The 115343-nt window shown below is 69.5% G+C and carries 96 protein-coding genes (1 of these 96 running past the window's edge); 30 read left to right on the top strand and 66 right to left on the bottom strand.

Going from position 1 to position 115343, the window contains the following annotated elements:
* The 8 genes from rocD to IPV10_RS03815 all read right to left on the bottom strand — a co-directional run.
* A protein-coding gene (gene rocD, locus IPV10_RS03850) for an ornithine--oxo-acid transaminase (RefSeq protein ID WP_374192215.1) crosses the window boundary here: on the bottom strand, positions 1-944 show its 5' portion. It extends 274 nt beyond the left edge of the window; the window shows 944 of its 1218 coding nt (coding positions 1-944); it begins with the start codon at positions 942-944; the stop codon falls past the left edge of the window.
* Between the two features lie 68 nt (positions 945-1012).
* Positions 1013-1903 (bottom strand): dimethylargininase, encoded by an 891-nt coding sequence (gene ddaH / locus IPV10_RS03845; RefSeq protein ID WP_207480596.1) that lies wholly within the window; start codon positions 1901-1903, stop codon positions 1013-1015.
* Positions 1904-2146: 243 nt separating this feature from the next.
* A complete protein-coding gene (locus IPV10_RS03840; protein ID WP_207480594.1) occupies positions 2147-3145 on the bottom strand; it encodes an NAD(P)-dependent alcohol dehydrogenase in 999 nt (332 codons plus the stop codon).
* Positions 3142-3378: a helix-turn-helix transcriptional regulator gene (locus IPV10_RS03835; protein ID WP_207480592.1), complete on the bottom strand. Its 237-nt coding sequence runs from the start codon at positions 3376-3378 to the stop codon at positions 3142-3144. The genes IPV10_RS03840 and IPV10_RS03835 overlap by 4 nt, the downstream gene beginning before the upstream one ends.
* A complete protein-coding gene (locus tag IPV10_RS03830) occupies positions 3378-3857 on the bottom strand; it encodes a hypothetical protein (protein WP_307861047.1) in 480 nt (159 codons plus the stop codon). Before IPV10_RS03830 ends, IPV10_RS03835 begins: the two co-directional genes overlap by 1 nt.
* Before the next feature lie 185 nt (positions 3858-4042).
* Positions 4043-7756, bottom strand: coding sequence for a bifunctional proline dehydrogenase/L-glutamate gamma-semialdehyde dehydrogenase (locus IPV10_RS03825; protein WP_207480590.1), 3714 nt, complete (start codon positions 7754-7756; stop codon positions 4043-4045).
* Positions 7757-8116: 360 nt separating this feature from the next.
* Positions 8117-9514, bottom strand: coding sequence for a Re/Si-specific NAD(P)(+) transhydrogenase subunit beta (gene pntB, locus IPV10_RS03820; protein WP_207480588.1), 1398 nt, complete (start codon positions 9512-9514; stop codon positions 8117-8119).
* Positions 9511-11061: a Re/Si-specific NAD(P)(+) transhydrogenase subunit alpha gene (locus IPV10_RS03815; RefSeq protein WP_207480585.1), complete on the bottom strand. Its 1551-nt coding sequence runs from the start codon at positions 11059-11061 to the stop codon at positions 9511-9513. The genes pntB and IPV10_RS03815 overlap by 4 nt, the downstream gene beginning before the upstream one ends.
* A gap of 209 nt (positions 11062-11270) precedes the next feature.
* On the opposite strand from IPV10_RS03815, the gene IPV10_RS03810 reads away from it, so the two are divergent.
* Entirely contained in the window at positions 11271-11972 is a 702-nt protein-coding gene (locus tag IPV10_RS03810) for a hypothetical protein (RefSeq protein ID WP_207480584.1), read from the top strand.
* Entirely contained in the window at positions 11969-12529 is a 561-nt protein-coding gene (locus tag IPV10_RS03805; RefSeq protein WP_207480582.1) for a hypothetical protein, read from the top strand. Before IPV10_RS03810 ends, IPV10_RS03805 begins: the two co-directional genes overlap by 4 nt.
* A 487-nt stretch (positions 12530-13016) precedes the next feature.
* On the opposite strand, the gene IPV10_RS03800 is transcribed toward IPV10_RS03805, so the two are convergent.
* The 3 genes from IPV10_RS03800 to IPV10_RS03790 are packed head-to-tail and all read right to left on the bottom strand — an operon-like array spanning position 13017 to position 15952.
* Positions 13017-14489, bottom strand: coding sequence for a hypothetical protein (locus tag IPV10_RS03800; protein WP_207480580.1), 1473 nt, complete (start codon positions 14487-14489; stop codon positions 13017-13019).
* 19 nt (positions 14490-14508) lie between these two features.
* The gene (locus IPV10_RS03795; protein ID WP_207480578.1) at positions 14509-15384 is read right to left on the bottom strand and encodes a sugar nucleotide-binding protein; all 876 of its coding nucleotides are present in this window, start codon (positions 15382-15384) and stop codon (positions 14509-14511) included.
* A gap of 7 nt (positions 15385-15391) precedes the next feature.
* On the bottom strand, positions 15392-15952 hold the full coding sequence (locus IPV10_RS03790) for an acyl-CoA thioesterase (protein WP_207480576.1): 561 nt from the start codon (positions 15950-15952) through the stop codon (positions 15392-15394).
* 130 nt (positions 15953-16082) lie between these two features.
* Between IPV10_RS03790 and IPV10_RS03785 the strand changes: the two genes are divergently transcribed.
* A complete protein-coding gene (locus tag IPV10_RS03785) occupies positions 16083-16589 on the top strand; it encodes a GNAT family N-acetyltransferase (protein WP_207480574.1) in 507 nt (168 codons plus the stop codon).
* Positions 16590-16695: 106 nt separating this feature from the next.
* Here IPV10_RS03785 and IPV10_RS03780 read toward each other — a convergent pair whose 3' ends face one another.
* The 3 genes from IPV10_RS03780 to IPV10_RS03770 form a co-directional block, all read right to left on the bottom strand.
* Entirely contained in the window at positions 16696-17736 is a 1041-nt protein-coding gene (locus IPV10_RS03780; RefSeq protein ID WP_307861046.1) for a cytochrome b/b6 domain-containing protein, read from the bottom strand.
* Positions 17737-18278: 542 nt separating this feature from the next.
* Positions 18279-19250: an electron transfer flavoprotein subunit alpha/FixB family protein gene (locus tag IPV10_RS03775; RefSeq protein ID WP_207480701.1), complete on the bottom strand. Its 972-nt coding sequence runs from the start codon at positions 19248-19250 to the stop codon at positions 18279-18281.
* Positions 19251-19252: 2 nt separating this feature from the next.
* Entirely contained in the window at positions 19253-20029 is a 777-nt protein-coding gene (locus IPV10_RS03770) for an electron transfer flavoprotein subunit beta/FixA family protein (RefSeq protein ID WP_207480570.1), read from the bottom strand.
* Between the two features lie 110 nt (positions 20030-20139).
* Between IPV10_RS03770 and IPV10_RS03765 the strand changes: the two genes are divergently transcribed.
* The 3 genes from IPV10_RS03765 to IPV10_RS03755 are packed head-to-tail and all read left to right on the top strand — an operon-like array spanning position 20140 to position 21588.
* Positions 20140-20676: a MarR family winged helix-turn-helix transcriptional regulator gene (locus IPV10_RS03765; RefSeq protein ID WP_207480568.1), complete on the top strand. Its 537-nt coding sequence runs from the start codon at positions 20140-20142 to the stop codon at positions 20674-20676.
* 1 nt (position 20677) lies between these two features.
* The gene (locus IPV10_RS03760) at positions 20678-21148 is read left to right on the top strand and encodes an SRPBCC family protein (RefSeq protein WP_207480566.1); all 471 of its coding nucleotides are present in this window, start codon (positions 20678-20680) and stop codon (positions 21146-21148) included.
* Positions 21145-21588 (top strand): YdeI/OmpD-associated family protein, encoded by a 444-nt coding sequence (locus tag IPV10_RS03755; protein ID WP_207480564.1) that lies wholly within the window; start codon positions 21145-21147, stop codon positions 21586-21588. The genes IPV10_RS03760 and IPV10_RS03755 overlap by 4 nt, the downstream gene beginning before the upstream one ends.
* 33 nt (positions 21589-21621) lie before the next feature.
* Here the strand turns inward: IPV10_RS03755 and IPV10_RS03750 are convergent, their stop codons facing one another.
* From IPV10_RS03750 to IPV10_RS03735, 4 genes are read right to left on the bottom strand one after another with little or no spacing between them, the layout of a single operon-like run.
* The gene (locus IPV10_RS03750) at positions 21622-22398 is read right to left on the bottom strand and encodes an enoyl-CoA hydratase-related protein (RefSeq protein ID WP_207480562.1); all 777 of its coding nucleotides are present in this window, start codon (positions 22396-22398) and stop codon (positions 21622-21624) included.
* A gap of 54 nt (positions 22399-22452) precedes the next feature.
* A complete protein-coding gene (mmsB, locus tag IPV10_RS03745; RefSeq protein ID WP_207480560.1) occupies positions 22453-23340 on the bottom strand; it encodes a 3-hydroxyisobutyrate dehydrogenase in 888 nt (295 codons plus the stop codon).
* A complete protein-coding gene (locus tag IPV10_RS03740; RefSeq protein WP_207480558.1) occupies positions 23337-24518 on the bottom strand; it encodes an acyl-CoA dehydrogenase family protein in 1182 nt (393 codons plus the stop codon). Before IPV10_RS03740 ends, mmsB begins: the two co-directional genes overlap by 4 nt.
* Positions 24519-24567: 49 nt before the next feature.
* On the bottom strand, positions 24568-26067 hold the full coding sequence (locus tag IPV10_RS03735; RefSeq protein WP_207480557.1) for a CoA-acylating methylmalonate-semialdehyde dehydrogenase: 1500 nt from the start codon (positions 26065-26067) through the stop codon (positions 24568-24570).
* 234 nt (positions 26068-26301) lie between these two features.
* Between IPV10_RS03735 and IPV10_RS03730 the strand changes: the two genes are divergently transcribed.
* Positions 26302-29106, top strand: coding sequence for an immune inhibitor A domain-containing protein (locus tag IPV10_RS03730; RefSeq protein WP_207480555.1), 2805 nt, complete (start codon positions 26302-26304; stop codon positions 29104-29106).
* Between the two features lie 84 nt (positions 29107-29190).
* Here IPV10_RS03730 and IPV10_RS03725 read toward each other — a convergent pair whose 3' ends face one another.
* Both IPV10_RS03725 and pulA read right to left on the bottom strand, forming a co-directional pair.
* A complete protein-coding gene (locus tag IPV10_RS03725) occupies positions 29191-29637 on the bottom strand; it encodes a hypothetical protein (protein ID WP_207480552.1) in 447 nt (148 codons plus the stop codon).
* Positions 29638-29775: 138 nt separating this feature from the next.
* Positions 29776-35793 carry a pullulanase-type alpha-1,6-glucosidase gene (pulA, locus tag IPV10_RS03720; protein WP_307861045.1) on the bottom strand — a complete coding sequence of 2006 codons (6018 nt, stop codon included), beginning with the start codon at positions 35791-35793 and terminating at the stop codon, positions 29776-29778.
* A gap of 447 nt (positions 35794-36240) precedes the next feature.
* Here pulA and IPV10_RS03715 point away from each other — a divergent pair, with 447 nt between their 5' ends.
* Positions 36241-37674, top strand: coding sequence for an NAD(P)-binding protein (locus IPV10_RS03715; RefSeq protein ID WP_207480548.1), 1434 nt, complete (start codon positions 36241-36243; stop codon positions 37672-37674).
* Here the strand turns inward: IPV10_RS03715 and IPV10_RS03710 are convergent.
* Positions 37671-38855 carry a thiolase family protein gene (locus tag IPV10_RS03710; protein WP_207480547.1) on the bottom strand — a complete coding sequence of 395 codons (1185 nt, stop codon included), beginning with the start codon at positions 38853-38855 and terminating at the stop codon, positions 37671-37673. The genes IPV10_RS03715 and IPV10_RS03710 overlap by 4 nt on opposite strands.
* Before the next feature lie 130 nt (positions 38856-38985).
* Between IPV10_RS03710 and IPV10_RS03705 the strand changes: the two genes are divergently transcribed.
* Positions 38986-39573, top strand: coding sequence for an antibiotic biosynthesis monooxygenase (locus tag IPV10_RS03705; RefSeq protein WP_207480545.1), 588 nt, complete (start codon positions 38986-38988; stop codon positions 39571-39573).
* Between the two features lie 6 nt (positions 39574-39579).
* Here IPV10_RS03705 and IPV10_RS03700 read toward each other — a convergent pair whose 3' ends face one another.
* Positions 39580-40479: a LysR family transcriptional regulator gene (locus IPV10_RS03700; RefSeq protein WP_207480543.1), complete on the bottom strand. Its 900-nt coding sequence runs from the start codon at positions 40477-40479 to the stop codon at positions 39580-39582.
* 75 nt (positions 40480-40554) lie between these two features.
* Here IPV10_RS03700 and IPV10_RS03695 point away from each other — a divergent pair, with 75 nt between their 5' ends.
* A complete protein-coding gene (locus IPV10_RS03695) occupies positions 40555-41220 on the top strand; it encodes a type 1 glutamine amidotransferase domain-containing protein (protein ID WP_207480541.1) in 666 nt (221 codons plus the stop codon).
* A gap of 81 nt (positions 41221-41301) precedes the next feature.
* On the opposite strand, the gene IPV10_RS03690 is transcribed toward IPV10_RS03695, so the two are convergent.
* The 7 genes from IPV10_RS03690 to IPV10_RS03660 all read right to left on the bottom strand — a co-directional run bounded on the left by IPV10_RS03690 (position 41302) and on the right by IPV10_RS03660 (position 51651).
* Complete coding sequence (locus IPV10_RS03690; RefSeq protein WP_242684615.1) at positions 41302-44130, bottom strand: family 43 glycosylhydrolase; 2829 nt, start codon at positions 44128-44130, stop codon at positions 41302-41304.
* A 115-nt stretch (positions 44131-44245) separates the two neighbouring features.
* Entirely contained in the window at positions 44246-45523 is a 1278-nt protein-coding gene (locus IPV10_RS03685) for a glycoside hydrolase family 27 protein (protein ID WP_207480697.1), read from the bottom strand.
* A gap of 17 nt (positions 45524-45540) precedes the next feature.
* The gene (locus IPV10_RS03680; protein WP_207480539.1) at positions 45541-46473 is read right to left on the bottom strand and encodes an aldose 1-epimerase family protein; all 933 of its coding nucleotides are present in this window, start codon (positions 46471-46473) and stop codon (positions 45541-45543) included.
* Positions 46474-47991, bottom strand: a complete 1518-nt coding sequence (gene araA, locus IPV10_RS03675; RefSeq protein ID WP_207480537.1) for an L-arabinose isomerase — start codon at positions 47989-47991, stop codon at positions 46474-46476.
* 96 nt (positions 47992-48087) lie between these two features.
* Positions 48088-49686, bottom strand: a complete 1599-nt coding sequence (locus IPV10_RS03670) for a xylulokinase (protein ID WP_207480535.1) — start codon at positions 49684-49686, stop codon at positions 48088-48090.
* On the bottom strand, positions 49683-50402 hold the full coding sequence (locus tag IPV10_RS03665; protein ID WP_207480533.1) for an L-ribulose-5-phosphate 4-epimerase: 720 nt from the start codon (positions 50400-50402) through the stop codon (positions 49683-49685). Before IPV10_RS03665 ends, IPV10_RS03670 begins: the two co-directional genes overlap by 4 nt.
* A 235-nt stretch (positions 50403-50637) precedes the next feature.
* Positions 50638-51651, bottom strand: coding sequence for a LacI family DNA-binding transcriptional regulator (locus tag IPV10_RS03660; RefSeq protein WP_207480531.1), 1014 nt, complete (start codon positions 51649-51651; stop codon positions 50638-50640).
* A 57-nt stretch (positions 51652-51708) separates the two neighbouring features.
* Here IPV10_RS03660 and IPV10_RS03655 point away from each other — a divergent pair, with 57 nt between their 5' ends.
* Complete coding sequence (locus IPV10_RS03655) at positions 51709-52554, top strand: NAD(P)-dependent oxidoreductase (RefSeq protein ID WP_207480529.1); 846 nt, start codon at positions 51709-51711, stop codon at positions 52552-52554.
* Between the two features lie 10 nt (positions 52555-52564).
* On the opposite strand, the gene IPV10_RS03650 is transcribed toward IPV10_RS03655, so the two are convergent.
* The 6 genes from IPV10_RS03650 to IPV10_RS03625 all read right to left on the bottom strand — a co-directional run bounded on the left by IPV10_RS03650 (position 52565) and on the right by IPV10_RS03625 (position 60131).
* Positions 52565-53602 carry an ABC transporter permease gene (locus IPV10_RS03650; protein WP_207480527.1) on the bottom strand — a complete coding sequence of 346 codons (1038 nt, stop codon included), beginning with the start codon at positions 53600-53602 and terminating at the stop codon, positions 52565-52567.
* Positions 53599-54678, bottom strand: a complete 1080-nt coding sequence (locus IPV10_RS03645) for an ABC transporter permease (RefSeq protein WP_207480525.1) — start codon at positions 54676-54678, stop codon at positions 53599-53601. Before IPV10_RS03645 ends, IPV10_RS03650 begins: the two co-directional genes overlap by 4 nt.
* On the bottom strand, positions 54675-56282 hold the full coding sequence (locus tag IPV10_RS03640) for a sugar ABC transporter ATP-binding protein (protein WP_207480523.1): 1608 nt from the start codon (positions 56280-56282) through the stop codon (positions 54675-54677). The genes IPV10_RS03645 and IPV10_RS03640 overlap by 4 nt, the downstream gene beginning before the upstream one ends.
* A 90-nt stretch (positions 56283-56372) precedes the next feature.
* Positions 56373-57377, bottom strand: coding sequence for a substrate-binding domain-containing protein (locus IPV10_RS03635; protein WP_207480521.1), 1005 nt, complete (start codon positions 57375-57377; stop codon positions 56373-56375).
* 190 nt (positions 57378-57567) lie between these two features.
* Positions 57568-59112, bottom strand: a complete 1545-nt coding sequence (locus tag IPV10_RS03630) for a sugar ABC transporter ATP-binding protein (protein WP_207480520.1) — start codon at positions 59110-59112, stop codon at positions 57568-57570.
* Positions 59112-60131, bottom strand: a complete 1020-nt coding sequence (locus IPV10_RS03625) for a LacI family DNA-binding transcriptional regulator (RefSeq protein ID WP_207480517.1) — start codon at positions 60129-60131, stop codon at positions 59112-59114. The genes IPV10_RS03630 and IPV10_RS03625 overlap by 1 nt, the downstream gene beginning before the upstream one ends.
* On the opposite strand from IPV10_RS03625, the gene IPV10_RS16920 reads away from it, so the two are divergent.
* Positions 60109-60690 carry a substrate-binding domain-containing protein gene (locus IPV10_RS16920; RefSeq protein WP_242684614.1) on the top strand — a complete coding sequence of 194 codons (582 nt, stop codon included), beginning with the start codon at positions 60109-60111 and terminating at the stop codon, positions 60688-60690. The two genes, IPV10_RS03625 and IPV10_RS16920, sit on opposite strands and share 23 nt — an antisense overlap.
* A gap of 63 nt (positions 60691-60753) precedes the next feature.
* On the opposite strand, the gene IPV10_RS03615 is transcribed toward IPV10_RS16920, so the two are convergent.
* The 5 genes from IPV10_RS03615 to IPV10_RS03600 form a co-directional block, all read right to left on the bottom strand.
* Positions 60754-63672 carry a carbohydrate binding domain-containing protein gene (locus tag IPV10_RS03615; protein WP_207480515.1) on the bottom strand — a complete coding sequence of 973 codons (2919 nt, stop codon included), beginning with the start codon at positions 63670-63672 and terminating at the stop codon, positions 60754-60756.
* A 100-nt stretch (positions 63673-63772) separates the two neighbouring features.
* Positions 63773-66280, bottom strand: coding sequence for a family 43 glycosylhydrolase (locus tag IPV10_RS03610; protein WP_242684613.1), 2508 nt, complete (start codon positions 66278-66280; stop codon positions 63773-63775).
* A gap of 112 nt (positions 66281-66392) precedes the next feature.
* Positions 66393-66587, bottom strand: coding sequence for a substrate-binding domain-containing protein (locus IPV10_RS03605; protein WP_307861053.1), 195 nt, complete (start codon positions 66585-66587; stop codon positions 66393-66395).
* On the bottom strand, positions 66539-67963 hold the full coding sequence (locus IPV10_RS17285; RefSeq protein WP_307861044.1) for a glycoside hydrolase family 43 protein: 1425 nt from the start codon (positions 67961-67963) through the stop codon (positions 66539-66541). Before IPV10_RS17285 ends, IPV10_RS03605 begins: the two co-directional genes overlap by 49 nt.
* Positions 67964-67983: 20 nt before the next feature.
* Positions 67984-69261, bottom strand: coding sequence for a D-arabinono-1,4-lactone oxidase (locus IPV10_RS03600; RefSeq protein WP_207480511.1), 1278 nt, complete (start codon positions 69259-69261; stop codon positions 67984-67986).
* Positions 69262-69382: 121 nt separating this feature from the next.
* Between IPV10_RS03600 and IPV10_RS03595 the strand changes: the two genes are divergently transcribed.
* The 8 genes from IPV10_RS03595 to IPV10_RS03560 all read left to right on the top strand — a co-directional run bounded on the left by IPV10_RS03595 (position 69383) and on the right by IPV10_RS03560 (position 77237).
* Complete coding sequence (locus tag IPV10_RS03595; protein WP_242684612.1) at positions 69383-70399, top strand: LacI family DNA-binding transcriptional regulator; 1017 nt, start codon at positions 69383-69385, stop codon at positions 70397-70399.
* A 102-nt stretch (positions 70400-70501) separates the two neighbouring features.
* Positions 70502-71848 (top strand): extracellular solute-binding protein, encoded by a 1347-nt coding sequence (locus IPV10_RS03590; RefSeq protein ID WP_207480507.1) that lies wholly within the window; start codon positions 70502-70504, stop codon positions 71846-71848.
* The gene (locus tag IPV10_RS03585) at positions 71845-72792 is read left to right on the top strand and encodes a carbohydrate ABC transporter permease (RefSeq protein WP_207480505.1); all 948 of its coding nucleotides are present in this window, start codon (positions 71845-71847) and stop codon (positions 72790-72792) included. Before IPV10_RS03590 ends, IPV10_RS03585 begins: the two co-directional genes overlap by 4 nt.
* A complete protein-coding gene (locus tag IPV10_RS03580; protein WP_207480504.1) occupies positions 72792-73697 on the top strand; it encodes a carbohydrate ABC transporter permease in 906 nt (301 codons plus the stop codon). Before IPV10_RS03585 ends, IPV10_RS03580 begins: the two co-directional genes overlap by 1 nt.
* Before the next feature lie 33 nt (positions 73698-73730).
* Positions 73731-75254: an alpha-N-arabinofuranosidase gene (locus IPV10_RS03575; RefSeq protein WP_207480502.1), complete on the top strand. Its 1524-nt coding sequence runs from the start codon at positions 73731-73733 to the stop codon at positions 75252-75254.
* Between the two features lie 128 nt (positions 75255-75382).
* Positions 75383-76498 (top strand): restriction endonuclease, encoded by a 1116-nt coding sequence (locus tag IPV10_RS03570; RefSeq protein ID WP_207480500.1) that lies wholly within the window; start codon positions 75383-75385, stop codon positions 76496-76498.
* A gap of 230 nt (positions 76499-76728) precedes the next feature.
* Entirely contained in the window at positions 76729-76980 is a 252-nt protein-coding gene (locus tag IPV10_RS03565) for a type II toxin-antitoxin system Phd/YefM family antitoxin (RefSeq protein ID WP_207480497.1), read from the top strand.
* Positions 76977-77237, top strand: coding sequence for a Txe/YoeB family addiction module toxin (locus IPV10_RS03560; RefSeq protein ID WP_207480495.1), 261 nt, complete (start codon positions 76977-76979; stop codon positions 77235-77237). Before IPV10_RS03565 ends, IPV10_RS03560 begins: the two co-directional genes overlap by 4 nt.
* A 37-nt stretch (positions 77238-77274) precedes the next feature.
* Here the strand turns inward: IPV10_RS03560 and IPV10_RS03555 are convergent, their stop codons facing one another.
* The 9 genes from IPV10_RS03555 to IPV10_RS03515 form a co-directional block, all read right to left on the bottom strand.
* A complete protein-coding gene (locus IPV10_RS03555; RefSeq protein ID WP_207480493.1) occupies positions 77275-79680 on the bottom strand; it encodes a beta-L-arabinofuranosidase domain-containing protein in 2406 nt (801 codons plus the stop codon).
* Between the two features lie 32 nt (positions 79681-79712).
* Positions 79713-80714 (bottom strand): arabinan endo-1,5-alpha-L-arabinosidase, encoded by a 1002-nt coding sequence (locus IPV10_RS03550; RefSeq protein WP_207480491.1) that lies wholly within the window; start codon positions 80712-80714, stop codon positions 79713-79715.
* Complete coding sequence (locus tag IPV10_RS03545; RefSeq protein ID WP_207480490.1) at positions 80714-82213, bottom strand: alpha-N-arabinofuranosidase; 1500 nt, start codon at positions 82211-82213, stop codon at positions 80714-80716. The genes IPV10_RS03550 and IPV10_RS03545 overlap by 1 nt, the downstream gene beginning before the upstream one ends.
* Positions 82214-82291: 78 nt before the next feature.
* Entirely contained in the window at positions 82292-82930 is a 639-nt protein-coding gene (locus IPV10_RS03540; protein WP_207480488.1) for a YesL family protein, read from the bottom strand.
* Complete coding sequence (locus IPV10_RS03535; protein ID WP_207480486.1) at positions 82927-84372, bottom strand: arabinan endo-1,5-alpha-L-arabinosidase; 1446 nt, start codon at positions 84370-84372, stop codon at positions 82927-82929. Before IPV10_RS03535 ends, IPV10_RS03540 begins: the two co-directional genes overlap by 4 nt.
* Before the next feature lies 1 nt (position 84373).
* Positions 84374-85354 carry a carbohydrate ABC transporter permease gene (locus tag IPV10_RS03530; RefSeq protein WP_307861043.1) on the bottom strand — a complete coding sequence of 327 codons (981 nt, stop codon included), beginning with the start codon at positions 85352-85354 and terminating at the stop codon, positions 84374-84376.
* 7 nt (positions 85355-85361) lie between these two features.
* Positions 85362-86264: a carbohydrate ABC transporter permease gene (locus IPV10_RS03525; RefSeq protein WP_207480484.1), complete on the bottom strand. Its 903-nt coding sequence runs from the start codon at positions 86262-86264 to the stop codon at positions 85362-85364.
* 70 nt (positions 86265-86334) lie between these two features.
* Positions 86335-87654, bottom strand: a complete 1320-nt coding sequence (locus tag IPV10_RS03520) for a sugar ABC transporter substrate-binding protein (protein ID WP_207480482.1) — start codon at positions 87652-87654, stop codon at positions 86335-86337.
* Positions 87655-87951: 297 nt separating this feature from the next.
* A complete protein-coding gene (locus tag IPV10_RS03515; RefSeq protein ID WP_207480480.1) occupies positions 87952-88962 on the bottom strand; it encodes a LacI family DNA-binding transcriptional regulator in 1011 nt (336 codons plus the stop codon).
* A gap of 309 nt (positions 88963-89271) precedes the next feature.
* Between IPV10_RS03515 and IPV10_RS03510 the strand changes: the two genes are divergently transcribed.
* Positions 89272-90252 (top strand): LacI family DNA-binding transcriptional regulator, encoded by a 981-nt coding sequence (locus IPV10_RS03510; protein ID WP_207480478.1) that lies wholly within the window; start codon positions 89272-89274, stop codon positions 90250-90252.
* 31 nt (positions 90253-90283) lie between these two features.
* Positions 90284-91249: an acetylxylan esterase gene (locus IPV10_RS03505; protein ID WP_207480476.1), complete on the top strand. Its 966-nt coding sequence runs from the start codon at positions 90284-90286 to the stop codon at positions 91247-91249.
* A gap of 33 nt (positions 91250-91282) precedes the next feature.
* Here IPV10_RS03505 and IPV10_RS03500 read toward each other — a convergent pair whose 3' ends face one another.
* The 10 genes from IPV10_RS03500 to IPV10_RS03455 form a co-directional block, all read right to left on the bottom strand.
* On the bottom strand, positions 91283-92416 hold the full coding sequence (locus tag IPV10_RS03500) for a bifunctional 2-methylcitrate synthase/citrate synthase (RefSeq protein WP_207480474.1): 1134 nt from the start codon (positions 92414-92416) through the stop codon (positions 91283-91285).
* Positions 92413-93321, bottom strand: a complete 909-nt coding sequence (gene prpB, locus IPV10_RS03495; protein ID WP_207480472.1) for a methylisocitrate lyase — start codon at positions 93319-93321, stop codon at positions 92413-92415. The genes IPV10_RS03500 and prpB overlap by 4 nt, the downstream gene beginning before the upstream one ends.
* On the bottom strand, positions 93321-94847 hold the full coding sequence (locus tag IPV10_RS03490) for an MmgE/PrpD family protein (RefSeq protein WP_207480470.1): 1527 nt from the start codon (positions 94845-94847) through the stop codon (positions 93321-93323). Before IPV10_RS03490 ends, prpB begins: the two co-directional genes overlap by 1 nt.
* Entirely contained in the window at positions 94844-95512 is a 669-nt protein-coding gene (locus IPV10_RS03485; RefSeq protein ID WP_207480468.1) for a GntR family transcriptional regulator, read from the bottom strand. Before IPV10_RS03485 ends, IPV10_RS03490 begins: the two co-directional genes overlap by 4 nt.
* 157 nt (positions 95513-95669) lie before the next feature.
* Positions 95670-97007 carry an LLM class flavin-dependent oxidoreductase gene (locus IPV10_RS03480; RefSeq protein WP_207480466.1) on the bottom strand — a complete coding sequence of 446 codons (1338 nt, stop codon included), beginning with the start codon at positions 97005-97007 and terminating at the stop codon, positions 95670-95672.
* A complete protein-coding gene (locus IPV10_RS03475) occupies positions 97004-97759 on the bottom strand; it encodes an ABC transporter ATP-binding protein (protein ID WP_207480464.1) in 756 nt (251 codons plus the stop codon). Before IPV10_RS03475 ends, IPV10_RS03480 begins: the two co-directional genes overlap by 4 nt.
* Positions 97735-98616 carry an ABC transporter permease gene (locus tag IPV10_RS03470; RefSeq protein WP_207480462.1) on the bottom strand — a complete coding sequence of 294 codons (882 nt, stop codon included), beginning with the start codon at positions 98614-98616 and terminating at the stop codon, positions 97735-97737. The genes IPV10_RS03475 and IPV10_RS03470 overlap by 25 nt, the downstream gene beginning before the upstream one ends.
* A 2-nt stretch (positions 98617-98618) precedes the next feature.
* On the bottom strand, positions 98619-99431 hold the full coding sequence (locus IPV10_RS03465; protein ID WP_207480460.1) for an ABC transporter substrate-binding protein: 813 nt from the start codon (positions 99429-99431) through the stop codon (positions 98619-98621).
* 375 nt (positions 99432-99806) lie between these two features.
* Positions 99807-100265: a LysR family transcriptional regulator gene (locus IPV10_RS03460; RefSeq protein ID WP_207480458.1), complete on the bottom strand. Its 459-nt coding sequence runs from the start codon at positions 100263-100265 to the stop codon at positions 99807-99809.
* 63 nt (positions 100266-100328) lie between these two features.
* The gene (locus IPV10_RS03455; protein WP_207480456.1) at positions 100329-101357 is read right to left on the bottom strand and encodes a DMT family transporter; all 1029 of its coding nucleotides are present in this window, start codon (positions 101355-101357) and stop codon (positions 100329-100331) included.
* A 39-nt stretch (positions 101358-101396) separates the two neighbouring features.
* On the opposite strand from IPV10_RS03455, the gene IPV10_RS03450 reads away from it, so the two are divergent.
* Positions 101397-101933, top strand: a complete 537-nt coding sequence (locus tag IPV10_RS03450) for a CGNR zinc finger domain-containing protein (RefSeq protein ID WP_207480454.1) — start codon at positions 101397-101399, stop codon at positions 101931-101933.
* 264 nt (positions 101934-102197) lie between these two features.
* Here IPV10_RS03450 and IPV10_RS03445 read toward each other — a convergent pair whose 3' ends face one another.
* Together IPV10_RS03445 and IPV10_RS03440 are read right to left on the bottom strand one after the other, a co-directional pair.
* Positions 102198-102824, bottom strand: a complete 627-nt coding sequence (locus IPV10_RS03445) for an SGNH/GDSL hydrolase family protein (protein WP_207480452.1) — start codon at positions 102822-102824, stop codon at positions 102198-102200.
* A 113-nt stretch (positions 102825-102937) separates the two neighbouring features.
* Entirely contained in the window at positions 102938-103303 is a 366-nt protein-coding gene (locus IPV10_RS03440; protein WP_207480450.1) for a VOC family protein, read from the bottom strand.
* Between the two features lie 169 nt (positions 103304-103472).
* On the opposite strand from IPV10_RS03440, the gene IPV10_RS03435 reads away from it, so the two are divergent.
* The 6 genes from IPV10_RS03435 to IPV10_RS03410 are packed head-to-tail and all read left to right on the top strand — an operon-like array spanning position 103473 to position 108749.
* A complete protein-coding gene (locus IPV10_RS03435) occupies positions 103473-104048 on the top strand; it encodes a glucose-6-phosphate isomerase family protein (RefSeq protein WP_207480448.1) in 576 nt (191 codons plus the stop codon).
* Positions 104049-104081: 33 nt separating this feature from the next.
* The gene (xylB, locus tag IPV10_RS03430; RefSeq protein ID WP_207480446.1) at positions 104082-105596 is read left to right on the top strand and encodes a xylulokinase; all 1515 of its coding nucleotides are present in this window, start codon (positions 104082-104084) and stop codon (positions 105594-105596) included.
* Positions 105596-106552, top strand: coding sequence for an NAD(P)-dependent oxidoreductase (locus IPV10_RS03425; protein ID WP_207480444.1), 957 nt, complete (start codon positions 105596-105598; stop codon positions 106550-106552). Before xylB ends, IPV10_RS03425 begins: the two co-directional genes overlap by 1 nt.
* A gap of 12 nt (positions 106553-106564) precedes the next feature.
* The gene (locus tag IPV10_RS03420; RefSeq protein ID WP_207480442.1) at positions 106565-107488 is read left to right on the top strand and encodes a shikimate dehydrogenase; all 924 of its coding nucleotides are present in this window, start codon (positions 106565-106567) and stop codon (positions 107486-107488) included.
* On the top strand, positions 107485-108435 hold the full coding sequence (locus IPV10_RS03415) for a phosphotriesterase (protein ID WP_207480441.1): 951 nt from the start codon (positions 107485-107487) through the stop codon (positions 108433-108435). The genes IPV10_RS03420 and IPV10_RS03415 overlap by 4 nt, the downstream gene beginning before the upstream one ends.
* A gap of 17 nt (positions 108436-108452) precedes the next feature.
* Positions 108453-108749 carry a putative quinol monooxygenase gene (locus tag IPV10_RS03410; RefSeq protein ID WP_207480439.1) on the top strand — a complete coding sequence of 99 codons (297 nt, stop codon included), beginning with the start codon at positions 108453-108455 and terminating at the stop codon, positions 108747-108749.
* Positions 108750-108960: 211 nt separating this feature from the next.
* Here the strand turns inward: IPV10_RS03410 and IPV10_RS03405 are convergent, their stop codons facing one another.
* The 4 genes from IPV10_RS03405 to IPV10_RS03390 all read right to left on the bottom strand — a co-directional run bounded on the left by IPV10_RS03405 (position 108961) and on the right by IPV10_RS03390 (position 113695).
* Positions 108961-109962: an ABC transporter substrate-binding protein gene (locus IPV10_RS03405; protein ID WP_207480437.1), complete on the bottom strand. Its 1002-nt coding sequence runs from the start codon at positions 109960-109962 to the stop codon at positions 108961-108963.
* Positions 109963-110107: 145 nt separating this feature from the next.
* Entirely contained in the window at positions 110108-111142 is a 1035-nt protein-coding gene (locus IPV10_RS03400; protein WP_207480435.1) for an ABC transporter permease, read from the bottom strand.
* Positions 111139-112644, bottom strand: coding sequence for a sugar ABC transporter ATP-binding protein (locus IPV10_RS03395; protein ID WP_207480433.1), 1506 nt, complete (start codon positions 112642-112644; stop codon positions 111139-111141). Before IPV10_RS03395 ends, IPV10_RS03400 begins: the two co-directional genes overlap by 4 nt.
* A 181-nt stretch (positions 112645-112825) precedes the next feature.
* Positions 112826-113695, bottom strand: coding sequence for a sugar phosphate isomerase/epimerase (locus IPV10_RS03390; RefSeq protein WP_207480431.1), 870 nt, complete (start codon positions 113693-113695; stop codon positions 112826-112828).
* 189 nt (positions 113696-113884) lie between these two features.
* Here IPV10_RS03390 and IPV10_RS03385 point away from each other — a divergent pair, with 189 nt between their 5' ends.
* Entirely contained in the window at positions 113885-114880 is a 996-nt protein-coding gene (locus IPV10_RS03385) for a LacI family DNA-binding transcriptional regulator (RefSeq protein WP_207480429.1), read from the top strand.
* 74 nt (positions 114881-114954) lie between these two features.
* Here the strand turns inward: IPV10_RS03385 and IPV10_RS03380 are convergent.
* A partial coding sequence (locus tag IPV10_RS03380; RefSeq protein WP_207480427.1) for an RbsD/FucU family protein occupies positions 114955-115343 on the bottom strand: 389 nt, incomplete at its 5' end.

Genomic DNA, 115343 nt, shown 5'->3' with positions numbered 1-115343 from the left:
TCCTGGAACTCGCCCGACTCGAGCATCTCGACCACGCGCAGTCCGACGGCGGCGGCGAGCGGGTTGCCGCCGAAGGTCGAGCCGTGCTCGCCTGGCTGGATGACGCCCAGCACGTCGCTGTTCCCGACGACCGCGGACACAGGCAGGATGCCGCCGCCGAGGGCCTTGCCCAGCAGGTACAGGTCGGGGACGACGCCCTCGCGATCGCACGCGAAGGTCTCCCCCACCCGCCCGAGCCCGGACTGGATCTCGTCGGCGATGAACAGCACGTTGCGCTCGTCGCAGATCTCCCGGATGCGGCGCAGGTACCCCTCCGGCGGGATGATCACGCCGCCCTCGCCCTGGATCGGCTCGATCAGCACCGCGGCGGTGTCGTCGGTGATCGCGGCGGCCACGGCATCCGCGTCGCCGTACGGCACCACGTCGAAGCCGGGCGTGTACGGCCCGAAGTCGGCGCGAGCCTGCTCGTCGTCACTGAAGCTGACGATCGTGGTGGTGCGGCCGTGGAAGTTGCCGGCCGCGACGATGATGCGCGCCCTGCCTTCGGCGATGCCCTTGACCCGGTAGCCCCAGGCGCGCGCCACCTTGACGCCGGTCTCGACGGCCTCGGCACCGGTGTTCATCGGCAGGACCATGTCCTTGCCGGCGAGTTTCGCGAGCGCGGCGGCGAACGGCTCGAGACGGTCGCTCATGAATGCGCGGCTGATCAGCGTGACCCGGCCGAGCTGCTCGGTGAGCGCGGCCACGAGGGCCGGATGCCGGTGGCCGAAGTTCACCGCCGAGTAGGCGGCGAGCAGGTCGAGGTAGCGCTTGCCCTCGACATCCGTCACCCAGGCGCCGTCACCGCGCGCGATGTTGACCGGCAGCGGGTGGTAGTTGTGGGCGACGTGCGGCTCCTGGGTCCCTGAGCCTGTCCCCGGGATCCCTGCGCCTGTCCCCGGGATCCCTGAGCCTGCCCCCTGGGTCCCTGAGCCTGTCGAAGGGCCCTGAGCCGGTCGAACGGGGACGGTCGTCACTTCGCACCCCGCAGCTCGAGGGTGCAGCACTTGATGCCGCCGCCGCCGAGCAGCAGCTCGGACAGGTCGATCATGATCGGGTTGTAGCCGCGCTCGCGCAGCTGCTTCTCGAACCCCTTGGCGCGCGGCGAGATGATCACGTTGCGGCCGTCGCTCGCGGAGTTCAGGCCGAAGACGGAGCCGTCCTCGTCGGAGACCAGGATCGCGTCGGGGAAGCGCTCTTCGAGGATCGCACGGCTGGCGTCGTCGAACGCGCCGGGGAGGTACGCGATGTTGGCGCGCTCGGGCCCGCCGTTCTCCACGCCCTGCACCGGGTCGAGCACGGCGATCGCGGTGTCGAGGTGGTAGAAGCGCGGGTCGACGAGGTTCAGCGAGACGACCTCGCGGCCGAAGACCTCACCCACCTCACGGTGGCTGTCGCCGGTGGAGCGGAAGCCGGTGCCGGCGAGGATGACGTCGCCGACGAGCAGGAAGTCGCCCTCGCCCTCGTTGACCTCTTCCGGGATGATCGTGTCGTAGCCGGCGGCGCGGAACCAGTCGGCGAAGGCAGGCGCCTCACCGGCGCGCTCCTCGAAGCGGAACTTCGGCACGTATGCGCGGCCGTCGATGAGGAATCCGCCGTTGGCGGTGTAGACCATGTCGGGGTAGCCGGCGAGCGGCTCGATCAGCTCGACCTCGTGACCGAGCTCGAGGTAGAGGTCGTACAGCTTCTGCCACTGCGCGACTGCCTTGGCGGTGTCGGTCGGCTTGGCAGGCTCCATCCACGGGTTGATCGTGTAGCTCACCGTGAAGTGCTCGGGCCTGCACATCAGGTAGCGACGGTGATGCGCGGTGCGGGCGGGCGCGGCGATGGTCTCGGGCGTCGACGCGGGGCTTTCGACAGACATGGTGCTCCTCGAACGGATGCGGCGGACGCTGTCCAGGGGCCCGGCGGTCCTTCGACCCGCCGCTCGCTCCTTCGCTGGCGAAGGGCAGGTGCGGGGAAGATGCGACTCGGGCACGCCGGCATCCATTCTGTCATCCGCCCCTGTGCGCCGCCAGAGCGCCGCCCTTCTCCGCTCCCGTCGCGAAAAGGCTCGCCATTCCGACCGGATGGCGAGCCTTTTCGTGACGGGAAGCTGGAGGCGCGGTCAGCTCCCGCGCACCACGACCTTGCCGACCGTGTGGCCGGCTTCGACATGGGCGAGGGCGTCGGATGCCTCGCCGAACGGATACTCGCGGTCGATCACGGTCGTGATGCGACCTTCGGCGAGCAGTTCGAGCAGCTTCGTCAGCACCTCGGGTCGCGCCGCCGCCGCGTGCGGACGGATGCGCGGGCCCGGCGTCATCGAGAGAACTGCCGCCTTCAGCATGCGGGGTATCGGGCCGAGCACATGACCGCCGTCGCCCGTCACCAGCACGATGGCGCCGTGAGCGGTGACGAGGCGCCGCAGATCGCGGAGTCCGACGCCGCCGGCGATGTCGATGACCGCGTCGAAGTGGCGGCCGGGCAGCGCGGAGAGCGGCTCGCGGCGGTGATCGAGAGTGCGCACGGCCCCGAGCCGCTCGACGATCGCCGCGCTCCGCTCGCCGCACGTCGCCCAGACCTCCGCTCCTCGGAGCACGGCGAGTTGCACAGCGAAGGTGCCGACACCGCCGGAGGCGCCGAGGATGAGCACGCGTGGCGCCGACGAGGCGCCGAGGCCGACTCCTGCGAGGTCGAGCGCCTGCCACGCGGTACCCGCCGCGATGGGCAGGCACGCCGCGCTCTCGGCGCGAACGCCGGGCGGCAGCGGAACGACCCGATCGGCGGGGATCGTGGCGTACTCGGCGAGACCGCCGCCGCCGACGAGCTCCCCGGCGACCTCCTCGCCCACCTCGACCCCGAGCGCACCGGCGCCGACCGCGACGACCGTCCCCGCGACGTCCATGCCGCGAACGGGATGCTTCGGCCTCGTGAGACCGAACACCGGACGGACGAGCAACGGGTCGCCGAGCATCAGGCGGACGTCGCCGGCGTTCAGCCCCGTGGCGCGCACGCGCACCAGCACCTCATCCGACCGCGGCACCGGGACGGGAAGCTGGTGCAGTGCGGTGCCGGCGGCGGGACCGTAGCTCTCGTTCCGCCAGGCGAGCATCGACTCCGTCATCTCAGGGCCTCCTCGGTTGATGACTCGGGATACTGGAACAGGTCGTCGAGCCCGAGGCCGAAGGCGCGGGCGATCTGGAATGCGAGCTCGAGCGTCGGCGAGTACCTCTCCTGCTCGATCGCGATGAGCGTCTGCCGGGTCACCCCGACGGTGCGGGCGAGTTCAGCCTGGGTCATCCCCGCGGCCTCGCGGTGCACGCGGATCCTGTTGGAGACGAGTGTCGGCTTCACCATCAGACGAGCCCTCGGCGGTAGGCGACCGCGCGGGCGATGCTCCCGACGACGGCGGACACCGCGAAGCCGGCGAACATCGTGTGCGCGATCCAGAAGACGTCGGCGCCGACCGCGCACAGCGCGATGACGCCGAGTCCGGCGATCACGAGGAACGCCTGTTCGACGCGCCCGCCCATCCGGCTGATGTCGCGATCGCGGACGTCGGAGCGGCCGGCGCCGTCCGGCTCCCTCAGGCCGGCGACGATCCCCCACGCGAGGCTGAGCACGATGGTCGCCACGATGCTCAGGCCGATCCACCAGAGCATCAGCGGGACCCAGTCCACCTCGGTGAGCGGGCCGCCGTCCGCCTGCTGCAGCATCATCAGGACATAGATCGGCATCGCCACGACGCTGACGACGAGACCCGCCCAGACGTTGCGCTCCTCATAGACCATGACCACTCCCTGCGTGAAGACCCGCGTGTAAAAGATTCTTGACACGAGAAGCGTACGTCGCAGCATCCGGTCATGTCAAGAATAATTGACATCGATCCTCCGCCCCGATCGGTTCCGGGCGCAATTCGGCACGGTTCTGGACCGTCGAACGGTGCGAGATTGCGACCGGAGCGAATGCCGGGCAGGGCGATGCCGGAGCGGATGCCGGTCCGGGCAGGCCGGAAGCCGGCTCAGATGACGGCGCTGCTCCAGTCGTCGGGATTCCCGTAGCGATGCGCCGTGATCGTGATGGACTGCTCGTGCACGAACGGGAGCAGCTCGATGCGGCCGGCCGAGGTCACCTCGCCGTCGTACACCGCGAGATCGGGATCCCCGCCGGTCGCCCCGGCCAGCGCGCGATGGAGAGCTGCGACCGAGGCCTGCGGCCCCACCAGCCGCACGCGATCGGGGTGCGGCGCCGGCACGATATCGTCGGCCTCCTCCAACCCGCGGTCGTCGCGGTGCAGCATCCGCTCGATCCACTCGGCGTCCGTCTCCATGAAGACCGCAGCGCCGAGGCCGCCGAGCGCGTGACGCACCTCTGCAGGCAGGCCGATCGGCGTCGAGACGGTGAAGTCGGCACCGGCGCGCACCGCGGCGATCACGATGCGCAGCAGCTCCTGCCACCCGGCATCCGCCGTCGCCCTGATGGCGACCGGCACCGGACGGTAGCGGAACAGGTTCCGCTCGACGCCGAGTCTGGACACGTCGCGCACCTGCCCGAACTCGCGGTCCCAGGCCAGGGCATCCGACAGCGCCGAGCGCCGGAGCCACTCGAACGCTTCGTAGTCGAGCGTCGGCTGCGCGGCTTCGATGAGGGCGGTGATGCGGGAGTCCAGGCCGCGCAGGTGCAGAGTGCTCGACGGCGCAGCGCCGCTCTGCGCGCGCCACGATCCGAGACCGATCAGATAGTTCGGCCCGCCGGCCTTGGCTCCAGGGCCGACCGACGAGCGCTTCCAGCCGCCGAAGGGCTGACGCTGGACGATCGCGCCGGTGATCCCGCGGTTCACATAGAGATTCCCGGCCTGGACGCGCTCGAGCCACAGGGCGAGCTCGTCCGGCTCCTGGGTGTGCAGCCCCGCCGTGAGGCCGTACGCGACCGCGTTCTGGATCTCGATGGCCTTCGCGAGCGTCGGCGCGTGCATGACGCCGAGCACCGGGCCGAAGAACTCCTCCAGATGGAATCGGGAGCCCGGTTGCACGCCGACGCGGATGCCGGGGCTCCACAGCCGTCCGCTCGGGTCGCCGTCGACGAGCCTCGGCCGGATGAGCCACTGCTCGTCGTGCTCCAGCTCGTGGAGCGCCCACGCGAGCTTGCCCTGCGGCGCTTCGATCACGGGCCCGACCTCGGCGAGCGGATCGACCGGCCAGCCGACGTGCAGCGAGCGCGTGGCATCCGCCAGCTGCCTGGCGAACCGCTTGGACCGCCCCACCGGTCCGACCAGGATTGCGAGAGACGCCGCCGAGCATTTCTGCCCCGCGTGCCCGAATGCACTGCGCACCAGATCTGCTGCGGCGAGGTCGAGGTCGGCCGACGGGGTGATCACGATCGCGTTCTTGCCGCTCGTCTCGGCGAGCAGCGGCAGGTCGGGCCGCCACGACCGGAACAGCGCCGCCGTCTCCCAGGAGCCGGTGAGGATGACGCGGTCGACGGCCTCATGCGCGATGAGTCGGCGCCCGAGGTCCCGATCATCCGTGTTCACGAGCGCGAGCGCGTCGCGCGGCACCCCCGCCTGCCAGAGCGCGTCCGCGACGATCGCGGCGCAGCGGCGCGCCAGGTGCGCGGGCTTGAACACGACGCCCGACCCCGCGGCGAGCGCGGCGAGCACGCCGCCTGCCGGGATGGCGATCGGGAAGTTCCACGGCGGGGTGACCACGGTCACCCGCGCCGGCACGAACGCGGCGCCGGACACGGTGTCGAGCTCCCGCGCCCTGGCGGCGTAGTAGCGGGCGAAGTCGACGGCCTCGCTGACCTCGACGTCGGCCTCGGCGAAGACCTTGCCGGTCTCGGATGCCGCGACCTCGATCAGCTCGCCGCGCCGGGACTCGAGGGCGGCCGCGGCGCGCAGCAGCACCGCCGCGCGCTCGGCCGCGGGACGCGCACCCCAGCGGGAACCGGCATCCTGCACCTTCGCGACGATCCGGTCGAGCGTCTCGGGGTCGTCGACGCGGGATGCCGTGACCGTCGCCGTCCCCGCCGTCGACGACGGGATGCGCGCCAGCACGTCGCGCGCCCAGTCCCGGTTCACCGGGAGCGCAGGGTCGCTGTCGGGTGCGTTCGCGAATCCCGGTGCGCCACCGGCATCCGCGTCCAGCTCTGTGCTCTTGAGCTCGCGCTCGGAGTACACGGCCGTCTCCAGGAAGGCGTCCTCCCCGGACGAGCCTCGGGAGATCCCGAGCACGGCGTTCGTGAGCTGCTCATCGGGCGCGGGAGACTCGGGCACGGGCCGCACCGACTCGTGCACCGGCGCCAGCCGGTTCTGGGTGCGCCGGGGCCCGGTCCGCAGCGTCGGCGAGGTCGAGCGGTCGAGCGCGTCGAGGAACCGGTCCTGCTCGCGGATGAGGAGCCGCTCGTCCTCGTCGAGGCGGAAGGCGGCCGAGAGGAAGTTGTCCGGCGACGCGTTCTCCTCGAGCCGGCGCACGAGATAGCTGATGGCGACGTCGAACTCGGCGGGCTTCACGACAGGGACGTACAGCAGCACCGGGCCCACCTCGCGGGAGACGGCGCGGACCTGCCCCTGCGCCATGCCGAGCAGCATCTCGAATTCGATGGGCTGGGTCCCTGAGCCGGTCGAAGGGCGCACGCCCCGCTCGCCCGCGAGCAACCACGCGTAGGCGATGCCGAAGAGGTTGTGCCCCGCGATGCCGAGGCGCACGGCGTGAGTGTGATCCGGGCGCAGCGCCCAGTCGAGGCAGCGCAGGTAGTTCGCGTCGGTGTCGAGCTTGGTGTCGTAGGTCGCGGGCGTCCAGCCGTGCATCGTCGCCTCGACCCGCTCCATCGCGAGGTTCGCGCCCTTGACCAGGCGCACCTTGATGGGGGCGCCGCCGTGCAGCACCCGGTCGCCGGCCCAGGCCGTGAGCTCCTGCAGCGCGGGCAGGGCGTCGGGGAGGTACGTCTGCAGCACGATCCCGGCCTCGAGCCCGAACAGCCGGGGGTCCTCGAGGATGCGCGTGAACACCGCGATCGTGAGGTCGAGGTCGCGGTACTCCTCCATGTCGAGGTTGATGAACGTCTGGGTCCCTGAGCCCGTCGAAGGGGACGCAGCCGTGAGGTAGAGCGGCAGGAGCTTCTCGACGACCGCGTCCACGACCACGTCGAACGCCCACATCGAGATCCGGCTGATGATCGCCGACACCTTGACCGAGACGTAGTCGACGTCGGGGCGGCGGATCAGGTCGTGGATGCCGTCGACCCGGCGCTTCGCCTCTGCCTCGCCGAGCACGGCCTCGCCCAGCAGGTTGAGGTTCAGTCGAGCACCCGACTCCCTGATCCTCTCGATCGCAGTGCCGAGCTTCTCCGGCCGGGCGTCGACGACCAGATGCCCGACCATCTCCCGAAGCACGCGGCGCGCGATCGGCACCACCGGCGTCGGCAGGACTGGCGCGATGCCGCCGCCGAGGCGCACGGCGCCGCGCAGGTACCAGGGCAGGAACTCCGGCACGATCGGCGCGATGCGGTGCAGCCGCGACGCCGCGGCTCCGAGGCTCTCCGGCCGCATCACGCCGTCGACGAACCCGAGCGTGAACGGGAGGCCGTTCGCGTCCTGCAGCATGCCGGCCAGGCGCTCTGCGGCCGGATCGATCTCGGCGGCCGCAGCCTCCGCCACCCAGCGGCGGGCGAGTTCGACTGCGCGCTGAGAGAGGGGTGCGGATGCCGCGGCATCCGGAGACGACGACTCTGCCATGGTCTGAAGCCTAGTTCCGAACGAACGCTCGACGAGGGAGCGCCGAGGACAGTCGCCGCCGACGCCGCGTCGCCCGCTCGCGCTGCTGTTCCGGAGTCGCGCTGGACTTTACCGACTCACGGTGCTGCCTCGAGTCGCGCTGCACTTACCGACTCGCGCTGCTGTTCCCCGAACCGCGCTGCTCTTCGCCGTTCACGCTGCAGAAGTTTCCACAGCGTGAACGGCGATTGACAGCGCGACTCGGAGTTTGACAGCGCGACTCGGAGTTTGACAGCGCGAGCAGCGGATGCCGGCAGCGCCAGCCGCGCGAGCGACGGGGCGAAAGCCGCTCGCGCGCGGAGACGGATGCCGCGGCGACCGTCACAGCGCCGCGATGATGTCCTCCACCTTCTGCTTCGCGTCGCCGAACAGCATCGTGGCGTTGTCTCGGAAGAACAGCGGATTCTGCACGCCCGCGTAGCCCGCGGCCATCGAGCGCTTGAACACGATCACGTTCTCGGCCTCCCACACCCGCAGCACCGGCATGCCGGCGATCGGGCTCGAGGGGTCCTCGGCGGCGGCCGGGTTCACGGTGTCGTTCGCGCCGATCACGAGCACGACGGAGGTCGCAGCCAGATCGTCGTTGACCTCTTCCATGCTCAGCACGATGTCGTACGGCACCTTCGCCTCGGCCAGCAGCACGTTCATGTGCCCGGGGAGGCGCCCTGCGACCGGATGGATGCCGAAGCGCACGTCCACGCCCCGCTCCCGCAGCCGGGTCACGAGATCCGCGACCGGGTACTGCGCGTGCGCGACGGCCATGCCGTAGCCGGGGGTGATCACCACGCTCTTCGCCGCGGTGAGCATCTCGGCCGCGCTCTCGGCGGTGATCTCGCGGTGCTCGCCGTACTCGGCATCCGATGCCGACGGGGCGGCGATGCCGAATCCGCCGGCGATCACCGAGAGGAACGAGCGGTTCATCGCCTTGCACATCACGTACGAGAGGTACGCACCGGAGGAGCCGACCAGCGCACCCGTGACGATCAGCAGGTCGTTGTTCAGCAGGAAGCCCGCGGCCGCGGCCGCCCAGCCGGAGTAGCTGTTGAGCATCGAGACCACGACCGGCATGTCGCCGCCGCCGATCGAGGCGACGAGGTGCCAGCCGAGGGCGAAGGAGAGCAGGGTCACCGCGACGAGCAGCCAGAGCTGCTGATCGACGACGAACCACACCGTGAGGGCGAGGAACCCGACGAGCGCGAGCACGTTGAGCACGTTCTTCCCCGGCAGCATCAGCGGCTTGGACGACATCTTCGCCGAGAGCTTGAGGTACGCGACGATCGAGCCGGTGAAGGTGACGCCGCCGATGAAGACGCCGATGAAGACCTCGGCGTTGTGGATGCCGGCGAGCTCGGCGGCGATCTCCGGGTGGGCGAGGTAGCCGTTCCACCCGACGAGCACGGCCGCGAGTCCGACGAAGCTGTGCAGCAGAGCGATGAGCTCGGGCATGCCGGTCATCTCGACGACCCTGGCCCGCCAGAGGCCGATGCCGGCGCCGACCAGCACGGCGACGAGGAGGAGCGCGAGACCGATGAAGGCCCCGGTGGTCCAGGCGTTCGCGATGGTCAGGGCGATCGTCGCGAGCAGCGCGATCGTCATGCCGGAGATGCCGAAGAGCACGCCCGATCGGGCGGACTCGTGCTTGCTGAGCCCCGCGAGGCTCAGGATGAACAACAGGGCCGCGACGATGTACGCCGCGCCCGCGAGCGCGTCGACGGTCACTTCTGGCCGCCCTTCGTGGATTTCCCGAGTGTGAACATGGCGAGCATCCGTCTGGTCACCGCGAAGCCTCCGAAGATGTTGATGGACGCGAGCAGCACTGCGACGCCCGCGAGCACCTGCACCACGACGTCCGAGGACGTGACCTGCAGCATGGCGCCGACGACGATCACGCCGGAGATGGCGTTGGTCACCGACATGAGGGGCGTGTGCAGGGCGTGGTGGACCTTGCCGATCACGTAGAAGCCGATCACGACCGACAGCACGAGAACCGTGAAGTGCTGCGGCAGCGGTGCCGGCGCGAACGCGTTGACGGCGAAGAGCGCGGCGATGCCGAGGACGACGAGCAGCGCCTTGCGGCCAGCCGACATGGTCTTCGGCGCAGGGATCTCGACCGGGGCAGCGGCGGCGACCGGGGCCGGCGCTGCCACCTGGACGGGCGGAGGCGGCCAGGTCACCTCGCCGTCGCGCACCACCGTCACGGAGCGCTGCACGACGTCGTCGAAGTCGATCGTCAGCTCTCCGTCCTTGCCGGGAGTGAGCAGCGCGACGAGGTTGGCGAGGTTCGTGCCGTACAGCTGCGACGCCTGGGTGGCGAGCCGGGACGCGAGATCGGTGTAGCCGAGGATGATGACGCCGTTCGCGGTGACGACGCGCTCGCCGGCGACGGAGCCCTCGACGTTCCCGCCCTGCCCGGCGGCCATGTCGACGATCACGCTGCCGGGCTTCATCAGCGCGACATCGGATGCCGTGATCAGGCGCGGAGCCGCCCGCCCGGGGATGAGCGCCGTCGTGATGACGATGTCGACGTCCGCCGCCTGCTCGGTGTAGATCTCGGCGGCGCGGCGGTCGTAGTCCGCGCTGGTGGCCTTGGCGTAGCCGTCGGCGGACTTCTCCACCGCGACGTCGACCGGGATGTACTCCCCGCCGATCGACTTGACCTGGTCGGCGACCTCCGGCCGCGGGTCGGTCGCGCGCACGATGGCGCCGAGGCTCGAGGCGGCCCCGATCGCGGCGAGGCCGGCCACCCCGGCTCCGGCGACGAGCACCTTGGCGGGCGGCACCTTGCCGGCGGCGGTGACCTGACCGGTGAAGAAGCGCCCGAACTCGTGAGCGGCCTCCACCACGGCGCGGTAGCCGGCGATGTTCGCCATCGAGCTCAGCACGTCCATCGACTGCGCCCGCGAGATCCGCGGCACCGCGTCGAGCGCGAGGGCGGTGATCCCGCGTTGCGCGAGGGATTCGACGAGGTCGGGGCGCAGCGCCGGCGACAGGAGTGCGACGATGGTCGCCCCGTCTGCGAGGAGGGCGATCTCCGCCGCCCCCGGTGCCGTGATGGCGAGGACGATCTCACTCCCCCACGCCCGCGCTCTGTCGACGAGCGAGGCGCCTGCGGCCTCGTACTCGTCGTCGAGATAGGACGCGGATGCTCCCGCACCCCGCTCCACGACCACTTCATGCCCCAGCTTCCGCAGCGACGCGAGCGTCGCCGGGGTGGCCGAGACGCGCGCTTCGCCCGCAGGCTCACGCACGATGCCGATGACTGCCAATGCAACCTCCTCTTCCCGCCTGCACGCTGTTGTGCTCTCGGACGGGGATCCTGGGGCAGCGATGCCCCTGACGCTCGGCCTACATTACTGACGGCCGCGCCCCACCCGTCGAATCTTCGCATCTGTGACACGTAAAGAATCGGTCTTCTTGAGGAAAGCGCACGACGGGCCGCACCCGCATCCCGAGCGTGCCGCTCTATGCTTTTGCCGTGGGGGAGAAGAACACGGCCGCGCTGCCGGCGTCAGAACCGGATGCCGCGGCCGCAGCGCGCACCGGCGCCGATGCGCGGGCGAAGCTGCTCGGCTGGGCACGGCGCACCGTCGATCTCGTGCCGACGCCGTGGCTCGTCACGGGTGCCGGAGCCGTGCTGCTGGCCACCACCGCGGCCTTCGGCGGACTCGAGGCCATGCCCGCCACGGCGGTTCCGGAGCTCTCGGTCGGCGACACCTACCGCGGCTCGGACCTCGAGCTGACGGTCGTGGGGGTCGAGCTCCGCGACGAACGCGGCGACGCCATGGTCTTCCCCGACGAGGAGAAGGGCGAGAAGGTGCTGGTCGTCGTGGTCGACGTCGTCAACACCTTCGGCAAGCCGAGGCCCTCGGCCGCGCATGCCGAGGCGTCTCCCACCGTAGACGGCATCCGCCTGGACGGCGCGGAGGGTGCACCGTCGCTCTCTCGGACGGATGACGGCGGCATTCCCGGGATGCTGCAGCCCGATGTCCCCGCCCGTCTCCTGCTCGCCTGGCTGGTCGGCCCGTCGGACTTCCGCGACGGCGAGACCGTCACCCTGACGCTTCCCGACTCCACCCATCACGTCGGCGACAACGTCCTGAGGGGCCAGGACTTCTGGGACGAGGTACGCGTGGGCGCCACCGTGACCGCCACGATCGAGAAGGCGAAGACGCCGTGAGCACGGCGCTGAAGAGGAAGGTCGCGCCCTGGCTGCTCACGACCGTGCTGCTCGCCGGCGCCTGGGCGCTCGTCGAGGTCACGCTCCCAGAGGGCTCCGCGCAGGCTCCGTTCCCGACGGCGGCGGCGATCGGCGAGACCGCATCGGCGCGCAACCTCACGGTCACGATCACCGACGTCCATGCGGCACGGCGCGTGGAGGACGCGGACGGCTGGTCGGCCGAGGGAACCTGGCTCGTGGTCGATCTCGAAGCGGCCACGGACCAGACGCAGGTGGCGACCGTCCTCGGGCTGGCGACGCTGACGATCGACGACCGTGAGTTCATCGCGACCGACCGCGGGACGACCTTCTACCGGACCAGGCTCTTCACCGGGGTGGCCAGGTCCGGCAGCCTCGCGTTCGAACTGCCGGACGACGCGCTGAGCGGCACCGCCACCCTCCACCTGGGGCTCACCCGCGACGTGGTCCTCGACGGCATGATCGAGCTTTCCGTCGACCTCGACGAGCTGAGCGTCGAGTCCGAGGTGCCTCTGGACGAAACCCGGTGGGCACGATGACGATCCCGGAACCGCCCGTCGCGCCGCTCACCCGTCCTGCCCCGGTGACCCCGCAGACCCCCGCACCGCCGGCGCGCCCGGCATCCTGGTGGCGGCGCAACGCCCTCGCGCTGATCGCGCTCGCCGTCCTCGTGCCGGCGACCGCTCTCGCCATCGGGTGGCAGGGATGGCACGAGTACTACGGCTACGGCGCGCGGCCCTACAAACCGATCCTCGTGGCGGAGGGGGGCGAGGCGGATTTCGTCGGCGCGACCTTCGGCCCCATCCGCGGCGGCGAGATCGACGACCTCAGCGGACTCGACGTCCCGCCGGGCTCCGCCCTGATCGCCGCGGCCATCCCGGTCGACGCCGGCCCCGATGGGGTGTCGTGCGAGGTCGTGCTCGTGCACCAGCCGACGGGGCGCGAGTGGTCGTCGGCCCGCACCGAGATCGGGCTGGAGTACGACTCCGACGAGCCGGAGCGATGCACGACCGCCGACACCGGGGACTACGAGCTCATCGTCCCGTTCGTCGTGCCGGACGACGCCGACGGCCCGTTCTGGGTCGACGTGCGCTCTCCCGGGGAGGAATCCGCCGGTTCGTTCCTGAGGTTCCCGCTCGAGCCCTGACCACCGACCACATCGCGGGCGGGGGCCGTGACGATCGCTGCGGCGACGGCATCCGCGGAAGCCGGCAGCAGGCCTGCGGCATCCGCCACCGCCCGGATCTCGCGCTCCTCGGAAGACTGGTGCGGAGCGTCCGCCGACACCGGCCGCCGGCGCAGGCGCCCGAGCGTGGCGTCGTAGGCCCCGCTGATCACCGCGATCCGGAGCGGCTCGATGAGCAGCATCGGGATCAGCGACACGACCGGCAGCGCGATGGCCCAGAGCACGAACTCCTGCGGGCCGATCAGACGGGTGATGCCGAGCTGGAGATACGACTCGAGCGCCTTGACCGCCGCGTACAGCAGCGCGTAGGAGGCGACGAGCACCGGGCCGGCCCGCCACATCAGCAGCAGCGCCCGGCCGATCGGACGGAACCGCGCCCCGAGCTCGTCTCCGAGGTCCTTGAGCCGGCGCACCAGCGGGTTGGGGATCGCCTTCGCATGCTCGCGGAACCGGGAGATCACCCGCAGCTCGAGGCGGAGCTTCTCCGCGACGATCGCCTGTCCGAACACGACGCCGGCGATGGTGAGCCAGGCGAGCGGGGCGATCAGGACGGGCCCGGCTTCGGACACCACCCAGCCGATCGCCTCCCAGAGCCACCGCAGCGGCGCGACCGCGTCCAGGACCGTCTCGCGGATGTCCTCGAGGACGGCCATCGCGACGCGACTGTCGACCCATGCCTTCACCGTGTCGACGAGATCGCCGATCAGGATGACGGAGAAGAAGACCCAGACGACCTCGAAGTACACCGCGACCGGCGAGAGCCAGCTCGCGAGCTTCTCCGACCACTTCGACCACGCCCAGCGTCCGGCGAACGCGAGCACGATGATCGAGACCGTCCACAGGTTGAACGGGAGGTTCAGCACGGTGTCGGCACTGCTCACCGGTCCCTCGCCGTCGGCCATGGCCGTCCAGACGATGCCGTTCCTGACCTCGAGCGCCCGCGACGAGTACGCGATCACGTCCTCGCGCAGCAGCTTCTGGGCCCAGTACACGGCGAAGAACGGGAGGATGCCGGCGAGCAGCGCAGAGAGGAATGTCCGACGGCGCTCGGCCGGCGACTCCGGAAGCGGAGCGACCTCCTGCAGGTTGCGCAGGCCGTCCCGGAGCACGAGGAACATGGCGACCAGGCTGATGAGCCTCGCGAGGATCGCCAGCGGCAGCAGCAGGAAGCCGACGGTCGCCGTGTAGGCGCCGACGAAGCCGGCGAACTGGATGACCGCGTAGTGCACGAGGATGCCGGCGAGATACCACGCCAGCATCGCCGGCCAGTGCCTCCACAGCACCCGGCCCGTCGTCGTCAGGATCGCCAGCACGACCCGAGGATACCGCGCATCAGGCCGGTCGGCGCGAGCCGTCCGCGGCGGCGCGCGCCTCGAGCATCCCGTCGTAGCCCTCGCGATAGGTCGGGTACCGGAGGGAGCCGAGGAATCCGGCCAGCAGGCTCCCGTCGAGCACGGTCCCGCCGCCGGACTCCGACACCGCTGGCGGCGGAGGGGCCACACCGAGCCGCGACGCGATGTGCGACACGACGTCACCGAGCGGTGCCGGCTCCTGATCGACGGCGTGGATGAGGGTGGGCGGGCTCTCCGCCCGCAGCATCGCCTCGAGCAGGGAGACGAGGTCGGTCTCGTGGATGCGGTTGGTCCTGCGCGAACCGTCGACGGGCGCCCCCTCGGCGACCCGCCTGATCAGCGAGTCCCGTCCTGGTCCGTAGATGCCGGCCGGTCGCACGATGCAGGCGTCGAAGAGCCGCTCGGCTGTGGACTCCCCCGCGAGCAGCTCGATGCTGCGCGCGCCGCTCGGAGCCGGAGCATCCTTCTCCGTCAGCGGCTGCGGTCCCGGACGCCCCTCGAAGACCCGCGTCGATGAGACGAACACGACCCGCCCCGGGCGGGAGGGCAGGGCGTCGGCCAGGTTGATGAGCACGTCGACATAGACCGAATGGTGGGCGGTCGCGGCGGCGTCCGGCGGGACCGTGATCACGACCGAATCGCACTCAGGCAGCTTCTGCGCGAGCGGCAGCCGCAGATCCGCCCCGATCGCCTCGAACTCGTCCGGAAGGCCGTCGGGGTCGCGACGGATCGCGACGACCTCGCAGCCACCGGCGACGAGCCGCCGCCCGAGCCCGATGCCGAGCTTGCCGCAGCCGACGAGCAGAGTGCGGCCGGGCGCCCGCCCGCCTGCTCCCCAGATGTCCGCGAGGGTCATCGGGACCTCAGTTCCACACGCTCGGCGCGGGCGTGCGCACGGGAGGGAGGGCGGATGCCGCGGCCCAGTCGTGCACCCACGGGTCGATCTCCGGGACGCCGTCCGGCTTGCCGACGGCGGCGAACAGCTCTTCGTTGCTGACGGTGCCGCCTGTGCGCCGCAGCATCCGCGCCCTGACGATCGCCCGCGCGTACACCTCCCCGTCGACCACAGCCCTGTGTTCCATGAACAGCGCCTTCTCGTCGTGCCCGATGAAACGGGACTGGATCTCGAACCGCTGCCAGAGCTGGAGGGACTTGCGGAAGGTGATGGTCTCGCTGGAGACGACCGCGTACCAGCCGCGCTCCTTCATGGCGTCGAAGAGCCCAGTGCGGATCAGCTGGTCCCAGCGCCCGAGGTCGAACAGCGACAGGTAGCGGCCGTTGTTCATGTGCCGGAGGATGTCGAGGTCGGTCGGCAGCGTCGTCACCGAGACGATGCCCACGGTCGTCGGGTCGAGTGTCTTCCCCCGTCGCACCCGGCGACGCGCGCGGAGGATCACGAGGAGGGTGCGCCAGATCACGTTCACGAGGATCGATCGTAGCCACCGGCGCATGAACCGCGAACATCATTGTGCGAAACCTCCACCGTCCGCGCGTGTGTCATGGGCCGTGTTCGCTCGATTTCCTCTTGGCGGACACCGCGCGTAGAGTCGCGGCATGAGCGCCGAAGCCCACCCCGAAGTCATCGTCCGTCCGGTCCGTGATGTGGACGCGGAAGCCCTCGGCCGAGTGCACGCGCAGTGCTGGCACGAGACCTACGATCACCTGATCAGCAAGGCCGCGCTGGAGAAGGTCTCGCCCCGGCGCATGGCCGAGCTCTGGACCCACTGGGCCGCTCAGGGCCCCGAGTTCAAGATGAACGCCGCCCTCGTCGATGGCGAGATCGTCGGCTTCGCCGGCTCCGGCCCTGCCCGCGACAAGGACGCTCCGGCGTTCCGTGAGCTCTACTTCATCTATCTCCTCGACGCGTGGCACTCGACCGGCATCGGCCAGAAGCTGTTCGACGCCGCGGTCGAGAAGGACGAGCCGCTTTACCTGTGGGTCGCTGACGACAACCCCCGCGCACACCGCTTCTACTCGCGCAACGGCTTCGCTCTCGACGGTGCGAGCCACACCGAGCCGTTCCTCGGCGAGACGCTGACCGAGGTCCGCTTCGTGCGCTGAGCGCGGCTCCATAACTCCGGAGAATCGGTCGTCATCTTCTCGATGACGACCGATTCTGCGTCTCGGCTAGTCAGTTCTCCGGAGTTATGGCGCGGGGCAAGCGAGCTCAGCGCCCTGAGACCTGCCCGAACAGCTTCGCGACGGGGGCGAGCACGAGCGGGCGGGCGGCGAACCAGCCGATCGCGATCACGACCATGGCTGCGACGAACACCCAGAAACCTGTCCAGGTGACCGCGTCCGACGAGGCGAACATGTGGTTCAGGTTGCGCAGGAACCCGGTCAGGAACACCAGTGCGACGTGTCCGATGATGAACAGCACGAAGTAGAGCATCACCGGGAAGTGCACGGCGCGCGCCCACTCGATCGGATAGGCCTTCGACAGCTTCTCGGCGTTCTTCGGCCACATCCCCGACATCCGGAATCCGGTGATCGCTGCCAGGGGGGCGGCGATGAACACGGTCGCGAAGTAGGCGAGCTGCTGCAGGCTGTTGTAATTGACCCAGCCGTGCTCGGTCGGCCAGTCGAACGACACGTACTGCAGGGCGGCCGAGAGCGCGTTCGGGAAGACCTCCCAGCTCGTCGGCACGATCCGCACCCAGTGCCCGGTGACGAACAGCAGCACGATGAAGATCACGCCGTTGATCAGCCACAGCAGGTCGAGCGACTGGTGGAACCAGATCGTCAGGCTGACCTTGCCCTTCGGGTCGCCGCGCGGGGTCCAGAACGCCGTCGGCCGCTTCTCCGTCCGGATCGTCAACCCGGAGCGGATGATCAGCACCATCAGGAACATGTTGAAGAAGTGCTGCCACCCGATCCACGGCGCGAAGCCGGCCTCGACCGCGATCGCCGGCTCGTACTCGCCCGGGAACGCCGCCAGGAAGTCCTGCAGGGACGGCAGGCTCAGCAGCGCGCGCACGAACGCGACGGCCGCGCCGGCGATGACGCCCAGCGCCGCAGCACCGAACAGGACCGCGATCGCCTGCGTCCACACGGGACGCGGACGAGCGGATGCCGGAGCCGCCACGGCGATACGGCGTGGAGCCGTGCCGTGCCACACCGTCGGCTTCGCGGACAGCGGCGTGCCGAGGTCGGATGCCGGGACGACAGCGGTCGCGGCGGGCACAGCAGTCGAGTGCGCGGCAGTCACGGGAGGTTCTGCCGCTGCGGTCGCTTCCGTCGTCGGGAAAGCGGGCTCGGACACGAGCTCAGGAACTGTGATCGACGGCATCGTGCCGGCAGGCGGCCAGGCCTCGCCGCCCGGCGAGCGGGGCAGGCCGCGCCGGACCGAGGCAGTTCCCGCATCGGTCATCGACCCAGGGGTCGAAGTGACGCCCTCCTCGATCGTTGAGCGAGGGAGCGGAGCGACCGCCCTCTCGGTCGTTGAGCGAGGGATCGGAGCGACCGAGACGACACGCTCGTCTCCCGCCGGAGCTTCGGACGCCTGAGACGTCTCGTCTCGCTTCGCTCGCTCAACGACCGGTGAAGACGCGGGCGGCCATGGCTCCCCGCCAGGTGTGCGCGGGAGGCCTCGGCGCAGAGCTGTCCCCTCCTCGACGACGACCTCGACGACCGGAGCCGCAGGCGCGGCCGGGGACTCCTCGACGACCTCGGCTGCCGCATCCGCGGGCGGCCAGGGCTCTCCGCCGGGCGTGCGCGGCAGGCCCCGCCTCAGCATCCGCGTCGCCATCCCTACTTCTTCCGCGCCTCGAGGGCCGCGATCACCTGCGGCACGATCGTGAACAGATCCCCGACGATGCCGAAGTCGGCGACGTCGAAGATCGGCGCCTCGCCGTCCTTGTTGATCGCGACGATGTTCTTCGCCGTCTGCATCCCGGCCCGATGCTGGATCGCACCCGAGATGCCCAGTGCGACATACAGCTGCGGCGACACGGACACGCCGGTCTGACCCACCTGGTGCGACTGCGGGATGTACCCGGCATCCACCGCCGCGCGCGACGCGCCGACCGCCGCGCCCAGAGCATCCGCGAGCTCCTCGACGAGCACGAACTTCTCCTTCGAGGCAAGGCCACGCCCGCCCGAGACGACCTTGGTCGCGCCGCGCAGGTCGGGGCGCGACGACGTCGCCTCGACAGCCGCGACCGTCCCGGCGGTCGCCGCCACGGCACCGGATGCCGTGGGCTCGAGCGCCTCGACGACCGGAGAGGTCACCGCCTCAGCCCGCGCATCCGCCGCGCCCTGGCGCACCGTGATCACCGGGGCACCGAACGTCGCCGCCGAATCGACCAGGTATGCGCCGCCGTAGACCGAATGGTGGGCGACGATGCCCTCGTCGTCGCGGGAGACGCCGACCGCATCCGCCGACACGGCGTTCTTCGTCCGAACCGCGAACCGCCCCGCGACATCGCGCCCGGTGATCGAGTTCGAGATCAGCACCGCATCCGGCCGCACCCGCTCGAACGCCGCCTGCAGCGCGTCGACGATCGGCACGGTCAGCGCCGCTTCATCGCCCGACGCCGTGAGCACGACCTGCGCGCCCGCCGTCGCGGCCGCATCGACCGCCGCCTGGCTTCCGCCGACCACGAGCGCGACCGGCGCACCGATCGCGGATGCCGCACCGATCAGGCCGGCCGTGCTGGGCGCCGCGTCGCCCGAAGGCGTGACGTCGACGAGGACGAGGATCGATTTCTCCGGGTAGCCCATCATCACACCAGCCTGTTCTGCACGAGGTAGGCCACCAGCTTCTGCGCCGCGTCGCCGTCATCGACGATCTTCACGCCCGCGGCGCGCGGCGGCTTCTCCGACACCGCGGTCATGATCGCCCGCGGTGCGAGCGACGGGTCGGCGGAGACACCGAGATCCGCGAGCGTGAGCACCTCGACCGGCTTCTTCTTCGCCGCCATGATGCCCTTGAAGTTCGGGAACCGCGCATCCGGCAGCGCCTCGGTGATCGAGATGACCGCCGGAAGCGGCGCGGACACCTCCTGCGCGCCGGCATCCGCACCCCGGGTGCCCCTGACGCCGTCCGTGCCGATCTCGACCGAGGTGAGCGCGGTCGCCTGCGCCCACCCGAGATGCTCGGCCAGCATCGCCGGGACCACCCCGCCCGAGCCGTCGGTCGACAGATTGCCCGTGATCACCAGATCCGGTGCTCCCCTGCGGATCGCCGCGGCCAGCACCTCGGCGGTCAACGTCAGGTCCGCACCGGCCAGCTGCTCATCGGCGATGTGCACCGCCGACGCCGCGCCGATCGCCAGAGCCCGCCGCACCGACGCGGTCGATCCCTCCGGCGCCATGGACAGCGCCACGACCTCGGTGCCCTCGTTCTTGTCGGCATGACTCAGCGCGACTTCGAGCGCACGCTCGGTGATCTCATCGAGCACCACGTCACCGGCCGCGCGATCCGCCAGTCCGGTCTCCAGGTCCAGCTTGCGATCGCCATACGTGTCCGGCACCTCTTTGACCAGGACGAAGATCTTCATCGACTACTCCTCACGACTGCCTTGATTCTAGTGCCCTGAAACTGGGTGCCATGCGGCACGCAACCGAGACCCAGCGTGGCTCGGGACGACCCATGCCCTACCTTAGAACCGTGTCCAACTCGCGTCCGCTGCCCGTGGATCCGCTCGCCGAGGCGAAGCGGCAGTGGCTGGCGCACGGATGGTCGGATGCCGCGGACGGCATGACCGTGGTCACCTCGGTCATGCGCGCTCAGCAGCTGCTGCTGGCCCGCGTGGACGCGACGCTGAAGCCCTTCGCCCTGACGTTCGCCCGGTACGAGGTGCTGCGACTGCTCGCGTTCAGCCGCGCGGGACGCCTGCCCCTGTCGAGCGTGGTCGCACGCCTGCAGGTGCACGCCACCACCGTCACGAGCACAGCCGACCGGCTCGTGCGCGACGGACTCATCGTGCGCGAGCCGCATCCGCACGACGGGCGGGCCGCGATGCTCGCGCTCACGCACGACGGCCGCGACCTCGTCGACCGCGCGACCACTGCGCTGAACGCCGAGGTGTTCGCCGCCCCGGGGATCAGCCGCGCGGATGCCGCCGAGCTCGTCGCGATCGTGGCGAGGATGCGCAAGGCGGCCGGCGACTTCGCCGATCCGCGCCCGCAGCCCGAGCCGCTCTGAGATGGCGCAGTTCGTCCTGGAACGGGTGATCGCCGCTCCCCCTGCGACGGTGTTCCACGCGTCCCTCGACCCCGCCCTGCACGTGCGCTCCATGGCACGGTATGGCGAGACGATGATCGAGGCGCCCGCCGGCGGCGCCTTCGCCGAAGGCTCGACGGTGACCTGGCGCGCGAGTCACTTCGGCATCCCGTTCCGCCTGCGCTCGGTGGTCTTCGACATCGACCCGCCGCGTCGCTTCTGCGACAGGCAGATCTCGGGGCCGTTCGGAAGCTTCCTGCACGAGCACGTGTTCACGGAGCATCCGCAGGGCACGCTGATGCGCGACACGATCACGTTCGCCTCCCCGTTCTGGTTCATCGGGCGCGTCGTCGACCGCCTGTTCATGCGCGAGTACATGCGCCGGCTCATCGAAGAGCGCAACGCCGTGCTCGCCGTAGAAGCCGAGCGGCGCGGGCGTACGCTGTCCCCATGAGCGAACTGAACCTGCACACCGTGCTGGAACCGCGCGGCCCGGCGGCCGCCATCCTGCTCACCGACGAGCAGGTCGCAAGTCTCGGCGCCGGCAAGGCATTCCCCGTCGCCGTCACGATCGGCGGCCGCACAGCGCGCCTTCGTCTCGGCCGCATGGGCGGAGAGAACATGATCGGCTTCAGCAAGGCCGCTCGCGCCGATCTCGACGTCGAGATCGGCGCCGAGGTCGATGCGACGATCCGGGTGGACGCCGGAGAGCGCACCGTCGACGTGCCGCCGGCCCTCGCCGAGGTGCTCGACGCCGACCCGGCCGTGCGCGCCGCCTTCGACGCCCTGTCGTACTCGGTCCGCAAAGAGCATGCCCGCTCCGTCGCCGACGCGAAGCAGGACGCCACCCGCGAGCGCCGGGTCGCGAAGGTCGTCGAGGCGCTGCACGGCTGAGAGCCGCGCGGCCGTCGGCGATCCAGACGGCGGTCAGCGGTTCTGGAAGTCCGGCGTGCGCTTCTCCCGGAAGGCCGCCATGCCCTCCTTCTGGTCGGCGGTGTCGAACAGCGCCGCGAACGACTGCTTCTCGTGCGCCAGCCCCTCGGCGAGGGTCGTCTCCATGGCAGCATCCAGCGCCGCCTTCGCCGCGTAGACCGACGGCAGCGACTTCGACGCGATCGTCTCGCCGAGCTTCGCCGCCTCGGCGAGCAGATCGGATGCCGGAACCACGCGCGAGACCAGCCCCGAGCGCTCCGCCTCCTCCGCCCCCATGAACCGGCCGGACAGAACGAGCTCGGCCGCCTTGTAATAGCCGACCGCGCGGATCAGCCGCTGCGTGCCGCCCATGCCGGGGATGACGCCGAGGTTGATCTCGGGCTGGCCGAACTTCGCCGTGTCCGCCGCCAGGATGATGTCGCACATCATCGCCAGCTCGCATCCGCCGCCGAGCGCGAAGCCGGAGACGGCCGCGATCACAGGGGTGCGCACAGCGGCGAAGTCGCGCCAGACGCCGAAGTGATCGGTCGCGATCATCTCGGCCGCCGACATCGCCTCCATCTCCTTGATGTCCGCGCCCGCCGCGAAGGCCTTCTCCGAGCCGGTGACGACGATCGCGCCGACGCCGTCGTCGACGTCGTACGCGATGGCTGCCGCGGTGATCTCCTCGGCGAGCCTCGCGTTCAGCGCGTTCAGCGCCTCCGGGCGGTTCAGCGTGATCCACCCGACGCGTCCGCGCTGCTCGACAAGGATCGTCTCGTACTCGGTCATCATCAGGCCCTCTCGGTCGTGGTGCTCTTCAGTATGTCCCGCGAGCACCACCTCTCAGACGCGGTCCTCGCGGATGTCGGTGATGATGCCGGAGAAGTCACGGGTCGCACCGGCGCCTGCGGCGTAGGCCGCGTACAGCTCCTGAGCGAGCCGCCCCATCCGGGCATCGGTGGACGTCTGCTCGATCGCCTGCAGCGCGAGACCCAGGTCCTTCGCCATCAGCGCGCCGGCGAAGCCGGGCTGGTAGTCGCGGTTCGCCGGACTCGTCGGCACCGGACCGGGGACGGGGCAGTTGGTCGTGATCGACCAGCACTGCCCGGATGCCTGCGACACCACGTCGAACAGGGCCTGGTGCTCGAGACCCAGCCGCTCCCCCAGTACGAACGCCTCGGCGACCGCGATCTGCGAGACCCCCAGGATCATGTTGTTGCACACCTTCGCCGCCTGGCCGAGACCGGGTCCGCCGCAGTGCACGATGCGCTTGCCCATCGCCTCGAGCAGCGGCAGCGCCTCGGCGAAGTCCTCGTCTGAGCCGCCCACCATGAACGCCAGCGTCCCGTTCTCGGCGCCGACGACCCCGCCCGAGACGGGCGCGTCGATGTTGCGGTGCCCCGCCTCGACCGCGAGCTCGTGCACGGTGCGGGCCTCGTCGACCGCGATCGTCGACGACTCGATGAAGAGCGTGCCGGGCTCGGCCGCCGCCAGCAGACCGTCCTGGTAGGCCTGGATCACGTGCTTGCCCGCAGGGAACATCGTGATGACGACCTCGGCGCCGGCGACCGCGTCGATGCCGAACTCGGTCACCGGCACGTCCGCCGCCTTCGCGGCCTCGATCGCGGCATCCATGAGGTCGAAACCGCGCACCTCGTGCCCGGCCGCGATGAGGTTCTTCGCCATCGGCAGTCCCATGTGGCCAAGGCCCAGGAACGCGATGCGGGTCATGATGCGCTCCGCATCTGGTTCGACCCGGCGGGCCGCAGCATCTCTCGTCCGACGATCAGCCGCATGATCTCGTTCGTCCCTTCCAGGATCTGGTGCACTCGCAGGTCGCGCACGACCTTCTCGATCCCGTAATCCTGAAGGTACCCGTAGCCGCCGTGCAGCTGAAGGGCCCTGTTGGCGACGTCGAAGCCGGCATCCGTCGCGAAGCGCTTGGCCATCGCGCAGCGCATCGTGGCGTCGGGTGCGTGCTCGTCGACCGCCTGGGCACCGTCGCGCACCATGAGGCGAGCGGCCTGCAGGTCGGTGCGCATGTCGGCGATCGCGAACAGGATCGACTGCTTCTCGGCGAGGGGCTCCCCGAAGGCGACCCGCTCGTGGACGTATTGCACGGCCCGGTCGAGCGCCCACTGCGCGCCGCCGAGCGAGCAGGCCGCGATGTTGAGGCGACCGCCGTTGAGGGCGGACATCGCGATCGCGAAGCCCTTCCCCTCCTCGCCCAGCATGGCGGATGCCGGCACCCGCACGCCGTCGAGGATGACCTGCCGCGTGGGCTGGGCGTGCCACCCCATCTTCTTCTCCGGCGCTCCGAAGCTGAGCCCCTCGGCGTCTCCGCCGACGAGGAACGCGCTGATTCCCCTCGCTCCCGGCGCCCCGGTACGCGCCATGACGACGTACACGGCGGCCTCGCCGGCACCGGAGATGAACTGCTTCACACCGGTGAGCACGTAGTCGTCGCCGTCGCGCACGGCGCTGGTCGCGATGTTCGCGGCATCGGAGCCCGCGCCCGGCTCGGTCAGGCAGTAGCCGCCGAACTCCTCCATGGCCGTGAGCTTCGGCAGCCAGGCGCCGCGCTGCGCGTCGTCGCCGTAGGTGTCGATCATCCACACGACCATGTTGTGGATCGAGATGTACGCGGCGACCGCGGGGTCGCCCTTCGCGAGCTCCTCGAAGATCGCCACGGTGTCGGTGCGGCTGAGCCCCGAGCCGCCGAAGTCCTCGCGGACGTAGATGCCGCCGAGGCCCAGCTCCCCGGCCCTGTGCAGCGACTCCCGAGGGAAGATGTGCTTCTCGTCGCGCTCGAGTGAGTGCGGTGCGAGCTCGGTGTCGGTGAACTCCCGCACCGCGTCGAGGATGGCCTCGCGCTCCTCGGCGGTGGTGGTGACGGTGGTCATTGTCATGTCTGTTCCTGAACTCGTCTTCTCTTGGGTCCCTGAGCCTGTCGAAGGGTCAGTGCATCGTGGGGATGACGAAGCTGGCGCCGTCCCGGATGCCGGACGGCCAGCGGCTCGTCACGGTCTTGGTCTTCGTGTAGAAGCGGAAGGCGTCGGCGCCGTGCTGGTTGAGGTCCCCGAAGCCGCTGCGCTTCCAGCCGCCGAAGGTGAAGTACGCGATCGGCACCGGGATCGGCACGTTCACGCCGACCATGCCGACCTGGACGCGGGCGGCGAAGTCGCGGGCGGCGTCGCCGTCGCGCGTGAAGATCGCGACGCCGTTGCCGTACTCGTGATCGTTCGCCATGCGCAGCGCCTCTTCGTAGTCTGCGGCGCGGGCGATCACGAGCACCGGGCCGAAGATCTCCTCACGATAGATCGCCATGTCGGTGGTGACGTGGTCGAACAGCGTCGGGCCGAGGTAGAAGCCCTCCTCGTGTCCTGACACGGTGAACCCGCGTCCGTCGGCGAGGAGCGTCGCGCCCTCGTCGATCCCCTGCTGGATGTACCCCTCGACGCGCTCGACCGCCGCCCGGTTCACGAGGGGTCCGTAGTCGACGTCCGCAGCGAGCGACGGCCCGATCCGCAGCTGAGCGACCCGTTCGAGGAGCTTGGCGGCGAGAGCATCCGCCGTCTCCTCACCCACCGGCACCGCCACCGAGATCGCCATGCAGCGCTCTCCCGCCGAGCCGTAGCCGGCCCCGATGAGCGCGTCGACCGCCTGGTCGAGGTCGGCGTCGGGCATCACGATCATGTGGTTCTTCGCGCCGCCGAAGCACTGCGCGCGCTTGCCGTTGGCGGATGCCGTCGTATAGATGTACTCGGCGATCGGGGTCGATCCGACGAAGCCGACGGCGCGGATGCGCTCGTCCGTGAGCAGCGCGTCGACGGCCTCCTTGTCGCCGTGGACGACGTTGAGGACGCCGGCAGGCAGGCCCGCCTCGAGGAAGAGCTCGGCGAGTCGGACCGGCACCGAGGGGTCGCGCTCGCTGGGCTTGAGGATGACGGCGTTGCCGGCGGCGAGCGCGGGGCCCGCCTTCCACAGCGGGATCATGGCCGGGAAGTTGAACGGGGTGATCGCGGCGACCACGCCCAGCGGCTGGCGCATCGAGTACACGTCGATTCCCGCACCTGCACCGGTGGAGTACTCGCCCTTGAGAAGATGCGGGGCACCCGCGGCGAACTCGATCACCTCGAGTCCGCGCTGGATGTCGCCCTTGGCGTCGTCGACGGTCTTGCCGTGCTCGCTCGCGAGGAGCTCGGCCAGCGACTGCATCTCGCGCTGCACCAGATCGAGGAACCTCAGCAGCACGCGTGCGCGCTTCTGCGGGTTGGTGGCAGCCCACCCGGGCTGCGCCGCCTCCGCGTTCGCGATCGCGCTGCGGACCTCATCGGCCGAGGCGAGAGGCACCCGCGCCTGCACGGCGCCGGTGCTCGGCTCGAACACGTCGGCGAAGCGCCCGCCGTCGGGCGTCAGGAGCGATCCGCCTACGAAATGCGGGATTGTACGAGTCATTGTGTGATGTCCCTTCGAGCCGTCTTTGGCACAATGACGATGTTACTCGGCCTCCCGCAGATTTACTAGGACGTCCTTGTATATCCGGCTTCAGCGATCGACACATCGAACCTGGCCGTTCGGCTATTCCGTCGGGACCCCGATCTCCGGTAGACCTTTACGGGTGTGCTGATCAGCGCACGACAACCGCATCGAGGCGGCAACCCTCTCCCCGATGCGCGCGAAAGGAGAAACATGTCCAGACGGACTGCTCAGGCACGACGACGTGCCTTGGCGACGACGACAGCGCTGACGCTGGTCACCACCGGGCTCGTGACGCTCGGTACCGGCTCAGCCACCGCGGCCCCGCCACAGGCGGACGCCGCACCGGCGCCCGCCGTGATCGGCGCCTCCGAGTACTACATGAACTACGTGGCCCCGAGAGCCGAGGGCGCCTTCGAGTCCTCTGACGACTCGGCGATCACCGCAGGGGGCGCCAGAGCCCCGATCGGCGGCGCGCCGCTCGAGCTCGCGAACAAGCACGACGAGAAGTTCGCACAGGGCAACCCCGTGGCGGCGAGGCAGCTGGCCAAGACCGAGGCCAAGGCGATCGAGACTGGCAAGAGCCCCAAGGCGCTGAAGAACTCGAAGACCACCCAGCAGGCGAAGCTGCTCACGATCCTCGTCGAGTTCGACGGCACCGACGATTTCTCCGGCGTCCAGGTGCCCACGTCCTTCGGCGCGACGACCTGCATGCCCGGCAGCGTTCAGGGTCCCACCCTGCACAACAACATCCTGAACCCGGCCGATGCGGCGCAGGCGGACAACAACAGCATGTGGGTGCCGGATTTCTCCTCCGAGCACTACAACAGGATGCTCTTCTCCGATGAGGGCATCACGGAGCGCGTGCGCACCGACCTCACCGGCCCCGACGGGCAGCCGGGCTTCGACATCTCCGGCTACACGATGAAGAACATGTACGAGGAGATGTCCCGCGGCGCGTACAGCCTTTCCGGCGAGGCCACGGCATGGGTGAAGGTGCCGCACTCCGAGGGTTACTACGGCGCGACCGTCTGCCACCTGAACGACGCCGGCGAGTACGAGGCAGGTCCCATGCAGGACCAGCAGGGACACCCGGACAACCCGCTCGGCCCCGGGCAGCTGCCGATCGACGCGGTCGCAGCGGTCGCGGCAGCGGACCCGGACTTCCCGTGGTCCGACTACGACATCGAGGATCAGGGCGACCGTGACGGCGACGGGAACGTCAGCGAGCCCGACGGCGTCATCGACCACGTGGTGCTCGTGCACGCCGGCGAGGACAAGTCCGGAGGCGGCGGCAAGGAGGGCACCTACGCGATCTGGGCGCACTCCTCGGCCGTGGCCGGCGGTGCGGTCATCCCCGGCACCGACTACAAGATCTCGAACTACATCGTGCAGCCCGAGGATTCCGGCGTGGGCGTGTTCGCGCACGAGTACGGACACGACCTCGGTCTCCCCGACCTGTACGACACGTCGAACAGCGGCAACTCCGACGTCGACTTCTGGGATCTGATGAGCTCGGGATCGCACTCGGGCCCGATCTTCCAGTCGATGCCCACCCACATGGGCATCTGGGACAAGTGGGTGCTCGGATGGGCCGATCCTCAGGTCGTGAACCCCGGCGACGACACCACCACGATCAAGGTCGGCCAGACCTCGCGCCCGAAGAAGGGCACGCAGGACGGCATCAAGATCAACCTCCCCGACAAGGAGATCGTCCTCTCCGAGCCGCACAGCGGATCGGAGATGTGGTACTCCGCCGCGGACCAGGCCTGGGCGGACGTGCGCCTGACCCGCACGATCGAATCGGTTCCCGCTGACGCGCGGTTCTGGATGTGGAACGACTACATCATCGAGGAGGACTGGGACTACGGCTTCGTCGAGGTCTCGACCGACGGCGGCAGCACCTGGACCGAGCAGAAGGTCTACGACGAAGCCGGCACGCTGGTCTCCACCGACGACGGCTACTCCGACCCGAACGGCCGGATGAGCGACTACGGCGGCAAGAAGTACGGCCTCACCGGATCGTCCCACGGCTGGCGCCACGACTACGTCGACCTGTCGGCGTACGCCGGCCAGAGCATCCAGATCCGCCTTCGCGAGGCGACGGATGCCGGCTTCGAGGAGCGCGGGTGGTTCTCGGACGACTTCGCCCTCACCAGCGCAGGCACCGAGGTCTGGGCCGATGACGTCGAGTCCGGTGACAACGGCTGGACCGCGACCGTCTCGACCTGGACCGACACCACGGGCGCCGGATGGCACCGCGACACCGGCACCCAGATCAGGGCGCAGTACTACCTGGTCGAATGGCGCAACTACGACGGGTTCGACGAGGGCCTGAAGTACGGGTACACCACGACCTACTCCGCCGAGGGCTGGAAGGTCGAGAAGGTCCCGTACAACGCCCCCGGCGCACTGATCTGGTACCGCGACACGGCCTACGGCAACGTGAACCATGTCACGGCGAACCTGACCAGCCTGCCGAGTTACGGAGCGAAGGGCGGTCTGCTGATCGTGGACAGCCACTTCGATCCGCTGCGGCGCACCGGCGCCGAGGCCGCGCTCGATCCGACGACGCTGAAGAACCTCTCCAGCCGTGCGCAGTCGTCGAACGCCGCCTTCGGCCTGGTGCCGACGACGGGGTTCAAGTCCTGCCTGGTCGACGCCGCGCTTCTCAACGAGGCCTGCACGGAGTTCGCTGCGCAGGCCCCGGTGAGCACGTTCACCGACGATCAGGGCTGGGTGGCCGGTCTTGAGTTGCGCAACGGCAGCCTGTTCAACCGTCTGCGCGACGCCTCGGTGGTCGTGCCCTCGGTCGACGGCGCTCCGTACACCACGCGCGTCGTGAACCCCGACGGGTCCCCGGCGACGGACGTGTACGGGACCGATCTCGGGTTCACGGTGCTCGGCACCGGAGACCCGGCCGACTCGGGCGTGGGCTACGGCACGGTGGTCACCGTGAAGTCGGCCCTGCAGGACAACACGGCGGCACTGATCACGGTCACACCGCCCGCCGGCTGATCCCGGATGCGGTGAGCACGCAAGCGCCGGCCCTGACTCGTCAGGGCCGGCGCTTCTCACTTGCCCGGAGCGGGTTCACCGCCGTCAGACGAAGTCGTCGAGCTGCAGCTGCCGCACTCCCCTGCTGTGCACGAGGAACTGGGCGCGCAGCGGGATGCCGAGGTCGGCGGCCGCCTCATGCATCGCTCGCGCCCAGAGCCGATCGTCCGCATCGACCCGGCTCGAACCGACCCGTTCCCAGGCGAGAACGATCTGGACGTTCCCCGTGATCTCGCACAGCGTTCCGGCCCGATGCATGAGCAGTCGGGCGTGCGTGAGCTCGCCGAGATCATCTGCGCGGGTGAGCGCGGCCGGGTCGTGCGGATAGTCATCCATCGGCATGATCGGGTCACCCAGACAGCCGCGTTCGTCGATGAACAGCAGCCACATCTGGCGGCGGTTCGCGCGCTGCACGATCAGCTCCAGCAGGAGGCGGAGATCTTCGTCGCTCCGAAGCGGACGATCTTTCAGAGGGAGATTCGTGTCTGTCATGCCGTCGATGCTGACGCATCCGCGCAGCCGGTCTGTGCGGAATTCCGCGGGCTGGGGATAAGTTGCCGGCATCCGCCCTCCTGTGCAGGGAGAGTGGATGCCGGCAACGATCACGCGTGCCCGTGAGGGCACGACAGCTCAGTAGGCGTACACCGAAACCGGCAGGCGGCTGCGCGAGTCCTGCCAGGGGTCCACGCCCTCGAACCGCACCGTGAGCAGGTGCAGCCCGCGGCGCAGCTCCCGCACCTCGACCTCGGCCTTCCCGCCGTCGGCGGCGTCGAGCTCCACGGTCGCGACGACCTCGCCGCGGTCGCGCACGGTGACGGTGCCGACGGCCGCTCGCTCGTCCGCGGAGGAGACCGTGACCTTCACGGTCGCGCTCTTGCCGGCCTTCACGATCGGGGCCGAAGACGTGACCCGCAGCGCGGTGTCGATCGGCTGCTCGTCGACGAGCACGGCCACCGAGCGCGCGGGCACCGTGACGGTGCCGGTCGCGGCATCCCAGGTCGTGGTCTTCACCACGGCATCCGCACCGTTCGCCTGAGAGGGGGTGAGCGCGAACGCACGCCCGGCGAGGCCGGCCACGGTCTGCGTCACGGTCGACGGCGAGGAGTTGAAGACCACCAGCGCCCCGTCCAGCGCAGGGTCGACGTCCTCGCCCACCAGGTCGTCGATCTGCATGAGGATCATGCCGGGGGCGGCATCCGCCCCTCCGTTCGGGAACGTGACCTTCTGCTGGATCAGCTCCGCGGAGCCGAGGCGCAGCAGGTCGACCTCTTCACGCACCCGCAGCAGGTCGAGGGCGGATGCCTCGGCTGCGGAGATGTCGGTCGCGGCCGGCTTGAGAGCCGGGTTCGCCAGCAGCGGTGCCATGATCGGCCACTTCTCCTGGTTGTCGGCCGCGGCCGGGAGCCCGGAGCCGAAGGTCGATTCCTGCCCGGTCCAGTCGATGCGGTTGAACCAGTCGCCGGAGTTGTAGCTGTTGCGGTCGAGGGACTTCGACCGCAGCAGCTCGGTGCCGGCGTGCCAGAACGAGGGCGACTGCGAGAGCGTCACGGTCGCGAGCGACAGCGTGTTCATGCGCACCCGGTCGGCCATCGGGGTGTCCGTCGGGAGTTTGAGCACGGAGAGGTCGTACAGGGTCTCGTTGTCGTGCGCGTCGACGTAGTTGATGACCTCGTCTGGCTGGTCGGCGTACCCGGCCCGGGAGCCGCGGTAGTCGATGTCGTCGCCCGCCGTGAACTCTCCGTCGCTGGTCGTGAACGCGAAGTCGCGCAGGTTGCCCGCGAGCCCGAGCTTCACCAGGTCGGTCTCGTGGCCGAGGTCGGCGAGCGCCTGCTCGGTCGTGCCGTTGATCGGGTCGCCGTTCGGATCGGTGCCCAGGCCCGTGCCGAAGCCCTGACGGAACGTCGACGAGCCGTCGACGGGACTTCCGCCGTGCACGGCATCCCGCAGCCGATCGTTGAACGTGCCGATGCCGGTACCGCCGAGCTGGCCCTGCGTGGCCTGCTCGAACAGGGCGTCGTCCGCGACCTCGCCGAAGTTCCAGCCCTCGCCGTAGAGCAGGATGCCGGCGCCGTCGACGCCGTCCTCCTCGAGGGTCAGCGCGTCCAGGGCATCCCGGATCGCCTGCATGTTCGTCGTCGAGTGGTGCCCCATCAGGTCGAAGCGGAAGCCGTCGACCCGGTAGTCGCGCGCCCACGTCACGATCGAGTCGACCATGAGCTTCTGCGCGGCGAGGTGCTCGGTGGCCACGTTCTGGCAGCAGGTTGAGGTCTCCACTCCGCCGGCGGCGTTCAGCCGGTGGTAGTAGCCGGGCACGACCTGGTCGAGCACCGACTTCTCGGCCTGCCCGGATGCCGCCGTGTGGTTGAACACCTCGTCCAGCACGACCTGCAGGTCCATGTCGTGCAGGGCGCCGACCATCGCGCGGAACTCGCCGACGCGTGCGCCGCCGTCGGGGTTCACCGCGTACGAGCCCTCGGGGGTCGAGTAGTGGTACGGGTCGTAGCCCCAGTTGAACGCGTCGGCGTCGGCGACCGCCTGGACGCAGGCCTGCTGGGCGGTGTCGGCCGGGCCGAACGACGCGAGGTCGCAGTCGGGCACGGCCTGGGCCGCGCGGTCCTCCTCGATCGACGCGATGTCGAACGAGGGCAGCAGGTGCACGGTGTTGATGCCGGCATCCGCGAGCTGACGCAGCTGGTCGGTGCCCGCGCTGTCCTCGGCGAACGCGAGGTAGGTGCCCCGCTTCTCCTCCGGCACGGTCTCGTCGCTGATCGAGAAGTCGCGGATGTGCAGCTCGTAGATCGCGCGGTCGACCGCCCGCTCCACGACCGGCGCCTTCGTGGTCTGCCACTGCTTCGGCTTCCATGCCTTGTCGTCGAGGTCGATCGCGACCGAGCGCTCGGAGTTCACGGTGAGGGCCGTCGAGTAGGGATCGGTGACCTGGTTCGTCTCGATCTTCCCGGTGGCCGGCGCGTAGACGCTCAGCTCCCAGAGGTACTCGTCGCCCTTGAGGTCGCTCTTGCCCTTGACGGACCAGACTCCGGATGCCGCGTCCCAGGTCGCCTCGTGGCGAACGGGATCACCCTCGACACCGGTCCCTGCGCTTGTCGACGGATCCCAGGTCAGGAGCGTGGCCGTCTGCGCGGTCGGCGCCCACAGCCGGAACGACGGCGCCTTGCCGGTGAAGGTCACGCCGAGCTCGACGTCATCGAGCGCGGCCGCATAGAGGTCGTCGAGCACACCAGGGATCTGCACGCCCGTGAAGGCCGTGAGCTCCCCCGCCTCGTCGCGCTGCGCGACGGCGAGCTGCGTGCGGACCAGGGCCGCGGCATCCGCGTCCGTCACCCGCAGGGCGAGATAGCTCCCGAGTGCAGGGAAGCGCGCGAGCTGCTCGTCGGTGAGACCGCCGTCGACGGCCTCGAGGGCGAGCGGGTCGGCTCCCGTGACGACGCCCTCGGCGACGGCCAGCGTCGCGTCCGACGACGCATACAGCTGGTACGCCGCCCTGTCGGTGTCACCCAGGTTCGCCGGCCAGGCGATCGTCTCGGCGTCGATCCAGTGTGCGCGGAGCTCGCCGGTGCCGGGCAGCTGCGGGTCCTCGCTGGTGATCTCGAGGACGTGGGTCGCGAGCGTGTACCGGAACGCGGTGACCTTGCCCTCGGTCGCGCTGAACGAGATGTTCGCGCCGTCGCGGACTCCGTCGGCGCCGTAGTTCTCGGCCCAGCTCAGTCCGTGCGCGACCTTCAGCTCGTACGCGCCGGTCGGCAGCTCGTCGGTGGCGAACTCGTAGACGCCGTCGCGGTCGCCGTCGGCCATCAGCGTGGCGAGGCAGTCCGGCGCCCAATCTCCGGCGCAGCCGAGCTCGCTCTGCTCCGAGCCGGGCAGGGTCACGATGGGCCCCTCGGCCGTGGACTGCGCGATGTTCGTGCGCGGGTCGAAGTAGAAGGTCACCGGGCCGCCGGGGTGGCTGATCGTGATGTTCGATCCGTCGGGCACGCCGTTCGCGCCGTAGTTGATCGCCCAGCTGCCGTTGATCGCCGCCTTGTACTCGTAGTCGCCGGCAGGCAGGTCGAAGGTGCCGGACCAGATGCCGTCGGCGCGCAGCGTCAGCTTCGCCTTCTCGCAGGCCGGGTCCCAGTCACCGGCGCAGCCCATCTCGGAGTTGAGGCTCCCGGGCACGGTCACCATGTCGATCGGGGACTCCGGCTCCTCGCCGGCCTCGAGCGTCACGGCGTTGCCGACCGAGGCGTAGGTGGAGGCGGCGGCGTGGTTGCCGGCGGCATCCGTCGTGACGGCGCGGTACTCGAGGAGCGTGCCGTTCGCGAGGTCGCGGACGTCGTGGAAGACGCGGGGGTCGGTGTCCTCCGCGGTGCCGAGGGCGTGCCACTCGTCTCCGCCGGCGATCCGCCAGGCGAAGCTCGTCTGCGCCCACTGGTCGGCGATGCCGGCCTGCACGGCGGACTGGCCGGAGACGCCGGCACCGGCGGCCGGAGCGCTGACGGTGACGGCCGCGGCCTCGGCGGGGGCGGTCACAGTCGTGTCCGCCTTCCAGACGACGGCCGACAGGGCGGGGACGGTGAGGGATGCCGCCGCACCGGCGTCGGTGGAGAACCCGGTGGCGTCGCCGTGGAGCACGCTGTAGCCGGCATCCGCCGTCAGGGTGGTCAGGTCGACGGTCTGGGCGGTCGCGGCGTTGTTGACGGCGACGAGGTACTCGACCTTGTCGGCGGCATGCACCCGGGAGAAGGCGTAGACGCCGGCGCCGGATGCCGCGTACCGCTCGATCTGCGCACCGTCCTGCAGCGCGGGGTTGGCCGCGCGGAGATCGGAGAGCGCCGCGATGTGCTGGTAGAGCGCGGCCTCCGTCCCGTACCGGTCGACGGAGCCGGCCTGCTCGCCGGTGATGAGGTTCTGGTTCGCGTACTCGGCGACCTGGGTCGCGAACAGCGACTGCCGGGCGTCTTTGTCGCCGCCGGTGCCCGCGAAACCCTGCTCGTCGCCGTAGTAGACGACCGGCTGGCCACGGGTGAGGAACATCAGCTCGTGGGCGAGCTCGTCGCGCTGCAGCGGAGCATCCGTGTTCTGCAGGAAGCTGCCGACGCGGCCCATGTCGTGGTTGCCGAGGAAGGTCGGCAGCGCCGTCGCGCTGGAATCGGTCGTGGTGTACCGGTCGTCACCCGCGAACAGCGACTGCAGGCCCTTGGCCGAGTTGCCTGACGCGTAGCTGACCGCGGACGACTGGAACGTGAAGTCCAGGATCGAGTTCATGTCGGTGTCGCGCACGTACGGCGCGAGCTTGACCGGGTCGGCGTCGTAGACCTCGCCGAACATGAAGAAGTCCTCGTTGCCCTGCGCGTGCGCGTAGTCGAGCACCTGAGTGGTCCACTGCTCCCAGAACTCGAAGTTCACGTGCTTGACGGTGTCGATGCGGAAGCCGTCGATGCCGAGGTCGATCCACTGGTCGTACACCTCGACGAAGCCGTTGACGACGGTCGGATGCTCGGTCATCAGGTCGTCGAGACCGCTGAAGTCGCCGTAGGTGACTGACTCCCCCGACCAGGTCGAGTCGCCGCGGTTGTGGTACAGCGTGGGGTCGTTCAGCCACGCGGGGGTCTTCGCGTCTGCGTCGGTGACGACCGGGGTGTACGGGAAGCTGGTGGCGGGGTCGAGGGTCGGGAAGCTCCCGGTGCCGGCGTGGTCGGCCGGGTCGAAGACGGTGCCGGCGGCATCCGTGTACGGGCTGGTCGCCTGGTCGATGTACGAGTACTGCCCCTCGGCGTAGTCGATGACGTCGGCGGTGTGGTTGGTGATGATGTCGAAGTAGACCTTGATGCCGCGGGCGTGCGCGTCGGCGATCAGGGCCTGCAGCTCCTCGTTCGTGCCGAGGTGCGGGTCGATGCGGGTGAAGTCCGTGACCCAGTAGCCGTGGTAGCCGGCGCTTGCGTTCGCGCCCTCGCCCTGCACCGGCTTGTTCGCGAAGCTCGGTGTCAGCCAGATGGCGGAGGTGCCGAGGCCCTCGATGTAGTCGAGGCTGTTCCGGATGCCGGCGATGTCGCCGCCCTGGTAGAAGCCCTTGTCCGTGGGGTCGAAGCCGGTGACCAGGCGGTCGCCTTCGAGGCCGCCGGTGTCGTTCGACGCGTCGCCGTTCGCGAAGCGGTCGGTCATCACGAAGTAGAACTGCTCGCCCGAGCCCGCCTGACGGACGGGGGCCGTGATGAGCGCGTCGTCGTCGGCGGTGTAGCCGGCGCGGAGGTCGGTGATCTCGACCCCGACCCGCTTGAGGGTGTCGTCGAAGGTGAACCGCAGGGTCGACGGGCCCGCGATCGTGAGCGGGATGTTGTCGCCGCCGCCGTCGAGGCCGTACGCCTCGTCCCAGGTGTCGTTGAGCGCGACCTTGTACTCGTAGCTGCCGGCCGGCACCTCGAACTCGGCGCTGTAGACGCCTGCGGCTCCCGTCGGCACGAGCTCGGTCTCGGCGCAGTCCGGCGCCCAGTCGGCGGCGCACCCGAGCTCGGACTGCAGCGAGCCGACGAGGGCAGCAGTGCGGTCGGCGGCGGATGCCGGTGCCACTGCCGCGGCGGCGAGTCCGGAGGCGATGAGCGCGGTGACCGCGAGGAGGGCGGTACGGCGTGAGGCGGTCGTCTTCGACACGGGTTGCTCCCTGGGGTGGAGAGGGCACGGCGACGTGCCCGGATGCTGTGCTGCGAAGTTAGCAGGATTCACGTCCATACTGCAAGCGCTTCCAGTAAGTAGGTCCCGAGAAATCAGCATCCATCGCCTCACGGCGGGAAGAACTCGCAAACGCTTCCAGCCTCTCGCCCGCAGTCGGGGCCCGAATTCCCCGCCCGTTCACCACCCGGACACCTCGAGCGATTACAACTGCAGATGCGCGGACAGAGACTCTGACCGGATCGGGTGGTCCAGACTTCCGCGCTCACGGAGAGCATTCTTCGCTCCCGTCGCGGTGTCCGCACCGCAAGACCCCCGCCGAATCGGGTCGGCGGGGGTCTCCTCCGTTTCGGGGTCGCGGTCGCCGGGCGCACCGCGATCGCCGGAGAAGGCATGGCGCGGGTCGTGCCCCAGGTCTAGTCTGGCGCCGTGGACACGGCCTTCGACACCGACTACCTCGTCGTGGGCGCCGGCCTTGCAGGCATGGCGTTCACCGATCGGATCCTCGAGCACTCCGACGCGACCGTCACCATCGTGGACCGACGCGATGCGCCGGGCGGGCACTGGCGCGACGCCTATCCGTTCGTGCGCCTGCACCAGCCCTCGGCCTCTTACGGCATCGACGGGGTGCCGTTCGGCAGCGAGCGCCGCGACACGGCCGGCCACAATGCGGGACTGTACGAACTCGCGGGACCCGACGAGATCCGGGCGCATTTCGAGCAGGCGATGCAACAGCGGCTCCTCCCGTCCGGCCGCGTCCGCTACCTCCCGAACTGCGAGCACCTCGGAGACGGCAGGCTCGCGTCCAGGCTGCACCGGGGGCAATGGCAGGTGCGGATCGGGCGACGGCTGGTCGATGCGGCCTACGTCGCCGGGGAGATCCCGGCAGTCGGACCGCCGCCGTTCGCGGTCGCCGACGGGGTGCGCTGCGTTCCGGCCGGAGCCCTCGCCCGGCTCGACGGACCTGCCCCGGAACGATACGTCATCATCGGAGCGGGCAAGACGGCCCTCGACACGTGCGCCTGGCTCCTCGAGTCGGGCGTACCGCCCGAGGTCATCACGTGGATCAGGTCGCGTGAGGCGTGGTGGCTGAACCGCCGGTTCCAGCAGCCGTTCGAGCTGCTGCCGGATCAGGTGGTCGCCAACGCCGAGATGCTCGCGGCGATGGCACGATCCGGCTCGGTGCGCGAGCTCTTCTCGGCTCTGGAACGATCGGGGATGCTGCTGCGGATCGACGAGTCAGTCGCGCCGACGATGTTCCACGGCGCCATCGTGAGCGAGGCCGAAGTGGCGCTCCTGCGCACGATCGAGGATGTCGTGCGGCTGGGGCGCGTGCGCGCGATCGAGCGCGATCGCGTGGTGCTCGACGGCGGAGAGCTGCCCAGCGGCCCCGGCACGCTGTACGTGCACTGCGCCGCGGCCGGGCTCGCACGCCCGCCGGTACGCCTCATCTTCGAACCAGGACGAATCACCATGCAGCCGATGTTCTGGGATACCGCCTCGTTCCAGTTCGCCATGATCGGCGTCGCCGAGGCGACCATCGACGGCGACGAAGCGAGGAACGCGCTGTGCAGGCCGCTGCGCTACTGGGACGTCGAACTCGACTTCCTCACCTCGTTCCTCGCCCTCATGCGATCCAGCGGCTCCAGGGCGGCGCACCCGGAGCTGGCCGCCTGGGCCCGAGGAACCCGCCTCCACCCGTATCGCGATCTCGCCAGGTGGGCCGACGATCCGCGCGTCGCCGCGGCGCGCGCGCTGAGCCGGGCGTCGGTCCGGGCGGCGACGGAGAACCTCGAACGCCTCGTCGAAGCGGAGCGGAGCGGGGCCTCCGCCGTTCCTCGGCCGAACCCCGCTGCGGTCTAGAGCCGCTCGATGATCGTGGCGTTCGCCATGCCCCCGCCCTCGCACATCGTCTGCAGGCCGTAGCGGCCCCCGGTCGCCTCGAGGTGGTCGACGAGGGTGCCGAGCAGGCGCGTGCCGGAGGAGCCGAGCGCGTGCCCGAGGGCGATCGCCCCGCCGCGCGGGTTGAGCCTCGCGGCATCCGCACCGACCTCCGCCGCCCACGCCAGCGGGACCGACGCGAACGCCTCGTTGACCTCGTAGGCGTCGAGGTCGTCGATGCCGAGACCGCTGCGCTCGAGGATCCGGCGCGTCGCCGGTATCGGGCCGGTGAGCATCATGACCGGGTCGTCGCCGACGACGGCGAAGGCGTGGAATCGTGCCCGCGGGGTCAGCCCGAGCACCGCGGCGCGCTCGGCGCTCATCAGCAGCGCCGCCGAGGCGCCGTCGGTGAGCGGCGAGGAGTTGCCCGGGGTGATCCGCCAGTCGACCTCGGGGAATCGGGCCGCGAGCGCGTCGGTGCGGAACGCAGGGTTCAGTCCGGCCAGGCCCTCGGCCGTGGTCGCCGCCCTGACGGTCTCGTCGGTGACGGCATCCGGCGCCTCCGCTGCCGGAACGATCGTCCTGTCGAAGAATCCGTCCGTCCACGCCCGCGCTGCGCGGCGGTGCGACTCGGCGGCGTAGGAGTCGAGGTCGTCACGCCCGAGGTTCCAGCGCTGCGCGATCAGCTCGGCGGAGACCCCCTGGTTCACGAGCCCCTCGGGGTAGCGCTCGCGCAGCCGGGGCGACATCGGAGAGCCGCCGGCGGTCGCGGCTCCGAGCGGCACCCGGCTCATCGACTCGACGCCGCCCACGATCACCGCGTCGTACGCGCCGGCCATGATCCCCTGCGCCGCGAAATGAACCGCCTGCTGGCTCGACCCGCACTGGCGGTCGACGGTCGTGGCAGGGATCGACTCGTCGAAGCCCGCGGCGAGCACCGCCTGCCTGGCGATGTTCACGGATTGGTCGCCGACCTGGCTCACGCAGCCGAGGATCACGTCGTCGATCTGCGACGACTCCAGCCCGCTGCGCTGGAGGATGGCGGCGAGGACGCCGGCGGCGAGGTCCACGGGGTGCACCCCCGACAGCGCTCCCCCGGGTTTTCCGCGTCCGACCGGGGTGCGGACGACATCGATCAGGACGGCTTCGCTGCGCGTGCTCATGGTTCCATTGTCGTCCCACGCGAGCCGGCGCGCTCCGCGGCGAAATAGAATCGAAGCCGCGCCGAGACCCCGGCGCACCCGACCAACGGCGCGACCGCGATCCGGCGGCGCCGTCACCGGAGGCTCCCCGATGCCCAGCGCACCCATCACCGTCTCGATCCGCCGCGAGGTCGATCCCGAGCACATCGCCGAGGCCACGGCCTGGGCGCAGACCGGAGTGGACCTGGCGAACAGGCATCCGGGCTTCCTCGGATCGGGGTGGGTCCGTGCCGACGAGGACTCGAACGTCTGGCACATGCTCTACCGCTTCACGAACGAGGAGACGCTCGCCGCCTGGGAGCAGTCCCCCGAGCGCGACTGGTGGCGCTCGTCCGGTGACGGCTTCGTGCTGAGCGAGCGCACCAGGCGCCGCACCGGCATCGAGGGCTGGTTCGACGAGCCGACCACCGACACGATCACGATCCCGAGCGGGAACGGCGGCACGACGACCATGGCGGTCGTGCGCACGCCGCCGCGCTGGAAGCAGGCCGTGTCGATCTGGCTCGGCTTCTTCCCGGCGAACGTCGCGTTCGCCTACGCGATCAGCCCGGTTCCGGGATGGGACGCGCTGCCGATCTGGCTGCGCGTGCTCGCCACGACCCTGGTGCTGACGCCGATCATGACCTACTGGGTGCTCCCGTGGGTGACCCGCTCGCTGCGGAACTGGCTCGCGCGCTAGCCGCGCTCAGAGGCCGCGCACCGCGGCGCGCAGCGCGCTCTCGACGGTCGCCACCGAATCGGACAGCGGACCGGGACGCCGCGCGAGGAAGAGCGTGTTGATCGGCGGATCGTCGGTCGGGCGGAGCACGATGAGGGTTCCGTCTGCGAGCTGGTCGGCGATCAGATAGCCCGGCAGCGCCGTGACCCCCGCGCCGGCGACGGCGGCGGCCGCGAGGGCGCGCAGGTCCGGGGCGATCAGGGCCGGCTCGCGTTCGAGACGGATGCCGAACGCATGGCGCCAGTAGCGCCGCAGGATCGGGAGGTCCTGCGCATAGGCGAGGAGCGGCACCGCGTCGATCCCCTCCGGTCGCAGATCGGGATGAGGACGGATGCCGAGGGCGGGGGATCCGACGAGGACGAACTCCTCGTCCATGAGGGCCATCGCAGACAGCGAACGTCCGCGCGGTCGCACCGCCGAGACGACGAGGTCGAGACTCCCCGCCCGCAGCTCGTCGAGCAGGGACTCCGCGAGTCCGGCGGTCGCCGCGACTCTCAGCCCGTGCGCGATCGACGGCGCGAGGGCGGGCATCGCCACTCGCGCGAGGAACTCGGCGGCGCCGCCGATCCGCACGACGGGCGCCTCCTTCTCAGTGCCAGCTCCGGCGGCTGCGGCGAGCGCGTCGAGAGGGCCGGCGATCCGCGCGGCGAGCTGATCTGCCGTCGCGGTGGGGCGGATGCCGCGGGCATGCCGCACGAACAGCGGCTCGCCCGTGGTCCGCTCGAGCGCCTGCAGCTGCGTGGTGACCGACGACTGTGCGAGCCCCAGCATCCGGGCCGCCGCCGAGACCGAGCCGGAGCGATGAGCGGCGAGGAAGGTGCGCCACAGCGCCAGATCTCGCAGACCATCGGCATTCCGATCGCTCATATCGCCAATGTATCGGAATCAGCGTCGTGTCCTGCCCGTTCTCCCCGATGTACCTCGACAGCATTGGAGCATCACATGGCCACCGTCCTCTTCGTCGTCACCGGCGCCCGCACCTGGACTCTCGGCGACGGCACCGCGCACCCCACCGGCTACTGGGCGGAGGAGCTGCTCACCCCGCATCGCCTCCTCACGGACGCCGGGCATGACGTCGCGTTCACGACACCCGGCGGCGTCGCACCCGTCGTCGACGCGGGCAGCCTCGGCGAGGGCGACGCCGAGGCGATCGCCGCTCTCGAAGGGCTGGCCACGCCGCTCGCGCTGGCCGGCATCGACCCCGCCGAGTACGACGCGGTGTACTACCCCGGCGGTCACGGACCGATGCAGGACCTCGCGACGGACGCCGACTCCGCCGCGCTGATCACCGCGACTGTCGCGGCCGGCCGCCCGCTCGCGGCCGTCTGCCACGGACTCGCCGCTCTCCTGCCCGCGCGCGCCGCCACGGGCGAGCCGGTCGTCGCAGGGCGCCGGATCACCGGCTTCTCCGATGAGGAGGAGCGCATCGGCGGCCTCGCCGACCGTGCGCCGTTCCTGCTGGAGTCGTCGCTGCGCGAACTCGGCGCCGACGTCGTGGTGAGCGAGCCGTGGAGCGATCACACCGTGGTCGACGGACTGCTCATCACCGGCCAGAACCCGCAGTCGTCGGCATCCGCCGCTCGCGCGCTGGTCGCCGCTCTGGCCTGATCCGGCGCCGCCCGCACCCGGTCGTCGAGCGAGGAGCTCGCTGCGCTACTCGCTCAACGACTGGGGGCAACCGGCTCGCGCCTACCGGCAGGTCGCCGCGGCGTAGCCGGCGGTCACCGACTCACCCCCTGCGCTCACCGTGATCTCGCCGGCATCGAGCGACGCCTTCTTGCTCGCGGCCACGGCCTGCCCTTCGGCCCCCGATGCCACCGCCTCGATGACGCGTCGTCCGAGCGGCGTCTCGACGTCGACATCCGTCGTCGCGTCGCCGCTGTTCTGCACGGTCGAGACCAGCTGCACCTTGCCGGAGATGCAGCGTGTGGCGACAGCCGGCACGATGTCACTCGACTTCGCCCCGACCGCGAGCACCGGGATCTTCAGGTACGAGCCCGGCGTCGCGAACGTCAGCCGCACGGCCGACGCGAGCACCGGATCGAACGTCAGCGACGTCGGCTTGCCGTTGGCACTCGGCGCGACGTCCTGCGCGGTCGTGGCGTGCCATGTGCCCTGCGCGTCGCGGTACTCGACGCCGACGCCGGTGAGGCTCCCCTCGGTGTTCGTGAAGCCGACCCGGTCGACGATGCGCGCCGCAGCCGGCTCGACGGTGAACGTCGCGGAGTCCTTCATCGTCCCGCCGGTCCACGTCGACCACGAGGTCGAGGCCCTGCCGTCGCATGCGTTCTGCGCCGGCATGGTCTCCCACTCGGTCTGATGGAAGCTCGCCGACACGGTCGTCCCGGCGGCCGCGCAGATGTCCTCGACGCCGTCCGCGCCCCACAGCTGCACCTCGGAGATCGACTGCCACGTGTTCGTCGCGGTCTTCAGCTGCAGGCGGATGCCGTTGGTCTGCGGCAGGCCAGAGACGTCGAGCGTCGCCACCGGAGCGGATGCCGCGGCATCCTGCGCGATGTCCACGTTCACGCCGGCGGACACCCACGTGCCCGTGGCGTCGAGGTACTCGGCGGCGATGTTCGACGGCCAGGTCGCCCCGGCGCCGTCCTTGTAGGTGTGCACGACGACCTCGTCGACGTCCTGCGCGAGCGGCCAGGAGAACGACAGCCAGCTGGACTTCGGGTAGGCGCCGCCGCCGACCCAGTCGTCCCAGCCCTTGCCCTTGACGTTGCCGTCGACCACGGTCGGGGCGAGGTTCGCACGGCTCGACGCCGACACCGCAGACTCCGGCGCGAGATTGACGACGCCGGGCGTGGCCACCTCGATCGTCCGGGTGAACGACCGGCCGGCGGTGAACTGCGCATCGGCGGCCAGCGTGCCGGTGATCGACTGAGTGCCGCGCTCCGCGAACGAGCTCGCGCTCCAGGTCACTGCGACGTCGGTGGTGACTCCGGCGACCGCGACGGGCACTGTCGCAGGGAGGTCGGCGGAGAAGTCCGCGCCCGGCTCGACCGTGTCGGGAAGCCCGTCGTCGACGACGCTCCAGATCTCGGATCCGAGGCCCTTGTCGTCCCAGTACGAGGCGTCCCAGCCGCTCCCCCAGCGGGCGGGGTTCTCCACGGCGGGGTTGCGCATCTCGGCGCGGCCGTTCTCGCCGATCGTGATCGGCAGCCACACGTAGGTCGAGTCGGCGGCGCCGGAGTTCCAGCGGTCGCCCATGTAGACGAAGCGTCCGCCGCCGAGGTCGAGCACGTTGGTCGACTGCGAGCCGAACGAGGTGCGCCGGGTGTCGCCGACCGACAGCAGCCCGTCACCGCCTTCGGGGATCGCGTTGTACGCGACGTTCTCGAACGCGTCACCGGTCTCCACACCCCGGATCCAGGTGCCGAGGATGCTGTCGGCGGTGTGGTAGGTCTGCGGGTTCGGCGCCCAGCCGGTCGCACCGGAGGCCACGGCGTAGTACTTGCCGCCGTGCTGGAAGAGTGCGGGCGCCTCGAGCATCCCGCACTCCTTCACGATCTGGAAGTCCTCGCCTCGCACCGGGGCCTCGGGCGTGCCGTCGGCGAACAGGTACGGGTAGCGGCCGTCGTCTGAGTACTGGCCGGCGTTCGCCATGTCGACGTCGGTCGTGTGCGTGACATTCGTGTAGTCGGCGTCGAGCTCCGCGACGTACAGCGAGCGGTTCTCCTCCGAGGAGTACACGATGTAGGCGGTGCCGTCGTCATCCTGGAAGACCGTCATGTCGCGCGCCTGGCCGGGGACCGCGGCGGAGATGCAGGCCTTGTAGTTCGTGCGGTTCGGCATCCGGTACACGCCGGTCAGGCGGAACGGGCCCGTCGGGCTGTCGGACACGGCGACCCCCGCCATCGAACGGGCGTACATGCTGCCGCCCGCCGTGGTCTGCCCGTCGGAGTGCCACCACAGCACCCACTTGCCGGTCGCCTCGTTGAAGAGCACCTTGGGCCGCTCGAAGATGGTGGTGAACTCGGCCGCGTCGCTGGTGTTCAGGTGGTGGTTCAGGGTGGAGATGCGCTCGGCGCGCGGCTGCCCGGCGTCGTCGACCGTGTCGTAGATCGCGTCGAAGTACTCGGTCTCGAGCTCGGCCGCGTCGGACACCGACCGCAGCACGATGCCCTCGTCGGTCCAGTTGAGCGTGTCGTACGACTTGTAGGCGTGCACGCCGGGGCTGCCGTAGTAGCCGTTGCTGCGGTCCTCGCCGTACCAGTAGTAGACGGTGCGTCCGGCCTCCTCGCCGGCGACGACGTCGCCGCCCTCGACGCCGAGTTCCTGCGCCGAGACCACTGCGCCGCCGTGCGCCTGGATGTGCGCGCCGTTGTCGTCGAACCAGTACGGCTGGAAGTAGCTCGACGACCCGCTGCCCGGGTCCTGGATCGCCGGGTACGACGTGTACGTCGTGGGCTCGCCGGTGGGCACAGCGGCCTGCGCCGACCCCACGGCGGTCATGGTCAGCACAGCTGCGGTGCAGGCCGCCATCGCGGCAGCCTTCGTTCTCTTCATGGTCACTCCTTTGTGATCGAAGCGTCGTCGCTTCGCAGTGTGTTGACGTCAACAGGTTAACGTCAACACACATTCAAGCAGTGCGGACGCCCGTTGGGCAAGCCCTTTCCCGGGATCAGCGGTGTCGCAGCAGCGCGGCGCCGTGCGGCGGCAGGGCCATCCGCAGCGCGACACTGCCGGGAGCGACGCCGCGCGCGGCATCGCCCTGCACGGTGACCGGCTCGAGTGCGAGCGCGCGACCAGTCCAGAGCTCGGCGACCGCTCCGGATGCCGGGAACCCGATGTTCGCGGCATCCAGCACGGCATCCGTCGCCTCGTCGCCGAGATTGAACGCCGCCGCGTACCACTCGCCGTCGGCGCCGTCCGCCGCCCACAGCACCAGGTTCCCCTCACGGAACACCTCGCGGTTGCGTGACGATGCCCGCAGCACCTCGAGCGCATCCGCGTTCTGGAACAGCGCGACCGTCGCGGGGTCGCTCGTCGGGAGATCGCCGCCGATCATCAGGGGCGAGCGCGCGATGATCCACAGCGTCATGAGCGAGACGCGCTCGTCAGGGGTGAGCCGGTCGTCGCGGGGCTCGCCGCGTTCGGCGCGGATGCCGATGCGCCCGAGCGGCAGCATGTCGCCGTCTGGCCAGCCCTGTTCCCCCGCGGACGGCGCCCAGCGGGCGAAGCGGGCGAAGTTCGCGGCGACGTCATCCCACGAATCCCAGAGGTCGTCGCAGATGCGCCACATGTCGGCGTGCCCGCGCAGGTGCTCGAGGCGCTCGAGCGAGAGGTCGCGGCCGGGCGACAGGCTCAGCACGATGTCGCGCCCCGAGCGGTCGATCGCGGTCGCGTAGGCCTCGATGTCGGCGGCCTGGTACGGCCACAGCATGTCGTCGGCCTTGATGAAGTCAACGCCCCACTCCGCATACAGCGCGAGCGTCGAGTCGTAGTAGGACTGAGCCGCCGGATGCTCATGGTCGAAGCCGAGCATGTCAGGGTTCCACTCGCACACATTCGTCGCGTCCGCGACGTCGGCGGCACCGGCATCCGTCCCCAGGATCGGCAGGTTCTCCGCCACGGCGCGCCGCGGGATGCCCCGCATCGTGTGGATGCCGAACCGCAGGCCCAGCTCATGGATCCGCGCCGCGAGCGGACCGAAACCCGCACCGCCGGCCGAGCTCGGGAACCGCTCCGGATCCGGCACCAGCCGCCCCCACGCGTCCAGATGCAGCGGAGCGTCGGCGTTGTAGCCGTGCGACCGCGCCGTCGGGTCGGCCCAGTCGATGTCGACGACGACCATGTCCCAGCCGTACCGCAGCAGGTGCTCGGCCATGAACTCGGCGTTCGCAAGCACCTCGGCCTCGGTCACCGTGGTGCCGTAGCAGTCCCAGCTGTTCCACCCCATCGGCGGGGTCTTCGCGGTCACAGCGCCCTGATCGTCCAGGAGGCGGCGTGCGCGTCGCCGGGGGCGAGCACGACGAGGTCGGTGCCGGAGTTGAACGCGTCCGGCGGGCACGTCATCGGCTCGACCGCGAGGCCGATCCGGTGGATGCCGTCGATGCCCGGGTTGTCGGCCGTGTGCACCTGCACCCACGGGCAGCGCTCGTCCCACGTCATCGCGACGCCGGTGCCGTCGCCGGCCGTCAGGCGCACCTCGGCGATGCCATCGGTGCGGGCGAAGCCGGTGAACGCATGGTCGATGAACACGTCGCCGATCGTGCGGGCGGTGCGGAAGTCCCACTCCGGATGCTCGGACAGCGGCTCCACGACGATCGGGCTCAGCCGGTCGGGGGTGACGGTGAGCACCTCGGATGCCGGGAGCCGGAGGGTCCACGCGTCGACGCCGCCGGCACCGGCCACGAGATAGGGGTGCGGGCCGGTGCCCCAGGGCGCAGCATCCGCCCCGATGTTGCGAGCGGTGACCGTCTGCGTGAGGCCCCCGGCATCGAGCCGGTACTCGGTCTCCACCTCGACGCGGAACGGGTAGCCGGTCTGCGGCTCGATGACGGCGGCCAGCACGACGCGGTCGTCCTCGACGAGCCGATCGGAGAACTCGGCCCACGAGAGCAGTCCGTGCAGCGCCTGCCCGCGCGCCGGCTCGGTGAGCGGCAGCTGATGCTCGGCGCCGCCGAACGAGTAGCGGCCGTCGACGATGCGGTTCGGCCACGGCGCGAGCGTCGTGCCGCGATATCCGGGGCGCACCTCGTCGGCGTCGAACGGCACGACGAGGTCGCGACCGTCGACCGTGAGCGAGCGCAGCGAGGCACCCACGCTGGCGATGACCGCCTCGTAGGGGCCTGCGGCGATGCGCAGCTGCCGACCCGACACTTCGACCGGCTCAGTGACCCGACCCATTCAGAGCCCCTGCGCGAGCCGGTAGTACGCCTGGTTCCAGCGGACCTGCTTCTGGAACTCGGGCAGCGTCGTCGACTCGTCGATCACGAGCAGCTCGACCTCGGCCATCTCGGCGAAGTCGCGGAACGCCTCGAGGCCGACCGCGGTCGACATCACGGTGTGGTGCGCTGCACCGGCGGTCAGCCAGGCGGCAGCCGAGGTGTTGAAGTCCGGAGCGGGCTTCCACACCGCGCGGCCGACGGGGAGCTTCGGCAGCGAGGCGCGCGGAGGCACGTTCTCGACCACGTTCGCGGTGAGGCGGAAGCGGTCGCGCATGTCGCTCAGCGCGACCACGATCGCGGGCCCGGAGTCGGCCGTGAAGACCAGGCGCACCGGGTCGTCCTTGCCGCCGATGCCGAGCGGGTGGATCTCCAGCGTCGGCTTCGCGGTCGTGAGCGACGGCGACACCTCGAGCATGTGCGCGCCGAGGATCAGCTCGTCGCCCGGGGTCATGTCGTAGGTGTAGTCCTCCATCAGGCTCGCACCGCCCGGAAGACCGGCACCCATCACGTTCGCCACACGGACGAGGATCGCCGTCTTCCAGTCGCCCTCGGCGCCGAAGCCGTAGCCCTCGGCCATCAGGCGCTGTACCGCGAGACCGGGCAGCTGCTTCAGCGCGCCGAGGTCCTCGAACGAGGTGGTGAAGGCGCCGAAGCCGCCCTCCTCGAGGAACGACCGCAGGCCGATCTCGATCGCGGCGCCGTCGCGCAGCGACTGGTGCCGCTCGCCGCCCTTGCGCAGCTCGGGGGCGACCTCGTACAGCTCCTCGTACTCGGCGACGAGAGCGTCGATGTCGGCGTCTGATGCCGCGGCGACGACATCCGCCAGCTCGTTCACACCCCAGGTGTTCACCTGCACGCCGAACCGCAGCTCTGCTTCGGTCTTGTCGCCCTCGGTGACGGCGACGAAGCGCATGTTGTCGCCGAAGCGTGCGAGCTTGAGCGACCGCGACGCCGCGAGGCCCGCTGCCGCACGCTGCCAGGTGGCGATCTCCTGACGCACGCGCGGGTCGGAGGCGTGGCCGACGACGGTCTTGCGCGGCACGCCGAGCCTGGTCTGGATGTAGCCGAACTCGCGGTCGCCGTGCGCGGCCTGGTTCAGGTTCATGAAGTCGAAGTCGATGTCGGCCCACGGCAGCTCGGCGCCTGCCTGCGTGTGCAGGTGCGCGAGCGGCTTCTGCAGCGCGTCGAGTCCGGCGATCCACATCTTCGCCGGGCTGAACGTGTGCATCCAGGCGACGAGGCCGATCACGTTGTCGGCGGCATTCGCCTCGAGAGCGATCCGCTTGATGGCCGCGGAGTCGGTGAGGACCGGCTTCCAGACGATCCTGACCGGGACCTCGTCGGCTGCGTCCAGGATGCGGGCGATCTCCTGCGACTGCGCGGCGACCTGCGCGAGCGTCTCCGGCCCGTACAGGTGCTGGCTGCCGGTGAGGAACCAGACCTCGTAGCCGTCGAGGGAGGTGTTGAGCTTGGGCATTGTGCTGCGTCCTTTCGCCGTCTCGCGAGACTTCTCAAATGTCACGTTTTCGGGCTGAAACCGTGACATTCGTGAAGTCTCGCGGGCCGTTGTGGGTCAGAGTGCGGTCGTGGCGGCGGCCTCGATGCGAAGGCCCGCGCGGTAGCGGTCGAGGTAGGTGGCGAAGCCGGTGACGTCGGCGGGGTCGGGGTCGACGGTGGAGACGGATGCCGTGGCGAACACGCTCTCGTCGAGATACGCGTGAAGCGACTCGTCGCGGCCGAGGTACGACGCGAGCACCGCGATGCCCCACGCCCCGCCCTCGGAGGCCAGCTCGCCCACCGCGACCGGGGCGCCGAGCGCTCCGGCGAGGAATCGCTGCGCGACACCGGCCGTGCGGAACATCCCGCCGTGCGCGAACATGCGGTCGAGGCCGACGCCCTCGTCGGCGAGCACCTGCATGCCGAGAGCGAGGGTGCCGAACACGCCGTAGAGCTGCGCGCGCATGAAGTTCGCGAGCGTGAAGGCGCTGTCGGGAGTGCGCACGAACAGCGGCCGTCCCTCGGTGAGCCCGGCGATCGGCTCCCCGGCGAGGTGGTTGTAGGCGAGGAGGCCGCCGGCATCCGCATCGCCCTGCAGCGCCTCGCCGAACAGCGCCTCGAAGACGGCGTCGTCGCCGAGCGGGTGGCCCGCCGCCGCGGCGAACCGGGTGAACAGGCCCGCCCATGCGGCGAGTTCGCTGGCGCCGTTGTTGCAGTGCACCATGGCGACCGCGTCGCCGGCCGGGGTGGTCACGAGATCGAGTTCGTGGTGGATGCCGGCGAGCGGATGCTCGAGCACGACCATCGCGAAGATGCTGGTGCCGGCCGACACGTTGCCGGTGCGCGGGGCGACCGAGTTCGTCGCGACCATGCCGGTGCCGGCGTCGCCCTCCGGCGGGCAGAGCGGGATGCCGGGTGTGAGGGCGCCGGTCGGATCGAGCAGCTTCGCGCCTTCTGCGGTGAGGGCTCCGGCGGCGGCGCCTGCCGGGAGGACTGCCGGGAGCAGGCGCGGGAGCGGGGCCGGTAGCCGGTCTCCCGCCAGCGAGCCGTATGCCTGCAGCATCCGCTCGTCGTAGTCGCAGGTCGCCGAGTCGATCGGGAACATGCCCGACGCGTCGCCGACGCCGAGCACCCGCTCGCCGGTGAGCTTCCAGTGCACGTAGCCGGCGAGCGTCGTGACGAAGTCGAGCTGCGGCACGTGCGCCTCGGAGTCGACGACGGCCTGGTGGAGGTGCGCGATCGACCAGCGCAGCGGGATGTTCACGCCGAGTAGGTCGGTGAGCTCGGCGGCGGCCGTGCCGGTGTTCGTGTTGCGCCAGGTGCGGAACGGCACCAGCAGCTCGCCCGCCGCGTCGAACGCCAGGTAGCCGTGCATCATCGCCGAGATGCCGATGGCACCGAAGGAGTCGGGGCGGATGCCGTAGCGGTCGTGCGCATCGGCGACGAGGTCGGCGAGTGCCGCCTGCAGTCCCTGCCAGACCTCGTCGAGTGCGTAGGTCCAGAGACCGTCCTCCAGCCGGTTCTCCCACGCGAAGGATCCGGTGGCGAGCACCTCGGTCGCGTCGGAGCCGATCAGGCACGCCTTGATGCGGGTGGAGCCCAGCTCGATGCCGAGGCTGGTGCGGCCGGCCAGGATGTCTGCTCGTTCGTTCCCTGAGCTGCGTCGAAGGGTCATCGGCGGGTGTCCGAGTTCTGGCCGTACACGTTCTGGTACCGGTTGTAGAGGCTGTCGATCGCCTCCTGCGGGATGGGGATGAGCGGACCGGCCTCCCGTGCGTGGTGCACGGTGCGGGCGACATCCTCGACCATGACGGCGGCCTTGACCGCATCCTTCGCGTTCACGCCGATCGTGAACGGTCCGTGGTTCTGCATGAGCACCGCGCGGCTGCGGTGCCCATGCAGGGTCTCGACGATCCCGCGGCCGATCGAGTCGTCGCCGATGATCGCGAACGGGCCGACCGGGATCGGCCCGCCGAACTCGTCGGCCATGGCGGTGATCACGCAGGGGATCTCCTCGCCGCGCGCGGCCCAGGCGACCGCGTAGGTCGAATGCGTGTGCACGACCCCGCCGACGTCCGGCATGTTCCGGTACACGTAGGCGTGCGCGGCAGTGTCGCTCGAGGGGCTCCGGTCGCTGCCCGGCGTGCCGGGGATGACGTGGCCGTCGAGGTCGCAGAGGATCATGTTCTCGGGCGCGAGGTCGTCGTACGAGACACCGGAGGGCTTGATCACGAACAGGTCGGCGCCGGGGACCCTGCCCGAGACGTTGCCGCCGGTCCAGACGACGAGGTCGTAGCGGACCAGCTCTCCGTGCAGGCGGGCGACGTCAGCGCGGACGGCCTCGATCGACGCCTCGACCTCGGGGGCGAATGCGGGGGCTTCGTTGCTCACGGGTACCTCTTCGTGCGGGATCCTGATCACTGTGACCGGTCACAGTAGTCTGACATGGGCTCGGTCGGGTCGTCAAGAGCGAGGGTGCACATGGCGCGCCTGCCATAACTCCGGAGAACTGCCCCGTCGTGAGCGAGGCTGACACGGGAATCCGCGGATCCAGATGCAGACGCCGGTCGATTCTCCGGAGTTGGGGAGCAGCGGCGTCAGGGCAACGGCCAGTCGGCGCGCTGATTCAGGCCCGCGGCGGCGCCACGGAATCGCGCGAGATCAGCACCGGGGCCACCGGATCCAGGTCGGATGCCGCGGCATCCGCTCCTCCGACGACCGCGGCGACGGCCCTGCGGGCGAGCTCGTCGAAGTCCTGGCGCACCGTGGTGAGCTTCGGCGAGTAGTACGCGGCATCCGGGATGTCGTCGAACCCGACCACGCTGATGTCCCCCGGCACCGAGAGCCCGGCCTCGTGGAGTCCGCCGAGGAGCCCCAGCGCCATCTGGTCGTTCGCGGCGAACACGGCCGTCGCACCGGAATCCCGCACCGCCGACACGGCCGCGTACCCGGAGCCGGCAGACCAGTCGCCCTCGACGACGGGACCGGCCACGAGCCCGCGAGCCGCCATCTCCGCCGCGTACCCGTCGGCGCGCGACTCGGCTTCGAGCCAGTCGGCGGGGCCTGCGAGGTGGGCGATGCGGGTGTGCCCGGCATCCGCCAGCGCCGCGACGGCGAGCCTGGCGCCTGCCGCCTGGTCGACGGACAGACCGCGGGCGCCGCGGCCGGCCGAGTGCAGCGTCACGACCGGCACTCCGACGCTCAGGGCGTCGAGAGCCTCGAGCGTGCGGGCATGCGGGGCGACGACGACGATGCCCTCGACGCCCTGCGAGATCAGGTGATCGACGGCCGACATCACGGCCGCCGCGTCCCCGGCGTCGGCGAACGCCGCGCTCACCCAGTACCCGGCTCCGCGGGCCGACGCCTCGATCGCGGCGATGCTCCGCGAGGGTCCGTACTGCAGCGCGTCGGAAGCCAGGACGCCGAGGGTCCGCGAGCGGCGGGTGCCGAGCGCGCGGGCGGCGTTGTTCATCCGGTACCCCAGCTCGGCCATCGCGGCGAGGACGCGCTCCTTGGTCTCGGCCGCGACCTCGGGATGGTCGTTGAGCACCCGCGAGACCGTCTGCCGGGACACCCCGGCGAGGGCGGCGACGTCGCGCACGCCGACGGTGCGGCCGGGGGTGCTGCGGGACTCACTCACGCCGTCGAGTGTATGACCACCGGCGCCACCCGCTCGCCGCCATGCCAGTCTGGTGTCATGCGCATCGCTCTCACCGGCTCGTCCGGCAAGCTCGGCCGCGTCGTCGCACGCGAACTGCGGGCGAACGGCTACGACGTCATCGGGATGGACCTGAACGGCGCCCGCGGCGCCGATTTCGTGCAGGTGGATCTCACGGATTACGGCCAGGTCATCGACGCTTTCACCGCCGTCGGAGACCGCCATGACGGCATCGACGCGGTCGTGCATCTCGGCGCGATCCCGGCGCCGGGCATCCGCAGCGACGTGGCGACATTCCACAACAACATGCCGGCGACGTTCAACGTGTTCTGGGCCGCGGTGCGGCTCGGCATCCGGCGCATCGTGTACGCATCGAGCGAGACGGTGCTCGGCCTCCCCTTCGACGTGCCGCCGCCGTACATCCCGGTCGATGAGGAGTACCCGGCCCGGCCCGAGTCGGTGTACTCGCTCGTCAAGACGCTCGAAGAGCAGCTGGCGTCCGAGCTCGTGCGCTGGCACCCGGACCTGGCGATCACAGCCCTGCGGTTCTCGAACGTGATGGACCCTGAGGACTACGCCGCCTTCCCGGCGTTCGACCGGGATGCGCTGCTGCGCAAGTGGAACCTCTGGGGTTACATCGATGCGCGCGACGGCGCGCAGGCGGTGCAGCTGGCGCTCGAGAAGGCGGCCCCCGGCTTCGATCGGTTCATCATCGCCGCCGCGGACACCGTGATGTCACGCCCGAACGCCGAGCTGATCGCTGAGGTGTTCCCCGACGTCCCGGTGACCAGGGAGGTCGGCCCGAACGAGACCCTGCTGTCGATCGAGAGGGCGCGGCGCGTGCTCGGGTTCGAGCCGCGCCACTCCTGGCGCGACCACGAGTGACGGCCCCCGGCTACTCCTTCTTGCGGGTCACCGCACGCTGGAGCAGCACGAAGACGAGCAGGATGCCGCCGGTGATGATGGTCGTCATCTCCGGCGGGATGCCGCCGTCGCGCGTGATCAGGACGTTCATGAGCCCCAGGACCAGCGCTCCGATCACCGAGCCGAGCACGTAGCCGTACGCGCCGGTGAGCACGGTTCCGCCGATGACGGCGGCCGCGATCGCGTCGAGCTCCCAGCCGATCCCCGTGATGTTCTGCGCGGTGCCGAGCCGGGCGGTGTAGAGCACCGCGGCGAGGCCCGCGAGGGCGCCGCTGATCACGTACACCAGCACCTTGGTGCGCTGCACCGGCAGCCCCATCAGCAGCGCCGAGCTCTCAGAGCCGCCGATCGCGTACACGGTGCGGCCGGTGCGGGTGCGGTGCAGCACGAAGAACGCCGCGGCCACCACGATGACGGCGATGATCACGGCCGGCGTGATCACGAGGTCGTTCACCTTCGGACCGTCGATGATCTTGAGCTGGTGCCCGATCCAGCGGATCGGGGAGTCCTCGCCGAGCCTTTCCGGCTTCGTGCTCAGCAGTGAAGCCAAGCCACGCCCGAGGAACATCATCGCCAGCGTCGCGATGAAAGGCTGCACGTTGAAGTACCTGATCAGGACGCCGGAGACCACGCCGAAGAGCGCGCCGATGCCGACCATCACGACCATCACCGCGATCGGGTTCCACCCCGCGTTGGCCAGCATCACCCCTGCCACGGACGAGAACGCGATGATCGAGCCGACGGACAGGTCGATGCCGCCGGTGATGATGACGAAGGTCAGGGCGACCGCGAGCACGATCAGGTGCGCGTTGTTGATGAGCAGGTTCGACAGCGTGCTCGCCTGCAGGATGCGTCCGTAGGCCACCTCGCCGTAGACGACCATGCCGACGAAGATCACGACCGAGGCGACGGTCGGCAGGACGGAGGGGTTCGCCTGGATCATCCGGCGGACCCGGTCAAGGACGGCCACGGGTTCGTCGCGCACAGGCGCCGCGGTCAGGGCGGTCATGCCGGGACCTCCTCTTTCATGGTCTTCTCCTCGGGCACTGTCGGCGCCTGTTGCCTGCGTCTGATGAACCAGCTCCGGACGCGCTCCGACTGCAGCAGACAGAGCACCACGATCACGATCGCCTTGAACGCGGGCGTCGCCGACGACGAGACACCGAGGAACAGCACGGTCTTGTCGAGGGTCGCGATGAGCAGGGCGCCGACGAACGCGCCGCTGAGGGAGAACTTCCCCCCGGCGAGCGAGGCGCCGCCGATCACGACCGCCAGGATCGCGTCGAGCTCCAACTGGTAGCCGGTGCGGGAGATGTCGACGGTCATGACGCTGCCGACCGACATGATGCCGGCGATGCCGGCGAGGATGCCGCTCAGGATGTACGTGGTCAGCAGCAGGCCCTTGGGCTTGATGCCCGCCATCCGGCTCGCCTTGGGGTTGATGCCGATCGCCTCGATCATGAGGCCGAGGGCGCTGCGGCGCACGACCCAGCCGACGACGATGACGATCAGGACGGCGAGGATGAACACGACGGGGATGCCGACGAGGTAGCCGTTCGAGATCCACCGGAACGGGTCGTTGGATGCCGCGGTGTTCTGCCCGCCGGTGATCACCTTCGCGATTCCGCGGCCGGCGAGCATCAGCACGAGCGTGGCGATGAACGGCTGCAGTCCGACGTACGCCACCAGCACGCCGTTGACGGCGCCGAGGATGGCCGTGATCAGCAGCGCGAGACCAGCGGCGGCGAATGCGGCGCCCACGGATCCGGAGTCGCCGGCGGCGTTCAGGAACTCCATCGACACGGCTCCGGCGACGGCCATCAGCGATCCGACCGAGAGGTCGATGCCGCCGGTCGCGATGACCAGGGACATGCCGATCGCGATCATCATGATCGGCGCCGCCTGCCGCAGGATGTCGATCAGGTTGCCGACCAGGTTGCCGTTGTTCGGGTTGACCGACATCGCGAGGTACGCGGGGTCCTTGATCACGTTCAGCGCGAGCAGGGCGATGATCGCGACGATGCCCCAGAAGAACGGCTTGTGGATCAGTTCACGCCAGAGCGACGTGCCGGATGCGGCGGTCATCGCGCCTCCTCCTTCTCGGTGATGTGGGCGATCGTATCGGGCGCCGCACCCTCGGTGTCCTCGAGGGTCTCCGCGGCGGCATCCACACCGTGTGCGGCGATCACGTCCACGATCTCCTGCGCGGTGACGTCCGGGCCGTTCTGGATCTCGCCGATCTTGCGATGATCCTTGAGGACGACGATCCGCTCGGAGAGGCGCACGACCTCCTCGAGCTCGGACGAGATGAACACGACGGCCACACCGTCCTCGGCGAGCATCGCGACGGCCTCCTGAATCTCGGCCTTCGCGCCCACGTCGATCCCCCGGGTGGGCTCGTCGAGGATCAGCAGCTCGGGCTGGGTGGCGAGCCACCGTCCGAGCAGGACCTTCTGCTGGTTGCCGCCGGAGAGGTTCTTGATCATCCGCTCCGGGTCGGCCGGGCGCACGTTGAGTTCGCCGATGTACTTCTCGACGATCGCGTCCTGCTCCTTGCGGGACATGGGCCGTGCCCAGCCACGCTCGGCCTGCACCGCCAGGATCATGTTCTCGCGCACCGTCAGGTCGCCGATGATCCCCTCGTCGCGTCGGTTCTCTGTGGAGAACGCGATGCGCTTCGCGAGGGCGTCGGACGGCGACTTCAGGTCGACCCTGGCGCCCTTGACCGAGATGGTGCCGTCGTCGGCGCGGTCGGCGCCGTAGAGGAGCCGGGCGAGCTCGGTGCGGCCCGAGCCGAGGAGTCCCGCGAAGCCGACCACCTCCCCTGGCCGGATGTCGAGGTCGGTCGCTTCGACGGAGCCGCGGCGGGCGACGCCCGAGGCGGAGAGGATCGGCTGCTCGCCGGTCTCACGCGGCGTGCTGCGGCGGTTTCCGCCGAGCGACTTCAGCGTGTCGAGGTCCTTGCCGATCATGGTGGAGATGAGGGCGTGACGGTCGAGGTCGCGGGTGAGGTACTCGCCCTCGTATCGTCCGTTGCGCAGCACGGTGAGGCGGTCGCTGATCGCGTAGATCTGGTCGAGGAAATGCGAGACGAAGAGGATGGCGACGCCCTGGTCGCGAAGCGTCCGCATGACCGCGAAGAGGCCTTCGACCTCGGCGGCGTCGAGGCTCGAGGTCGGCTCGTCGAGGATCAGGACCTTGGCCTTGATGGCCATCGCGCGGCTGATCGCGACGAGCTGTTGCAGCGCGATGGAGAGGGTCGAGAGCGGCTTGCGGGTGTCGAGGTGCTCGAGCCCGAGACGGGCGAGCGCTTCCGTGGCGGCGCCGTGGGTCGCGCGCCAGTTGATGCCGAACGGACCGCGGATCTCGTGTCCAAGCATCACGTTCTCGCCGATGGAGAGGTTCGGCGCGAGGTTGACCTCCTGGTAGACCGTCGAGATGCCGGCCTCCTGAGCATCCGCGGTGCCTGCGAAGCTGCGCTCACCGCCGGCGACGACGATCGAGCCGGAGTCGATCTGGTACACGCCGGTGAGCGCCTTGATCAGGGTCGACTTGCCGGCGCCGTTCTCGCCCATGAGCGCGTGCACCTCGCCCGGGAAAAGCCGGAAGTCGACGCCGTCGAGCGCCTTGACGCCGGGGAACTCGATGGAGATCCCGCGCATCTCGACGATGGGGAGTTCTTCGTTCATCGCTGACTCTCAGTTTCGAAGCTGGGGGTGCCCGGGCGGCGGTCGCGCCGCCACCCGGGCCGGTCGCCGGTTCGCTCCGGCAACCCGTGATCAGTACTTGCGGTCCGCCAGAACGGCCTTGGCGGCCTCGGCGGAGTCGAACTCCTCGCTCGGGACGACGATGTAGGACTCGACCTTGTCACCGGCAAGCGCCTTCTCGACGACCTCGAGTGCGGTCTCGCCGAACAGCGGGTTGTACTCGTGCACGTAGCTGAGCTGACCGTCGGCGAGCGCCTGCATGGCGTTCTTGGTGCCGTCGATCGTGGCGATCCTGACGTCCTTGCCGACGACCAGGCCCGCCTCCTCGGCAGCCTGCGCCGCGCCCAGGCCCATCTCGTCGTTCTGTGCGAACACGAGCTGGATGTTGTTGTTGTTGGCCTTGAGCATCGTCTCGAAGACGCTCTTGCCCTCTTCGGCCGACCAGTTCGCGGTCTGCGCGTCGAGCTTGGTCAGCTTCGCGTCGCCGAGGCCCTCATCGAAGCCCTCGTTGCGCTCGTTGACGACGCCGACGCCGGCCGGGCCCTCGAGGACGACGTAGTTGCCACCATCGGGGAACGCGGCCGCAGCCCATGCGCCGACCTCCTTGGCGACCTCGACGTTGTCCGGGGCGATCCGGGTGACGTAGAGGCTGTCGTCATCGGGCTCGATGCCGCGGTCGAGCAGGATGACCGGGATCTCCGCCTCCTGTGCGCGCTTGAGCGAATCCTCCCAGCCGGACGCCTCAGTGGCGGACAGCAGGATGACGTCGACGCCCTCGTCGACGAACGACGTGAACGCGTCGATCTGCGACTTCTGATCGAGGTTGGTGGCGGGCGCGTACTTGAGCTCGTATCCGGCGTCCTCCGTGAAGGTGTCCTGGATGTTCTGCTCGTTGGCCTCGCGCCAGGCACCCTCGGGGCCGACCGCCACGAAGCCGACGGTGGTCAGCTCGCCCGAGCCGCCTTCGCTGCCGGCGCCCTCTTCGGGGGCAGTGGTCGAGCAGGCGGTCAGACCGAGTGCGAGCGCGCCGACTGCGGCCAGCCCCAGTGCGGCGCGGATGCGCGTATTCACGGACATGTTCTCCTCCTTGAGACGCCGGGGTCCTCCCCCGGCAAGCGTGTGGACCGACGTGGTCCCCTGCGTGATTGCAGAACGCTTGGTGTAGCGCCCTGCCGCGATGTTACCGGGAACAATCTGTGGAACACAACAGTTCTCGCAAAGTTCGATGAAACCGGGTGGCGGCGTCGCGTTACCGGTCACAGTCCTGTCACGATTCTTCGGATGATCCCCTGTCCGCGGCAATCATCTCGACGACCGTGTCGACGGTCACGCCCGGGCCGTTGCTGAGCTCGCCGATCTTCTCGCGGTCCTTCAGCACGATGATGCGATCGCTCAGCCGCACGACCTCTTCGAGCTCCGAGGAGATGAACACCACGGCGGCGCCGTTCCCGGCGAGCTGGGTGATCCGGCGCTGGATGTCGAGCTTCACGGCGATGTCGATGCCGCGGGTCGGCTCATCGAGGATCAGCACATGCGGGCGCACCGCCAGGGCGCGGGCGAGCAGCACCTTCTGCTGCGTGCCGCCGGAGAGCAGCTTCACGGGGCGGTCGAGATCGGCCGGGTCCAGGTGCAGCGCCTCCACATAGGTGTCGATCAGCGCGGCGGACTCCGACGGCGACAACGGACGCGACCACCCGCGCAGCGCCTGCAGCGACAGCACGATGTTCTCGCGGGCCGTGAGCTCGCCGATGAGGCCGTTCGTCCGGCGGCTCTCGGTGGTCATCGCGATGCGGCGCCGCAGCGCCGCGGAGGGGCTGCGTAGATCGACCTTCTCGCCGTCGACCCGGATCTCGCCGCTGTCCGCATGCACGGATCCGCTCAGCAGCGACGCCAGCTCGGTGCGTCCGGAGCCGCGGAGCCCTGCGAGGCCCACGATCTCGCCACGCTGCACCTCGACATCCATCCGGTCCAGCTCGCCGCGGCGGCCCACATCCGTCGCCTGCAGCACCGGAGTGCCGTCCGAGGCGTAGTGATGCGCCTTCCGCTCCGACTTCAGCGCGCGAAGGCTCTCGATGTCCTTGCCGAGCATCTGCGAGATCAGGTCGGCGCGCTCAAGGTCGCGGGTCGCGTGCTCGCCGATCCAGCGTCCGCCGCGCAGCACCGTCATCCGGTCGCTGATCGCGAAGGCCTGCTCGAGGAAATGCGAGACGAACAGGATCGCGACACCGCGTTCGCGAAGGCCCCTGATCACCCTCATCAGGATGGCGACCTCGGCCTGATCGAGGCTCGAGGTGGGCTCGTCGAGCACGAGCACCGTGGGGTCGTCGACGACTGCCCGAGCGAGGGCGACGAGCTGCTTCTGCGCCGGCGAGAGCAACGACAGCGGGGTCTTCGGGTCGAGGTCGTCGAGGCCGAGCCGGGCGAGGGCTGCCGCAGCTTCCGCTCTCGTCCGGCGCCAGTCGATGCCGAACAGGCCGCGGCGCTCGCGCCCCAGCATCACGTTCTCCCCCACGCTGAGATTCGGGCTCAGCTGCGTCTCCTGGAAGACGGTGGCGATCCCGGCGGCACGGGCATCAGCCACACCGGAGAACCGGCGCTGCTCGCCCGCCACGGTGACAGTTCCGGCCATCGGCGTGCAGGTGCCGGTGAGCACGGCGATCAGAGTCGACTTGCCCGCACCGTTCTCGCCCATCAGCGCGTGCACCTCGCCGGGGAACAGGCGGAAGTCGACGTCGTCGAGAGCGCGCACCCCCGGGAACTCCACCGTGATCCCTTCGAGCTCGACCAGCGGCTGCGGATCGGGGAGCGCCATCAGCGCACCTCCCGCGGCGCCGCGCTCGATGCCCGCGGCACGAGTTCGGTCGGGATGCGGGTCAGCGGCGGAATCTCGCGCTCTTCCATCGCCGCGCGGAGCATCTCGACCACGGCGCCGCCCAGCGCGTCGAAGTCCTGGCGCACCGTCGTCAGCGGCGGCAGGAAGTGGCGCGCCAGCGGCACATCGTCGAAGCCGACGATGCTGAGGTCCTTCGGCACCTCGAAGCCCTTGTCGTGCAGACCGTGGATCAGCCCGATGGCCATGTCGTCGTTGGCCACGAAGATCGCGGTGTAGTCGGGCAGGCGGTTGAGCCCCATCGCGAAGTCGTAGGCGAAGTCCGCGGTCCAGTCGCCGACGACGATGGGTCGTTCGCGGATGCCCCAGGACTTCGCCCTGGTGTGGAAGGCGCGTTCTCTTGCGCGGGCGTCAAGCCAGTCCAGAGGTCCTGCGATGTGCAGGATGTCGCGGTGGCCGAGCGAGACCAGGTGGTCGACGACGAGGCCGGTGCCCGCCTGCTGGTCGATCGCGACCGTGAGGAAGGTGGGGTCGGCGTCGGCCTTGACGACGAGCATCGGCACGCTGAGCGAGATCCGGCGGAGAGCGGCGATTGACGACGATCGCGGTGCGATGACGCACAGCGCGTCGACGCCCTGCGTGACGAGATTGTCCACGGCGTCCTGCGGGGTGAGCGCATCGCCCTCGTGCAGCGCGACGGCCGTGACCGAGTAGCCGGCGGCGCGGGCGGCGAGTTCGACGGCGCGCAGGATGCTCGTCGGACCGAACGCCACCGGGCTCTCGATGATGACGCCGATGCGGCGGGTGCGCTGGGTCGCGAGCGCACGGGCCACGAGGTTCGGCCGGTAGTCGAGTTCCTCGATGGCCTCGAGCACGCGGCGCCTGGTGTCCGGCTTGATGTTCGGATGATCGTTCAGCACCCGCGAGACGGTCATGTGCGAGACGCCGGCGATCACCGCCACCTGACGGATATTGGGCTTGTCCGAGCCGACGTTCACCATGCGCACCTCCGTCGGCCCCGCCTCCGATGATGTTACCGAGAACACCTCTGGAGGCGCAATCGTCGGCGGGCGCAACACTGTGCAGACGGCGGCAAACTCGTGTTTGGGTATCGTGAACCTTGGTAAGAGCCCCACGCCGGGCACGGACCCCACCGGGCATCGCTGGCGGCCCGCTCGCGGTGGATCACCTCATCGAAACGGGGCGACGATTACGGTCGAGGAGGGTGCGGCCGCCGGAGCGCGGCTGCTCACCCGGCCGCGGCGTGAATGGCCAGACGCCCTGTTCGCGGCGAACGACCTTGTGGCACTGGGTCTGCTGCAGTCGCTCGTGTCCGACGGGCGGGTGCTGGTCCCCGACGAGATCGCCCTGATCGGCTTCGATGACATCTCGTTCGCCGCCGCGGCCGCGGTGCCTCTCTCGTCGATCTGCCAGCTCAGCCGCGCGATCAGGCGCACCGCGTTGCGGATCGTCCTCGAGGAAGCTGCGGATCCCGACAGCACACCCCGCCAGACCGTGTTCCCGCCCGAGCCCGTCGTGCGGAGGTCGACAGCCGGCTGAGCGCGCTGCCGAGACAAACGGAAGGACCCGGGCGTCGCCCGGGCCCTTCCGCGTGTCAGAGCGTCAGCCGCAGGCCGCCGCCTCGGTGGCGACCAATCGCTGCACCTGCACCTGCTCACCGTCGACCGTGGCCGTCGCGGTCACCGTCACCTCGCCGGCCGGGACCTCCGCCGAACGCGTGTTGATCGCCGCCGTCTTCCCGGCACCCGGCAGCACGACACCGAGATCACGCCGCCCGAACGCCGACTCCGCAATGAACGCGACCTCCACCGCATCCTCGTTCACCACCCGCACCGTCTGCGTCAGATGCTTCCCCGCGACGCACCGCGTGGTCACCTCGACCGAGAACGCCAGCGACTCCTCCTCCACGAGCACACCGAGCCGCGCCAGTTGATAGCTGAGCGCGCGCTCCGGTGCGTCGATCTGGTTCTGCGTTCCGAGCGTCGATGCCTTCGCGGCATCCGCCTGTGTCAGAGCATCCTGCATGTCGGCCCACGCCTCGGCCGGATAGTCGCTCTCGTCCAGCGAGCGGGCGTGCGCGATCGCCGCGTCGAGCGCGCTCACGTCCAACGGCCGGTTCTGCGACGTCAGCGTGTCGCTCAGCAGGAAGCCGTCGAAGTCGACATGCCCGCCCGCCTGCTGCGTCGCGTAGTCGAACAGGCCGACCCGGTGCCCCATGAAGTGCGTAAGACTCCCGTCCAGGCTGAGTGGCCCGACCGGATCTCCCAACGCCGTCCATGCGACACCGTCGAGGCTGTAGAAGAACGTCGTGAACAGCTGACCGGGAGCACTCGCGAAGTCGAGGTCGGCCTTCAGATGCACCTCCGTGGCGCCCCCGAGGCCGGCGGAGCGACCGGGGAGGAAGCTCTCGACGGCCGCCTGGTCGATCGACGCCGCGAACGGCTGTCCGCGGTGCACGACGCCGACGGTGTTCACGCCGTCGACGCGCTGAACCGCGACATACGAGAAGTCGCGGTTGTACGCCGCCAGCCCGGCGACGTCTCCGTCCTTCATCGCGGAGATGTCGAGCGTCGTCTCAACCGACTGCCGCGGGCCGAAGGTGCGCTGCGAGAGCGTGTTGCGCGCCTCCTCGAACCAGGTCAGCTCTCCTCCCGAACGGTGCGTGTAGGCACCAGTCACGACCTTGCCCGTCGTCAGGCGGAGCCAGCCTTCGCGATCGGTCAGCGACCAGTACCGGTTGTCCGGCGCGTGATTCCACTCCCACGCCAGGTCGAGATTCGAGCCGTTCGGAGCGATCTCATCGGGATGCGGCGCCTCGATCGTCACCGGACGCCCGATCAGCGATGCGTCGTCGACGGTGAAGTCCATGAGATGCTCCTCCGGCGACGCGCCAGGATCGGCCGTCCACGGCGTCTCGATGAAGAGACGCACGTCCGACAGAGCCTGAGCGGCGGGGACGGTGAACGAGCCGGAGACCTTGCCCCATTCGCCGCGGTCGAGCGTCGTCGCGGGTGTCAGGTTGACGTAGCTCGCGCTGCTGCCGCCATAGCGCGCCGTGATGAGGAACTGCTTGGTGGCCGGGCTCGCTGGATCGTCGTACTTCACCCATGCCGCGACGTCGTAGGTGACACCGTGCTGCAGCTTCCCGGTCACGCTCTGCGCCGGGCCGGAGCCGGTCGTCGTCCGGGCGGTGACCGCCAGCGCCGATGTGCCGCTGTGCGCATCCGCGGTGGTGGCGAGCACCGCCGTGTCGTTCGCGACCCAGCCCTCCGTGCTCCCGGACTCGAGGCCGGGGTTGCCCAGGAGTTCGACGCCGATCAGCGACTCGTCGAACTCCGGCGGAGCCGGGATGGTCCACTGGTCGTCCTGGTAGGCGCGATGCGGTGCGTCGTTTCGGAAGTCATCCGACGCGACGATGCTCTTCTGACGTTCGAACCGCTCCTGAGCCGGGCTCAGCGTGATCGGCTTGTCGAAGACGCCGTTCACCGGAACCGCGCCGTTGTCGCCGAACATCGGCCAGCCGTCGCTCCAGGTCGCCGGGATGAGAGCCGGGATGCGGCCGACAGGGAAGGAATCTCGGAAGAAGAATCCGTGCCAGTCGTCTCCGCCTTCGCCGTCCGCCACGGGCACGAGGCTGCCCTGCGCGAATCCGTTGGAGTTGAGGACGCCGCGGGATTCGTACGGCGCAAGGCGACCGAGGAGATCCGTGGAGCGGAACATCGCCACCTGCCGGCCCGTGCTCGGCCAGGTGATCATCACCACGTAGTAATAGCCGTCGATGTAGAAGGCCTGCGCGCCCTCGAACAGCCCGCTGCTGCCGACATAGGACTCGTCGGCGTACTCGCTGCGCGGGATGATGTTCTCGAAGTCCTGCTCGATGGCGGTCAGCGTCGGGTTCAGGCGCGCCGCGTTCACTCCTCCGTAGATGACGTAGGGCGTTCCGCCGTTCGCGTCATCGAAGAACAGCGACGGGTCGTGGAGACTGCGCCCGAGGGCGGTACGCTCCCACGATCCGTTCTCGATGTCATCGGTGCGATAGATGTACGCGCCGCCCAGATTGAGCGAGTTGACCAGCACGTAGAACGTGCCGTCGTGGTAGCGGAGGGAGGATGCCCACTGGCCCTGCCCATAGGAGTTCGAGCCGTTGCGCAGCGAGTACGCATCGCCGATGTCGAGTCGGTCGAAGACGTAGTTCACGATCTCCCAGTTGACGAGGTCGTACGACTTCATGATCGGAGCGCCGGGGCTGAGCTGCATCGTGGTGCTGATCATGTAATAGACGTCGCGGCCCTCGGGATTCTGCGAGGCGGGGATGCGCTCGACGCTGACGTCGGGGACGTCGGAGTTGAGCCCGGGCACCGAGTAGGTGCCGTCGCCCAGGTCTGTCGAGGTGTACGAGGGATCAGGGTTCCACTCGCCCTCGGCCTGCGCGGCGTTCGCGGGGACGAGGAGGCCGACGCCGGCCACGACGCCAGCGATGGCGATGGAGGCGAGCTTCAGCCCGCGTTTCGGAAAAGACACGTGTACTCCTTGAGAGATGTCGAGCCTGCCGCCGATGCGGCATCGGGGTTGGTCGCGGAAGGACCCGGGCGTCGCCCGGGCCCTTCCGCGTGTCAGAGCGTCAGCCGCAGGCCGCCGCCTCGGTGGCGACCAATCGCTGCACCTGCACCTGCTCACCGTCGACCGTGGCCGTCGCGGTCACCGTCACCTCGCCGGCCGGGACCTCCGCCGAACGCGTGTTGATCGCCGCCGTCTTCCCGGCACCCGGCAGCACGACACCGAGATCACGCCGCCCGAACGCCGACTCCGCAATGAACGCGACCTCCACCGCATCCTCGTTCACCACCCGCACCGTCTGCGTCAGATGCTTCCCCGCGACGCACCGCGTGGTCACCTCGACCGAGAACGCCAGCGACTCGGCAGCCGTGAACGACCAGTTGTCGACCTCGACGAGGTCGGCATCGGGCTCAGCGCCCTCGGGGCCGGCGAACACGAAGAACACGTCGTGCTCTCCGGTGGCGCCGATGACCGCCGCCTGCACGGTCGCCCATTCGCCGACCGCGCCGTCCACGGGGATCTCCGCGACGACCGGGCCGTCGACGTCGTCCAGGCGCACCTGGATGCTCGCGCCGGCGACCAGCGGCTTCACCGTGGCCGACACCGTCGCGGCGCCGGCTCCGAAGTCGACACCCGAGATGCCGGCGAAGTCGCCGTCATCGACGGCGGAGAGCATCATGTTGCCGCTGCCGTTGTGCTCGGGGAACTCGACCGATGCGGCATCCGTCTGCGTCGTACTGATCCCGAGCTGCCATGCCAGCGTCTCGGCCTCGAAGGTGCGATACGGATCGAAGTTCTCGACCTGCTCGACCCCGGCGCGTGTTCCGGTGATGGGCTTGATGGTGCCGTCCGCGTTGAACTCGAGCTCATCGATGTGCACGGAGCGGTACCCCTGCGTCGCGCCGGGGGTCCCCAGCGCCGCCGCCCACGCCGCACCCCTGGTCTGCGCGTGGTAGGTGAAGTACGTGCCGCCCTTGTACTCGAACATGTCCGAGTGGTTGTTGCCGCCGTTGCCCGCTCCGAAGAACGTCGCCGGGTTCTGGAACGCCACGCCCGCGTACTGCGACGCGGTGAGATCCATCGGGTCGTCAGTCATCATGTATGCGATCGCGCCGCGCTCGGGGTACTTCCCGGGCTCCGGAGTGACCTGGAAGTTCGACGAGTACGAGTAGTAGTACTTGTCTCCGTGTTTGAACATGCTCGACGCCTCGAACATGCCTGGGCCGTCGATCTCGACCGGGTCGCCGTCGAGGGTGACCATGTCGTCCTTCAGTTTGACGACGCGGGTCGACTTCGGGTTCTGCGGTCCCTGCACGTTCGGCGCGGTGCCGATCTGCGAGTTGCCGCCGAAGTACAGGTAGCCCTGACCGTCGTCGTCGATGAACACCTCGGGGTCGAACAGCCACATTCCGGCCGGGAATCCGCCGCCGGCGATGTACTCGGGCGACACGGTGTCCGGGATGATCTTCTTGCCAAGCGGATCGGTCCACGGCCCGAGCGGGGAGCCGCCCACGACGACAGCCGTTCCGGTTCCGCTGTCGCAGAAGTACAGATAGACCTTGCCGTCCTTCTCGATCGCGGCCGGGGCCCACGAGTTCCGGCTCCACGGTGCCGCGCCGCCTTCACGAGCGATGGGAACCGTGCCGTGATCGACCCAATTGACCATGTCGCTGGTCGACATCACGTTCAGCCGGGTGATCGCACCGTAGCCGTTGGACTGCGTCGGCAGGCCGTTCGCATCCTTGGCGGCCACCTCGTACTGCTGGGTGTCGTCGGTGGAGTAGATGTAGAGCCGGCCGTTGTAGACGAGGTGATGCGGGTCGGCACCGAACTTGTGGCCGACGAGCGGGTTGTGGTCGCCGACGGACTTCGTCTGCACCTTCTCCAAGCTCGTGAACGCCGGCTGCTCGGGAGCATCCGCGATCTTAATGAGCGAGACCTCGTCGACGCTGAAGGCCTGGAGCGCGTTCGAGCCCCACGGCGTCTCGACGAAGAGCCAGTCCGCGCCGACGTGCTTCGCCTCAGCGGTGAACTCCTGCGAGAACGTGCCCCATTCGCCCTTCGTGAAGGTGTGGCCGTAGTCGGCGCAGCCGTTGAAGTTCGCCGGGCAGAACGTGAAGTTGAACTGCTGCGTGGCGTTGCCCTCGTCGTACTTGAGCTTTCCGGTCATCCGGTACACGGCACCCAGTTCGAGCTTGCCGGTGACGCTCGCGAACGGGCCGGACTGGGTGTTCTCACGGGCGGTCACCTGCAGCGAGTAAGCGCCGCTCGCGGCATCCGCGTTCAATGCCAGCGTGCCACCGCGCGTGGCGCTCCAGCCAGAGAAGTCGCTGACGAAGCGGCCGTCCGGCAGCAGGTTCCCCGGCACGGCCGGCGGGTCGGCCACGACCGCGCCGACCGCCGCATCGATGACGGCGGCGGGCGTCGCGTACCCTGCGCTGCTGCCGAATGCAGCCAGCGGGGATGCGACGAGCGCGGCGGCGCCGACCAGCGCCGTGGCGAGTCGCATCGACCTGCCTCGCGATCGCCTCAGATGCGGCGCCGACGCGGCGCCGTCGATGATTCTCTTCATGCGGTCTCCTCCTCGAGATGCGGCGCGAGACGCCGACAGCTCGGATGTTACCGGTATCAAAAAGTACGAGGCAATCGTTTCGAAAAGCCTTGACCGCGGTCGCGAGAAGTGCTCAGCCCCGCAGTGCGGCGGTCGAGGAGCACACCACGAACTCGGGCTGGATGAGCTCCCGCTGATCCGATTCGCCGTCGTCGTTGGCGATCAGCAGTTCGCGCATCACGAGGCGTCCGAGGGCGGCGAAGTCCTGCCGCACGGTGGTCAGCGGCGGAAAGCAGTGCCGGGCGTCGGGAAGATCGTCGAAGCCGATGACGCTGAGGCCCTCGGGCTCACCGTGACCTGCGCGGTCACGGTGAGCGCGGTGCTGCGGGAGAGCACCCGGTCGGGAGCGTTCCAGGCGGTGGATCCGCCGGCGCCGGTCCAGGAGTTCAGGTTCGCGCCGAGCGTCTGCACGGTGCCGGTGACCGGATAGGTTCCGGGCATCGGCAGGTCCGCGGATGCCGTGTCCCACGTCACCGGCAGCGACGCCGTGCCGCGACCGTAGGCGAGCGAGACCTCGGCCTGCTGCGGAAGCGCGGCCGCGAGATCGCCGGCGCTGCTGCCGGCCTCGATCTCGACGGCGCCGAGGTCCGCGGTGACGAGGGAGACGGCATCCGCCGCCCGCACCCGGTCGTACTCGGCCCTGGTCAGCGACACGATGCCGCCGTGCTTGGTGTGCGGAGCCATAGAGAACGACGGGTCGGTGAGCGGCGACCATCCGGAGTCGAGGTCCGTCGTGACCATCGGCCGGTATCCGATCGACGGGATGACGTCGACATACAGATACCACCTGTCCTCGCTGTGGCTGCGGAACACCGCGGGCCCCTCTACGCCGCCCGGGTCGCCGCCGGACCATTCCGCGCCGATCCTCGTCTGCAGCGTCGTCCAGACCGTGCCCGGTTCCCACCAGCGCGCGGCATCCGTGGACTCCATGTAGATGCCCTTGCCGAGGCCGTTGTCCTTCGTGACGCGGTAGGTGGTGCCTTCGTGCCGGATCATCGTCGTGTCGATGGCGTCGGCGCCGGTGTCCACGAATTCGCCGCCGTAGGAGTAGGTCGCCTGGCTGAAGTCGGTCGTCGCGCCCCACAGCACGCGGCTGTAGCACTCACCTGTGTGCTCGGCATCCCGATACACGTTCGACGACCAGTACATGACGAGCGCGCCGCGCCCGTCCGGGTAGTAGTCGTCGACCCAGAGCGCCTCCGGCGCCCAGGCCATGCCGAGGTCGGCGACCTTGACACCGTCGCCGTTCAGCGCGGTGTCGAACGTGCGCGGCTCACCCCAGTTCACGAGGTCGTCGGATTCCCAGACGACCAGGTCCGTGCTGCCGTTGCGCGTCCAGTGGCACCATTCCGTGCAATCGCCCGAGCCGCCGTCGCCGCCGAAGACGCGCAGGTCCGTCGCGACGATGTAGTACCTGCCGGTCTCCGGGTTGCGGGTCAGGAACGGATCGCGCACGCCGGTCGTCCCCCGCTGCGACGCGAGGATGGGCATGCCTCCGTTCAGCGGGTCCCACTTCTCCGGGTCGTCGCCGCGGGAGATGTCGAGGAAGATCTTCTCGGCGTACCCGGTCGCGTCCTCGATGAAGTGCACCATCAGGTAGCCGTAGGGGTCGCGCGGGTCTGCGGGCGCTTCGAACGTCGTCATCGCTGTCTGACTTCCCCGGCTCAGAGCCCGAGCCGCTCCAGGTAGGCGTTCACGAAACGCCGTTCCGGGTCGAAAGACGCGGCGAGCGCGGCGAAGTCGTCCCAGCGCGGATAGCGGGCGCGCGTCTCGGCGCCGTCGAGGGTGAACACCTTGCCCCAGTGCGGACGGGCGGATGCCGGCAGCGCGGCCTCGAGCGCCGGCAGGAACTCCCTGACGGCCGCCTCGTCGGGCTTCCACGTGAAGTGCAGGCCGACGGCATCCGTCCCGTACGAGGAGCTCAGCCACAGACCATCGGCCCGCACTGTGCGGATCTCGTTGACGAGCAGCAGCGGCGCGATCCGGTCGGCGAGCGCGCGCACGGCTTCGATCGCGGAAACGGCATCCGCGCGCGGCACCAGGTACTCGCTCTGGATCTCCTCCCCCGCCGACGGCGTGAACTCGAGCTTGAAGTGCGGCAGCCGCTGGAACCAGGGCCCCGCGACCCCGCCCTGCTCGGTGCAGGCCTCGGGGTCGACCCCGAGGATCGGATGCCGCTTGCCGTCGGCGGCCGTGGCTCCGAGTCGCGCGGCGAGCGCGTCCCGCTGGGCCTGCAGCTCGCGAGCATCCGCCCGCGTCGCCGGCACCCGCTGCTTGAGCCAGATCTGATCCGCCGCGCCGGTGTTCTGCCAGGTCGAGAAGATGCTGACGCTGGTGCCCGCCCCCGTGACGGCGCTGAGGTCCGCGAGGATCGCATCCCAGGACGGATGCTCGAAGACGTGCTGCGCGACCTGGTAGCTCGGCTCGACGTCGAGTGTGACGTCGAGCACGACGCCGAGCGCGCCGAGGCTGACGACCGCTCCGTCGAAACCCTCCTCGCCGCGCGCGAGCCCGCGTATCTCGCCGGCGGCGGTCATGATCGTGAGCGCCCGCACCGGCTGCGCCAGCGAGCCGGTGGCGTCGCCGGAGCCGTGCGTGCCGGTGGCGACGGCCCCCGCGATCGAGATGTGCGGCAACGAGGCGAGATTCGACAGCGCGAGCCCCTGCTCCTCGAGCGCTGGCGCGACGTCTCCGTAGCGGAGGCCGCCGGACACCCTGACGGCGTCGCGCTCCGGCGAGACCTCGATCGTCGCCGGCAGGCGGTCGAGCGCGACCAGCAGCCCTGCACTGTCGGCGATGTCGTTGAAGCAGTGACGGGAGCCGAGCACGCGCACCGGCCCGCCGGTCGCCAGCAGCGCGCGGAGCTCGTCGACGGACTCCGGATGCTCGACGGACGCGGCCAGGTATGTGACGTTGCCCGCCCAGTTTCGCTCGATGCTCATGGCGCCATGCTAGTCATCTTCTACATCGATGCATTCCAGAAGGCGACCGGCCCGCGGCTAGGCTGACCGGATGACACCGATGCCGCCGCCTGGGGCGAATGGCGCGACGAGGCGGGCCACCATGAAGGACGTCGCGGCTCTCGCCGGTGTCTCACCGAAGACCGTCTCGAACGTGGTCACCGGCACCGTCGCAGTGCGCGACGAGACCAGGGTCAGGGTCGAAACCGCCATGGCCGAGCTCGACTTCGTTCCGAACCTGAGCGCCCGGGGCCTTCGCAGCGGGCGCTCGGGGATCATCGCCGTCGCCCTCCCCGATCTCGCCACGGCCTACTCGGCGGAGCTCGTGCACCGCATCGTCCAGGCCGCTCACGAACGCGGCCTGGCGGTGCAGATCGAGGAGACCGCCACCGAGCCGGAGCGCGAGAAGGAGCTGCTCTCCCGCGCCCGCGCGCAGCTGGTGGACGGCCTGATCCTGAACCCGATCCGGCTCGAGGACAGCGTGATCAGGTACGCCGACCGCCTGCCGCCGATCGTCGTGATCGGCGAGGTCGAGCAGACCAGGACAGACCACGTCCGCATCGACAGTCGCGTGGCCGCGGCCGACGCCGCCCGGCACGTGATCGCGCGCGGGGCGAGGCGGATCGCCGTGATCGGCGCCGACGACGACCAGGAGATCGAGACGGCGACCAGCCGCCTGCGCCTCGAAGGAGTGCACGACGCGCTCAGGGAGGCCGGCATCCCGCGGGATCCCCGCCTCGAGGTCAACACCCTGCCGTGGTCGATGGCGGCCGGGGCGGATGCCGCACGCGCGCTGCTCGCGCGCGAGGTCGGCTTCGACGCGGTGATCGCGCTCACGGACTCGCTCGCCCTCGGCGTGCTGCATGCGCTGCACGCCCACGGCATCCGCGTGCCCGAGGACGTGATCGTGACGGGCTTCGACGATGTCGAGTTCTCCGACTTCACCTCGCCGTCGCTCACCACGATCGCCTTCGACCGCCGCGCCTTCGCCGAGGCCGCGCTGGGCCTGCTCGAATCCCGGATGGACGATCGCACCGCTCCCCCTCGAGGGCTGACGCTGTCGCACCGGCTGATCGAGCGTGCGAGCACCTCCGGCTCCCCCGCCGGATACCGCCCCTGACGCCTCGATCCTGTCGCGGCACTTCAGATCGCTCTTGCGGCAACGATTACCACGATGTAATGATATACCCGCCCCCGTAACCCAGTCACGAAGGAGTGACGGATGACGCCCCCGATTCAACCTGCAGGATTCTCCCGCCGGCAGTTCCTGACCGTCGCCTCGCTGACCGCGGGCTCGGCCCTCCTCGCCGGCTGCGCGCCCGGCGCCGCCACCGGCTCCGGCCCGCAGACGCTGCAGTTCTGGCACCTGCTCTCCGGCGGTGACGGCGTCACGATGTCGCAGCTGCTGGATCAGGCGAACGGCGCACAGGGCGACTACCGCATCCGCCCGACCGTCCTCGCCTGGGGCACTCCGTACTACACCAAGCTCGCGATGGCGGGCGCCGGCGGACGCGCGCCCGACGTCGCCGTGATGCACGCGACCCGCACCGTCGGCTGGGCGCCCGGCGGCCTGCTCGACCCGTGGGACCTCGACCGCCTCGCCGAGCTCGGCATCGACGACTCGACCTTCCCGAAGCCGATCTGGGACAAGGGCTTCGTGGGCGAGAGCATGTACAGCATCGCGCTGGACGCGCACCCGTTCGTCGCGATGTTCAACACCGACATCTGCGACGCTGCAGGAGTCCTCGACTCCGACGGCTCGCTGCAGGAGACCTCCTCCCCGGAGGAGTTCCTCGACCAGCTGCGCACGATCGGCGGCAGCGCCGAAGGCCACGCCCTCTCGTACGGGTACCTCGGCGACGGCGCCCAGATGTGGCGACTGTTCTACACGTTCTACTCGCAGCACGGCTCGCCGATCGAGCTGCCCGCGGGCGGCAGGGCGGTGATCGACAAGGATGCGGCGGTCGAGTCGCTGTCGCTCATGCGCACCCTCCTCGACGGCGAGATCGCGGCCGCCCAGGCCGACTACGGCACCGCGGTCGCCGAGTTCTCCACCGGGAAGAGCGGGATGCTGTTCACCGGCGTCTGGGAGCTGCGCACCATGCAGAACGCGAAGCTGCCGTTCGACGCCACGATGATCCCGACGCTCTACGGCACCCCCGCGGTGTACGCCGACTCGCACTCGTTCGTGCTGCCGCACCAGACCAGGCCCGACCCGGTCAAGCGCGACCTCGCGTACCGGTTCGTCGCCGACATGCTGAAGGGCTCCTTCGGCTGGGCCGAGGCGGGGCACGTTCCGGCGTTCCTCCCCGTGACCGAGTCGTCGGAGTACGACGACCTGATCCCCCAGGCGCACTACGCGGAGGCCGCGAAGCACGTCGTCTACGACCCGACCGCCTGGTTCACCGGCTCCGGATCGAACTTCCAGGGCGAGTTCGGCGCCGCGGTGCAGAACGTGCTGCTCACGGGCGCCGACCCCGTCGCCGCGATCGACCGCTTCGAGTCGCGCGTGAACGCGCTGCTCAGCCGGCCCAACCCGGCCGACCCCGAAGGGACGTTCGCATCATGACGACCTCGGCAGCATCCACTCGCATGATCGTCACCGGCCGGCCGGCCGATACGCCCTCCCGCCGTGCCGGGTTCCAGCGCCGCGAGCAGCTGGTCAGCTGGGCGTTCCTCGCCCCGTTCCTGATCGCCTTCGCGCTGTTCCTGGTGTGGCCCATCATCCACGGCATCATCCTCAGCTTCACCGACCAGTCGCTCACCGGCGCCGGCGGCGCGTTCGTCGGGTTCGTCAACTACGCCGAGGCTCTCACCGACCCGGTGATGTGGCAGTCGCTGTGGAACACCGTCTGGTTCACGCTGCTCTCGACCGTGCCGCTCGTCGTGATCGCGCTGCTGATGGCAGCACTCGTCGACCGCGGCATCCCCGGCCAGTGGCTGTGGCGGCTGTCGTTCTTCATGCCGTTCCTGCTCGCCTCCACCGTGATCTCGCAGATCTGGGTGTGGATCTTCAACCCCCAGATCGGCGCCGCCAACAACATCCTGAAGGCCCTCGGACTGGAGCCGCTCGCCTGGCTGCAGAACCCCGAGACCAACATGATGTCCATCGTCATCGCGACGGTGTGGTGGACGGTCGGCTTCAACTTCCTGCTCTACCTCGCCGCGATGCAGAACATCCCGCCGCAGCAGTACGAGGCGGCATCCCTCGACGGCGCCGGCGCCTGGCGCCAGTTCTGGTCGATCACGCTCCCGCAGCTGGGGCCGGCGACCGTGCTGATCCTGCTGCTGCAGATCCTCGCCTCGCTGAAGCTGTTCGACCAGGCATACCAGATGCTCGGCGGGGTCGCGAGCGACACCACCCGCTCGATCGTCCAGTACATCTACGAGGCCGGCTTCACGAGCTACCGGTTCGGCTACTCGGCCGCCATCTCGTACGTGTTCTTCGCCCTCATCGTCATCGTGGGTGTCGCGCAGGCCCTGGTCACGCGCCGCCGGAAGGAGCAGTTGTGATGTCCACCGCGACCCTCACCCCGACCGAGGCGCTCGTCACCGCGACACCGCGCACCCGCCCGCGCCTCCCAGGCCAGAAGCCGTTCGCACCTCTGCGCATCGCCGCGTTCGCGGTCCTGCTGCTGCTCGCGATCAGCTGGCTGCTGCCGTTCCTGTGGGCGGTCGCGACCGCCTTCAAGACCGAATCGGATGCCGCATCGGGCGACCCGTCCTGGATCGGCGCCTCCGGCCCCACGGTCGAGGCGTTCACCGCGATCCTCTCGCAGGGCAACGTCTACATCTGGGCGTTCAACAGCCTGTGGACCGCCGCCGCCGTGACGCTGATCACCCTCGCGATCTCGGCCCTCGCCGCCTACGCGTTCTCGCGGCTCGACTTCACCGGCCGCAAGTGGCTGTTCGCGGCGATCATCGCCTCGATCGTGGTGCCGCCGCAGGTGCTGATCATCCCGCTCTTCTACCAGATGCTCGCCTTCAACATGGTCGACACCTACTGGGGGCTGATCCTCCCGCAGGTGGTGGCGCCGGCGATGGTGTTCATCCTGAAGCGCTTCTTCGACGCGATCCCGATCGAGCTGGAGGAGGCCGCGCGCGTGGACGGCGCCAGCCGGTTCCGAATCTTCTGGTCGATCGTTCTGCCGCTGTCGCGGCCGATCCTCGCATCCGTCGCGATCTTCGTGTTCATCGCCGCGTGGAACAACTTCCTGTGGCCGTTCCTGGTCATCAACGACACCACGCTGATGACCCTGCCGGTGGGGCTGCAGACCGTGATCAGCGCCTACGGCGTGCAGTACGCGCAGGTGATGGCCCAAGCGGTGCTCGCCGCACTCCCGCTCATCATCGTGTTCCTCATCTTCCAGAAGCAGATCGTCAAGGGAGTCGCGACCAGCGGCTTCGGCGGTCAGTAGACCACGCTCACCCACCCATCGACCAGGAGAACCATGGCTGACGCCCGCATCACCATCGACCGCGACTTCACGATCGCCGACGTCCCCCGGAGGCTCTTCGGGTCGTTCGTCGAGCACATGGGGCGGTGCGTGTACACCGGCATCTACGAGCCGGGGCACGCGCAGGCCGACGAGCGCGGCTTCCGCACGGACGTGCTGGAGCTCGTGCGGGAGATGGGCCCGACCGTGATCCGCTACCCGGGCGGCAACTTCGTCTCGGGGTACCGGTGGGAGGACGGCGTGGGCCCCGCGGCCGACCGCCCGGTGCGCATCGACGGCGCGTGGCACACGATCGAGACCAACGCGTTCGGCCTGCACGAGTTCGTCGAATGGGCGAGGGAGGCCGAGGTCGAGATCATGGAGGCGATCAACCTCGGCACCCGCGGAGTCGAGGAGGCGCGCGCGCTCGTCGAGTACGCGAACCACCCCGGCGGCACGTACTGGTCGGACATGCGCCGGCGCAACGGCGCGGAGGACCCGTTCGGCATCAAGCTGTGGTGCCTGGGCAACGAGCTCGACGGCCCCTGGCAGATCGGCGGCAAGACGGCCACGGAGTACGGACGACTCGCCCAGGAGACGGCGAAGGCGATGAAGCTCGTCGACGACTCGATCGAGCTGGTCGCGGTCGGCTCGTCGAACCGCGGCATGCCGACGTTCGGCACCTGGGAGCACACGGTGCTCACGCACGCCTACGACGAGGTCGATTACATCTCGATGCACGCGTACTACCGGGAGCTCGACGGCGACGCCGAGTCGTTCCTCGCCGAGGCGGTCGAGATGGACGCGTTCATCGACGGCGTGATCGCGACGATCGACGCGGTGAAGGCGGCCGGGAAGCACACCAAGCAGGTGAACATCTCGTTCGACGAGTGGAACGTCTGGGACTTCGACCGCTACAACGACGAGGAGGCCGCGGAGATCGCGGCGGCCGGATGGCGCGAGCATCCGCGCCTGATCGAGGACACCTACAACGTGACGGATGCCGTCGTCGTCGGCACCTTCCTGAACAGCCTGCTGCGTCACGGCGATCGCGTGCACATCGCGAACCAGGCGCAGCTGGTGAACGTGATCGCGCCGATCCGGTCGGAGCAGGGCGGACCGGCGTGGCGGCAGACCAGCTTCTGGCCCTTCGAGAGGATGGCGCGGCTCGCCCGCGGCAGGATCCTGCGGCTCGCGGTCTCGGCCTCGCAGATCAGCACGAAGCAGTACGGCGACGTCGACTCGGTCGATGCGGCGGCGACCTACGACGAGGAGACCGGGCGCGTGGTGCTGTTCGTCGCGAACCGCTCGCTGGAGTCGGCGAACGACCTCACCGTCGACCTGCGCGGGTTCGAGGGGCTGAAGGTCGTCCACGCCGAGACGCTCACGATCCCCGAGGGCGGCGACCGGTTCACCGGGAATCTGGAGACGACTCCGGATGCCGTGCACATGGTGCCGCTCTCCGCGGCCGAGGTCGTCGACGGGGCGGTGCGCGCCACGCTCCCCGCGCTGAGCTGGTCGGCGATCGAACTCGCCTGAGGTCGAGCGTCTCTCACCAGCCGGCCCAGGATCCGCGGATCGCCGACGAAGTCCTTTACCCGCAATCCTCGAGTCAGATCTTTCGGAGGATCCGCGGCGGGTCATGGGCCGCGATTAGCATGACCTCCATGAGTTTCGTTGAACCGCCCTCCGCGTTCCTTCTCGACTGGCAAAGCGCAGAGCTTGCGGCTGTCGAGCACATGAGGACCCTTGGCTTTGTCGATGCACAAAAGACACAGGCTGGAGCCGACGGCGGCATCGATGTCGAAAGTGCTGAGGCCGCCGCCCAAGTCAAGTTCTATGCCAACCCGGTTGGACGCCCCGACATTCAGAGGCTCCGTGGCGCCGCCCATGATTATCGACTTGCTGTGTTCTATTCCACAGGCGGCTACACCGGAGAAGCCGTCGCCTATGCCGACCAGGCAAGAGTCGCGCTCTTCCAGATGGACCCCTATGGCCAGGCGAAGCCAACTTCGCAGCTTGCGACCTTACTTGCCGAACCCGAGCACATTCAAGAGCGCAAGGAACGACTTGAGGAGCTGAAAGCGCTGCGCTATCAATTGGCAAGCGCCTCGTTCGAACAGGACCTGAGGCTCTATGCGCAGTTTGTCCGGCAAACGCCGCTGAACCCCGAGGAGTCGACGGTGTACTCGCATGTGGCTTCGGCCCTGGAGCAGTCGGTCACGCGTTTCAAGACTGCGGTGGGCGGTCGACAGTTTCAAGACGCGGACGACGCCTCCGAGGAGATCAACAAGCGGATCGAGTTTCTGGGATGGATCACTGGCACTGAGCTCCGGGCTTCGTACGAGAACCTCGAAGCGGCGATCTCTCATGGTTGGAGTTTGGATAGCTCGCCAGGATCCGACTACCTGCTCCATCTCGCTGCAACTGGAGCATTCAACCTTCGGGACCTTGCCGTCAAGTTCTTGAAGGACTGGCAGGAGATTCTCCCCGACGGGGTCAGCACGATCGCACTTGAAGACGAGGAGCTCCGGAAGGCGGCGGGAATGCTCCTCAGCGCTTCGTTCGACCAATCCATTCTCTCCGCGGAACTCCTACACCAGGTGAAAGAATCGGTTAGATCTGGCGTTCAACGAGTTCACGGTACTGCCACTTCAATCTTCAGGATTCTCTTTGACAAGCACATGCAGCTTGACCTCGCGCGACCACGGAGTCTCGTAGCTGGGCTACTGCGAGTGAACGCGTTGACCGACCGGATCAACCGACAGCTCAATGCAAGTTAGGTTTGAATCGGCCTAACATCGCCCTCCGACGATCCCAGGCCGCTTCAGTTCGGACAGCCCGCTCATCTTGCCTTGTGCTTGCGTCGGCTTTGACCAGCCCGCATCGAATGATGCACAAGCCATGGTGGTGAGGTCGATGCACACGACGCTTGCCGCGCTCTCCCAGATGCTGGTCGAGCTCGCCTGACCATGCCGAGTGGTACGCTATCCAGTACTACTCGGGAGGAATCATGTCGGCGATCACCGCGACCGAAGCACGCAAGAGCCTGTTCGGCCTCATCCAGCGCGTCAACGAGGACCATGACGCAGTCGAGGTCGTCTCGAAGCACGGCAACGCGGTCATCCTCTCGAAGGCCGACTACGACGCGATCACCGAGACCGCGTACCTGCTCCGCAACCCCGCGAACGCCGAGCGCCTTCTGGACGCGATCGAGCGTGCACGTCGCGGTGAGTTCGAGAGTCACGACCTGCTCGACGCATGAGTCGCACTCTCGCATTCGATCCCAACGGCTGGGAGGACTATGTGTACTGGCAGACCCAGGACCGAAAGACCCTGAAGCGCATCAATCTGCTCATCGCCGACGTGATCCGCGATCCGTTCGCCGGCATCGGAAAGCCCGAACCGCTCCGTCACGTGCTGTCTGGTGCCTGGTCGCGCAGGATCGACGAGACGAACCGACTGGTCTACTACGTCACCGAAGATCACATCGTGGTCCTGCAGGCGCGCGATCACTACTGACGGGTTCACCGTCGAGGCGGGACCCTCAGGGCGACTGCTACCCGCGAAGGGTTCGCACGCCGTAGACCCCGCCGACCGGGCTGCCGCCGGTGCTCTGGAACCGCACGGTCACGACCGGGATCCGGCGACCGGCCGGGTCCTGCAGGAACCCGCCGCGCTGGTCGCGCTTGAAGCGACCGCCCGCGAGCACGTCCGGAGGGAGGTCATCGATCCGCTCGTACAGCCCGCCGTCCGCGTTCGGATCCTCGATCACCTCGCGGCGCAGCAGCACGTCGTTCACGAAGACGTCGAACGTGCGGCCGGCATCCTGCCCGCTGTAGGTCACTCCGAGCCGAGTGCCGGCGGGGTCGACGATCAGTGCGTACTCGAAGTACGCGCCGGCGTCCGCTGACGCCTCCCGGTACTGGGCGCCCTCTCGAACGCCGATCGTCGACGCGTGGAAGCGGTGGTTCTTGTCGGCCTCGGAGTTGTTGTTGTCGAAGGAGCTCAGCGCATCGATCACGTCATCGGCCGTCGCCGAGGCATCCCGCTCCGCTCCTCGCGCGACGAGCGTGACGTAGGTCGCATAGCGCGCTCCGTAGAGGCTGTAGTACGGCTCCCACACCCACCCCGCGGCCTCCGCATCGACGCCGCGGAGGGCGAACCGCATCGTGCGGATGCCGTTGGCGTTCTCCCCGTCGTCGAGGCGCACGAGGTGCGAGCGGATGCCGGCGCGCCAGGCCGCCGGGTCGTCGACGACGACCGTGCCGGTGAGTGCCGGATCCGCGAGGCCCATCTCCACGAGGACGCCGGCGGTGTAGGTCGCGTCGACGTTCTCCCGGCTGAGCGCGGTCGCGAGCAGCACCGGACCGTAGGTGAAGGCGACCCAGTTCTCATTCTCGGTGCCGGCCGAGAGGCGCACCTCGGCGGGCAGCGTGTACTCGATCTCGTCGCCGTCGGTCACCTCGACCGCGAGGTAACCGCGGACGGGCACGGCTTCGCGCCGTTCGCCGTTCACCGTCAGCGTCGGCGGCGCGGCCAGCCATGACGGCGCGCGCAGCCGAAGCGTGACCGAAGGGACCGTACCGCCGTCGAGACTCGAGACCGCGAGGCGCACGGTGCTCTCTCGCGGGATGTCGGCCGAAACCGTGAGACGCAGATTGCGCTCGCTCAGTCGCAGCTCGCCGGAGCGGAACCGGTTGACGGTGACGGCATCCGCGGCGACGGCATAGATGTCGTCGCCGAGCTTGGTGAAGCTCTCGACGCCCGTGCCGTGGTCGCACCAGAACTGGTCGAACGGCCGACCGAACACCTTGGCGTAGCCGGCGCGCTGCGGCTGGAAGTAGGTCACCATGCCTGTTTCGGGGTTCTGCGCTGCGAGGACGCTGTTCAGGAAGGTCGACTCGTCGTAGTCGGCGTACTTCACGTCGCCGGTGAGCGCGAACAGCGCGCGGGAGAGCTTGAGCATGTTGTACTCGTTGCACCCCTCGGCAGTCGAGTTCTCCCCGTAGCCGGTGGTGGTGCCGCTGTTCGCCCGTGCGTGCAGGGTGCCCGGCGCGTGGAAATGCTCGGACTGGCTGTTCGCGCCGTTCGCGTAGGTGTGCCGGTCGACGACGATGCGCCAGAAGTTCTCGGCGGCGGCGCGGTACATGCCGAGGTCCGCCCGCTCGGCGGCGGACAGGCTCGGGTCGCCGGCCAGCACCGTATACCGGGCGAGAGCGCCGATGAGCTTCGGGATGGTGGTGTTCGCGTGCCTTCCGGCCAGCACGTCCTCCCCCGCGGCGAGGCTCCGGAACAGATCGGTCTCGTCGAAGCGCTCGGCGGCGCGCTTGTGCACGGGGTCACCCGTGACCGCGTACAGCCGGTAGAGGGCCTCGTTCATGCCGCCGTACTCGGTGTCGAGAATGATCCGCGCATCTTCCAGCGACCCCGCGTAGGTGTCGATCCAGGCTGCGAAGCGGCTGGCGACGCCAAGCGCCGTGCGGCCGATCTCCTCGGGCGCGTGGCGATGCGCGTCGAGGAGTCCCGCCAGCATCTTGTGCAGGTTGTAGAAGGGAACGAGCAGGCCGTCGCCGCCGGACGGCAGCAGGCCGACCGGAAAGGCGGAGACGTAGCCGGCGGACTCGGGATGTGCGTCGGCGTAGGCGCGCTGGCAGCGGTCGAGGCCGTCGATCGCGACGACGATTCGCTCGAGGAGCCGCTCGTCGCGGGTCGTCGCCCAGGCCTGCGACCACGCCGACATCGCGTGCCCGAAGAAGTGCCCCTGGAAGCGGGTGCCCTCCTCGCGCTCCCATCCGCCGTATCCCTCGGCGGCGGTCGGCTCCAGGCCGGCGTTCCGCTCGAACGAGTACAGCAGCCGGGCCGCATCGAGCTCGAGGAGGTAGGCGATCGTCTTCTCCTGCGCATTGCGGAGGTACGGGTCCGCGAGCGTGACGTCCTCCAGACGCGCGAATGCCGTGCTCATGAAGCCCCTTCGATTCCGTGACCGGTCACAGACTACTCGCCGGAATCCGGCCACGACACCGTCGGCCAGCCATCCCGCCAGGCGATCGGCAGGATGCCGAGGGTCGGTACGCCGTCGGCCGCGCCGTCGTAGAAGTGGAAGGCGAGCATGCCGGCAGACGCCGACTGACCGCCGGGACCGATCGCGTCGCCCTCGCTCGTCAGCACCACAGTCCCGCCGTCGTCGAGCAGCGCGCCGCCGTCGGCATCCAGGTACGGGCCCGTCACCGACTTCGAGCGCCCGACGATGATCTCGTAGGTGCTGTCGATGCCCTTGCAGCAGAAGCCGCGCGAGGCGAACAGGTAGAACCAGCCCTCGTGCGCCACGATGTACGGCGCCTCGATCGCGTTCTCCACGAGGCCGCGATCGGCGAGGAGCAGTGGCTCGGCCGCATCCGCCCGCTTGCCACTGGGCCACTCCAGCTCGACCATGCGGATGCCGGAGGAGAACGATCCGAACGACATCCACGGGGTGCCGTCGGCGTCCTCCACGATGCCGGCGTCGATCGCGTTGAAGTCGCTGCCGGCCGACGCGATCACCTCGCCGCGGTCGACCCACTCGTAGTCGGGGTCGTCGGGGTCGAGTGTGGTGTTCGTGGCGAGCGCGATCACCGAATCGCTGCTGCCGAACGTGGATGCCGAGTAGTAGAGGTACCAGGTGCCTCCGTGCTCGTACAGCTCCGGCGCCCAGAGGTTGTCGACGCCGGGCACGGCATCCGCAAGCCATGTCGGCTTCGATGCCCAGACCTCGCCGGCGTACTCCCAGTCCGCCCCGTCGTCCGATCGGCGGATCTGGATGTTCCCGTCGCCGAGCTGCCCGTTGCCGGTCGAGTAGACGAAGTGTCCGTCGTCGGTCTGCACGTAGGCGGGGTCGTGCACGAACACGTCGCCGGAGAGCTCCGGAGCGGCAGCTGCGACGACCCCGCAGCCGGTCAGCACCGCCGCCGTGGTGAGGACCACCGCGGCGGCGCCGACCAGGCGCGGGAGGATGCCCATCAGGAGAGCGCGAGCGCCGACCAGGAGACTGGCGGCAGCGTGACGGTGAGCACGCCGCCCTCCAGTGCGGCGCCCTCGAGCGGCTTGAGACCGACTCGGTTTTGGTCCTGGAGCGTGTTCTTCGCGTACACGTCCTCGTCCCAGAGCGTCACGGCCTCGTCGATCGACGTCGCACCCAGCTCGGACACCGCGATCTGCACCTCGATCGACTCGGTCTGGCTCCGGTTCACGAGGAACACGGCGGAGTTCGCGCCGTCGGTCGTGACGACGGAGTCGACGAGCGGCGCCTTGCCGTACACCTTCGTGTCGTAGGTGCCGACGTCGATGCGCGGCTTCACGATCTCGCCCTTCGCCAGGCGCGAGGTCACCGAGAACGGGAAGAACGTGGTCTGACGCCATGCGTCGCCGCCCGGCTCGGTCATGATGGGGGCGATCACGTTGACGAGCTGGGCGAGAGATGCCGAGGCCACCCGGTCGTGGTTCTTCAGCAGGGTGATGAGCAGGTTGCCCAGCACCACGGCATCCGCCACCGAGTAGACGTCCTCGAGCTGACGCGGGGCGACCCGCCACTCGTGGTTGACCTCGTCGGAGGCCTGGTGCTCGTCGAGGTACCAGATGTTCCACTCGTCGAAGGAGAGCTTGATCTTCTTCGACGACTTGAGCTTGTTGCCGACGTGGTCGGCGGTGGCGACCACCGTCTCGATGAAGTACTGCATGTCCAGCGACGACGCGAGGTACGAGCCGAGGTCGCCGCCGCGCTCCTGGTAGTACGCGTGGCAGGAGATGAAGTCGACGTGCTCGTACGCGTGCTCGAGCACCGTGCGCTCCCAGTCGCCGAAGGTCGGCATGGCCGATCCGGACGATCCGCAGACCACGAGCTCGAGATCCTTGTCGGCCGCCTTCATGGCCTGCGCGGTGCGGGCCGCGATCTTGCCGTAGTCCTCGGCGGTCATGTAGCCGGTCTGCCAGGGGCCGTCCATCTCGTTGCCGAGGCACCACATCTTGATGTCGTGCGGCTCGACCGTGCCGTTCGTGATGCGCTGGTCACTGAGCGCGGTGCCGGAGGGGTGGTTGCAGTACTCGAGCAGGTCGAGGGCGGCCTCGATGCCGCGGGTGCCGAGGTTCACCGCCATCATCAGCTCGGAGCCGGTGAGCTTCAGCCAGCGGGAGAACTCGTCGACGCCCACCTGGTTCGTCTCGATCGAGTGCCAGGCGAGGTCCCGGCGCACCGGACGCTGATCGCGCGGGCCGACCGAGTCTTCCCAGCGGAAGCCGGAGACGAAGTTGCCGCCGGGGTAGCGGATCGTGGTCGAGCCGAGCTCGCGCACGAGGTCCACGACGTCGAGGCGGAAGCCGTCTTCGTTCGCCGTGGGGTGGCCGGGCTCGTAGATGCCGTCGTAGACGCAGCGGCCGAGGTGCTCGACGAACGAGCCGAAGATGCGCCGGTCGAGGGGAGCCACGACCGCCTCGCGGTCGATGGAGATGCGTGCCTTGGTCACGGGTGTTCCTTCTGTGGGACGGGCCGGCTGCGGCGCAGCACGGCGAGGTGTTCGGAGTACGGAGGAGAGCGGATGCCGTCAGCCGGCGTCGTCGATGCGATCCAGTCGTCGGTCGATCAGCCGCACGGCGATCGCCAGCGGGATCGCGGCGCCTACCAGGGGCAGGAGCACCGGAAGGGCTCCGACGATGGCGGTCCAGGCGACGATGACGATGAGCACGCTCAGCACCATCGGGACAGACGTGATCGGCAGCAGCAGTGCGCAGCGGAGGACTGCGGCAGGGCGGTCGTCGTATCGGGACAGCAGGACGATCGTGGTGATCGCGCTCACGAGCGCGACCGCGACGACGACCCCCGTGAACACGAGGAGCGCTGCGGACAGCGGACCCTGCAGCTGCGGCAGCACCGCGGCGTCGGCGACGAGCAGCAGGGCGGCGATCCCGAACGGGATGCCGGCGAGGTTCGCCCGGCCGAATTCGGCGCGGTAGTGCGTCCAGAAGGTGCGGACGACACCGCCCTCGGCGGCGCCTGCGAGCAGATCGCTGCGCCTGAGCACGGCGGATGCCGCGACCGAGGCGGGCATGAGACCGAGGACGCCGAGTCCGAGGAGTGTGCCGAGGAGGAACATCACGTTGACCGCGACCAGCGACGCCGCGACGTGCAGGATCTGCATGACCCGGCCGGTCCAGCCGACGCCGGTGAGGGCTTCGGCGCTCACGACGTCACCGCCTTCGAGCCGCTCCAGACCACGCCGTGCGGGTCGATGCCGCTGAAGGCGTGCACGGTGCGCTCGGCGACCGGGTCCCACGCGCCGAAGACGACGGCGTCGAGCTCGACCCCGGTGGGTCCCTGAGCCTGTCGAAGGGCCGCACCCGCCGGGAACGCACCCCCGGTGGGTCCCTGAGCCTGTCGAAGGGCCGCACTGACAGAGTTCGTCGGCGGCGCTTCGACAAGCTCAGCGACCCAATCGGACTCAACGCCCCGGCTCGGCTCAGAGATCGGGGCGAACTCGACGATCAGTCGAACCGCGACCGGCTCGCCGTCTGACACGGCATCCGACACGACCGTCACGCGCTGCGCGTCGACCAGGGCCGACACCTCGGGCGCGAAGCGCACGGCATCCCACTCCCCTGAGACCTGCTCGGCCACGGCGAGCCTCTCGGTCGCCGCGCCGGCGAACGGGTGCGGCGACACCAGCGGCCAGCCGCCCGGCGTCCAGTGCACCCGGCGGATCTGCGCCTCGTGCTGCGTCGGCGCGTCGGCAAGGCGCACGTGATGCACCATGAAGGTCGCATCGCCGTCCGTGAAGATCGAGTTGTGACCCGGCGCGATGAGTCCTGTGCCGCCCGGGAAGCGGTGGCCGCCGAGCACCTTGGTCCCCGCCGCGGCGGCGACCTCGGGCGCGGGCGAGGTCAGGTCGTTGCCCGCGGCATCCCGGTATGGTCCGGTGATCTCGTCGGCCACGCCGACACGCACGCTGTACGTGTCGACCAGCGAGTCGTAGGACACGAACAGCACGAACCGGTCCTCCTCGGCCCGGTACTGCACGAACGCACCCTCGATCGCGCCGTCGACGCTGGCCGGACGACGGGCGATCAGCGCACCGGTCTCCTCGCGCAGCCGCATCCCGGTCTCGGGCGAGAGCTCGACGATGTGGATGCCGCCGAAGAAGGAGCCGTAGATCATCCACGGGCGTCCCTCCCTATCGAAGGCGACGGCCGCATCGATCGCGTTGTGCGCGTCGCGGTCATGCCGGGTGGCGACGACGATGCCCTGATCGGTCCAGGGACCGGCGGGGCTCTCGGCGATCGCCAGGCCGATGGCCGAGGTGCGGGAGCCGAACGTGGATGCCGAGTAGTACATGTGCCAGCGCGGCGTGCCGTCATCGGTCGGCCACCGCACCACCTCGGGCGCCCAGAGTCCCTCGGCGCCGGTCCACTCGCGGGCGGGCGCCGGCACCTCGCCGAGGGCCGTCCCGTGGAACGACCAGGTCACCAGGTCCGGCGAAGTGCGCACATGCGCGCCGACAGGGAAGCCCGCCACATCCGCCGCGGCATCCGTGGAGAACATGTACCAGAGGCCGTCGTCGCCTCGCACGACCGTCGGGTCGTGCGCGTTGCGCGCGCCCCAGGTGCCGGGGTCGCTCGTGAGGATCGACATGTCAGGCCTTCGATCCGCTGAGCGCGACCGACTCGATGATCTGCCGCTGGAAGACGACGAACACGACGAGCACCGGGATCAGCGCGATGAACGACGCCGCCATGATCAGCGGGTAGTCGGTCTGGCTGGCGTAGGTGGCGTTGAAGCTCGCGATGACGAGCTGCAGGGTCTGCTTCTCCGGCGAGTTCAGGTAGATGATCGGAGCGAGGTAGTCGTTCCACACGGCCATGAACCACAGGATGAACTGCGCGGCGATCGCCGGGCGGATCGCCGGGAAGATGAGTGTGAAGAAGATCCGCAGGTAGCCGGCGCCGTCGAGCTTGGCCGCCTCGATGATCGAGTCGGGCACGGAGTCGAGGAACTGCCGGAGGAAGAAGATCATCACGATGTTGCCGAACAGCCCAGGCAGGATCAGCGGCCACAGGGTGTCGACCATGCCGGCATCCGCGAACATCTTGAACTGCGGGATCATGATCGTCGGGAACGGGATCATGATGGCCGAGAGCATCGCCAGGAACACCACGTTCTTGAACGGCAGCCGCATCTTCGCGAACGCGAAGGCTGCGATCGCCGAGCTCACGGTGCCGACCACGGTCACGCTCACCGAGACGACGATGCTGTTCCAGATGCCGCTGGCCAGGGGCCCTGCCGTCCAGACGCGGATGTAGGTGTCCCATTGCACGGGGTCCGGGATCCACTGCGGTGGAAGGGCGAACACCGCCTCCTTCGTCTTCAGCGAGGTGCTGAACGTCCACAGCAGCGGCGCGATCATCACGATGCCGCCGATCGACAGGATGACCGTGACGATCACGTTCATCATGCGGTACGAGCGCGAGCGCGTGCCGACCGGGGCGGATGAGCCGCCGGAGTCGCCGGAGACGCGGCGCGGGAGCCGCCGCCGGGCGGCCGCCGGCAGCACGGTCGTCATTGTGCCGGGAGCCGCGTCGGGCGCCGCCTGAGTGCGTGGGGCTGAAAGGGTCATGGCTGCCTCACTCGATGGAGAACTGGGACCGGCGGTTGACCTGGAACTGGATCGCCGTGATGACGAAGACCAGGAGTCCCAGGACGACCGACATCGATGTCGCGTAGCCCATCTGGAGGTAGTTGAAAGCCTTCTGCCAGATGTACCAGACGATGGATGCCGTGGAGAACTCGGGGCCTCCGGTCGGGGTCATGATGTTGATCTCGATGAAGATCTGCGCGCCGCCGATGATGCTCGTGACCACCAGGAAGAACGTCACCGGACGCAGCATCGGGATCGTGATGTGGCGGAACTGCGAGACTGCGCCGGCACCGTCGATGGCCGCCGCCTCGTACAGGTGCCGTGGCACCGACTGCAGGGCCGCGAGGTAGAGGAGCATCGAGAATCCGAGGCCCTTCCAGACGGCCATGATGATGATCGCCGGCTTCGCGGTGTCGGCGTTCTGGAGCCAGTTCGGGCCCTCGATCCCGAAGAACGCGAGCACCTGGTTGACCAGGCCGAAGTCGCCGTTGTACGCCCACTGCCAGAGGATCGCCACTGCGGCGAGCGAGGAGATCACCGGCACGTAGTAGACCGTGCGGAAGAAGGTGGTGCCGCGCATCCTGCGGTTGAGGGCGAGGGCGAGCAGCAGGGAGATGATCAGTCCGATCGGGATGCCGATCATCATGAACACCGTGTTGCCCATCGCCTGCCAGAAGTACGGGTCGTTCCACATCTCGACGTAGTTGTCGAGGCCGTTGAAGACCGGGTCGCTCAGGCCGTTCCACTTGGTGAACGACGCGTACACGGCGAACAGCAGCGGGTAGGCGATGAAGATCAGGAACCCGAGCACCGGCACCGCGATGAAGGCGGCTGCGGCAAGGTGCTCGCGGCGGTGCAGCCGGGAGCGGCGGACGGTCGTCGTGGACATGGTCACCTCGTTCTGTGGGACGGAAGGGCTGGTGGCCCGGGGCCGGCGTGCGGCCGGCCCCGGGAGTCGATCAGCCGATTCCGGCGTCCGCGTTCGCCTTGTCGAGCAGCTCCTGCATGCGCGGCTGCACCTCGGCGAGGTAATCCTCCGCGGTCTGCTCGCCGTCGAGCACGGGCTGGATGTTCTTGAACAGCTCGTCGTACCACTCGGCCGAGTAGGTGGTGCCCGCCGGCAGCGCGCGGCCGTACTCGTTCGCGACGTCGAGGAACTCCTGCTTGTTCGCCGGCGGCAGCGTCGACGAGGACACCCAGGTGTCGGCCATGTCCTTCAGGTTCGGGATCTGCACGCCCGCGTCGACCAGCGACTGCTGCGCGGTCTCGTCGGTGGAGAGGTAGATCGCGAGCTTCGTCGCGAGGTCGGCGTTCTTGGTGGTCTCGGCGACCGCGATGCCGAGCGTGCCGATCCAGCTCGCGGTCTCACCGGTGGCGCCGGCCGGGTATGGGATCAGGTCCCACTCGAAGTCGAGCTTCTCGTAGGTGGGCACGTCCCACGGGCCGACCGGGAAGAACCCGATCTGTCCCTGCATCCAGCGCTGGTAGGTGTCGAGCGTCTGCGCATCCGTCGTCGACGGCGTGACCTCGGCGACGTTCGACATGTCTGCGAAGAACTGCAGCGCCTCGGCGAACTCGGGGCTGTCGACGGTGACCTTCGTGTGGTCCTCGTTCAGCCAGTCGCCGCCGTTCGACCACACGAACGACTGCAGGTTCCACTGCACGTTGAGGCCGGTGCCCCACTGGTCGAGGGTGCCGTCGCCGTTGGTGTCGAGCGTGAGCTTCTTGGCGACGTCGATGAACTCGTCCCAGGTGTAAGGCTCGTCCGCGGAGGGCAGCGGGAGGCCAGCCGCCTCGAACATCGTCTTGTTGTAGCCGAAGGAGAACGGCCCGATGTCCTTGGGCATCGCGTAGATCGCGCCCTCGCCCATGATCTTGCCGTCGAAGCGGTAGCTGTCGACGCCGTACGCCCAGACGTTGTCGAGGTCGGCGCTCTTCTCGACCTCGGCGGTGATGTCCTTGATGATGCCCGACTTCACGTAGGCCTGGACGCTGCCGGGGTCGACGTAGAAGACGTCCGGGATCTGCTTGCCGGTGATCGCCGCCTTGAGCTTCGTGGAGTACTCGTCGGCCGTCGTCATGATGATCTTGACGTCGACGTCGTTGTCCTTCTCGAACTGCTCGATCGCCGCCGTGTACGCCGCCTTCTCGGCATCGCTGCCGCGGAACATGAAGGTGAGGGTGTCGCCGTCGCTGCCCGAGGCGCCGCTCGAGCATCCGGTGATGGTCGCGAGGGCGACCGCTGAGACGGCCGTGACCGCCAGGATCCGTGACTTCATTGTGCTGTGTTTCCTCTCGGGAGCTGACTTCGATGTCGACGCTCGGGCCGGGGCCGCTGGAGCGATCTCACTCGTTCTACAACGTTGTAGTAAACGTTGTAGAGACATTGTGACCCGAAACGTTCGAGGTGTCAATCGCGATTTCGCGCGTGCGAGGTCACAAACGCATCTCGGCGCGCGTGCGGGGTCGGAAAAGCATCCGCGAAGCCGTGTTTCGGTGCGCTTCTGGCCCCGCACGCGGGAGGGGACGGATGCCGGACGGCTGGTCCGGACGTCGGACGGATGCCGAGGGGGCGGTCAGGCCGAGGGGGCGGACTCGCGCTCGAGGATGCGGTAGTCGGCGAGGAGCGTGCGCGGCGGAGCATCCGCATCCCCCGCGATGCGCGCGAGCAGCGTCGACACCGCGGTCTTCGCGATCCATTCGCGGCCCGGGTCGACCGTGGTGAGTGACGGGATCGAGTACTCGGCCTCGTCGAGCCCGTCGAAGCCGACCACGGCGACGTCGTCGGGCACTCGGCGTCCCGCTTCCTGCAGCACGCGCATCGCGCCGAGCGCGAGGGTGTCGTTCAGCCCGAAAACGGCGTCGAACTCGCCGCCGCAGGCGAGGATCTCGCGCATCGAGTCGGCGCCGTTCGCGCGGTGCCAGAGCGTCGTGTAGCCGACGATCCCATCGTCGTACGGGATGCCGGCGGCCTCGAGCGCCTCGCGATAGCCCTGAAGGCGAAGGGCCGCCGAGCCGATGACCTCCCCCTCGTGCGCACCGACCACGGCGATCCGCCGTCGTCCCTGCGCGATGAGGTACTCGGTGGCCGACCTGGCTGCCTCCACGTTGCGCATGGTCACATGGTCGGTCGGGCCGTCGAAGATCCGCTCGCCGAGCAGCACCATCGGGTACGAGACCTCGAGCGCCGCGGCATCCTCCTGCCCCATTCCCAGCGGGCTGAAGATTAGTCCGTCGGTGAGCTTCAGGCGCGGGCTGCGCAGCAGGTCGAGTTCGCGGGTGCGGTCGGCTCCGGTCTGCTCGACGAGGACGACGACTCCGGCAGCCTCCGCCTCCTGGATGACCTGGGCCGCGAGCTCGGCGAAGTACGCGAGGCTGAGATCGGGGAGCGCGAGGGCGATCGCGCCGGTGCGGCCGGAGCGGAGGTTCCGCGCCGTGAGGTTCGGCGTGTAGCCGAGCTCGGCGATCGCAGCCTCGACCTTCTCGCGGGTGGTCGGGCGGATGTGCGGGTAGTCGTTGATGACGTTCGAGACCGTCTTGATCGAGACGCCGGCGAGCCTCGCCACGTCGTGCAACGTCACCGCCATAGCACCCTCCCCCGCATTCGACCAGGATTCCGCGACCACTCTACAACGTTGCAGAACCGCTCCGCTGCCGCGACATCACCCTATCGCGACGCGCCCGGTCACCCGCGGAACCACAGCTCTCCGCGTGAGCCGACACCTTCTGCATGAACCAGCACGTCTGGCATGGTGGTTCATGCAGATCCGGTCGGTTCAGGCAGGACCCGAAAGTCGAAGCGCTTCAACGGCGACGTCATATACTCGTCCCGTGTCGAAGTCCACGATGTGTCTCGCAGCGCACACACCCGCCGTCATCGAGCCGAGGGAGAACCGATGGTGACCATCGCGGATGTCGCGCAGGCGGCCGGCGTGTCGATCTCGACCGTGTCGTACGTCATGAGCGGCAAGAGGACGATCTCGCAGGAGACCAAGGACCGCGTCGAGCGCGCAGTCGAGGAGCTCGACTACCGGCCGCACGCGAGTGCACGCTCGCTCGCCTCGAGATCCACGAACGTGATCGGCCTGCAGGCGCCGCTGCGCTCAGGCGTCGATGTGCACGTCGTCATGGAGATCGTCGCCGGCATCGTCCGCGAGGCTCGCGCCCACCAGTACGACATCCTGCTGCTCACGAGCGACGATGCCGAGGGTCTGCGGCGCGCGACCGGGGCCTCGATGGTCGACGCGCTGCTGCTGATGGACGTCGAATCCGACGACCCCCGCATCAAGACCCTCCGCAAGCTGTCGGCGCCCAGTGTGCTGGTCGGGCTGCCGCAGGGGGCCGACGGCCTCACCTGCGTCGACTTCGACTTCGAGGCGGCCGGCCGTGCCGCCGCCGAGCGTCTGATCGCGCTCGGTCACCGCCGGGTCGCCCTGATCGGGTCGCCTCGGGAGGTGCTCGAGCGGCACACGTCGTACGCCGAACGGCTCTCCCGCGGGTTCCTCGCCGCATGCGCCGAGCACGATATCCCCGCCACAGTGCATCCGTGCCCGACGACGCACGAGTCGGTCGCGGTGGTGGATGCTGTGCTTGCCGCGCACCCGGAAGTGACCGGCGTCTTCATCCACAACGAGGGGGCCCTGGCGCACGTCGCCGCGCGCATCGCGGCTCTGGGCGGGCGCGATGCGATCGCGCTCTGCCCCGAGGACATCGCCCGCACCGTGCCGACGCTCACGGACAGCATCGACCTCCCGGCGGAGGAACTGGGCAGCGCGGCGACCAGGGCGATCATCGCACTCCTCGCCGGCGAGCCGACGCCGAAGGTGCGTCTGCTGCCGCCCGTGCTCGCCTCGGGTCGGCCGGCGACCACGGCATAGCGGCGGGCGTCGATCGGCTAATGTGACGCGAGTGGCCCTGACTGACCTCCCCCTCGACCAGCTCCGCTCCTTCCGCCCCGACGTCGCCGAGCCCGCGGACTTCGACGATTTCTGGGCGCGAACGCTCGCGGAATCGCGAGCCCTCGCGATCGCGCCGGAGCTGCAGCCGGCCGAGACCCCGATCTCCCGGCTGACCGTCGAGGACCTCACCTTCAGCGGCTTCGGCGGCGAGCCGATCCGCGCGTGGATCACCCGGCCCCGCACCGACGAGGTGCTGCCGGCCGTGGTCGAGTACATCGGCTACAACGGCGGCCGCGGCATCCCCGGCGAGCGGCTGCAGTGGGCGGCGGCTGGCTTCGTGCACGTGCTGATGGACACCCGCGGCCAGGGCAGCGGATGGGGCTCCGGCGGCGACACCCCCGACCCGCACGGCTCCGAGGGCGCCGTGCCCGGATTCATGACGCGGGGCATCTCGAACCGGGACACGTACTTCTACCGCCGGGTGTTCACCGACGCGACGCTGCTGATCGACGCCGTGAAGCAGCTGCCGTTCGTCGACGCCGGCCGCATCGCCGTGACCGGCGGCAGCCAGGGCGGCGGCATCAGCCTCGCCGCCGGGGCGCTGCACCCCGACGTGTTCGCGGTCATGCCGGACGTGCCGTTCCTGTGCCACTTCCGGCGTTCGGTCGAGCTCACGCCGGAGCATCCGTTCAAGGAGATCGAGCGCTACCTCGCCGTCCGCCGCGGGCGCGCCGACGACGTCTTCGAGACGCTCTCGTACTTCGACGGCGTGAACTTCGCCCGCCGCATCACGACGCCTTCACTGTTCTCGGTCGCGCTGATGGACGCGATCGTGCTCCCGTCCAGCGTGTTCGCCGCGTTCAACCACATCGGGTCGGCGGATGCCGAGATCGAGGTGTACGAGTTCAACGGCCACGAGGGCGGGCAGATCGTGCAGTGGGTGCGCCAGGCGGAGTGGCTCGCCGCGAGGATCTGACCCGCCGCCCGGCGTGGGCCGACAGGTTCCGGCTCAGCCCTCGATATGCCGTTCGTCGACGCCGTCGTAGTGCGAGAGCGGGCGGATCAGGGCGTTGGATGCCGCCTGCTCCATGATGTGCGCTGTCCAGCCGGTGATCCGTGCGGCGACGAACAGCGGCGTGAAGGTGAGCGTGTCGAACCCGATCAGGTTGTACGCGGGGCCGGAGGGGTAGTCGAGGTTCGGGTAGATGCCCTTGCGGGCGACGAACTCCGACTCGAGCGTCGCGTACAGCTCGGCGACATCGTCGCGGCCGTAGTGCGCGACGAGCGTGTCGAGCGCGGCCTTCATGGTCGGCACCCGCGAGTCGCCGCGCTTGTACACGCGGTGCCCGAAGCCCATGATCTTGCGCTTCTCCGCGAGCGCCGTGTCCAGCCAGGATGTGACGTTCGCGGCCTCGCCGATCTCGTCGAAGATGTGCAGCACGGCCTCGTTGGCGCCGCCGTGCAGCGGCCCCTTGAGCGCGCCGATCGCGCCGACGACGGCGGAGTACAGATCGCTCAGCGTCGAGGTGATCACGCGGGCGGTGAACGTCGACGCGTTGAATGAGTGCTCCGCGTACAGGATCATCGACCGGTTGAACGCGTCGACGACCACCGGGTCGGCCTCCTCGCCGAACGTCATCCAGAGGAAGTTGGCCGAGTAGTCCAGGTCATCGCGCGGCGGAATGATGTCCTGCCCGCGGCGGCGCCGCTGCCCGTACGCGACGATCGCGGGGAGCGCGGCGAACAGGCGGATGCTGCGCGCCAGGTTCTCCTCCGGGCTCCCGCCCGCGTTCAGCACCGACCCGCCCGCGGCGGGATCGGTCGCGCCGATCAGGCTCACTGCCGTGCGCACCTCGTCCATCGGATGCGCCTCCACCGGAACCAGATCGATCGCGGCCTTCACGCTCGCCTCGAGCGCACGGTGCGCACGCTCGGTCGCACGCAGCTCCGCCAGCTGCCCGGCATCCGGCAGCTCGCCGTGCCACAGCAGGTACGCGACCGCCTCGAACGGCTGGGTCGCGGCGAGCTCCTGCACCGGGTAGCCCCGGTACAGCAGGCTGTTCGTGTCGGGGTTGACCTTCGAGATCGCGGTCGTGTCGACGACGACCCCCGCGAGGCCCTTCCTGATGTCCGGCTCGGTCATGGTCGCTCCTTCTCGATGGTGAAGTTGAAGACGCCCGAGTCGAAGTGGTTGTACGACTCGTAGTCGATCAGATCGTAGAGATCGGCGCGATGCTGCATCTCGCCGAGCTGTGAGGTGAGGTGCCCGTCCTCGTTCAGGGTATCCAGTGCACGGCCCGCCGCGCCCATCGCCATCCGCAGCAGCGACACCGGCCAGATCACCAGACGCACCCCCGCATCCCGCAGCTGCCCCACCGAGAACAGGTCGCTCTTGCCGAACTCGGTCATGTTCGCCAGGACCGGCACGTCCACGGCGCTCGCGACCGCCTCGAACTCCGCCAGCGTCCGCATCGCCTCGGGGAAGATCGCATCCGCCCCGGCATCCACCAGCGCCCTCGCGCGGTCGATCGCCGCATCCAGGCCCTCCACCGCGCGGATGTCCGTCCGCGCCATGATCAGGAAGTTCGGGTCCCGCCGAGCATCCGCCGCCGCCCGGATCCGCTTGAGCGCCGTGTCCTCGTCGACGACGCTCTTGCCGTCGAGGTGGCCGCACCGCTTCGGGTTGACCTGATCCTCGATGTGGGCGCCGGCAAGGCCCGCATCCTCGAGCTCCTGGATCGTGCGGGCCACGTTCATCGGCTCGCCGAACCCGGTGTCGGCGTCGACGATCGCCGGGAGGTCGGTCATCCGGGCGATCTGCTTCGCCCGGCCCGCGACCTCCGTGAGCGTCGTCAGACCGATGTCGGGCAGGCCGAGATCGGCCGCGAGCACGGCACCCGAGATGTAGACGCCCTCGAAGCCCTTCTCCTCGATCAGCCGCGCACTCAGCGGATTGAACGCGCCGGGGAACCGCAGCAGCTCGCCGCTCGCGAGTCGCTCACGGAACAGCCGCCGCTTCTCGGAGGGTGTGACAGTGGAATACAGCATCAGAACAGCCCCTTCGGGGCGTCCGCGGCTTCCAGCAGGCCGGGCTTCGCGATGATCGACAGTTCGCCGACCTCGGCGGCCGTCAACTCGGGCAGCCGCTGCACCAGCTCCAGGAACCGCTCGATCTCGGCGGGCTCGAGCACCGGCTCGGCGAGCAGGCGGAACTTCGCGATGTAGTTCTCGCGGACGAACGGGCGGGCGCCGAGCGGGTGCGCGTCGGCGACCGCGATCTCGTCGACCACGGTCGTGCCGTCGGTCAGGCGGATCTCGACGCGGCCTCCGAAGGCCTTCTCGGCGGGGTCCTCGGAGTGGTAGCGGCGGGTCCACTCGGCATCCTCCGCCGTGGTGACCCTGTGCCAGAGCTCGACGGTGTCGGGGCGGGCGGCTCGCGACGGTGCATACGAGTCGACGTGGTGCCAGCCGCCGTCCTGCAGGGCGACCGCGAAGATGTACGGAATCGAGTGGTCGAGCGTCTCGCGCGATGCCGTCGGGTCGTACTTCTGCGGGTCGTTCGCGCCCGAGCCGATCACGTTGTGCGTGTGGTGGCTGGTGTGGATCACGATCGAGTCGACGTTCGCGGGGTCGCGCAGAGCAGGGTTCTCGGTGCCGAGCCTGCGGGCGAGGTCGATCAGCGCCTGCGCCTGGTACTCGGCGGAGTGCTCCTTCGTGTACGAGTCGAGGATCGCGCGCTTCGGCTCGCCCGCCGCGGGCAGCGGCACCTCGTACGCGGCATCCTTGCCGTCGAGCATCCAGGCGATCACGCCGTCTTCGCCTTCGTAGATCGGGGCTGGGCTGGTCTGCCCGCGCATCGCCCGGTCGACGGCCTCGACGGCCAGCTTGCCGGCGAAGGCCGGGGCGTGCGCCTTCCAGGTCGAGATCTCGCCCTTGCGGCTCTGCCGGGTGGCGGTGGTCGTGTGCAGCGCTTGACCTGTGGCCTGGTAGATCGTCTCGACGTCGAGGCCGAGCAGGGTGCCGATGCCGGCGGCGGCCGACGGGCCGAGGTGCGCGACGTGGTCGATCTTGTGCTTGTGCAGGCAGATCGCGCGGACCAGGTCCATCTGGATCTCGTAGCCCGTGGCGATGCCGCGCACCAGGGCCCGCCCGTCGGAGCCGACGTGCTGGGCGACCGCGAGGATCGGCGGGATGTTGTCGCCCGGGTGCGAGTACTCGGCCGCGAGGAACGTGTCGTGGTAGTCGAGCTCGCGCACGGCGACGCCGTTCGCCCACGCCGCCCACTCGGGGCTCGTACGGCGCCCGAGAGCGGCGCCGAACACCGTCGCGCCCTGCCCGCCCGTGGACACCGGATGGCTGAACGCCTGCGCGCGGGCCGCGTTGATCGGGCCGCGGGTGAGGGATGCCGCAGCCACCGACGCGTTGTCGATGATGCGGTTGATGATCATGTCGACGACGGCGGGCTCGACCTCGACCTGGTCGACCGCGACCTCGGCGATCTTCCAGGCGAGCTGATCCTCACGGGCGAGGTTCTCTTCGCTGCGGTGGACGCGGACGTGGTGGGTGACGGTCATTTCGCACCTTCGGGGTCGATGGGCAGGGATTCGAGGATGCCGGTGAGGGCATTGTGCAGGTGCACGTGCGTGGCGTGCGCGGCGAGGTCGCCATCGCGTGCGGCGAGCGCCTGCGCGATCGTGCGGTGCTCGGCAGCGGATGCCGCGAGCCGGTCGGGCTTGTCACGGGCCATCCGCCGCACCCGCACGAGGTGGGTGCGGACGGTGCGGAGGGCTGAAGCGATGTAGTCGTTGGCGACGGCGGCGTCGAGGGCGGCGTCGAAGCGGGCGATCAGCGCGTAGTAGGCGTCGCGGCCCGCGTCGGCGGTGAGGTCGACGTGCGCGAACTCTCCGGCGAGAGCGGCGAAGAGTGCCGAATCGCCGCGAGCGGCGGCCAGCCGTGCGGTGGTCTCCTCCAGCGCGCGGCGGATCTCGAAGAGCGCGCGGATGTCGTCGGCATCCAGATCCGCGACGACCGTGACCCGCGGCGACTGCTGCACGACGAGGCCGTCGGCGGCGAGCCGGCGGAGCGCTTCCCGCATGGGCGTGCGGCTGATCCCGAGCCGGGCCGCCTGCTCCACCTCGCCGAGCACGAAGCCTGCCGGCAGGACTCCGGACTGGATGCCGTCGAGCAGATCCGCATACGCGCGATCGCTCGCGGTGGTGCGGTCAGCGGTGAGGGTCATGCGCTCAGTGTATACATAAACTCGGCCAGGCGGCATCTGATCCCGAATTCGCTGAATTTTCGTATACATTGCACAGGCCGTCTGCTCGCCACCGTCGGGCTGGAACGCCGAAGTCCCCCGGCGCGCGACGCCGGCGGACTTCGATCAACGCGGCGGCTCAGCCGACCGCGGCGAGCGAGTGCCGGTTCGCCGGGCGCGGCAGCCCGTAGTGCTCGCGCAGAGTCTCGCCCTCGTACTCGGTGCGGAACAGCCCGCGCTCGCGGAGGATCGGCAGCACCCTCTCGACGAAGACCTCGAGGCCCGACGGCAGCACGGCGGGCATGATGTTGAAGCCGTCCGCCGCGCCGTTCTCGAACCACGTCTGGATGGTGTCGGCGACCTGCACAGGGGTGCCGGCGAAGGTGCGGTGCCCGCGGCCGCCGCCGAGCCGCCCGATCAGCTCGCGGACGGTGAGGTTCTCGCGCCTGCCCAGCTCGACGATCAGCGTGTACCGGCTCTTCGCGCCCTCGATCGCATCCTCCCCCGGCAGGTCCGCGGGCAGCGGCTTGTCGAGCGGGAGCGACGACGGATCGAGACCGAGCGTCTTGGCGAGCTGCGCCCGTGCGTACTCCGGGGCGATCAGCCTGTCCAGCTCCGCCTCGAGCGCGAGCGCCTCGGCCTCGGTGTCGGCGATCACGGGCACGAGGCCGGGAAGCACCTTGACGTGCTCCGGATCCCGCCCGACTGCGATCGCGCGGCGCTTCACGTCGGCGTAGAACGCCTGCGCCTCCTCGATCGTCGGCTGGGCGGTGAAGACCGCCTCCGCCCACTGCGCCGCGAAGTCCTTGCCGCTCTCGCTGGATCCCGCCTGCACGAGCAGCGGATACCCCTGCGGACTGCGCGGCGAGTTCAGCGGCCCCTCGACCCGGAAGTGCTCGCCGCGGTGCCCGATGGCACGCACCCGCTCGGCGATCGCGTGCACTCCGGATGCCTTGTCGGCGACGATCGCGTCGTCCTCCCACGAGTCCCAGAGCTTGGTCGCCACGTCGAGGAACTCGGATGCCCGCGCGTACCGCGCACCGTGCAGCGGCTGGTCCTCCAGGCCGAAGTTGCGTGCCGCCGCCTCGCCTGCCGTGGTCACGATGTTCCAGCCGGCGCGCCCGCCGGAGATCCAGTCCACCGACGACAGGCGTCGCGCGAGGTTGTACGGCTCGTTGTACGACGTCGATGCCGTGGCGATCAGCCCGATGCGCGACGTCGTCACCGCCAGCGCCGTGAGCAGGATCGTCGGCTCGATGCCGCCCTGCGGCCGGCGCCCGACGTCGCCGAACAGCGCCGGAGCGTCGGCGAGGAACAGCGAATCGAACTTCGCGTCCTCCGCGATCCGTGCGAGCCGCTGGTGATACGCGAGGTCGAGCAGCGCATGCGGGTCGGACTCGGGCAGCCGCCACGACGCCTCGTGATGGCCGGTGTCGTGCAGGAACAGGTTGAAGTGCAGCTTCCGCTCAGCGGTCATGAGATCTCCTGGATGTCGTGGATGGATGCCGTGTCGATGTCGACGCCGAGCGAAGCGAGCAGCAGCTCGCGGTATCGCACGAAATCGCGGTCGGCCGGGTTGCGGTCGGCGAGGTCGATGCGCAGGTCGAGCGAGAACCGTCCGTCGTCGATGACCAGCACGCGGTCGGCGAGCAGCAGCGCCTCGTCGACGTCGTGGGTGACGAGCAGCACCGCCGGCCGGTGCACCCGCAGCAGGGTGCGCAGCAGCCCGTGCATCCGGATGCGGGTGAGGGCGTCGAGCGCGCCGAACGGCTCGTCGGCGAGGAGAAGCTGCGGCTCGCTCACGAGCGACCGCGCCAGCGCCGCGCGCTGCTGCTCTCCGCCGGACAGCTCGTGCGGCCAGGCACGCTCCCGGCCGGCGAGGCCGACCTCGGCGAGCACCTGCCGCCCGCGCTCCCTCGCGGCCGCGCCGGGCTGCCCGAGCACGACGTTGTCGAGCACACGGAGCCAGGGCAGCAGCCGGGAGTCCTGGAACACCAGCGACACCCGCTCGGGGACCCAGACCTCGCCGGAGCCCGCGACCGAGTCGTCGAGGCCGGCGACCGCCCGCAGCAGCGTGCTCTTGCCCGAGCCGCTGCGCCCGATCAGGGCCACGAACTCGCCACGGGCGATCTCCAGATCGATGCCGTCGAGCACGTCGCGGTCCCCGAACGAACGGTGCAGCCCCGCCGTCCGCACCGCGGTGGTCAGTTCTCGAGCGTGCGTCGCCATGACAGCGCCCTCCTCTCCAGCTGGCGGACGAGAGCGTCCGAGACGAAACCGAAGACGCCGTACACGACCAGGCCGACGAGGATGATGTCGGACTGCGCGTACAGCTGGGCCTGCGCCATCATGTAGCCGATGCCCGAGGTCGCGTTGATGGTCTCCACCACGATCAGCGCCATCCAGGAGCCGACCACCGCGAGCCGGAATCCGACGAAGAATCCGGGCAGAGCGCCGGGGACGAGCACCGACCGCACGTACTGCCAGCGGGTGAGGCCGAGCGACTCGGCGAGCTCGATCTGCCTGCGGTCGATGCTCGTCAGCGCGCTGTAGGTGTTGATGTAGATCGGCACCAGGACGCCGAGGGCGACGATCGTCACCTTGGACTCCTCGCCGATCCCGAGCCACAGGATGAGCAGCGGGATCAGCGCGAGCACGGGGATCGCCCGCTTGACCTGCACCGTGCCGTCGACGAGGGACTCGCCGAGCCGGGAGAGGCCGGCGACGATCGCGAGCAGAACGCCGGCGATCGTGCCGATCACGAGACCGAGCAGGGCCCGGGACAGCGAGGCGCCGACATGCTCGGCGAGCGTGCCGTCGGCGATCAGCGTCCAGGCCCTCGCGGCGACGGCATCCGGTCCGGTGAGCAGACGCGGGTCCAGCAGGCCGAGCGAGGATGCCGCCTGCCAGACGACCACGACGAGAAGCGGACCGAGGAGCCGCGCTCCGGGGAGCGACCGGCTTCTGCCGAGACGACGTCGCCGCGACTGCGGCACGAGGGCCGGCGGCTGTGCGGCAGCCGGCTCGGCGACCGGCGCCGGCGGGGCGATGACCGGGGTCTCCCGGGTGATCAATCGGATCGACATCGTCACTCCTTCACGTATTCGTCGGCGACCGCGGCGACGGCGTCGCCCTCGAAGCGGCGGTCGAAGAGCACCTCCGCGTCGAACTCTCGGATGAATCCGCCCTCGGCGAGCAGGTCGATCGACGACTGGGCCCAGGCCACGGCGTCGTCCCAGTCCGCAGGGAAGGACGGCTTGCTGCCGAGCGCCCAGATCCGCTCGGCATCCGCCGCCGTGACGCCCTCGGTGTCCACGTAGTAGAACTGCTTCCACTCGTCGGAGTTCTCCCACGCCCAGACCTGCCCCTGCGCCCAGGTGCGGATGTAGTCGCGGACCGCGAGCACGATGTCCTCGTCGGCGAGCACCTCGGTCGGCACCCACAGGATGCTGAGGAGATCCGGCTCCTCGGCCGGCACCGCAACCGCGCCGTCCCGACCGAACTGGTCGATGTACTTGGTCACCGCCGGTTCCGAGAGCGGCGCCACATCCACCTGCCCGCCTTGCAGCGCGGTGAGGAACTGCGTGCTCGGGAGCTCGACGAACTCGACCTCGTCGTGGTCGATGCCCGCCGTCTTCAGCGTGCGCAGCACCGTGTCGCCCTGCGACTGGCCCTGCGAGAAGGCGATCCGCTTGCCGCGCAGGTCGTCGAAGGAATCCAGCCCCACTCCCGGCGCCGTCGCGAAGACGTAGGAGGGCGCAGGGCGTTCCAGCACGGCGACGATCGTCGCATCGAATCCGATGTCGTGCGCCTGGATCGGCGGGATGATCGCGTTGGTCGCGATGTCGAGCGCCCCGGCCCTGAACGCCTGGATGACGTCGGGCCCTGCCTGCGCGTTCACCCATTCGTCGACGGTGAAGTCGAGCGGATCGATCGCGGATCCGGCGGCCTCGAGCTGCAGCTGCGTGACCCTGCCCGCGACGCGGAGCCCCGCCTCCGCGGAGGGGGCGCCGGTGGGCAGAGCGGCCGTCGCGGACGGATCGAGGGGATGTCATGTCGTCTTCCTTTCACGGGGAGGGTTGCCAGGAATCCTGCGGCGGATGCCGTCGCGGCGTCCAATAGGCATCCGCACCGCATCGATCGGCGATGCCGATGCGAGCGCACCGCCCGCCTGTCCTGCCCCGGGATTCCGCGGCGCGAGGCTCTGCGAGCGACATCCGTCGCGGAGGACGCGCAGCGTCATGCGAGACGAGGGATGTCGGCGCGTGACCGTGTGTTACCCGGGCCGCCCGGCGGTCCACTCGCCGATCAGCTGCGGCATCCGCGTGGCGACGTAGTGCAGGAAATCGGCCGCGTGCGCGGTCTCGTCCCTGAGCGCGGCGTCCTGCGGCTCCCGCTCGCGGGCATCCTGCTCCTGCTCCTGCTCCCCGCCGGCATCCGCGCCGCCGACATCCGATGCTCCGGTCGCGTGCCCGCGCAGCCGTCGCAGCGCCGCGTCGTGCGCGGCGATGAGGTGCCGGGCCTCGGCGAGCAGCCGCCGCCCGTCCGCGGTGAATCGCGCGCCGCGACCGTGCTTCTCGACCAGCGCCCGCCCGAGCCGGTGCTCGAGCACGCGCACGTGCTGACTGACCGTCGGCTGACTGCGGTGCAGCGCTTCGGCCGCGCGGCTGAAGCCGCCGAAGTCATCGATCGCGACGACGGTCCTCAGCAGCGGTATGTCCAGCGTCTCGTCCATCTCGCGATGGTAGGACCGGGGTACGTGCGCATCGTCCGGCCCGTCACGCGGAGTCAGAGGTCGTCAGACTCCGTCACGCACCGTCATCCGCGGACTCGCCTGCGTCGGCTCCGCGGTGATCTCAGGGGTGCTCTCGGACGTGATCTCGGTCGGGCTCGGCTCTCCCAGCTTCACGATGATCACCCCGACGAGCACCAGCGCGCCGCCGATCGCCTGGATGGGACCGGGGATCTGACCGAGCATGAGCGCGCTGAACAGCAGGGCGGCGACGACCTCGGAGAGCGCGATGAACGACGCGAGCCGGGAGCCGAGTCGCCGGGTCGAGACGATGCCGAGGCTGTAGGCGACGGCGGTCGAGACGACGCCCACCGCCAGCACCGGGACGAACCACGGCACCGTGACGAAGCTGTACTCCACATCCGCCGTCGTCCACTCGAACGGGAGCACTCCCGACACCGAGGCGATCGTGAGGCCGACCGCGCCGATCAGCAGACCGAGGCCGGCGAGAGCGATCGGCGGCAGGCCGGTGTCGCCCTTGCCAGAGAGCACGAAGTAGGTCGCGGCACCGACCATCGCGCCCAGCGCGAAAAGGATGCCGCCGAGGTGGATCTGCGCGCCCGTGAGGATGTCGAGCATGAGCACGAGGCCGACGAAGGCGAGGACGGCGCCGAGGATGCTGCGGCGGGTCGGCTTCTCCCCCCGGCGCACCCAGAGCCAGAGGATCACGGCGATCGGGGCGGTGTACTCGATGAGCAGGGCGATGCCGACGTCCATCACGGCCACCGCCTGGAAGTAGCAGAGCTGCGCCGTGGTCACGGCGAGCAGCCCGTACACGAGGATCATGCCGGCGTTGCGCCGGACGATCCCCCACTTGCCGCGCAGCGCGATGAGCGTCGGCACGAGCAGCACGAGGGCTGCGACCCACATCCGGACGGTGACGGCCGCACCGGGGGTCCAGCCGGCGTCGATGAGACCGCGGGCGAACACGCCGGAGGTGCCGAACGCGAGCGCGGCGCCGAGGGCGAACAGCAGCCCGGCGTTCACACCGCGACGCGGGGCCGCCAGCGGGATGTCATCGACAACAGTGCTCATGACATGTGACGCTACTCGCGGGTTATGTAAGATGTCAACATGATCTTCACCAATGACACCGAGGATGTACTCCGCGCCGCGGTCTGGCTGGTGAACTCCGCCGAGGATCCGGACACGCTGTCCACCCTCGCCGACGAGGACGTGCTCCTGACGGAGTTCCCGTACACCGGCCGGCTCGACCGCGATGACGCCGAGCTGGCGGCGCTGCGCGCGCTGCGCCCTCGCCTGCGGTCGATGCTGCTCGCACCGCGCGACGAGATGGTCGTGCTGGTGAACACCGCGCTGGCGGAGTCGACGCTGGCGCCGCAGCTGCGCCGCCACGACGGCCTGGACTGGCATCTGCACGCCGTCGCCGACGATCACCCGCTCACCGAGCGCGTGATCATCGAGACGACGATGGCGCTGGTCGACGTCATCCGCGCCGACGAGGAGTCGCGCATCTCGATCTGCGCCGACGACACCTGCGAGGGGCTCGCGCTCGACCTCTCCCGCAACCGCTCGAAGCGCTACTGCTCCACGACCTGCGCGAACCGCAACGCCGTCGCCGCGTACCGCGCGCGGCGCGCGGAGGCCTGACACCCCTGGTCGTCGAGCGAGCGATGAAAGGGGTGAGGATCACACGACCTGACGTCGCGCGATTGAAACCGCGTTTCGTCTCACTCGCTGCGCTCCCTCGCTCAACGACCGGAAGCTGGTCGCCTGACACCCTGGTCGTTGAGCGAGCGGAGCGAGACGAAACGCATTGACGCTCACACGACCCGACGTCGCGCGAAGCTGCTCCCCTGTCGCCCCTGGTCGTTGAGCGAGCGAAGCGAGACGAAACGCGGTGAGGTCCCGCGCTCAATGCCCGAGAGCGACCTCGCCCGCGAACGCGGCCTTCCGCCACGCTTGCGCGATGAGCTCGGAGCCGAGCCTCGTCGGGTGCACTCCGTCCGGCGCGAGCTCGGCGATCGGATGCTCGGCGGCCGCCGCCGTGAAGACCTCGTGCAGCGGCACCAGCTCGGCGCCGAACTCCGCCGCGAGCGAGCGCACCACAGCCCGCTTCCCGTCGAGGTCGTCCAGCCATTCGCGCTGCTCGGGAACGACCGGGAGGAAGAACGGCTCCATCAGCACGAGCCGAGGGCCGTGGGCCTCGACGACCTGAGTGAGCAGCGGCCGCAGCGTCGCCTCGAAATCCTCCGCCGAGGTCGGGTCGTCGCTGTCGAAGCGCCGCCACATGTCGTTCACCCCCACGTACACCGTGAGCAGCTCGGGCGCTGTGGTCATGAGCTCGGCATCCCAGCGCGCGGCGAGATCGACGGCCCGGTTCCCGGAGATGCCGAGATTGCGCACGACAGAGCCGCTCGAGGCCAGCTCGGCAGCGAGCCGCGACACGTATCCGTCGCCCAGCGACGAAGGGTCGGCCCGGTCGCGACCGGCATCCGTGATCGAGTCTCCGATGAACACGACGCGAGAGAGGTGGGTCATGCGCTCACCCTACCGATGACCCGCGCACGCCCGAGATCCGGTCAACCGCCCGAGATCCGGAGGATTGGGGCGGCATCATCCGGATCTCGGGCTGATGTCCGCGTCTCAGCCGCTCAGCCCTCGCCCACCACGCCCTCGAACAGGCCGACGTAGTTGCCGTCGGGGTCGACGATCACGGCCCAGGCGCTGGTGCCGGTGATCGCCTGCTTCGCCTGCGCGACACTCGCCCCCGCCTCCTGCGCGAGCGCGATCGTGTCGTCGATCGAGTCGACCTCGACGTACGAGCGCGGCTGGACGAACCCCTCACCGCGAGGAGCGAGTCCGCCGCCGGATATGCCGTTCGGCGCCCGCCACATGGGATAGCCCTCGAAGCCGGGCATCTCCTCGATCTTCCAGCCGAACAGCTTCGAGTAGAACGCCGCCCCTGCCTTGAGGTCGCTCACCGGGATGTCGATGTGCGTGATGTCTCCGTGCGCCATGGTGCTCCCTTTCGTGGATCTTCGGCGATGGACGTGGATAGTCTCGTCCTCCGGCATCCGCCCGGCAAGGGCCTCCCGAGATGATCTGGACGCGACCTGTCATAACAGGTACACTCAACTTGTCATTACAGGTTGTGACCGCCGCCGCAGCATCCGACGAGGAGCCCCGATGCCCGAGTTCCACACCCCGCCGATCTCGCCGATGGCGATCGCGTTCGACGCGGACAGGCTGACCCTCTCACCCGAGGGCCCCACCCTCACGCGGCGCATGTCCGACCTCGAAGGACTCTTCCTCGACACCGACGCGTGGGCGACGGCATCCGCGGGCGACGATCCCGTCGTCTACACAGTGACGTCCTCTCCGGTGCCCGAGGTGAACCGCGAGCTGCCGCAGTCGATCACCACGATCATGCCCGGCGACACCTCCGGCGAGCTGTGGATGACGAAGGGACACCAGCATCCCGACCACCAGGGCGAGATCTACCTGGCGCTGAAGGGCCGCGGCGGCCTGCTGATGTTCGACGGCGAGCGCACCGAGTGGCTCGACATGCTCCCCGGCACGATCGGGTACATCCCTCCCGGCTGGGCGCACCGCTCTGTGAACACCGGCGACGAGCCGTACGCGTTCCTCGCCGTCTACCCCGGCGGCGCCGGCCACGACTACGGGTGGGTGCTCGAGCACGGGATGGGCGCCCGCGCCTATCGCGCGGCCGACGGCGTCGACCTGCGCCCCTACAAGCCCTAGGCTGCACCGCCGGCGAAGCGAGAAGAGACGATCATGATCATCGCGCACGACCTCGGCACCACCGGGAACAAGGCGTCACTCCATCACGACGACGGCCGTCTCGTCACCTCCGTCACCATGCCGTATCCGGCGCACTTCGCAGCCGGCGGCATCGCCGAGCAGGACCCGGCCGACTGGTGGCACGCCGTGATCAAGGCGACCAGGGAGCTCCTCGCCCGCTCCGCCGTCGCCCCCGAGGCCGTGAGCGGACTCGTCGTGAGCGGCCAGATGATGGGCGCGGTGCTGCTCGACGCGCACGGCGAGCCGGTGCGTCCCGCGATCATCTGGGCCGACACCCGCTCCGGCGCGCAGACCCGGGCTCTCGAGCAGCGACTCGGCGCCTCGCACGCTTATCACGTGCTCGGCCACCGCCTGAACCCGACGTACTCGGTGGAGAAGATCATGTGGGTGCGAGACAACGAGCCCGACGTCTGGTCGCGCGTGCGGCACTTCTGCGTCGCCAAGGACTACATCGTCTACCGCCTCACCGGCCGCCTCGCCACCGAGCGCTCCGACGCCTCCGGCACGAACGCCTACGACCAGCTGCGCGGCACCTGGTCCGAGCACGTGCTCGGCGCGGCCGGCCTCGACGCCGCGCTGTTCCCGGAGATCCTCGAGTCCACGACCGTCGCGGGCACGCTCGAGCCCGCCGCGGCCGAGGCGCTCGGCCTGCCGGCATCCGTCCGCGTGGTGATGGGCGGCGGTGACGGGCCCCTCGCCGCGGTCGGCTCCGGAATCGTCGCCCCGGCCGACGGCGCCTACGTGTGCCTCGGCACGTCATCGTGGATCTCCTTCGCGAGCGACGCACCCTTGCACGACGAGCGGATGCGCACCTTCACGTTCGACAACGTCGTGCCCGGCTCATTCGTGCCCACCGCGACCATGCAGGCGGGCGGGGCGTCGGTGCAGTGGATCGCCGAGGCGCTGTCGGCCGACCCGTCGAATCCCGACACCGCGCAGCTCACGGCGGATGCCGGCGGCGACCTCGACACCGAGGACCTGTACTTCCTCCCCTACCTGCTCGGCGAGCGGGCACCGCTGTGGGACCCGAACGCCCGCGGCGCGTTCGTCGGGATCGGCAGACACCACACCAGGGCGCACCTCACCCGCGCCGTGCTGGAGGGTATCGCATTCAACCTCCTCACCTGCATCCAGGCCTTCCGCGAGTCGGGCGCGGCGATCGACCGTATCGACGCGGTGGGCGGCGGCGCGCAGAGCGACGCCTGGCTCGGCATCCTCGCCGACGTGTGGGGCGTTCCGGTCCGGCGGCGCACGATCGTCGAAGAGGCCAACAGCCTCGGCGCCGCGGTCACCGGCGCGGTCGGCCTCGGCCTCGCCGACTTCTCCGCAGCCCGCGCCCTCAGCGAGGTGACGGCGGAGTTCGCCCCGGATGCCGGTCGCCATGACGTCTACGCGAAGCGCCATGCCCGCTTCGCCGACGCCTACACCGCTCTCGCGCCCTGGTTCGCCGCATCGCCTTCGGCCGACCCAGAGACCGCGGAGGCCTGATGGGCGTCATCCTCGCCACCAGCCGCTCCTTCTCCGATGGCGACCTCGACCTGATCGAGCGCGCACGCGCCGCAGGGCACGAGATCGTCCGCGGCCCCGCCCATCACGATCTCGGCGAACTCGCGCCGCTCCTCGCCGCGGCCGACGGCTGGATCGCCGGCACCGGCCCCGTGACCGACGAGCACCTGGCCGCAGCCCCCGGCCTGAGGGTCATCGCCCGGTACGGCGTCGGCACCGAATCCGTCGATCTGGCCGCGGCCGAGCGCCGCGGCATCCCGGTGACGAACACGCCGGGTGCCAATGCGGATGCCGTCGCCGACCACGCTCTCGCCCTGATGCTCGCGGCTCTCCGCTTCATCCCCGACGGCGATCGCCGGGTGCGCGCAGGCGACTGGGCCGTGCGCCGCGGCCGGGAGCTCGGCGCCGCGACGGTCGGCATCGTCGGCTTCGGCCGCATCGGCCAGGGGGTCGCCAGGCGCCTGAGCGGCTTCGGTTCCCGCGTGCTCGCCGCAGACCCCTACCTTCCCGCTGACCGGATCGCCGAGCTGGGCGCCGAGCCGGTAGACGTCGACGACCTGTTCCGCACCGCCGACGTGATCACGCTGCACGCACCCGGCGGGCAGCGACTGGTCGACGCCGAGAGGCTCGACGGCATCCGCCCCGGCACCGTCCTCGTGAACACCGCGCGCCCCGACCTCGTCGACGAGCGCGCTCTCGCCGCCGCCCTCCGCGACGGCCGGCTCGGCGCCTACGCCGCCGACACACTCGACGGCGACACCGCGGCGAGCGCGAGCCCGCTGCTGGACGCCGACCTCGCCGAGCGGGTGATCGTCACCCCTCATCTCGGCGCGCAGACCACCCAGGCCGTCGACAACATGGGCTCGATGTCCCTCGACGACGTCCTCGCCGTCCTCGCGGGCCGGGCGCCCGCCCACCCCGTCGTTCCTCGCACCTGAAGGGCATCCGTCATGACAGCTCCCGGATACATGGGCTTCGTCGGCGTCAGCACCGCCTCCTCCTCGATCATGCAGGTGTTCCCTCGGTGGGCCGACGTCCTGGGACTGCCGACGCGTCATCTGGTCGGCCACGATCTGCCGATGGATGCCGGGCCCGAGCAGTACCGCGCGCTGGTGGAGCAGATCCGCGACGACCCTGAACACCGCGGCGCGCTGGTCACGACGCACAAGATGAACGTGTACGCCGCGGCATCCGACCTCTTCGACGAGCTGGACCCGTTCGCCGTGTCGTGCTCCGAGATCTCCAGCATCTCCAAACGCGGCGACCGCCTGATCGGCCGCGCGAAGGACCCGCTGACGGTCGACCTGGCACTGAACGACTTCCTCCCCGCCGACCACTTCGCGCGCACCGGCGCCGAGGTCGTCATCCTGGGCGCAGGCGGCTCGGGCACGGCGCTCAGCTGGGCGCTCGCCGAGCGGACTGACGCTCCCGTAAAGGTCACCGTGACGGCACGCGACGACGCGAAGCTCGAGCACCTGCGCGAGGTGCACGCCCAGCACGGCACCACCGAAGGACTGATCGCGTATATCCGCACCGACACCCCGGACGACGCCGCCGCCCTCGTGGCCGCCGCTCCCCCGGGGTCGCTCATCGTGAACGCGACGGGCCTCGGCAAGGACCGGCCCGGGTCCCCGCTCCCCGACGACGCGGTCTTCCCCGAGGACGCCTGGGTGTGGGAGTTCAACTACCGCGGATCTCTCGAGTTCCTGCACCAGGCGCGCGCTCAGGAGCACGTGCGCCGACTGCACGTGGTCGACGGCTGGCGGTACTTCATCCACGGCTGGTCGCAGGTGGTCGCCGACGTGTTCGAGCTCGACCTGACGCCCGAGACGGTCGAGCGTCTCGCCGCGGCCGCGGAGTTCGCACGGCGATGATCCGCACGGTACTCGGCGACATCGAGCAGACGGCTCTGGGCGCGACGGACTATCACGAGCACCTGTTCCAGGTCAGCCCGCTGCTTCCGGGCGACGAGCTCGACGACGAGCAGCGCTCCTGCGCCGAGGCCGTGCTGCTGCGCGACAGCGGATTCGCGGCGATGGTCGATGCGACACCCTTCGGGCTGGGTCGCGACCCGGCGGCCGTCTCGCGGATCAGCGCCGAGACCGGGCTGCACGTGATCGCCGCCACCGGGCGCCACCGCGAGGCGCACTACGCGCCCGGGCATCCGACGCGGGAGGCGGATGCCGAGTCGCTCGCCGCGCTCTTCATCGCCGACGTCGTCGACGGGATGCCGGCGTCGGATGCGGCGCCCTCGGCCGCGCGCGCCGTCGGCCCTGCGGGAGGCCCGGTGCGCGCGGGCATCCTCAAGGGCGGCACGGACTACTGGCGGATCAGCGACTTCGAGCACACGACCCTCATCGCCATCGCCGCGGCGCACCGCGAGACGGGCGCTGCGGTCATGGTGCATCTGGAGTTCTGCACCGCCGCGCACGAGGTGCTCGATCTGCTCGGCGCGGAAGGCGTCGCGGCCGACCGCGTGGTCCTGGCGCACGCGGACCGCGACCCCGACCCCGGGCTGCACGTCTCGCTCGCCGAGCGCGGCGCCCACCTCGGCTACGACGGGTTCGCCCGCCCGCGCACGAGGTCGGATGCCGAGCTGCTCGCACTCACCGCGGCCGTGGTCGACCGCGGGGCCGGCGACCGGATCGTCCTCGGCGGCGACGTGGCCCGCCGTTCCCGCTACATCGCCTATGGCGGGATGCCGGGGCTCGCCTATCTCGGCGATCGCTACCTCCCGCGGCTGCGGGAGGCCGTCGGCGACGAGGCCGTCGAGCGTATGCTCACCACGAACCCCGCTCGCCTGCTGAACCTGTCTGCCTGACACCCGGAGGAGCCACGATGACCGAGCCGACGATCCTGCACGCCACCTTCACCGCTCGCAACGGCCACGGCGACCAGGTCGCCGACCTCCTCCGCGATTTCGCCGAGACCGTCCGCGCCGAGGAGGGGAACGTCGTGTTCGACGCCTTCCGGCTCGCCGATGATCCGAACAGCTTCTTCGTGTACGAGGTGTACCGCGACGAGGCCGCGTTCCAGGCGCACATCGGGGCGCCGGCCGGCATCCCCTTCAACGCCGCGCTGCGCGAGCTGATCGTCGAGCCGTCGTCGCAGCTCACCTTCCTGCGCCGAATCTGACCGTCTGCGGCGTCCGCCGTTCGCGGCACCGGCCCGCAGCATCCGCTCTCTCCCGCCCCTGGGGGGCCGACACGCCAGATGTCGGACAGGTCGACCGGGCGCGTCCGACATCTGGCGTGTCGGCCCCCGATCTGCAACCCGCACCACACCCGCCCGGAACGCAGAGGAGCCCCTCACACGGGGGTGAGGGGCTCCTGCCATTCTCAGTCGATCACTCGTAGAGGACTGCGGCGATCTTCGGGTCCTCGATGTTCTCGGCGTCGTACCAGTACGAGCCGGTGTCGTAGAACTCCTCGACGTCCTCGCCGTTGGCCGCGTCGTACGCCGCCTGCACGACCTGTGCGCCGATGCCGATCGGGTCCTGCGTGATGGCGCCGGCCATCGTGCCGTCCTTGATCGCGTTGATCTGGGCAGCACCGGAGTCGAATCCGACGATGGTGATCTTGCCCTTCTCCAGGCCCAACTCGTTGACCGCGTTCACGACGCCGATCGCAGAGCCCTCGTTGGTGCCGTAGATGCCCTTGAGGTCGGGGTGCGCGGCGATCAGCGTCTTGGCGATGTCGGCCGACTTCAGGTGGTCGCCGTCGCCGTACTGGATGTCGACGATCTCGATGTCGGGGTAGTCGGCTTCCATCTTCTCGACGAAGCCGTCGCGACGCTCGACGCCGGTGGAGTTGATCTGCGAGTGGCCGACGATCGCGACCTCGCCCTTGCCGCCGATCAGCTCGGCCATGTGCTCTGCGGCGAGTGCGCCGGCGACCTTGCTGTCGGTGGCCGACAGGCTCAGGCCCACGTCTCCGTTGCAGGGTGCGTCGAAGTAGACGACGGGGATGTCCTTCGACTTCGCCTGCTCGAGCGGGGCGACGCACGCCTCGGGGTCGAGCGCTGCGTAGGCGATGGCATCCGGGTTCTTGTCGATCGCGGCGGTGAGCATCTCGAGCTGACCGGCGATCTCGGTCTCCGCGGCCGGACCCTCGAACGTGATCCTCACGCCGAGCTCTTCGGCCTTCTCCTCGGCGCCCTGCTTGACGGCCTGCCAGAACTGGTGCTGGAAGCCCTTCGAGATCAGGGCGATGTACATCTCTCCGCTGCCGGTGTCGCCACCGGTGTCGCCGCCCTCTTCGATGACGTCACCGCCGCCGCCACAGCCCGCGAGAACGAGGGCGGATGCGGCCACGAGTGCCGCGAATGCGGTCTTCTTGCCGAATTTCATGGAAACTCCATTGTTCTGTGAGTGCCGGCCGGAACCGGCGGTGTGTGGACATTCCGGTGTGTGCCAGTTGCGGATCGCTCCGCGGTTTCGGCCGGAGCCGAGCAGGTGACGGCGGGCACGGGACTTTCACCGCCACCTGGCGTTCTCAGGTGCGCTGGCGGTTGCGCAGCGAGTCGAGGAAGACGGCCAGCAGCACGACGACGCCGACCACGATGTTCTGCCACTCGGGCTGCACCGACATCAGGCGCAGGCCGTTGACGAGGACGCTCATGATCAGCGCGCCGATCACGGTGCCGAGGATGGATCCGCGTCCGCCGAGCAGCGACGTGCCGCCGATGATGACCGCGGCGATCGCCTGCAGCTCGTATCCCATTCCGATCTGCGGCTGCGCCGAGTCGAGACGGGAGGCGATCACGATGCCGGCGATGCCGGTGAACGCGCCAGCGAACATGTAGATCAGGATCGTCCAGCGGCGGGTGTTGACGCCGGAGAGGCGGGTGGCCTCCTCGTTCGATCCGATCGCGAACGTGTAGCGGCCGAGGAGCGTCTTGGACAGCACCAGCCAGCCGACGATGGCGAGAGCGGCCGTGATCAAGACGGCGTTCGGCACACCGGGGATGATCACGCCGAGCGCGATCTTCTTGAAGTCGGGCGCCGAGGTCGAGAAGTAGATCGGCGACACGTTCGAGATCACCAGGGCGAGACCGCCGGCGATCATCATCATCGCCAGGGTCGCGATGAACGGCGGCAGCCGGAGGAATGTGATGTTGACGCCGTTCACGAGTCCCATCAGCACGCCGGTCAGGATGCCGCCGATCACGCCTAGCCAGACCGGAAGGCCCATGTTGGTGACGATCACGCCGGTCATCACGGCGCACAGGGCCATGCCCGTTCCGATCGACAGATCGATGCCGCCGGTGATGATGACGAAGGTCGTGCCGAGGGCGAGGATGCCGATCACGGCCGTCGACAGCAGCACCGAGGCGATGTTGCTGAACGTGAAGAAGCTCGTGGTCGCGATCGAGAAGAAGACCACCAGGACGATCAGCGTGCCGAAGGCGAGCGACTGCTGGAGCTGACGCCTCAGGAACGCGCCGAAGTCCTTCTTGTCGGTGTCCTCGTCGACTGCGGTCTGGATGATCGTCGTCGTAGACGACCCCTGATTCTGCGGAGTGCTCATGAGTCTTCCTCTCCGTGGGCTGCGAGTTGCATGATCTTCTCCTGGCTGGCTTCCTCGTTGCGGAGCGTGCCGGTGATGCGGCCGTTCGCGAACACCGCGATGCGGTTCGCGACGCGGAGGATCTCCGGCAGCTCCGACGAGATGACGATGATGGACTTGCCGGATGCCGCGAGCTGCTGCATCAGGCGGTAGATCTCCTCTTTAGCCCCGACGTCGATGCCGCGGGTCGGCTCGTCGAAGATGAGGATGTCGCAGTCGCGCATCAGCCACCTCGCGATCACGACCTTCTGCTGGTTCCCGCCGGAGAGGAGCTTGACGACCTGGTTGACGGACGGCGTCTTCACGCGAAGCTGCCTGACGTAGTCCTTGGTCTGGTTCTTCGCCTTGCCGTCGCTGATCCAGCCGATGCCGTTGGCGTACGAGCCGAGCGAGGCGAGCACGGTGTTGAACGTGACGTCCTGCTCGAGCATCAGCCCGAGGAGCTTGCGGTCCTCGGAGAGGTACCCGACACCGTGCTTGACGGCATCCGCGGGCTGATGGATCGTGACCTGCCTGCCGCCGATCGAGACGGTGCCGGCGTCGTGGTGATCCGCTCCGATGATGGCCCGCGCGGTCTCGGTGCGGCCGGCGCCCATGAGGCCTGCGAAGCCGAGGATCTCGCCCTTGTGCAGCTGGAACGAGACGTCCTTGAGCAGCGACCTCGTTGAGAGTCCCTGGACGTCGAGGACGATCGGGTCGTTGATGTGCTCGCGGGCCTGCGGGCGCGTCCCCTCGTCGATCACACGGCCGACCATCATCTCGATGATCTTCGGGACGCTGATCTCGCTCTTCTCGAGTGATCCGATGTATGTCCCGTCGCGGAGAACCGTGACCCGGTCGGCGAGCCGGCGCAGCTCGTCCATCCGGTGCGAGATGTAGACGATGCCGGTTCCGGATGCCCTGAGCTGCTCGATCAGCACGAACAGGGTCTCGACCTCGCTGTCGGTGAGCGCCGAGGTGGGCTCGTCCATGATCAGGACCTTGGCGTTGAAGGAGAGCGCCTTGGCGATCTCGACCATCTGCTGCTCGGCGACGGTGAGGTCGCCGACGGGACGCCGCGGGTCGAGGCGGATGCCGAGCCGCGCGAGCAGCTCGGCGGTCTGCGTGTTGAGCTTCCGCTCCGACAGGAAGGGGCCGGTGCGCGGCTCCCTGCCCACGAAGATGTTCTGCGCGACGGTGAGGTCGGGCATCATGTTCAGTTCCTGGTGGATGATCGTGATGCCCAGCTGCTGCGCCTGGAGCGGGCCGGTGAGCTCGACCTCCTGGCCCTCGAACGTGATGGTGCCCTCGTCCTTGGTGTAGATCCCGGAGAGGATCTTCATGAGCGTCGACTTGCCGGCGCCGTTCTCTCCCACCAGGACCAGCACCTCGCCGGAGCGCACCTCGAGGTGCACGTCCTTGAGTGCCTGCACACCGGGGAAGCCCTTGCTGATGCCTTCCACCCTGAGGATGGGATCACTCATGTGAACACCTGCTTCCTTGAAGGTCGTGAATCGTGTCGCAGTTCGAACCGAACTGGAAACATCGGATCAATTCTGTCGCCGCATCGCTTCCGGCGCAAGTTGTATCTAAATGTATCTAGGACTGCAGGTGAGCGGAAGTCCTGTAATGACATATTTACCGCCCGGCCCTCACCGGCGCCGCTCAGTGCAGCCGAATCGAATCCACCGCGATCAGCTTGTCCCTGATGAACGCGTTCGCGTGCGCGCCGAGCTCCTCGCTGTCGGTCCAGAGGTTCCGCCAGATGCCGAGCATCCGGCTGAGATCCGGTGCGACCACCGCGGAGGAGAACGACTCGAACACGATCGGCCCGTCGTATCCGACCCTGCCGAGCGCCTTGAAGAAGGTGTCGAAGTCGACCGAGCCGGTGCCGAGATAGCCGCGGTGGCTCTCGCCGATGTGCACGTATCGGAGGCTCGGCGCCGCATCCAGGACCGGCGCGAACATGTCCGACTCCTCGATGTTCATGTGATACGTGTCGAGGTGGATGCCGAGGTTCGGCCGGTCGATCTCGCCGATGAAGTCGATCGCCTGCCGTGCGGTGTTGAGCACGTTGGTCTCGTAGCGGTTCACGACCTCGAGCGCCACCGACACTCCCCGCTCGGCGGCATGGTCGGCGACCTTGGCGATCGCGCGCCTGCTGCTCTCGAGCCCGGCGGGGGTGACCGGCTCCATGTACTTCTTCATGGCGCTGTAGATCACCCCGCAGAAGTGCGTGCCGCCGAGATCGGCGAGCACGTCGACCGCGCGGATCAGCAGCGCCTCGCCGGCCGCCACGATCGCGGGGTCGGCGCTCGTGACATCGGTGGCCTCGGAGAGTCCGAGCGAGGCGCTGACGGCGAGGTCATGCTCCTCGAGCGCCTGCTTCGCGGCGGCGACATCGAACGAGAAGGGATCCATCAGCGGGAACTCGATGAGGTCGAACCCGGCCTCCTTGGTCTTCTCGACCGACAGGCGGATGCCCTCCGCGTCGAAGCTCCCGGTCCAGACGAGTCCGTGGCATCCGATGTTCATGGGTCCCCCTCGGGCGGGTGTGCGGCACCATCGCCTCTCGACTTGGCACGTTGCAAGTCGATGTGCAGGTCAGGCTACGGCGACCGTTCGAGGCCTGTCAAGACTTTCTTGGAACGTGCCAATTCCTCGGCTACTCTGGTCACACCGCCGGCGGGGATGCCGGCGGACGACCGAGACGAAGGAGTTCCGATGCCGAGCGTGAAGGATGTCGCCGCGCTCGCCGGCGTCTCGTCGTCGACGGTCTCGAACTACCTGAACCACCCGCACGTGCTGGGTGCCGACAGCCGGGAGCGGGTGCGGGCGGCGATCGAGCAGCTCGGCTTCGTGCCGAACGAGTCGGCCCGCCAGCTCAGGGCGGGCACCAGCAAGACGATCGCGTTCATCCTGCTCGACGCGTGGCTGCCCTTCTTCAGCGAACTCTCCCGTGGGGTCGAGGACGTCACGCGCGAGGGCGGCTGGTCGCTGTTCTTCAGCAACAGCAACCGCGATGCCGCCCAGGAGCGCCGCAACATCGACATGTTCGAGTCGCATCGGGTGCAGGGCGTGATCATCTACCCGCTGGAAGACGTCACTGCGCGGCTCGAGACGCTCGCGGGCCGCGGCATCCGCTCCGTCGTGATCGGGCCGATCCGCGAATCGGCGAAGGTCGCATCGGTGCTGTTCGACGACCGCGGCGGAGGGCGGCTGGCCGGCGAGCATCTGCTCTCGATCGGCCGGCGCCGGCTGATGTTCCTCGGCAGCGCCGCGGTGAGCCAGTCGAACGATCGCCTGCGGGGTCTGCGCGACGCCGTCGCGGGCTCCGATGCCTCGGTCGAGGTGCACGAAGTGCCGCATCTCACGATCGAGGACGGGCTGCAGGCGGCCGAGCACATCATCGGGATGGCGGCGCCGCCGGACGCCGTCTTCGCGGCGAACGACATGGTGGCCGTCGGGGCGATGACGGGACTCCTCCGCCGCGGCATCCGCGTGCCGGAGGACATCGCCGTCATCGGCTTCGACGACGTGGACCTGGCGCATCAGACCCTCGTGCCCCTCAGCACCATCCGCCAGCCCGGCTACGAGATCGGCCGCGCCGCCGCGAGCGCGCTCCTGCTGCAGCTCGCCGCCCCGGGCTCACCCGTCCCGGCGACGACCCCGTTCCCGGCCGAGCTGATCGTGCGCGAGTCGACGGCCGGGCGCGGCTGACGACGGGGCTGACGACCGCGGCTCACGACCGGGGCTCACGACCGGGGCTGGCGACCGGGGCTGGCGACCGCGGCTCAGGCCGACGGGTGCCCGACGACGCCCTTGCGCAGCAATGCGTTGCCGTACTTGCGCGTCTCGCCCGTGCGGACCATGAGGTACGCCTCCTTGGCCACGTCGTAGTACGCGAAGCGCTCGACGAAGCGGGTCGTGCCGACCTCGGTGCCGGCGGCGGCCATCAGCTCGCGCTGCACGTCCAGCACGGCGGCATCCGCCGACTCCATCAGGTCGAGCCCCGGCGCATCGTCGAGAGGGATCACCGTGCGGATCGCGGCGAGCACCTCGGGGGTGGTCGTGCCAGGCAGATCGACGACGCGCTCGCCCAGCGCCCACGCCGGGAAGTGCGCGTCGGCGATCACGACCGAGTCCGAGTGCCCCATCCGGTCGAGATGCAGCAGCAGCTCTC

Source organism: Microbacterium sp. SD291, from assembly GCF_017355365.1.
Taxonomy (GTDB): domain Bacteria; phylum Actinomycetota; class Actinomycetes; order Actinomycetales; family Microbacteriaceae; genus Microbacterium.
Note: the sequence above shows the minus strand (reverse complement) of the source record. Positions and strands in the feature narration are given on the sequence as shown.

Excerpts from the sequence above, each read along its gene's own strand:
- ddaH (WP_207480596.1), bottom strand. The coding sequence starts at position 1,903 with ATGTCTGTCGAAAGCCCCGCGTCGACGCCCGAGACCATCGCCGCGCCC.
- IPV10_RS03840 (WP_207480594.1), bottom strand. The coding sequence starts at position 3,145 with ATGACGGAGTCGATGCTCGCCTGGCGGAACGAGAGCTACGGTCCCGCC.
- IPV10_RS03835 (WP_207480592.1), bottom strand. The coding sequence starts at position 3,378 with ATGGTGAAGCCGACACTCGTCTCCAACAGGATCCGCGTGCACCGCGAG.
- IPV10_RS03825 (WP_207480590.1), bottom strand. The coding sequence starts at position 7,756 with ATGGCAGAGTCGTCGTCTCCGGATGCCGCGGCATCCGCACCCCTCTCT.
- IPV10_RS03795 (WP_207480578.1), bottom strand. The coding sequence starts at position 15,384 with ATGACCCTCGCGGACATCTGGGGAGCAGGCGGGCGGGCGCCCGGCCGC.
- IPV10_RS03785 (WP_207480574.1), top strand. The coding sequence starts at position 16,083 with ATGAGCGCCGAAGCCCACCCCGAAGTCATCGTCCGTCCGGTCCGTGAT.
- IPV10_RS03775 (WP_207480701.1), bottom strand. The coding sequence starts at position 19,250 with ATGGGCTACCCGGAGAAATCGATCCTCGTCCTCGTCGACGTCACGCCT.
- IPV10_RS03770 (WP_207480570.1), bottom strand. The coding sequence starts at position 20,029 with ATGAAGATCTTCGTCCTGGTCAAAGAGGTGCCGGACACGTATGGCGAT.
- IPV10_RS03760 (WP_207480566.1), top strand. The coding sequence starts at position 20,678 with ATGGCGCAGTTCGTCCTGGAACGGGTGATCGCCGCTCCCCCTGCGACG.
- IPV10_RS03755 (WP_207480564.1), top strand. The coding sequence starts at position 21,145 with ATGAGCGAACTGAACCTGCACACCGTGCTGGAACCGCGCGGCCCGGCG.
- IPV10_RS03750 (WP_207480562.1), bottom strand. The coding sequence starts at position 22,398 with ATGACCGAGTACGAGACGATCCTTGTCGAGCAGCGCGGACGCGTCGGG.
- mmsB (WP_207480560.1), bottom strand. The coding sequence starts at position 23,340 with ATGACCCGCATCGCGTTCCTGGGCCTTGGCCACATGGGACTGCCGATG.
- IPV10_RS03740 (WP_207480558.1), bottom strand. The coding sequence starts at position 24,518 with ATGACAATGACCACCGTCACCACCACCGCCGAGGAGCGCGAGGCCATC.
- IPV10_RS03735 (WP_207480557.1), bottom strand. The coding sequence starts at position 26,067 with ATGACTCGTACAATCCCGCATTTCGTAGGCGGATCGCTCCTGACGCCC.
- IPV10_RS03730 (WP_207480555.1), top strand. The coding sequence starts at position 26,302 with ATGTCCAGACGGACTGCTCAGGCACGACGACGTGCCTTGGCGACGACG.
- IPV10_RS03725 (WP_207480552.1), bottom strand. The coding sequence starts at position 29,637 with ATGACAGACACGAATCTCCCTCTGAAAGATCGTCCGCTTCGGAGCGAC.
- IPV10_RS03710 (WP_207480547.1), bottom strand. The coding sequence starts at position 38,855 with ATGAGCACGCGCAGCGAAGCCGTCCTGATCGATGTCGTCCGCACCCCG.
- IPV10_RS03705 (WP_207480545.1), top strand. The coding sequence starts at position 38,986 with ATGCCCAGCGCACCCATCACCGTCTCGATCCGCCGCGAGGTCGATCCC.
- IPV10_RS03700 (WP_207480543.1), bottom strand. The coding sequence starts at position 40,479 with ATGAGCGATCGGAATGCCGATGGTCTGCGAGATCTGGCGCTGTGGCGC.
- IPV10_RS03695 (WP_207480541.1), top strand. The coding sequence starts at position 40,555 with ATGGCCACCGTCCTCTTCGTCGTCACCGGCGCCCGCACCTGGACTCTC.
- IPV10_RS03690 (WP_242684615.1), bottom strand. The coding sequence starts at position 44,130 with ATGAAGAGAACGAAGGCTGCCGCGATGGCGGCCTGCACCGCAGCTGTG.
- IPV10_RS03685 (WP_207480697.1), bottom strand. The coding sequence starts at position 45,523 with ATGGGGTGGAACAGCTGGGACTGCTACGGCACCACGGTGACCGAGGCC.
- IPV10_RS03680 (WP_207480539.1), bottom strand. The coding sequence starts at position 46,473 with ATGGGTCGGGTCACTGAGCCGGTCGAAGTGTCGGGTCGGCAGCTGCGC.
- araA (WP_207480537.1), bottom strand. The coding sequence starts at position 47,991 with ATGCCCAAGCTCAACACCTCCCTCGACGGCTACGAGGTCTGGTTCCTC.
- IPV10_RS03670 (WP_207480535.1), bottom strand. The coding sequence starts at position 49,686 with ATGACCCTTCGACGCAGCTCAGGGAACGAACGAGCAGACATCCTGGCC.
- IPV10_RS03655 (WP_207480529.1), top strand. The coding sequence starts at position 51,709 with ATGCGCATCGCTCTCACCGGCTCGTCCGGCAAGCTCGGCCGCGTCGTC.
- IPV10_RS03650 (WP_207480527.1), bottom strand. The coding sequence starts at position 53,602 with ATGACCGCCCTGACCGCGGCGCCTGTGCGCGACGAACCCGTGGCCGTC.
- IPV10_RS03645 (WP_207480525.1), bottom strand. The coding sequence starts at position 54,678 with ATGACCGCCGCATCCGGCACGTCGCTCTGGCGTGAACTGATCCACAAG.
- IPV10_RS03640 (WP_207480523.1), bottom strand. The coding sequence starts at position 56,282 with ATGAACGAAGAACTCCCCATCGTCGAGATGCGCGGGATCTCCATCGAG.
- IPV10_RS03635 (WP_207480521.1), bottom strand. The coding sequence starts at position 57,377 with ATGTCCGTGAATACGCGCATCCGCGCCGCACTGGGGCTGGCCGCAGTC.
- IPV10_RS03630 (WP_207480520.1), bottom strand. The coding sequence starts at position 59,112 with ATGGCGCTCCCCGATCCGCAGCCGCTGGTCGAGCTCGAAGGGATCACG.
- IPV10_RS03625 (WP_207480517.1), bottom strand. The coding sequence starts at position 60,131 with ATGGTGAACGTCGGCTCGGACAAGCCCAATATCCGTCAGGTGGCGGTG.
- IPV10_RS03610 (WP_242684613.1), bottom strand. The coding sequence starts at position 66,280 with ATGAAGAGAATCATCGACGGCGCCGCGTCGGCGCCGCATCTGAGGCGA.
- IPV10_RS17285 (WP_307861044.1), bottom strand. The coding sequence starts at position 67,963 with ATGACGACGTTCGAAGCGCCCGCAGACCCGCGCGACCCCTACGGCTAC.
- IPV10_RS03600 (WP_207480511.1), bottom strand. The coding sequence starts at position 69,261 with ATGAGCATCGAGCGAAACTGGGCGGGCAACGTCACATACCTGGCCGCG.
- IPV10_RS03595 (WP_242684612.1), top strand. The coding sequence starts at position 69,383 with ATGAAGGACGTCGCGGCTCTCGCCGGTGTCTCACCGAAGACCGTCTCG.
- IPV10_RS03590 (WP_207480507.1), top strand. The coding sequence starts at position 70,502 with ATGACGCCCCCGATTCAACCTGCAGGATTCTCCCGCCGGCAGTTCCTG.
- IPV10_RS03585 (WP_207480505.1), top strand. The coding sequence starts at position 71,845 with ATGACGACCTCGGCAGCATCCACTCGCATGATCGTCACCGGCCGGCCG.
- IPV10_RS03580 (WP_207480504.1), top strand. The coding sequence starts at position 72,792 with ATGTCCACCGCGACCCTCACCCCGACCGAGGCGCTCGTCACCGCGACA.
- IPV10_RS03575 (WP_207480502.1), top strand. The coding sequence starts at position 73,731 with ATGGCTGACGCCCGCATCACCATCGACCGCGACTTCACGATCGCCGAC.
- IPV10_RS03570 (WP_207480500.1), top strand. The coding sequence starts at position 75,383 with ATGAGTTTCGTTGAACCGCCCTCCGCGTTCCTTCTCGACTGGCAAAGC.
- IPV10_RS03565 (WP_207480497.1), top strand. The coding sequence starts at position 76,729 with ATGTCGGCGATCACCGCGACCGAAGCACGCAAGAGCCTGTTCGGCCTC.
- IPV10_RS03560 (WP_207480495.1), top strand. The coding sequence starts at position 76,977 with ATGAGTCGCACTCTCGCATTCGATCCCAACGGCTGGGAGGACTATGTG.
- IPV10_RS03555 (WP_207480493.1), bottom strand. The coding sequence starts at position 79,680 with ATGAGCACGGCATTCGCGCGTCTGGAGGACGTCACGCTCGCGGACCCG.
- IPV10_RS03550 (WP_207480491.1), bottom strand. The coding sequence starts at position 80,714 with ATGGGCATCCTCCCGCGCCTGGTCGGCGCCGCCGCGGTGGTCCTCACC.
- IPV10_RS03535 (WP_207480486.1), bottom strand. The coding sequence starts at position 84,372 with ATGTCGATCCTCACGAGCGACCCCGGCACCTGGGGCGCGCGCAACGCG.
- IPV10_RS03530 (WP_307861043.1), bottom strand. The coding sequence starts at position 85,354 with ATGACCCTTTCAGCCCCACGCACTCAGGCGGCGCCCGACGCGGCTCCC.
- IPV10_RS03525 (WP_207480484.1), bottom strand. The coding sequence starts at position 86,264 with ATGTCCACGACGACCGTCCGCCGCTCCCGGCTGCACCGCCGCGAGCAC.
- IPV10_RS03520 (WP_207480482.1), bottom strand. The coding sequence starts at position 87,654 with ATGAAGTCACGGATCCTGGCGGTCACGGCCGTCTCAGCGGTCGCCCTC.
- IPV10_RS03515 (WP_207480480.1), bottom strand. The coding sequence starts at position 88,962 with ATGGCGGTGACGTTGCACGACGTGGCGAGGCTCGCCGGCGTCTCGATC.
- IPV10_RS03510 (WP_207480478.1), top strand. The coding sequence starts at position 89,272 with ATGGTGACCATCGCGGATGTCGCGCAGGCGGCCGGCGTGTCGATCTCG.
- IPV10_RS03500 (WP_207480474.1), bottom strand. The coding sequence starts at position 92,416 with ATGACCGAGCCGGACATCAGGAAGGGCCTCGCGGGGGTCGTCGTCGAC.
- prpB (WP_207480472.1), bottom strand. The coding sequence starts at position 93,321 with ATGCTGTATTCCACTGTCACACCCTCCGAGAAGCGGCGGCTGTTCCGT.
- IPV10_RS03490 (WP_207480470.1), bottom strand. The coding sequence starts at position 94,847 with ATGACCGTCACCCACCACGTCCGCGTCCACCGCAGCGAAGAGAACCTC.
- IPV10_RS03485 (WP_207480468.1), bottom strand. The coding sequence starts at position 95,512 with ATGACCCTCACCGCTGACCGCACCACCGCGAGCGATCGCGCGTATGCG.
- IPV10_RS03480 (WP_207480466.1), bottom strand. The coding sequence starts at position 97,007 with ATGACCGCTGAGCGGAAGCTGCACTTCAACCTGTTCCTGCACGACACC.
- IPV10_RS03475 (WP_207480464.1), bottom strand. The coding sequence starts at position 97,759 with ATGGCGACGCACGCTCGAGAACTGACCACCGCGGTGCGGACGGCGGGG.
- IPV10_RS03470 (WP_207480462.1), bottom strand. The coding sequence starts at position 98,616 with ATGTCGATCCGATTGATCACCCGGGAGACCCCGGTCATCGCCCCGCCG.
- IPV10_RS03460 (WP_207480458.1), bottom strand. The coding sequence starts at position 100,265 with ATGGACGAGACGCTGGACATACCGCTGCTGAGGACCGTCGTCGCGATC.
- IPV10_RS03455 (WP_207480456.1), bottom strand. The coding sequence starts at position 101,357 with ATGAGCACTGTTGTCGATGACATCCCGCTGGCGGCCCCGCGTCGCGGT.
- IPV10_RS03450 (WP_207480454.1), top strand. The coding sequence starts at position 101,397 with ATGATCTTCACCAATGACACCGAGGATGTACTCCGCGCCGCGGTCTGG.
- IPV10_RS03445 (WP_207480452.1), bottom strand. The coding sequence starts at position 102,824 with ATGACCCACCTCTCTCGCGTCGTGTTCATCGGAGACTCGATCACGGAT.
- IPV10_RS03440 (WP_207480450.1), bottom strand. The coding sequence starts at position 103,303 with ATGGCGCACGGAGACATCACGCACATCGACATCCCGGTGAGCGACCTC.
- IPV10_RS03435 (WP_207480448.1), top strand. The coding sequence starts at position 103,473 with ATGCCCGAGTTCCACACCCCGCCGATCTCGCCGATGGCGATCGCGTTC.
- xylB (WP_207480446.1), top strand. The coding sequence starts at position 104,082 with ATGATCATCGCGCACGACCTCGGCACCACCGGGAACAAGGCGTCACTC.
- IPV10_RS03425 (WP_207480444.1), top strand. The coding sequence starts at position 105,596 with ATGGGCGTCATCCTCGCCACCAGCCGCTCCTTCTCCGATGGCGACCTC.
- IPV10_RS03420 (WP_207480442.1), top strand. The coding sequence starts at position 106,565 with ATGACAGCTCCCGGATACATGGGCTTCGTCGGCGTCAGCACCGCCTCC.
- IPV10_RS03415 (WP_207480441.1), top strand. The coding sequence starts at position 107,485 with ATGATCCGCACGGTACTCGGCGACATCGAGCAGACGGCTCTGGGCGCG.
- IPV10_RS03410 (WP_207480439.1), top strand. The coding sequence starts at position 108,453 with ATGACCGAGCCGACGATCCTGCACGCCACCTTCACCGCTCGCAACGGC.
- IPV10_RS03405 (WP_207480437.1), bottom strand. The coding sequence starts at position 109,962 with ATGAAATTCGGCAAGAAGACCGCATTCGCGGCACTCGTGGCCGCATCC.
- IPV10_RS03400 (WP_207480435.1), bottom strand. The coding sequence starts at position 111,142 with ATGAGCACTCCGCAGAATCAGGGGTCGTCTACGACGACGATCATCCAG.
- IPV10_RS03395 (WP_207480433.1), bottom strand. The coding sequence starts at position 112,644 with ATGAGTGATCCCATCCTCAGGGTGGAAGGCATCAGCAAGGGCTTCCCC.
- IPV10_RS03390 (WP_207480431.1), bottom strand. The coding sequence starts at position 113,695 with ATGAACATCGGATGCCACGGACTCGTCTGGACCGGGAGCTTCGACGCG.
- IPV10_RS03385 (WP_207480429.1), top strand. The coding sequence starts at position 113,885 with ATGCCGAGCGTGAAGGATGTCGCCGCGCTCGCCGGCGTCTCGTCGTCG.